The sequence below is a fragment of the Arthrobacter celericrescens genome (genome assembly GCF_003614925.1).
Lineage (GTDB): Bacteria > Actinomycetota > Actinomycetes > Actinomycetales > Micrococcaceae > Arthrobacter > Arthrobacter celericrescens.
Genome location: NZ_QYLP01000019.1, coordinates 1 through 88,726, shown reverse-complemented (window position 1 = coordinate 88,726; position 88,726 = coordinate 1). Strand labels below are relative to the sequence as shown.

The 88,726-nt window shown below is 66.6% G+C and carries 86 protein-coding genes, 1 tRNA gene and 1 pseudogene; 54 read left to right on the top strand and 34 right to left on the bottom strand.

Features of this window, described 5'->3' with window-relative positions; genetic code table 11:
- Nucleotides 1–93 precede the first annotated feature (93 nt).
- From D3654_RS03970 to D3654_RS03955, 4 genes are read right to left on the bottom strand one after another with little or no spacing between them, the layout of a single operon-like run.
- Complete coding sequence (locus D3654_RS03970) at nucleotides 94–591, bottom strand: YbaK/EbsC family protein (protein WP_120520225.1); 498 nt, start codon at nucleotides 589–591, stop codon at nucleotides 94–96.
- Nucleotides 575–1,435, bottom strand: coding sequence for an SURF1 family cytochrome oxidase biogenesis protein (locus D3654_RS03965; protein WP_120520224.1), 861 nt, complete (start codon nucleotides 1,433–1,435; stop codon nucleotides 575–577). Before D3654_RS03965 ends, D3654_RS03970 begins: the two co-directional genes overlap by 17 nt.
- Entirely contained in the window at nucleotides 1,436–1,714 is a 279-nt protein-coding gene (locus D3654_RS03960; RefSeq protein ID WP_120520223.1) for a hypothetical protein, read from the bottom strand.
- Nucleotides 1,711–2,205: a DUF3099 domain-containing protein gene (locus D3654_RS03955; RefSeq protein ID WP_120520222.1), complete on the bottom strand. Its 495-nt coding sequence runs from the start codon at nucleotides 2,203–2,205 to the stop codon at nucleotides 1,711–1,713. The genes D3654_RS03960 and D3654_RS03955 overlap by 4 nt, the downstream gene beginning before the upstream one ends.
- Nucleotides 2,206–2,415: 210 nt before the next feature.
- On the opposite strand from D3654_RS03955, the gene D3654_RS03950 reads away from it, so the two are divergent.
- Together D3654_RS03950 and D3654_RS03945 are read left to right on the top strand one after the other, a co-directional pair.
- Complete coding sequence (locus tag D3654_RS03950; RefSeq protein ID WP_120520221.1) at nucleotides 2,416–3,138, top strand: beta-ketoacyl-ACP reductase; 723 nt, start codon at nucleotides 2,416–2,418, stop codon at nucleotides 3,136–3,138.
- A 149-nt stretch (nucleotides 3,139–3,287) separates the two neighbouring features.
- Nucleotides 3,288–4,037, top strand: coding sequence for an SDR family oxidoreductase (locus D3654_RS03945; RefSeq protein WP_120520220.1), 750 nt, complete (start codon nucleotides 3,288–3,290; stop codon nucleotides 4,035–4,037).
- A gap of 81 nt (nucleotides 4,038–4,118) precedes the next feature.
- On the opposite strand, the gene D3654_RS03940 is transcribed toward D3654_RS03945, so the two are convergent.
- The 3 genes and pseudogenes from D3654_RS03940 to D3654_RS03930 all read right to left on the bottom strand — a co-directional run.
- Nucleotides 4,119–4,739, bottom strand: coding sequence for a DUF305 domain-containing protein (locus D3654_RS03940; RefSeq protein ID WP_120520232.1), 621 nt, complete (start codon nucleotides 4,737–4,739; stop codon nucleotides 4,119–4,121).
- Nucleotides 4,740–4,887: 148 nt separating this feature from the next.
- The gene (locus D3654_RS03935) at nucleotides 4,888–5,394 is read right to left on the bottom strand and encodes a hypothetical protein (protein WP_120520219.1); all 507 of its coding nucleotides are present in this window, start codon (nucleotides 5,392–5,394) and stop codon (nucleotides 4,888–4,890) included.
- A gap of 90 nt (nucleotides 5,395–5,484) precedes the next feature.
- Nucleotides 5,485–5,723: pseudogene (locus tag D3654_RS03930) on the bottom strand (heavy metal translocating P-type ATPase); the annotation flags it as partial.
- On the opposite strand from D3654_RS03930, the gene D3654_RS20365 reads away from it, so the two are divergent.
- On the top strand, nucleotides 5,710–5,877 hold the full coding sequence (locus tag D3654_RS20365) for a hypothetical protein (RefSeq protein ID WP_162943608.1): 168 nt from the start codon (nucleotides 5,710–5,712) through the stop codon (nucleotides 5,875–5,877). The pseudogene D3654_RS03930 and the gene D3654_RS20365 overlap by 14 nt on opposite strands.
- A gap of 306 nt (nucleotides 5,878–6,183) precedes the next feature.
- On the opposite strand, the gene serB is transcribed toward D3654_RS20365, so the two are convergent.
- A complete protein-coding gene (serB, locus tag D3654_RS03925; RefSeq protein ID WP_120520218.1) occupies nucleotides 6,184–7,077 on the bottom strand; it encodes a phosphoserine phosphatase SerB in 894 nt (297 codons plus the stop codon).
- Between the two features lie 112 nt (nucleotides 7,078–7,189).
- Between serB and D3654_RS03920 the strand changes: the two genes are divergently transcribed.
- The 4 genes from D3654_RS03920 (at nucleotide 7,190) to D3654_RS21000 (ending at nucleotide 9,904) form a co-directional block, all read left to right on the top strand.
- Nucleotides 7,190–7,975: an ABC transporter ATP-binding protein gene (locus tag D3654_RS03920; protein WP_120520217.1), complete on the top strand. Its 786-nt coding sequence runs from the start codon at nucleotides 7,190–7,192 to the stop codon at nucleotides 7,973–7,975.
- 50 nt (nucleotides 7,976–8,025) lie between these two features.
- Nucleotides 8,026–8,811, top strand: a complete 786-nt coding sequence (locus tag D3654_RS03915) for a sulfite exporter TauE/SafE family protein (protein ID WP_120520216.1) — start codon at nucleotides 8,026–8,028, stop codon at nucleotides 8,809–8,811.
- Between the two features lie 25 nt (nucleotides 8,812–8,836).
- On the top strand, nucleotides 8,837–9,649 hold the full coding sequence (locus D3654_RS03910) for a TrmH family RNA methyltransferase (protein ID WP_120520215.1): 813 nt from the start codon (nucleotides 8,837–8,839) through the stop codon (nucleotides 9,647–9,649).
- A gap of 117 nt (nucleotides 9,650–9,766) precedes the next feature.
- Nucleotides 9,767–9,904 (top strand): ATP-binding protein, encoded by a 138-nt coding sequence (locus tag D3654_RS21000; protein ID WP_205571726.1) that lies wholly within the window; start codon nucleotides 9,767–9,769, stop codon nucleotides 9,902–9,904.
- A gap of 11 nt (nucleotides 9,905–9,915) precedes the next feature.
- Here the strand turns inward: D3654_RS21000 and D3654_RS03900 are convergent, their stop codons facing one another.
- Both D3654_RS03900 and D3654_RS03895 read right to left on the bottom strand, forming a co-directional pair.
- The gene (locus D3654_RS03900) at nucleotides 9,916–11,301 is read right to left on the bottom strand and encodes an NAD(P)-binding protein (protein ID WP_162943609.1); all 1,386 of its coding nucleotides are present in this window, start codon (nucleotides 11,299–11,301) and stop codon (nucleotides 9,916–9,918) included.
- A 209-nt stretch (nucleotides 11,302–11,510) separates the two neighbouring features.
- The gene (locus tag D3654_RS03895; protein WP_120520212.1) at nucleotides 11,511–12,116 is read right to left on the bottom strand and encodes a dihydrofolate reductase family protein; all 606 of its coding nucleotides are present in this window, start codon (nucleotides 12,114–12,116) and stop codon (nucleotides 11,511–11,513) included.
- A gap of 220 nt (nucleotides 12,117–12,336) precedes the next feature.
- On the opposite strand from D3654_RS03895, the gene D3654_RS03890 reads away from it, so the two are divergent.
- Together D3654_RS03890 and lplAB are read left to right on the top strand one after the other, a co-directional pair.
- On the top strand, nucleotides 12,337–12,594 hold the full coding sequence (locus tag D3654_RS03890) for a type B 50S ribosomal protein L31 (protein WP_074589571.1): 258 nt from the start codon (nucleotides 12,337–12,339) through the stop codon (nucleotides 12,592–12,594).
- 99 nt (nucleotides 12,595–12,693) lie between these two features.
- Nucleotides 12,694–13,785 (top strand): lipoate-protein ligase LplAB, encoded by a 1,092-nt coding sequence (lplAB, locus tag D3654_RS03885; RefSeq protein WP_120520211.1) that lies wholly within the window; start codon nucleotides 12,694–12,696, stop codon nucleotides 13,783–13,785.
- A 9-nt stretch (nucleotides 13,786–13,794) separates the two neighbouring features.
- Here the strand turns inward: lplAB and pepN are convergent, their stop codons facing one another.
- Entirely contained in the window at nucleotides 13,795–16,407 is a 2,613-nt protein-coding gene (gene pepN, locus D3654_RS03880; RefSeq protein ID WP_120520210.1) for an aminopeptidase N, read from the bottom strand.
- Nucleotides 16,408–16,610: 203 nt separating this feature from the next.
- Here pepN and D3654_RS03875 point away from each other — a divergent pair, with 203 nt between their 5' ends.
- From D3654_RS03875 to D3654_RS03865, 3 genes are read left to right on the top strand one after another with little or no spacing between them, the layout of a single operon-like run.
- The gene (locus D3654_RS03875) at nucleotides 16,611–18,170 is read left to right on the top strand and encodes a circularly permuted type 2 ATP-grasp protein (protein WP_120520209.1); all 1,560 of its coding nucleotides are present in this window, start codon (nucleotides 16,611–16,613) and stop codon (nucleotides 18,168–18,170) included.
- A 58-nt stretch (nucleotides 18,171–18,228) separates the two neighbouring features.
- Nucleotides 18,229–19,155, top strand: a complete 927-nt coding sequence (locus D3654_RS03870) for an alpha-E domain-containing protein (RefSeq protein ID WP_120520208.1) — start codon at nucleotides 18,229–18,231, stop codon at nucleotides 19,153–19,155.
- On the top strand, nucleotides 19,152–20,003 hold the full coding sequence (locus D3654_RS03865) for a transglutaminase family protein (RefSeq protein WP_120520207.1): 852 nt from the start codon (nucleotides 19,152–19,154) through the stop codon (nucleotides 20,001–20,003). The genes D3654_RS03870 and D3654_RS03865 overlap by 4 nt, the downstream gene beginning before the upstream one ends.
- A 97-nt stretch (nucleotides 20,004–20,100) precedes the next feature.
- Here D3654_RS03865 and D3654_RS03860 read toward each other — a convergent pair whose 3' ends face one another.
- Together D3654_RS03860 and glgC are read right to left on the bottom strand one after the other, a co-directional pair.
- Nucleotides 20,101–21,549, bottom strand: a complete 1,449-nt coding sequence (locus D3654_RS03860) for an SDR family NAD(P)-dependent oxidoreductase (protein WP_120520206.1) — start codon at nucleotides 21,547–21,549, stop codon at nucleotides 20,101–20,103.
- Nucleotides 21,550–21,637: 88 nt separating this feature from the next.
- The gene (glgC, locus tag D3654_RS03855; protein WP_120520205.1) at nucleotides 21,638–23,020 is read right to left on the bottom strand and encodes a glucose-1-phosphate adenylyltransferase; all 1,383 of its coding nucleotides are present in this window, start codon (nucleotides 23,018–23,020) and stop codon (nucleotides 21,638–21,640) included.
- Between the two features lie 102 nt (nucleotides 23,021–23,122).
- Between glgC and glgA the strand changes: the two genes are divergently transcribed.
- Entirely contained in the window at nucleotides 23,123–24,325 is a 1,203-nt protein-coding gene (gene glgA / locus D3654_RS03850; RefSeq protein ID WP_120520204.1) for a glycogen synthase, read from the top strand.
- A gap of 140 nt (nucleotides 24,326–24,465) precedes the next feature.
- Here the strand turns inward: glgA and D3654_RS03845 are convergent, their stop codons facing one another.
- Together D3654_RS03845 and D3654_RS03840 are read right to left on the bottom strand one after the other, a co-directional pair.
- Nucleotides 24,466–26,544: an acyl-CoA dehydrogenase family protein gene (locus D3654_RS03845; RefSeq protein WP_120520203.1), complete on the bottom strand. Its 2,079-nt coding sequence runs from the start codon at nucleotides 26,542–26,544 to the stop codon at nucleotides 24,466–24,468.
- 46 nt (nucleotides 26,545–26,590) lie between these two features.
- A complete protein-coding gene (locus D3654_RS03840) occupies nucleotides 26,591–27,265 on the bottom strand; it encodes a TetR/AcrR family transcriptional regulator (protein ID WP_120520202.1) in 675 nt (224 codons plus the stop codon).
- Between the two features lie 133 nt (nucleotides 27,266–27,398).
- On the opposite strand from D3654_RS03840, the gene D3654_RS03835 reads away from it, so the two are divergent.
- From D3654_RS03835 to D3654_RS03810, 6 genes are all read left to right on the top strand, one after another.
- The gene (locus D3654_RS03835; protein ID WP_120520201.1) at nucleotides 27,399–28,784 is read left to right on the top strand and encodes an acetyl-CoA C-acetyltransferase; all 1,386 of its coding nucleotides are present in this window, start codon (nucleotides 27,399–27,401) and stop codon (nucleotides 28,782–28,784) included.
- Nucleotides 28,781–30,136, top strand: a complete 1,356-nt coding sequence (locus D3654_RS03830) for a 3-oxoacyl-ACP reductase (protein WP_120520200.1) — start codon at nucleotides 28,781–28,783, stop codon at nucleotides 30,134–30,136. The genes D3654_RS03835 and D3654_RS03830 overlap by 4 nt, the downstream gene beginning before the upstream one ends.
- A complete protein-coding gene (locus tag D3654_RS03825; protein WP_120520199.1) occupies nucleotides 30,133–31,080 on the top strand; it encodes a MaoC/PaaZ C-terminal domain-containing protein in 948 nt (315 codons plus the stop codon). Before D3654_RS03830 ends, D3654_RS03825 begins: the two co-directional genes overlap by 4 nt.
- Nucleotides 31,081–31,285: 205 nt before the next feature.
- Nucleotides 31,286–31,368 (top strand) — tRNA-Leu (locus D3654_RS03820).
- A 315-nt stretch (nucleotides 31,369–31,683) separates the two neighbouring features.
- Nucleotides 31,684–32,988, top strand: coding sequence for a M20/M25/M40 family metallo-hydrolase (locus D3654_RS03815; protein ID WP_120520198.1), 1,305 nt, complete (start codon nucleotides 31,684–31,686; stop codon nucleotides 32,986–32,988).
- Nucleotides 32,989–32,997: 9 nt separating this feature from the next.
- Entirely contained in the window at nucleotides 32,998–34,158 is a 1,161-nt protein-coding gene (locus D3654_RS03810; protein ID WP_120520197.1) for an acyl-CoA dehydrogenase family protein, read from the top strand.
- Nucleotides 34,159–34,190: 32 nt separating this feature from the next.
- Here the strand turns inward: D3654_RS03810 and D3654_RS03805 are convergent, their stop codons facing one another.
- Nucleotides 34,191–34,424, bottom strand: a complete 234-nt coding sequence (locus D3654_RS03805) for a DUF5703 family protein (RefSeq protein WP_120520196.1) — start codon at nucleotides 34,422–34,424, stop codon at nucleotides 34,191–34,193.
- Between the two features lie 39 nt (nucleotides 34,425–34,463).
- On the opposite strand from D3654_RS03805, the gene D3654_RS03800 reads away from it, so the two are divergent.
- A complete protein-coding gene (locus tag D3654_RS03800) occupies nucleotides 34,464–34,733 on the top strand; it encodes a hypothetical protein (protein WP_120520195.1) in 270 nt (89 codons plus the stop codon).
- A gap of 77 nt (nucleotides 34,734–34,810) precedes the next feature.
- Here the strand turns inward: D3654_RS03800 and D3654_RS03795 are convergent, their stop codons facing one another.
- Complete coding sequence (locus D3654_RS03795; protein WP_120520194.1) at nucleotides 34,811–35,740, bottom strand: aldo/keto reductase; 930 nt, start codon at nucleotides 35,738–35,740, stop codon at nucleotides 34,811–34,813.
- Nucleotides 35,741–35,791: 51 nt separating this feature from the next.
- On the opposite strand from D3654_RS03795, the gene D3654_RS03790 reads away from it, so the two are divergent.
- Nucleotides 35,792–36,625, top strand: coding sequence for an undecaprenyl-diphosphate phosphatase (locus D3654_RS03790; RefSeq protein ID WP_120520193.1), 834 nt, complete (start codon nucleotides 35,792–35,794; stop codon nucleotides 36,623–36,625).
- Nucleotides 36,626–36,641: 16 nt separating this feature from the next.
- Nucleotides 36,642–37,922, top strand: coding sequence for a cysteine--1-D-myo-inosityl 2-amino-2-deoxy-alpha-D-glucopyranoside ligase (gene mshC, locus D3654_RS03785; RefSeq protein ID WP_120520192.1), 1,281 nt, complete (start codon nucleotides 36,642–36,644; stop codon nucleotides 37,920–37,922).
- Nucleotides 37,923–37,973: 51 nt separating this feature from the next.
- On the opposite strand, the gene D3654_RS03780 is transcribed toward mshC, so the two are convergent.
- Nucleotides 37,974–38,879 (bottom strand): PAC2 family protein, encoded by a 906-nt coding sequence (locus D3654_RS03780; protein ID WP_120520191.1) that lies wholly within the window; start codon nucleotides 38,877–38,879, stop codon nucleotides 37,974–37,976.
- A 149-nt stretch (nucleotides 38,880–39,028) separates the two neighbouring features.
- On the opposite strand from D3654_RS03780, the gene D3654_RS03775 reads away from it, so the two are divergent.
- The 18 genes from D3654_RS03775 to D3654_RS03690 all read left to right on the top strand — a co-directional run bounded on the left by D3654_RS03775 (nucleotide 39,029) and on the right by D3654_RS03690 (nucleotide 59,865).
- Nucleotides 39,029–39,751 carry an HAD family hydrolase gene (locus D3654_RS03775; RefSeq protein WP_120520190.1) on the top strand — a complete coding sequence of 241 codons (723 nt, stop codon included), beginning with the start codon at nucleotides 39,029–39,031 and terminating at the stop codon, nucleotides 39,749–39,751.
- The gene (locus D3654_RS03770; RefSeq protein WP_245413074.1) at nucleotides 39,752–40,918 is read left to right on the top strand and encodes a site-2 protease family protein; all 1,167 of its coding nucleotides are present in this window, start codon (nucleotides 39,752–39,754) and stop codon (nucleotides 40,916–40,918) included. It begins immediately after the preceding gene.
- 103 nt (nucleotides 40,919–41,021) lie between these two features.
- Nucleotides 41,022–42,080, top strand: a complete 1,059-nt coding sequence (locus tag D3654_RS03765) for a tRNA (adenine-N1)-methyltransferase (protein ID WP_120520189.1) — start codon at nucleotides 41,022–41,024, stop codon at nucleotides 42,078–42,080.
- A gap of 99 nt (nucleotides 42,081–42,179) precedes the next feature.
- Nucleotides 42,180–43,985, top strand: a complete 1,806-nt coding sequence (arc, locus tag D3654_RS03760) for a proteasome ATPase (protein ID WP_205571725.1) — start codon at nucleotides 42,180–42,182, stop codon at nucleotides 43,983–43,985.
- 50 nt (nucleotides 43,986–44,035) lie between these two features.
- Nucleotides 44,036–45,652, top strand: coding sequence for a depupylase/deamidase Dop (gene dop / locus D3654_RS03755; protein WP_120520188.1), 1,617 nt, complete (start codon nucleotides 44,036–44,038; stop codon nucleotides 45,650–45,652).
- A 146-nt stretch (nucleotides 45,653–45,798) separates the two neighbouring features.
- Nucleotides 45,799–46,002, top strand: a complete 204-nt coding sequence (locus tag D3654_RS03750; RefSeq protein WP_120520187.1) for a ubiquitin-like protein Pup — start codon at nucleotides 45,799–45,801, stop codon at nucleotides 46,000–46,002.
- Nucleotides 46,003–46,069: 67 nt separating this feature from the next.
- Nucleotides 46,070–46,879 (top strand): proteasome subunit beta, encoded by an 810-nt coding sequence (prcB, locus tag D3654_RS03745; protein ID WP_120520186.1) that lies wholly within the window; start codon nucleotides 46,070–46,072, stop codon nucleotides 46,877–46,879.
- Between the two features lies 1 nt (nucleotide 46,880).
- Nucleotides 46,881–47,588 (top strand): proteasome subunit alpha, encoded by a 708-nt coding sequence (gene prcA / locus D3654_RS03740; RefSeq protein WP_120520185.1) that lies wholly within the window; start codon nucleotides 46,881–46,883, stop codon nucleotides 47,586–47,588.
- 1 nt (nucleotide 47,589) lies between these two features.
- A complete protein-coding gene (gene pafA / locus D3654_RS03735) occupies nucleotides 47,590–48,954 on the top strand; it encodes a Pup--protein ligase (RefSeq protein WP_120520184.1) in 1,365 nt (454 codons plus the stop codon).
- A gap of 110 nt (nucleotides 48,955–49,064) precedes the next feature.
- Nucleotides 49,065–50,015, top strand: coding sequence for an FKBP-type peptidyl-prolyl cis-trans isomerase (locus tag D3654_RS03730; RefSeq protein ID WP_120520183.1), 951 nt, complete (start codon nucleotides 49,065–49,067; stop codon nucleotides 50,013–50,015).
- Nucleotides 50,016–50,062: 47 nt separating this feature from the next.
- Nucleotides 50,063–50,458 (top strand): FKBP-type peptidyl-prolyl cis-trans isomerase, encoded by a 396-nt coding sequence (locus D3654_RS03725; protein WP_115789121.1) that lies wholly within the window; start codon nucleotides 50,063–50,065, stop codon nucleotides 50,456–50,458.
- 107 nt (nucleotides 50,459–50,565) lie between these two features.
- Nucleotides 50,566–52,557 carry a helix-turn-helix transcriptional regulator gene (locus tag D3654_RS03720; protein WP_120520182.1) on the top strand — a complete coding sequence of 664 codons (1,992 nt, stop codon included), beginning with the start codon at nucleotides 50,566–50,568 and terminating at the stop codon, nucleotides 52,555–52,557.
- Between the two features lie 20 nt (nucleotides 52,558–52,577).
- A complete protein-coding gene (locus tag D3654_RS03715; RefSeq protein WP_120520181.1) occupies nucleotides 52,578–52,928 on the top strand; it encodes a hypothetical protein in 351 nt (116 codons plus the stop codon).
- A gap of 35 nt (nucleotides 52,929–52,963) precedes the next feature.
- Entirely contained in the window at nucleotides 52,964–53,224 is a 261-nt protein-coding gene (tatA, locus tag D3654_RS03710) for a Sec-independent protein translocase subunit TatA (RefSeq protein WP_120520180.1), read from the top strand.
- A 45-nt stretch (nucleotides 53,225–53,269) separates the two neighbouring features.
- On the top strand, nucleotides 53,270–54,064 hold the full coding sequence (gene tatC / locus D3654_RS03705; protein ID WP_205571724.1) for a twin-arginine translocase subunit TatC: 795 nt from the start codon (nucleotides 53,270–53,272) through the stop codon (nucleotides 54,062–54,064).
- A 24-nt stretch (nucleotides 54,065–54,088) separates the two neighbouring features.
- Nucleotides 54,089–57,022 (top strand): DEAD/DEAH box helicase, encoded by a 2,934-nt coding sequence (locus D3654_RS03700; RefSeq protein ID WP_120520178.1) that lies wholly within the window; start codon nucleotides 54,089–54,091, stop codon nucleotides 57,020–57,022.
- Nucleotides 57,023–57,053: 31 nt separating this feature from the next.
- Nucleotides 57,054–58,715 (top strand): amidohydrolase, encoded by a 1,662-nt coding sequence (locus D3654_RS03695; RefSeq protein ID WP_120520177.1) that lies wholly within the window; start codon nucleotides 57,054–57,056, stop codon nucleotides 58,713–58,715.
- Nucleotides 58,716–59,115: 400 nt separating this feature from the next.
- Nucleotides 59,116–59,865 carry a polyprenol monophosphomannose synthase gene (locus tag D3654_RS03690; protein ID WP_120520176.1) on the top strand — a complete coding sequence of 250 codons (750 nt, stop codon included), beginning with the start codon at nucleotides 59,116–59,118 and terminating at the stop codon, nucleotides 59,863–59,865.
- A gap of 184 nt (nucleotides 59,866–60,049) precedes the next feature.
- Here the strand turns inward: D3654_RS03690 and D3654_RS03685 are convergent, their stop codons facing one another.
- The 4 genes from D3654_RS03685 to D3654_RS03670 all read right to left on the bottom strand — a co-directional run bounded on the left by D3654_RS03685 (nucleotide 60,050) and on the right by D3654_RS03670 (nucleotide 63,074).
- The gene (locus D3654_RS03685) at nucleotides 60,050–60,397 is read right to left on the bottom strand and encodes an RNA polymerase-binding protein RbpA (RefSeq protein WP_070349449.1); all 348 of its coding nucleotides are present in this window, start codon (nucleotides 60,395–60,397) and stop codon (nucleotides 60,050–60,052) included.
- A 222-nt stretch (nucleotides 60,398–60,619) separates the two neighbouring features.
- A complete protein-coding gene (locus D3654_RS03680; RefSeq protein ID WP_120520175.1) occupies nucleotides 60,620–61,597 on the bottom strand; it encodes an SPFH domain-containing protein in 978 nt (325 codons plus the stop codon).
- A gap of 63 nt (nucleotides 61,598–61,660) precedes the next feature.
- Nucleotides 61,661–62,113 carry an NfeD family protein gene (locus D3654_RS03675; RefSeq protein WP_120520174.1) on the bottom strand — a complete coding sequence of 151 codons (453 nt, stop codon included), beginning with the start codon at nucleotides 62,111–62,113 and terminating at the stop codon, nucleotides 61,661–61,663.
- A gap of 106 nt (nucleotides 62,114–62,219) precedes the next feature.
- Entirely contained in the window at nucleotides 62,220–63,074 is an 855-nt protein-coding gene (locus D3654_RS03670) for a putative RNA methyltransferase (RefSeq protein WP_120520173.1), read from the bottom strand.
- Between the two features lie 69 nt (nucleotides 63,075–63,143).
- Between D3654_RS03670 and D3654_RS03665 the strand changes: the two genes are divergently transcribed.
- A complete protein-coding gene (locus D3654_RS03665; protein ID WP_120520172.1) occupies nucleotides 63,144–65,150 on the top strand; it encodes a S9 family peptidase in 2,007 nt (668 codons plus the stop codon).
- Here the strand turns inward: D3654_RS03665 and D3654_RS03660 are convergent.
- The gene (locus D3654_RS03660) at nucleotides 65,147–65,824 is read right to left on the bottom strand and encodes a peptide deformylase (RefSeq protein WP_120520171.1); all 678 of its coding nucleotides are present in this window, start codon (nucleotides 65,822–65,824) and stop codon (nucleotides 65,147–65,149) included. The two genes, D3654_RS03665 and D3654_RS03660, sit on opposite strands and share 4 nt — an antisense overlap.
- A 76-nt stretch (nucleotides 65,825–65,900) precedes the next feature.
- On the opposite strand from D3654_RS03660, the gene D3654_RS03655 reads away from it, so the two are divergent.
- Complete coding sequence (locus D3654_RS03655; protein ID WP_120520170.1) at nucleotides 65,901–66,323, top strand: nuclear transport factor 2 family protein; 423 nt, start codon at nucleotides 65,901–65,903, stop codon at nucleotides 66,321–66,323.
- A gap of 37 nt (nucleotides 66,324–66,360) precedes the next feature.
- Here the strand turns inward: D3654_RS03655 and D3654_RS03650 are convergent, their stop codons facing one another.
- The 3 genes from D3654_RS03650 to D3654_RS03640 are packed head-to-tail and all read right to left on the bottom strand — an operon-like array spanning nucleotide 66,361 to nucleotide 69,366.
- On the bottom strand, nucleotides 66,361–67,536 hold the full coding sequence (locus tag D3654_RS03650) for an FAD-dependent oxidoreductase (protein ID WP_342635084.1): 1,176 nt from the start codon (nucleotides 67,534–67,536) through the stop codon (nucleotides 66,361–66,363).
- Entirely contained in the window at nucleotides 67,520–68,230 is a 711-nt protein-coding gene (locus D3654_RS03645; protein WP_120520169.1) for a class I SAM-dependent methyltransferase, read from the bottom strand. Before D3654_RS03645 ends, D3654_RS03650 begins: the two co-directional genes overlap by 17 nt.
- Nucleotides 68,227–69,366, bottom strand: coding sequence for a type III polyketide synthase (locus D3654_RS03640; protein WP_120520168.1), 1,140 nt, complete (start codon nucleotides 69,364–69,366; stop codon nucleotides 68,227–68,229). Before D3654_RS03640 ends, D3654_RS03645 begins: the two co-directional genes overlap by 4 nt.
- Nucleotides 69,367–69,611: 245 nt before the next feature.
- On the opposite strand from D3654_RS03640, the gene D3654_RS03635 reads away from it, so the two are divergent.
- Entirely contained in the window at nucleotides 69,612–71,996 is a 2,385-nt protein-coding gene (locus tag D3654_RS03635) for an ATP-binding cassette domain-containing protein (protein ID WP_120520228.1), read from the top strand.
- Nucleotides 71,997–72,153: 157 nt separating this feature from the next.
- Nucleotides 72,154–72,528 (top strand): cupin domain-containing protein, encoded by a 375-nt coding sequence (locus D3654_RS03630; RefSeq protein WP_120520167.1) that lies wholly within the window; start codon nucleotides 72,154–72,156, stop codon nucleotides 72,526–72,528.
- A gap of 262 nt (nucleotides 72,529–72,790) precedes the next feature.
- Here D3654_RS03630 and D3654_RS03625 read toward each other — a convergent pair whose 3' ends face one another.
- Entirely contained in the window at nucleotides 72,791–74,974 is a 2,184-nt protein-coding gene (locus D3654_RS03625; protein ID WP_120520166.1) for an ATP-dependent DNA ligase, read from the bottom strand.
- A gap of 341 nt (nucleotides 74,975–75,315) precedes the next feature.
- Here D3654_RS03625 and D3654_RS03620 point away from each other — a divergent pair, with 341 nt between their 5' ends.
- Nucleotides 75,316–75,630 carry a hypothetical protein gene (locus tag D3654_RS03620; RefSeq protein ID WP_120520165.1) on the top strand — a complete coding sequence of 105 codons (315 nt, stop codon included), beginning with the start codon at nucleotides 75,316–75,318 and terminating at the stop codon, nucleotides 75,628–75,630.
- A 790-nt stretch (nucleotides 75,631–76,420) separates the two neighbouring features.
- On the opposite strand, the gene D3654_RS03615 is transcribed toward D3654_RS03620, so the two are convergent.
- From D3654_RS03615 to D3654_RS03600, 4 genes are all read right to left on the bottom strand, one after another.
- Nucleotides 76,421–76,987, bottom strand: a complete 567-nt coding sequence (locus tag D3654_RS03615) for a dihydrofolate reductase family protein (protein ID WP_120520164.1) — start codon at nucleotides 76,985–76,987, stop codon at nucleotides 76,421–76,423.
- 15 nt (nucleotides 76,988–77,002) lie between these two features.
- Nucleotides 77,003–77,833: an alpha/beta fold hydrolase gene (locus tag D3654_RS03610; protein WP_120520163.1), complete on the bottom strand. Its 831-nt coding sequence runs from the start codon at nucleotides 77,831–77,833 to the stop codon at nucleotides 77,003–77,005.
- Nucleotides 77,834–78,015: 182 nt separating this feature from the next.
- Complete coding sequence (locus D3654_RS03605) at nucleotides 78,016–78,447, bottom strand: VOC family protein (protein WP_120520162.1); 432 nt, start codon at nucleotides 78,445–78,447, stop codon at nucleotides 78,016–78,018.
- Between the two features lie 52 nt (nucleotides 78,448–78,499).
- The gene (locus D3654_RS03600; RefSeq protein WP_120520161.1) at nucleotides 78,500–78,955 is read right to left on the bottom strand and encodes a VOC family protein; all 456 of its coding nucleotides are present in this window, start codon (nucleotides 78,953–78,955) and stop codon (nucleotides 78,500–78,502) included.
- A 190-nt stretch (nucleotides 78,956–79,145) separates the two neighbouring features.
- Between D3654_RS03600 and D3654_RS20725 the strand changes: the two genes are divergently transcribed.
- Both D3654_RS20725 and D3654_RS03595 read left to right on the top strand, forming a co-directional pair.
- Entirely contained in the window at nucleotides 79,146–79,643 is a 498-nt protein-coding gene (locus tag D3654_RS20725; protein WP_245413073.1) for a hypothetical protein, read from the top strand.
- Nucleotides 79,597–80,412, top strand: coding sequence for an integrase catalytic domain-containing protein (locus D3654_RS03595; RefSeq protein ID WP_245413072.1), 816 nt, complete (start codon nucleotides 79,597–79,599; stop codon nucleotides 80,410–80,412). Before D3654_RS20725 ends, D3654_RS03595 begins: the two co-directional genes overlap by 47 nt.
- Before the next feature lie 11 nt (nucleotides 80,413–80,423).
- Here the strand turns inward: D3654_RS03595 and D3654_RS03590 are convergent, their stop codons facing one another.
- On the bottom strand, nucleotides 80,424–80,801 hold the full coding sequence (locus D3654_RS03590; RefSeq protein ID WP_120520160.1) for a VOC family protein: 378 nt from the start codon (nucleotides 80,799–80,801) through the stop codon (nucleotides 80,424–80,426).
- 106 nt (nucleotides 80,802–80,907) lie between these two features.
- Here D3654_RS03590 and D3654_RS03585 point away from each other — a divergent pair, with 106 nt between their 5' ends.
- Both D3654_RS03585 and D3654_RS03580 read left to right on the top strand, forming a co-directional pair.
- A complete protein-coding gene (locus D3654_RS03585) occupies nucleotides 80,908–81,300 on the top strand; it encodes a DUF3054 domain-containing protein (protein ID WP_120520159.1) in 393 nt (130 codons plus the stop codon).
- A gap of 116 nt (nucleotides 81,301–81,416) precedes the next feature.
- A complete protein-coding gene (locus tag D3654_RS03580) occupies nucleotides 81,417–81,698 on the top strand; it encodes an Lrp/AsnC family transcriptional regulator (RefSeq protein WP_115789157.1) in 282 nt (93 codons plus the stop codon).
- 24 nt (nucleotides 81,699–81,722) lie between these two features.
- On the opposite strand, the gene trpD is transcribed toward D3654_RS03580, so the two are convergent.
- Complete coding sequence (gene trpD, locus D3654_RS03575) at nucleotides 81,723–82,781, bottom strand: anthranilate phosphoribosyltransferase (protein ID WP_120520227.1); 1,059 nt, start codon at nucleotides 82,779–82,781, stop codon at nucleotides 81,723–81,725.
- Nucleotides 82,782–82,930: 149 nt separating this feature from the next.
- Between trpD and ctaE the strand changes: the two genes are divergently transcribed.
- The 4 genes from ctaE to qcrB all read left to right on the top strand — a co-directional run bounded on the left by ctaE (nucleotide 82,931) and on the right by qcrB (nucleotide 87,264).
- A complete protein-coding gene (gene ctaE, locus D3654_RS03570; protein WP_120520226.1) occupies nucleotides 82,931–83,569 on the top strand; it encodes an aa3-type cytochrome oxidase subunit III in 639 nt (212 codons plus the stop codon).
- 87 nt (nucleotides 83,570–83,656) lie between these two features.
- Entirely contained in the window at nucleotides 83,657–84,445 is a 789-nt protein-coding gene (gene qcrC / locus D3654_RS03565; protein ID WP_120520158.1) for a cytochrome bc1 complex diheme cytochrome c subunit, read from the top strand.
- Between the two features lie 100 nt (nucleotides 84,446–84,545).
- Nucleotides 84,546–85,616, top strand: a complete 1,071-nt coding sequence (qcrA, locus tag D3654_RS03560) for a cytochrome bc1 complex Rieske iron-sulfur subunit (RefSeq protein ID WP_120520157.1) — start codon at nucleotides 84,546–84,548, stop codon at nucleotides 85,614–85,616.
- Entirely contained in the window at nucleotides 85,594–87,264 is a 1,671-nt protein-coding gene (qcrB, locus tag D3654_RS03555; protein WP_120520156.1) for a cytochrome bc1 complex cytochrome b subunit, read from the top strand. Before qcrA ends, qcrB begins: the two co-directional genes overlap by 23 nt.
- 129 nt (nucleotides 87,265–87,393) lie before the next feature.
- On the opposite strand, the gene D3654_RS03550 is transcribed toward qcrB, so the two are convergent.
- On the bottom strand, nucleotides 87,394–88,176 hold the full coding sequence (locus tag D3654_RS03550; RefSeq protein WP_120520155.1) for a GntR family transcriptional regulator: 783 nt from the start codon (nucleotides 88,174–88,176) through the stop codon (nucleotides 87,394–87,396).
- Nucleotides 88,177–88,336: 160 nt separating this feature from the next.
- Here D3654_RS03550 and D3654_RS03545 point away from each other — a divergent pair, with 160 nt between their 5' ends.
- Nucleotides 88,337–88,630 (top strand): HPr family phosphocarrier protein, encoded by a 294-nt coding sequence (locus D3654_RS03545; RefSeq protein ID WP_120520154.1) that lies wholly within the window; start codon nucleotides 88,337–88,339, stop codon nucleotides 88,628–88,630.
- Nucleotides 88,631–88,726 lie beyond the last annotated feature (96 nt).

The window sequence follows — 88,726 nt, the reverse complement described above, 5'->3', positions numbered from 1 at the left end:
CCGACGGATCTATCGAACCCTCAACGCGACAAACCACACCCGCAGCCAGGCTTGACGAACTATAGAAGGGTCAACAACTGCGAGCTACTTGGGTCAGCGCACCCGCAGGGGTTCGGCGCCGGTGATCCGGGCGAGATCCTCGTAGGTGATCGAGAACATCGAGGAGTGGTCGCCGCCGCCTGCCCACAGCAGCGGATGCTGCTCCAGGGATTCATCCAGGATGGTCCGGATGCGCCGCGGGTGCCCCACCGGGGCCACGCCGCCCACTTCCTGGCCGGTGTGCTCCAGGACGAAGTCCGGGCTGGCGCGGCGGACCTTTCCGCCGCCCAACTGCGCGGCCACAAGCGAGGTGTCCACCCGCGCGGCGCCGCTGGCTAGGATCAGGAGTGGTCCGCCGTCGAGCTCGAAGACCAGGCTGTTCGCGATCGCGGCGACGTCGCAGCCCAGCTGTTCTGCGGCTGCGGCCGCCGTCGGGACGCCGGTGCTGAAAAGCTGCATGGTGTCCGGCAGTCCGGCGGCCAGGAGCGCGCCCCTGACGTTGTCCACGGCGTCAGGGAATCCGGCCGGGTGTGCGTCAGTAGCCTTGGGCATCGAGAATCTCGTCTTCCTCTTCTTCGGATGTGCGGCGCTTGGACTTGCGGGCAAGCTTCGACGAGGCCTTGACCCGGGCGGCCGCGCCGAAATCGTCATCCTCGTCCTCGGCGTCGATCCGGGCATTTCTGGCCTGCTGCCGGGCGGCGTAGCCGAAACCCACGAACATGAGCACGCCGAACGCGAACCATTGCAGGGAATAGGAAAGGTGCGTCCCTTCATCCGTTTCGGGCTTGGGGAAGGCGACAGGCATCGACGCCGGTGCCGGGCTTTCGCTCGCCAGCTGGCCGTACGCGCCGGTCAGCAGCGGGTAGGGGAGTTCGGCGGCGTAACCGGGCAGCTCGATGGCCGCGAGCTGGCCTTCGACGGCGCCGCGGTCCAGTTTCGCTTCGCCCGGCTTCAGGCGCACGACGACGGTCACCTCGCCTGAGGGCGGGGTAGGGATGCTGTCCGGGTGGCCGGGGGTCTTGTTGCCGATGGGCAGCCAGCCGCGGTCGACGACGACGGCGTCCCCGCTGTCGAGACGGAACGGAACCACCACTTCGTACCCCGGTTGGCCGTTGAGCGGGCGGTTCCGCACCACACGCTGGCCCGCCACGTCGTAACGGCCGCGGAGTTCAACCTGGGTCCACTCCTTCTCCGGGTCCAGGGACTCGAACTGGCCTTTGGCTGCGCTGAAGGGGATCGGGGTGGCCGAGTAGTTGCTGACCACGCGGTTGATCTCGGCGAGGGTTTCAGCGCGCCGGTCCATCTGCCAGCGGCCCAGGAGGACACAGCCGGTGGCGAAGATCAAAGCCAGCACGAAGTAGCCCAGCCACTTGCTGGAGAAAAGAAAGCGGTACATTCAGCGGGCCCCGTCCTGTGCCGGGCCTGGCGTTTCCGCGGCAGTCTCCGGGGTGAAGGGGATGGTTTCCTTCCAGAGCCCGCGGGTCTGCAGGTAGTCCTCCAGCCAGCCGCGGTGCTCGCTGCAGGACAGCCACACCTTCCGCCGTTCAGGGGTGTGGATGCGCGGGTTGTTCCACAGCAGCTGCCAGCGTGCCTCGGCACGGCAGGCCTTGCGGGAACAGATTGCGGGTGCACCCTCGGGGCCGGCCGCGGGGGATCCGGGGAAGAGGAGGCTCACTCCGCCGCCTGCCCGCGGCTGTCGTCGGGCCTGCCTGCGGCGTCGGTGGCGTCGTTGTCGTCGACGATTTCGCCTTCCAGGATGGTCATCGGCTGGTCTGTCTCCGTTTCCTCTGGGGTGCCTGTTTCCTGCGACCGGTCCGGTCCTTCGAGTTCCGCCGCGGGAACGTAGTCCAGCAGGGCATCGCTGTGCACTTCGGCCTTGTCGCTGCCGTTGGCGATGACCACCGCGATCCATGGCAGCAGGACCGCACCGGCAACCGCCACGAGCTTTAACCAGCCGTCCACCACGAAGATCAGGATGATGCACACCATGCGGATGCCCATGGCCAGCGCATACTTGATCATCCGCTCGCGCATGTCTTCGGAATGGGCGGCCGCGGCGTCGGTGATGCTGTGCACTTCCGGGTACGCAGCATCCGGCACCGGGTCCCCGGCTCCCTTGTCCAAGGGGCGGTCATGTCTTGTCACAGCTTGTTCACCACGCTCCAAAATGCTCCCTTCAATTCTCTCACCACGGCACTTGGCGCCCAAACCGCACGCAACCGCCCCGGATGCAGCAGGGCCGTGCAGGCCGTCACCTCCGCCGTCGGCCGGTACGCCTTTCCGCAGGCGCGCCGGGCCGCGGCTAAGATCGATCCGGGAAAACAACCTTCTTCACAGTGCGGCAGCTTCCTGCCGCGGGATCACGGAGCACAGAGCATGTCTGAAACAGCAAACGGCCGGAGCGTACTCATCACCGGTGGCAACCGCGGGATCGGCCTGGCCATCGCCGAGGCGTTCCTTGCCAACGGAGACAAGGTCGCCGTGACCTACCGCAGCGAATCCCCGCTTCCCGAAGGCATCCTCGGCGTCCGTGCCGACGTCACGGACGAAGCCTCCCTTGACGCCGCGTTCAAGGAAGTCGAAGCCGCCCACGGCCCCGTGGAGGTGCTGGTCGCCAACGCCGGCATCACCAAGGACACCCTCCTGCTGCGGATGAGCGAAGACGACTTCACCTCCGTGCTGGACACGAACCTCACCGGTGCGTTCCGCGTGATCAAGCGTGCCTCAAAGGGCATGATCCGCCTGCGCAAGGGCCGCGTGGTGCTCATCTCCTCCGTGTCCGGCCTGTACGGTGCACCTGGCCAGATCAACTACTCCGCCTCGAAGGCCGGCCTGGTGGGCATTGCCCGCTCCCTGACCCGCGAACTCGGCAGCCGCGGCATCACCGCAAACGTGGTGGCGCCGGGCTTTATCAACACCGACATGACGGCCGAGCTCCCCGAGGACACCCAGAAGAGCTACCTGGCGAGCATCCCTGCCGGCCGCTTCGCGGAGGCCACCGAGGTTGCCAACGTCGTCCGCTGGATCGCCAGCGACGAGGCCGCCTACATCTCCGGCGCCGTCATCCCGGTCGACGGCGGCCTGGGCATGGGTCACTAAGCGGAGCCTCCGCTTCCCCCGCCGGTCCCCGCTGCCGCGGTTCCGTGCCGAGCTTTTGTGGAATGCCCACAACAGGAAAACGGCACTGCGCTGGCATGATGGATACCGGACCCGAACTGTTTTGGACGTCATGAACAAAAGGAGCCCGAATGGGACTACTCGATAACAAGACCGCAATCGTCACCGGATCGTCCCGGGGCATCGGCGCCGAGGTTGCCAAGATCCTCGCAGGCGAGGGTGCCGCCGTCGTCGTCAACTACCGCCAGAAGGCCCCCCGGGCCAACAAGGTCGTCAGCGGAATCCAGGAGGCCGGCGGCCGCGCCGTCGCCGTGGGCGCCGACCTGACCACGGTGGAAGGCGTGCAGGCACTGGCCAGCGCTGCCATGGAGGAATTCGGTTCCCTCGACGTCCTGGTCCTCAACGCCTCGGGCGGCATGGAATCGGGCATGGAAGAGGGCTACGCGCTCAAGCTCAACCGCGATGCCCAGCTGAACATGCTGAACGCTGCCGTCCCGCTGATGCCCGAAGGTTCCCGCGTGGTTTTCGTGACCAGCCACCAGGCCCACTTCATCGACACCGTCCCCACCATGCCGGAATACGAACCGGTGGCACGCAGCAAGCGCGCCGGTGAGGTGGCGCTGCGCGAACTGCTGCCGAACCTCGAGGAGAAGGGAATCTCCCTCGTGGTGGTCTCCGGCGACATGATCGAAGGCACTGTTACCGCGACGCTCCTCGACCGTTCCAACCCGGGCGCCATCGAGGCCCGCCGCGCCGAAGCCGGCAAGCTGTACTCCGTGGAGGAGTTCGCGGCCGAGGTCGCCAAGATGGTCACCGCCGACGTCGAAAGCGGCCACACCGAGTACGTCGGTGGCGCCGACTACTTCGGTAAGAGCGCCTAGTCTCTTCTGCCCGGCAAGGGCACCAACGGAAGTCCCGGACAGCACCTGCTGTCCGGGACTTCTTTTGTTGCGGTGTACGGATCAGATGGTGGTCAGCAGTTGCCGCATTTCCTTGATCTCGGCTTCCTGGGCACTGATGATGTCCTTGCTGAGCTGGATCGCGTCGGAGTTCTTGCCGCCGGCGCTTTCGGTCTTGGCCATGGTGATGGCGCCCTCGTGGTGGGTAATCATCTGGGTAAGAAAGAGCTTCGCGGCTTCTTTCCCTTGTGCGGCTTCGAGCTTGGCGATGTCGTCGGCGCCCATCATGCCGTCCATCCCGTGCCCTGAGGGCATCTGCATGGACTGGTTCCAGTCCTTCAGCCAACCTTTCATCTTCTCGATTTCCGGTCCCTGGGCAGCCTTGATGCGGTTGGCCAGGGCCGCGACTTCGGCGGAGATGCCCTGCTTCTTCAGGATCATCTCGCTCATCTCGATGGCCTGCTCATGGTGCGGAATCATCATCTGGGCAAAAATCACGTCCGCCGCGTTGTGGTCCGTTGCAGGTGCTGTTGCCGGGCTGGACGAGCCCATCATGCCGTGATCCATGCCCGGCATGGAGGTGCCGGAGGTACCGGACGAGCCAGGGGTACCGGAGCATCCGGCCAGGGCAATGGCCGCCGCGATGGCTGTTGCAGCGACGGGCAGGAGCTTCTTGGTGTTCATCAAAATCGGGTCCTTCAAGTCAGGGTGGGGCGCAAGGGCGCCCGCAAAACGGATGTTGTGCACGGTGGGCACGGCATGCCCGGCGGAAAACGCGGAGCCTGCCGGCCGGAGCAAGAGGTGCCGGCACTGAGGCCGGGCTGAGGCGGGCCTATGTTCTGCTGATGGACAGCTCGCCCGGTGAAGGACTTCCGGGACGGTAGGTCCAGGCAACGCGGGGCGCGTCTGCACCGCTCTGGAGTGGTGCCGGAACGTGGGCCCCGTTCTCCGGTGCAGGGGCGCTCAGGGTTCCCGTGCCCAGGGACGGGGTGCAGGCGGTGGCGGCGTGCTGGTCGGAGCAACTGCCCGAGCAGGAGCACTGCGTCGTCCCGGAATCGACCGCTCCGGCCGCGCCCTGCGCGGCGCCTGGTGCCGCCCCGGGGGCCGCTTCTGTGAAACGAGGTTCTGGCAGCCCGGACCCGTGGTGCGCGTGCCCCGGGTCGCCCTCCGCAGTGGCGGCGTCAACGGTTCCGGCATCCTTGATCACGGCTGCCGTATGCGCGGCGTGGGCGCCGGACATGATGTGCATGCCGAGAATCCCGGCGATCAGCGCGAGGACAACGCCCAGCAGGCCGGCCGCCGGCAGGAAGGCGCCGAAGGGCGTGCGCAGTGGCTTCACGCGGCGTCCTCCTTCCTGGGTGCTTGTTTCAGCCTACCGGCCGCCATGTCGCGTTGCTGCCGTATGGTGACGGAGACGGTCACGGACGAGTCAATGAACCTGGGACGGGTTCAGTCTCACCCGCCGCAGCAGTTGGGCGTTGAGGGCAACCACGATCGTGGAAGCCGACATCAGCACCGCACCGGCTGCCGGGAGAGGACAATCCCGGCGAACGCCAGCACGCCGGCGGCCAGGGGCACGGCGACGATGTTGTAGCCGGTCGCCCAAACGAGGTTCTGACACATCTTGGTGTAACTGGCGCGGGACAGATCGGCCATGAACAACACCGCGCCGGTCCTTGAACATCGCCGTGCTGTGCCCGGCGTGCTGGCCGTGGGTGTGCACGGTGTGCTCATCGTCGGTACCCCGGGCCGCTCCGTGGCCGGAGTGGCCGGAGTGGGCGGCGGGAGTGGTGTGGTGCAGGTCAGCTTCGCGCACAGGTGAGGCGTGATCGTGGTGAGGGTTGTGTTCTTCCATGACGGTGCTCCTCCAGTAACGGTCCAGCATCGCTTGTGGTGGTGCGGGCCGTGGCAGGTTCGGATGAGAGCTGGGGTTGAACGGCTGTGAAAGAGGAACCGCTCAGCCGGCCCTCCGGGACATACCACTTCACTGACAACACGACGAGAATACCCCCGGGGGGTATTTTATGCAAGAGGCGGGAAGTCTCCCGGATACGCAGAAGGCCGTGGCCCCTCCGCGCGGGAGGTGCCACGGCCTTCGCCGAACTAGAGGCCTGGCCCCCGGCCCGGCTCAGACACCTGCGATGTGCCGGACCGCGTCCAGATAGGGCATGTTGATGGCGGCGTCGGCCACGGCCCGCACCGCCGGCTTGGCGTTGAAGGCGACGCCGATTCCCGCCGCGCCGAGCATGTCGAGGTCGTTGGCGCCGTCGCCCACCGCGATGGTGTGCCCCAGCTCGATGCCCTCGGCGGCCGACCACTGGCGCAGGTATTTCTCCTTGGCCGCGCGGTCGATCACGTCTCCGATCACGCGGCCGGTCAGGGCGCCGTCGACGATTTCAAGCTCGTTGGCGATCCAGTAGTCCAGGCCCAGCTCTTCGGCGATCGGGCGCAGGATCTGGTTGAAGCCGCCGGACACCACGGCCACGGCGTGGCCCGCCGCCTTGAAAGCGGCCACAAGCTCCGCCGCACCCTCGCTCAGGCGAACCTCCGCGCGGACGGAATCGACGACGTCGACCGGCAGTCCGGCGAGCACGGCCACCCGGGCGTGCAGGCTCTGGGCGAAGTCCAGTTCGCCGCGCATGGCGGCTTCCGTGACGGCCGCGACTTCCTCGCGCTTGCCGGCGTGGGCGGCAAGGAGCTCGATGACTTCCTGCTGGATGAGGGTGGAGTCGACGTCCATGATGAGCAACTTGCGGGCCGCCTGGCGCAGGCTGTCCGGGACCACCGCGGTGTCCACGCCGGCGCCGGCGGCATCGGCCAGTACCCGGCGCAGCGCGGTGAGGTCCGCGGAGAGTCCGTTGTCCACGGTGAGGCCCAGCGTGTAGACGCTGAAGCGGTCGTCCCCGGAACGTGCCTCGGAGGTCAGGGATGCGCCTGCCGAGGCAAGCACATTCCGCAGGTTTTCCAGCTCCACGGGGGACAGATTCACGCCATAGCTGACGGCGGTCACGTTCGAACTCATGGCTGCAATCTTAGCCAGCGCGGCGGGGCTCCCTGAATTCCATGTGACGGCCCAAGGTATGACTGCCGGCCGGTTATCAATCGGCCCGGATTTTGTCCTAGTGTCTATTCCTATGAGTGATGTTCTTGAACTGACTTCTGTCAGTGTCGTCCGGGGTTCCAAGACTTTGCTGGACAAGGTGGACTGGCAGGTCAACGACGGCGAACGCTGGGTGATCCTCGGTCCCAACGGCGCAGGCAAGACCACACTCCTCCAGATCGCCGCCGCCCGCCTGCACCCCAGCAGCGGAACGGCCGGGATCCTCGACGAAACCCTCGGCCGCGTGGACGTCTTCGAACTGCGCCCCCGCATCGGCCTCTCCTCCGCGGCCCTGGCCAACCACATCCCCGAGCACGAGAAGGTCCTCAACGTCGTGGTCACCGCCGCGTACGGCGTCACCGGCCGCTGGCGGGAAGGCTACGAGCGCGACGACGAGCGCCGCGCTTTCGGCCTGCTCAACGAGTGGGGCATGGGCCCCCTCCTGAACCGCACCTTCGCCTCCCTGTCCGAAGGGGAGCGCAAGCGCGTCCAGATCGCCCGTGCCCTCATGACCGACCCCGAGCTGCTGCTCCTGGACGAACCGGGCGCCGGCCTGGACCTCGGCGGACGCGAAGAGCTGGTCCACCGACTCGCCGAACTTGCCAACGACGAAGAAGCTCCCGTGATGGTCCTGGTGACCCACCACCTCGAGGAAGTCCCCCCGGGCTTCACGCACGCGATGCTGCTGCGCGACGGCGGCGTCGTGGCCGCCGGGCCCATCGACGAGGTCCTCACTGCAGAACACCTGAGCACCACCTTCGGCGTGGACCTGGACGTCACCGAGAACGCGGGCCGCTACACGGCCACCGCGCGCCGCTGACCCGGCAGCCTCCTGCACAGCGGACATAGAATTAAGCGGATATCAAAATAGTGGAACTTCTCAGCGGCCTCATTACCTTTATCGCCGGCCTGTGGGCCGGCACCATCAACGCAGTGGTCGGTTCCGGCACGCTCGTGACCTTCCCGGTGCTCATCGCCCTCGGCATCACCCCCGTGGTGGCCTCCATGAGCAACGCCATGGGCCTCGTGGCCGGTGCCGCCGCCGGCGCATGGGGCTACCGGCGCGAACTCGCCGGCCGCGGACGGCAGCTGCTTCAACTGCTCCCGGCCTCGCTGCTCGGCGGCATTACCGGCGCCTGGCTGCTGCTGCACCTGCCGGAGAAGGTCTTCCATTACGTCGCACCTGTGCTGCTGGTGCTGGCGCTGCTCATGGTGATGTTCCAACCCCGGCTGCAGGCCTGGGTGCGGCGCCGCGAGGAAAACCCCGAGCACGCCATCAAGGACAAGAACCATGGCGTGCTGCTGGTGGTGCTCGTGTACCTGGCAGGCGTCTACGGCGGGTACTTCGTGGCGGCCCAGGGCATCCTGCTGGTGGGCATCCTCGGCGTATTCATGACCGGCACCATCCAGAACGCGAACGCCATGAAGAACTTCCTGGTGCTGGGCGTGAACATGGTGGCCGCCGTGTCTTACATGCTGTTCGCCTTTGACCGGATCAACTGGATTGTCGTGGCCCTGATTGCCGTCAGCTCGACCATCGGCGGCCTGGTGGGCTCCAAGGTGGGCCGCCGGCTCCCGCCGGCGGTGCTGCGCGGCGTGATCTTCGTCCTGGGCCTCGTGGCGCTCGGCTTCATGGTCGCCAACCTGTTGAAATAGCCGTATTTCCGAAAAGACCTCGCCGGTGACATTCCATTACCTTGAATCCGCGGACGACCCGCGGGTGTCCGACTACACCCAGCTCACCGACGTGCACCTGCGCAAACTCCGCGAACCGGAGGAAGGCATGTACATCGCCGAGTCCTCCCGAGTGCTGCGGCGCGCCCTCGCCGCCGGCCACCGCCCGCGGTCGTTCTTCCTCGCCGAGAAATGGCTGGAGGACCTCGACGACGTCTTCCGGCAGTTCCCGGATGTCCCGGTCTACATCGGGCAGGCGAAGCTGCTGGAAGAGATCACCGGATTCCACCTGCACCGCGGCGCCATGGCCGCGATGCACCGGCCCGCGCCGGTTCCGCTGGAAACGCTGCTGGCCGAGTCCAGGCGCGTGGCCGTGCTGGAGGACATCGTGGACCACACAAATGTCGGCGCCATCTTCCGTTCCGCAGCGGCACTCGGCCTCGACGCCGTGCTGGTGACGCCGCGCTGCGGCGATCCGCTGTACAGGCGCAGTGTCCGGGTGAGCATGGGCACCGTCTTCCAGGTGCCGTGGGCGCGGCTGGAAAGCTGGCCGGGCGACCTGGAGCGCTTGAAGGCCCAGGGCTTCACGGTCGCCGCCATGGAACTCACGCCCGACGCCGTGGACCTGGATGAGCTCGCGGCCCGCGGTCCGGAGAAACTCGCCTTGGTGCTGGGCACCGAAGGTGCCGGGATGAGCCCTGAGACGCTGGCCGCTGTCGACCTCGCCGTCAAGATCCCGATGCGCGCGGGAGTGGACTCACTGAACGTCGCGGCCGCGTCCGCCGTCGCGTTCTGGGAACTGCGCCCGCGAAGAGTCTGAGCGTGACTGCAACCATCTGACCCTGGTGTCAGAGGCAAATGCTAGGCCAGAATGTTCTAGCTTCTGAGCCGAACCGCAGGTCAGAGCACCATTTGCTACCCACCGTTAGGCGCGCGAGTGCATCACCTGCTCTTCGTCGGCCCTCCGGGAGCCGGGAAGACCATGCTCGCCCAGCCCATCACGCACGAAGCCGCAGCCGCCGGCCTCGTCTCTAGCCCGCAGTACCAGTCTCACCGGCCGCATCACGAGTCTTGACGGTGGCGGGGTCACGCCGAGGCGATGAGGCGGGGGAGGTTGGAGAGCGCTCCGGCGGCATGGGCTCGGCTGCGCTCGCGAGCCTCGGCGATGCGTGGGTCGTCGGCGTAACGCTCCAGCTCGGCGAAAGGATACAGCCGGCTCGTGCGCGACCAGGCGGACACGGCCGGATGCTGGCCGCGTGCCCGGGCGTTCGCCATCAGCGCGGCGTAGGCGATGAGGAAGTCGACATTCCGATCCCAGAGGTGCAGCGGGCGGCACAGCTCGTTCTTCTGGTCGTCGTCGTGGAGTTCGGCTTCGACGACGCCTAGCATCGCGTACTGGAACGAGACGGTGCCCCAGAACATTGGCTGAAGCGTTATGCGGCCAGGTTCGAAAATCGGACGAAGTGGCGGCCGGACGAGCCCCGACGCCGCGCAATGGACGTGCAGCGTGTCGCGTGTCGTGGGGATGACACCGTCGTCGAGGATGATGCGGTCGCGCTCGACTGTACGCACGTGGCCGAGGCGGACCACATCCTCGATTTGCCGGAGGAGAGCGATCTCGGCTTCTCCGACGATCGCGCCGTGGAACATCGTGGGTGGCACGGAGGGATCGACCCGCAGCAGGATTCCATGTTCGTCGAGCCGTGCGAAGAGATCGTCAACCGTTGTCGCTTGGGCCATGGCCTCGATCTGTGCGGCGTTCGCGACGTACTGCTCGACGACTTGGTCGTGCGGCTGCAGGTAGCGTCTATTCGGCCACCAGCCTTCGCGCGGTTTGATCCACGTGAGGTCGGCGGGGTCCACACCCCGCTCGAGAAGCCACACACACGTGTCGAGGGCGGTCTTTCCCGCGCCGATCACGGTGAAGCGTCCGGCCGGGTGGGCGAGTCGGGCGAGCCCACCGGTGGGGATGCAGCGGACTCCCTCGGCCACGGCGAAGGGCGGGGCGGAGGTGGCGGGGATGCGGCCCTCAAGATACCTGGCATCCACCACGCGGCGTCGCACGGTGACGGGCACGGTGCGGCCGTCCAGGCGGGAGACGATCCGACCCTCGTCAACGAACTCGCACTCGGGCAGGTAGGCTACACGACCGGTCGGCAGGAAGACCCGCGTCATCGCCTCTTCGAAATGCGCGCAGATCTCGCTCGGGCCGGCCAGCTCGTACATGCCTGCGTTCGTGCCGCTGACGTCGCGCCTGTCGGCTCCGAATGGCACGGATTCGACGCCGTAGAGGTTCGCGGGCTGGTGCAGGCGGACGAACGGATATGCGTCCTGCCAGTGTCCCCCGGGCGCGTGCCGACGATCGACGATCGCCACCGTGGCATCCGAATGCGCGAGGATCCGGTCGGTGAAGACCATCCCCGCTGTCCCAGCGCCGACCACCAGATAGTCGGCTTCGATGCGCCCGCGCACGCACTCACAGTAAACCCGGCCGTCTGCCCAGGGGAATCCTCCGGTGCGCAGGTACGGTCGGGCGGCCGCCCGAAGGTAATCGCCCGGTCTGCGCCTGACCTACGGGCGGAAGGGCTGCTCGAACGTGCCCGGCTTCGTCGGCGGGAAAGCCGTGCGGCTGGCGGAGTCGATCACTCCGGCAAAAGAACTGATACAAGCAGGTGCGAGAGTCAGGTGACGCGGCGATAGCGGATATGGGTGGCCAGCGGTGAGTGAAGCACTTCGGCCGGTTCGAAGCCGAAGGATTCAACTCCGTCGAAGATACGCTCGCCTGAACCAAGGAGGACTGGTGCAATGTCGAGGGTGAGCTCGTCGATCACGCCGACGTTCAGTGCCTGTCGGACCGTAGAGGCCCCACCGGCAATGTCCACTCCCTTGTCCCCGGCTGCCTGGCACGCTGCGGAGTAGGCCGCGTCGAAGCCCTCGGTGACGAAATGGAAGGTCGTCCCGCCGCCCAGCTGAATCGGGTCATGTCCGTGATGAGTCAACACGAACACCGGCGCGTGGTACGGCGGTTCGGATCCCCACCACCCGATCCATTCCTCATCCCAGTCCCCGCGGATCGGGCCGAACATGTTCCGGCCCATCACATACGCGCCCCGCGGGCGCATGAGCCACTCGCTCGCGATCTTGTCGGCATGGTTGGCCCGCGGGTCGCCGATGTGCCAGCCGTGCAGCTCCAGCCCTCGCTTGCCCAGTGGGTCCTCGCGGCTCTGGTCCGGCCCGGCGACGAAGCCATCCAGCGAGATCGACATGTGGCAGGTGGTGTCCGACATCGCGAACCTCCTGTGATTGAGACTTGCATGCGGCCGTGTGAGGATTCTGGGACTCTAACACGCGAGGGCATCCTCGCCGGTTCGCCACTTCCCGCCGCATCGGCTAGGATAGTTTGTTGGCTCGGGAGCCGCGGAACGTTCATCGTCCGCAGGCGCGCGGACCACCTCCATTCATACCTGGCAGCTGGCAAAATCCAGCTGCGCGAACAAAGGTCCAATTATGAAGTCTGATATCCACCCGAAGTACGAAGCTGTTGTTTTCAACGACCTGGCTTCCGGCGTCAAGTTCCTGACCAAGTCCACCGTGTCTTCCTCGAAGACCATCGAGTGGGAAGACGGCAACACCTACCCGGTCATCGACGTCGAAATCTCCTCCGAGTCCCACCCGTTCTACACGGGCAAGCAGCGCATCATGGACTCCGCAGGCCGCGTCGAGCGCTTCAACGCTCGCTTCAAGGGCTTCGGCGCCAAGAAGTAATCGACTTCATCCAAGTCGCGTAAGCAGAGCCCGCGTCCCGTCAAGGGACGCGGGCTTTGTTGTTATTGGGCACAGGTGTTTTCGGGCAGGATGGTGCCCATGACGTTCCGCACCGCTTCTCCCGATTCCGACGCCGGCCGCCTCCACGGCGAATTCAAGGTCCCCGGCGGAAAACTCGTCGTCGTGGACTGCCACGTCGTGGACGGCAGGCTGGCGGACATGTCCGTCAGTGGCGATTTCTTCTTGGAACCGGACGAGGCGCTGCAGGACATCAACCGTGCGCTCACCGGGCTGCCCGCGGAGTCGACGCCGGGCGAGCTCGCCGACGCAGTGAATGAGGCCCTGCCGGCGAACGCCGTCCTGTTCGGCTTCTCAGCGGAAGCAGTTGCGGTGGCCGTGCGGCGCGCGCTGTCCAAAGCCACCGGCTGGCTGGACCATCAGTGGGAGGTGATTCCGCCGTCGGTCCTCCCGACGCACGTGAACGTGGCCCTCGACGAAGTCCTCACCGAAGAAGTCGGAGCAGGACGCCGCAACCCCACCCTGCGCTTCTGGGACTGGGAGGAACCCTCGGTGGTGATCGGTAGCTTCCAGTCCGTGCGCAACGAGGTGGACCCCGGCGGCGTGGAGAAGCACGGCATCACGGTGGTGCGCCGCATCAGCGGCGGGGGAGCGATGTTCATGGAAGCGGGCAACTGCATCACCTACTCCCTCTACCTGCCGCAGACCCTGGTGGACGGCATCAGTTTCGCCGACTCGTACGCCTTCCTGGACGCCTGGGTGATGGCGGCCCTGGAGAAGCTCGGGATCACGGCCTATTACGTCCCGTTGAACGACATCGCCACGGAGCAGGGAAAGATCGGCGGCGCGGCGCAGAAGCGCCTCGCCAACGGCGGCATGCTGCACCACGTCACCATGAGCTACGACATCGACGCCGACAAGATGGTGGAGGTGCTGCGCATCGCCAAGGAGAAGCTCTCCGACAAGGGCACGCGCAGCGCGAAGAAACGGGTGGACCCGTTGCGGAGGCAAAGCGGCCTGCCCCGGGAAGCCATCATCACGGCCATGCAGGAGGTTTTCGCCGAACGCTACGGGGCCATCGAATCCCGCATCACCGACGCCGAACTGGCCGCCGCGCAGGACCGCGTGCGCACCAAGTTCGGCACCGGGGAATGGCTGTACAGGATTCCCTAGGGCGAGTCCCTAGCTTGCGGCCCGCGGCACAGCCTGCGCGCGAAGGGCCCGCAGCAGGTGGTCGCGCTGTTCCAGGATGATCCGGCGCAATGCCCGCGGCGCCTCCGCGTGCGCGGCCAGCCAGGCGTCCGTCCTACGCAGTACGGGATGTTCCTCGGGTGCGGTGCCGTCCTGCAGGTCCTGCCCGGACGGGAACAGCCCGCGCACAATCCGGCCGGCGATCTCGATGCTCCGCTCCTGCCACACGCGCTCCAGGCACTCGAAATACGGTTCGATGTAGTCGTCCAGCATTCCATCGGGCGCCGTCATGAAGCCGGCGATCGTGGCCCCCAGGATTTCGTTCGACAGTTCCGCGGATTCGACGGCTGCTTTCCAGGCCGCGGCCTTCACTCCGGCATCCGGCCGTGCCGCGGCCGCGAGGGCGTGCCCCTCCCGCCCGGAGGCCGTGGTGTCCCGTTCCAGTTCCGCGTCGAGCTCGGCGGCTGTCGCCGCACCGTTCGCGGCCAAGGCCTGCCACAGGCTCCAGCGCAGCTCGGCATCCACCGCCAGCCCATCGATCTGTTCGGCGCCGGACAGCAGTCCGCGCAGCAACGGGAGCTGGCCGCCGTCGTGCCGGGACAGTCCGGCGAGCGTCCGCGCCCAGGCCAGCTGCTGGTCTGATCCCGGAACCGCATCCCGGAGCCGGGCCGCCGCCGTGCCAAGCAGGGCGCTGCGCGCGGCGCCCCGCCGCGCGGCAGGCACGTAGCGTTCCACCGCCGTCGCGGCGTTGCCGAGGACGTTCAGCAACACTCCGATGCCGCCTTCGGCCGGGGCGAAGCGTTCGACGGCGGCCAAGTACAGCTCCGCCGGTGTCACGGCGTCGCGTGCCGAGTCCCAGAGGGCGGTCCAGCAGAGAGCCCGGGCCATCGGGTCGCCGATCCGGTCAAGCGCCTCGCGGACCGTGGCCTCCGAGCCGGCGTCGAGGCGGACCTTGGCGTAGCTGAGGTCCTCGTCGTTGACCAGCAGCAGGGCCGGGCGCCGCTTCCCGGTGAGGCCCGCCACTGCGGTCACCGGGCCGTCGACGTCGAGCTCCAGGCCGTCCGTCCGCCGCAGTGCACCGTCGCCGTCGAAGTCGTAGAGCCCCAGCTTGAGCCGGTGCGGCCGGTGCTCCTGCCGGCCCGTGGCCGGATCCACCGAGTCCTGGTGCAGGATCACGGAATCCATGGTGCCGCCGTCGCCTTCGGCGATGTCCGCGCGGACTGTCGAGATGCCGGAAGTCTGCAGCCACTGCCGGGTCCAGCCGCCGAGGTCACGCCCGGACGCGGCCTCGAGGGCCGCGAGCAGGTCCGCCAGGGAGGTGTTGCCGAACGCGTGCTCGCGGAAGTACCGGCGGGAACCCTCGATGAAGGCCTCGAAGCCGACGTACGCCACGAGTTGCTTCAGCACCGAGGCGCCCTTGGCGTAGGTGATGCCGTCGAAGTTCTGCTTCGCCGCTTCGAGGTCCGGGATGTCCGCGACAATCGGGTGCGTGGTGGGCAGCTGGTCCTGCAGGTAGGCCCAGGCCTTGCGCTTGTTGGCGAAGTTCACCCACGCCGTTTCCCAGGAGGTGGCCCGGTCAACGCCGAGCGTGCCCATGAAATCGGCGAAGGACTCCTTGAGCCAGAGATCGTCCCACCAGCGCATGGTCACCAGGTCGCCGAACCACATGTGCGCCATCTCGTGCATCAGGGTGTTCGCCCGGGCCTCGTACTGGGCGTCGGTGGCGCGGGAGGTGAAGACGTACTTTTCGGTGAAGGTCACCAGGCCGGGGTTCTCCATGGCGCCGAGGTTGTATTCGGGAACGAACGCCTGTTCGTACTTGCCCCACGGGTAGGGGTAGTCGAAGAGCCGGTTGAAGAAGTCCAGGCCGGCCTTCGTCAGGGCGAACAGTTCCGGGGCGTCGAACGAGTCCGCCAGCGACGCGCGGCAGTAAAGGGCCAGCGGCACCTCAAGCCGGGTACCGTCGTCGAGCTCCGCGCTCCAGCTGTCCTCGGCGCGGAAGTACGGCCCCGCCAGGACCGAGGTGATGTAGGTGGACATGCGCTTGGTGGCGGCGAAGTCCCAGGTGCTGGCGTCCGGGTCGGTGGCCAGCGGGGCACGGCCGGATTCCGCACCGTTGGACGCCACGTGCCAGTCCGACGGCGCCGTCACGTGGAAGGTGAACTCCGCCTTCAGATCGGGCTGTTCGAAGTTCGCGAAGACGCGCCGGGCATCGGCCGGCTCATACTGGGTGTAGAGGTAGCACTTGCCGTCGGCGGGATCGAAGAAGCGGTGCATGCCTTCGCCGGAGCGGCTGTACAGCGCGGTTCCGGTGACGATCACCTCGTTGTCGGCGGCCAGGTTCCGCAGCTGGATCCGGTTGCCGTCGACGGCGGAAGCCAGGTCCAGTTCCTTGCCGTTGAGGAAGACGCTGTGCACCCCGCCGTGGATGAAATCCAGGAAGGTGTCCGAGCCCGGTTCCGCCGAGAAGGCGATGAAGGTGCGGCTGGTGTAACCCCCGACGGCGGGATCCGCCGCGTGCCGCACATCCAGCGAGACGTCGTACCGGTGAGTTGCCACCACGGCGGAACGGACAGCAGCTTCATCGCGTGTGAGGTTTGACACTAACTTATCTAACCACGCATCGGCGCTGCCGGAGCGGGCGCCCGCGGACCCGGGGCGGGCAGGTATATATTGGCAGCTACGGAGCCGGAAGATACCGGATCAAGCACTTTCTTCCGGTGCCGGCCCCGGAGGTGAGGGCGTGAAGTACGTCACATAATCGGCGTGAAATGCGCCCGTAATGAATAGGTGATTACCTGAGTCCCATGTCAGAGCTATTCCAGGATTATTCCGAGGCCGTGGCACGTTCCGGTGCCTATGACGAGATGTTCGCGCCGGGCCAGATCGCCAGGAGATCGTACGGCCAGGTCGAGGGAGCCCTGAAGGAGTTGTCGCTGGCAGACGTCAGTGCGCGTGCCGAATCGATGGCACGGACCTTCCTGGACCGCGGCGTCACCTTCGACTACGCGGGGGAGGAGCGCCCCTTCCCGCTGGACATCGTGCCCCGCGTGATCCCCGCCGACGAATGGGAAACCCTGGAACGCGGCGTCGCCCAGCGCGTGCGCGCGCTCGAAGCCTTCCTCGACGACGTCTACGGCCGCATGTCCGTGGTGTCCGACGGCGTCATTCCCCGCCAGCTCGTCACCACCAGCGCCCACTTCCACCGCGCCGTGCATGGTTTCGAGCCCGCGGGCGGGGTGCGCGTCCATGTCTCCGGCATCGACGTCGTCCGCGACGCCGCAGGCACCTTCCGCGTCCTCGAAGACAACGTGCGTGTCCCGTCCGGCGTCAGCTATGTGCTCGAGAACCGCCGGGCCATGGCCAAGGGCCTGCCCGAAGCGTTCGGCCAGCAGCACATCCGCCCCGTCGAGGAGTACCCGCGCCGGCTGCTGTCGGCCCTGCGCAAGACCGCACCGTCCGGCGTCGACGATCCCACCGTCGTCGTCCTGACCCCTGGCGTCTTCAACAGCGCCTACTTCGAACACACCCTCCTGGCCGGCCTCATGGGCGTGGAACTCGTGGAAGGCCGCGACCTCATCTGCCGCGGCAACCGCGTCTACATGCGCACCACCGCCGGTGAACAGCGCGTGGACGTCATCTACAAGCGCATCGACGACGACTTCCTCGATCCGCTGCAGTTCCGCTCCGACTCCATGCTCGGCTGCCCGGGGCTAGTCAACGCGGCCCGCGCCGGCGGCGTCACCATCGCCAACGCGGTGGGCAACGGCGTCGCCGACGACAAGCTGGTCTACAGCTACGTCCCGGACCTCATCCGGTACTACCTGCACGAAGAGCCGGTCATCGCCAACGTGGACACCTTCCGGCTGGAAGAGAAGGAAGCCCGCGAGCACGTGCTGGACCGCTTGGACGAGCTGGTCGTCAAACCGGTGGACGGCTCGGGCGGCAAGGGCCTCGTGATCGGCCCGGCCGCTTCCAAGGACGAGCTCGATGCGCTGCGCCAGCGGATCCTGACGGACCCGCGCGGCTGGATCGCGCAGCCCGTGCTGCAGCTCTCCACCGTGCCCACCCTCTCGGGGGACAAGTTCGGTCCGCGCCACGTGGACCTGCGCCCCTTTGCCGTGAACGACGGCGACGACGTCTGGGTGCTGCCCGGCGGCCTGACGCGCGTGGCACTCAAGGAGGGGTCGCTGATCGTGAACTCCAGCCAGGGCGGCGGATCGAAGGACACCTGGGTGCTCTCCGATTCCCCGCAGCTGCCCGGACCGGACCTTCCGCGGCCGAGCATCAGCGTCCGCGAGCAGGTATCCGTCTGGCCCGTGGAAAGCAACTGGCGCGACCGCCAGTCGGAGCAGGAACAGCAATGAGCACGTTCCAGCCCGCCCGTCCTTTTGACAAGACCCCGAACCCCAAGGAGGCAGGCCCGTGCTGAGCCGTATTGCCGAGTCACTCTTCTGGATCGGCCGCTATGTGGAACGTGCCGACGGCACCGCCAGGATCCTGGACGTCCACCTCGAGCGCTTGAACCACCTTCCGCTCGACGAGCAGCGCAGCGTTGCCCGTGAGCTCCTGGCCGTGATGGGCGCACGCCCGCAGAGCGAGGAATTCGGCCTGCCCGAACTGCTCCACGCACTGGCCTACGACAAATCCAACGCGTCCTCGATCGCCGGTTCCCTCGGGGCCGCGCGCGAGAACGCCCGCCGTGCCCGCGAAACCGTGTCGTCCTCCCTGTGGGAATGCCTCAACACCACCTACTACGGGCTGAACCAGCACCGCAAGGACGTGGTGGGCACCTACCGTTTCTGCAACTGGGTCCTGGAGCGAACCGCCATGGTCCGCGGCCTCGCCGACACCACGGTCAGCCACGACGAAAGCTGGCTCTTCCTGGTGCTCGGCCGCTCGCTGGAACGCGCCGACATGACGGCCCGCATGCTCTCCACCCGGGACGTGCTCTCCGCGGGCATGTCCTGGGTGAACATGCTGCGCTGCGCCGGCGCCTACGAGTCGTTCCTGCGCACCCGGCGGGCCGCCTTCGGCGACCAGCACGCCGCGGAGTTCCTGCTCCTGGACCGATTGTTCCCGCGATCCATCGTGTACGCCCTGCGCGACGCCGATGAGTGCCTGGCCAAGCTCGATCCCTCGGCCCAGCGCGTCGGCTTCATCAACGACGCCCGCCGGATCGTGGGCCAGGCCAGGACCTTCCTCGAGTTCCACCGCACGGACGACCTGATGGCGGAACTGCCCGAGCACATGGACCGTGTGCAGAAAGCGGTTACGCAAGCTTCCGACGCGATTTCCCGTAAGTACTTCAATCAGGCGGATGAGCTGGCCTGGGTGGGAGAAGTTTCATGACCCGGCTAAGCATCGTCCACAAGACCGCGTACAAGTACAACAAGCGGGTCACCCTGTCCTACAACGAGGCCCGGATGACCCCGCTGACGGACCCGCAGCAGGTGGTGCTGGAATCGTCGCTGAAGGTCACGCCGTCGCAGGCCGCCGTCAGCAGCTACCGCGACTACTGGGGCACCCGCGTCACCGCCTTCGACATGCAGATGCCGCACGAACGGCTCGAAGTCCTGGCCACGAGCACCGTCGAGGTGCACCGGGCAGAGAAGGTCGCGCTGCCGGAGCAGATTGTCGATTGGGAGACGCTCGGATCCGACGCCGTGCGGGACCAGTTCAGCGACTGGCTGCCGCAGTCCCGGCTGAGCGGCCCCGGCGACGAGGTCCTGTCGATCATCCCCGGGGTGGTGGCGGGCCGGAACCCGCACGACGCCGCCATCTCCGTGTTCGAATGGATGCGCGGCGAGATGACCTACATGAAGGGCAGCACCGGCGTCACCACCAACGCCGAGCAGGCCTGGACCCAGCGCCAGGGCGTCTGCCAGGACCTCGCGCACCTTGCGATCGGCTCGCTGCGCAGCTGCGGCATCCCGGCGCGCTACGTTTCCGGGTACATCCACCCGCGGTCGACGGCGGACATCGGCGAGACCGTAGCCGGCCAGTCCCACGCGTGGCTGGAGTGGTGGGACGGGGAGTGGCGCAGTTGGGACCCCACCAACCACAAACCGGCCGGCGACCACCACGTGACCGTGGCGCGCGGCCGCGACTACCGCGACGTGCCGCCGCTGAAGGGCATTCTGTCCGGCGGCGGAGGATCGGCGCTGACCGTGACCGTGGAAATCACCCGCCTGGCCTAGGGCTGCTTTAAAGCACAAAGTGCGGGGCGCCGGATCATCCGGCGCCCCGCACTTGTATGTCTGTGTTCTCGCCCCTGGCTTACCAGTCTTGTCTGGATTACCAGGGGCTGGGCTTGTAGTCCTTGAGGAAGACGCCGAACTGGTCCACGCCCTGTTCGCCCATGACGATCGGATCGTAGACGCGGGCGGCCCCGTCCACCAGGTCCAGGGGAGCGTGGAAGCCTTCCTCCATGAGCCGGACCTTGGTGTAGTGCGGGCGTTCGTCGGTGATCCAGCCGGTGTCCACCGCAGTCATGAGGATGCCGTCGGTGTCCAGCATTTCCTGGGCGCTGGTGCGGGTCATCATGTTCAGGGCCGCCTTGGCCATGTTGGTGTGCGGGTGGCCCGGGCCCTTGTAGACGCGGGAGAACTGCCCTTCCATGGCGGAGACGTTCACGATGTACTTCCGGCGGGCGGCGGAACGCTTCATGGCCCCGCGCAGGCGGCTCACCAGCAGGAACGGCGCGGTGACGTTGCAGAGCTGGACCTCCAGCAGTTCCAGCGGATCCACCTCGTCCACCACCTGGGTCCAGCTGTTCACCGTTGCCAGGTCCGGGACCAGGCCGCCGGCGTCGATGGCCGTGCCGCTGGCGATGCGTTCCAGCGAGGCCGACCCCGTGGACAACGCCAGCGAAGTGATGGCATCGCCGGCCAGGACCGGGTGTTCACTGACGCTGTGCGCGATGGCCAGCGGGTGCTTATCGTGCGCGTGGCCGAAGGTGACCAGTTCCGGGCCGCCGTTGCCGGCCTGCAAAGCCGCGGGCAGGGGCTCGTCCTCGGCATCCACCAAGGGCTTGTAGGCGTTGCCGGAGCGCCGCACGGTCTGGGCTGCGTTGTTGATGATGATGTCCAGCGGGCCCGCTGCGTTCAGGGAGTCCGTCAGGGCCATGACCTGGGACGGGTCGCGCAGGTCGATCCCGACGATCTTCAGGCGGTGCAGCCACTCGGCGCTGTCCTCCATCGCCGCGAACCGGCGGGCGGCGTCCTTGGGGAAGCGGGTGGTGATGGTGGTGTGGGCGCCGTCGCGTAACAGCCGCAGGGCAATGTACATGCCGATCTTCGCCCGCCCGCCGGTGAGGAGCGCGCGGCGGCCGGTCAGGTCCGTGCGGGCGTCCCGTTTGCTGTGGCTGAAGGCGGCGCATTCCGGGCACAGCTGGTGGTAGAAGGCGTCAACCTGGGTGTAATGCTGCTTGCAGATGTAGCAGGGCCGGGAACGGATCAAGTGCCCGGCGATCTCGCCGGTGGCCGAACTGGCGAGCTTGTTGCCGCGGGTTTCGTCGTCGATGCGGTCCGGGGCCGCCGTCGCGGTCAGGGCCATGACGGCGCGGTCGGCTTCGGCGATGGCGTCCCGCTTGGTGACGCGGCGGTGGCGCTTGACGGCCTTGAACATCTTCCCGGTGGCGCGCCGGACGGCGACGTAGTCCGGGTGCTCCTCGTCATAGGCGTGGATCGTGTTCAGGACCTTAAGGCAGGCCTGGATCTCATCAGGCGTCAACTCAGAGCTCATTGCTCCGATTTTACAGGGCCGCGGAAGGGCCTCAAAAGGAACAGCCTCCCCATGCGGTGCACGGGGAGGCTGCCTGTTTGCCGGCGGTTCAGACCTCGACGGAGGTTGCCTGGGCTTCGGCGGTCTTTTCCAGGGTTTCGCGGGCTTCGGGCAGGCCCTCGGTGACGGCCTTGACTGCCTTCGGGAGGGCGCGCCGGTATTCCGCGGAGAGAGCGAGTTCGGCCTCTTCGGGTTCCGGGACGAGCTGGCCCTTGGCCAGGACGGTGATGCCTGACTGCGTCACCTTGTAGCCGCGGGCGCGGTCCAGGTCCGGGTCGAGGCCGATGGCGGCGCCGGCCGGGATCCGGACGTTCTTGTCGATGATGGCGCGGTTGATCACGGCGCCCTCACCGACCCGGACCTTGTCCATGAGCACAGAGTCCTGGACACGGCTGGCCGTGCCGACGTAGACGTCGTTGGAGAGCACGGAGCCCTCCACGATGCCGCCGGACACCACCACGCCGCTGGCCACGATCGAGTCCAGGGCCGAGCCCACGGTCTGGTTCTCGCCGCGCACGAACTTGGCGGGCGGCGAGATGCTCTGCCGGGTGTAGATCGGCCATTCGGAGTTGTAGAGGTTGAACACCGGGACCGGAGAGATGAGGTCCATGTGGGCGTCGTAGAAGGAATCGATGGTGCCTACGTCGCGCCAGTAGGTGCGGTCGCGTTCGGTCGATCCCGGGATGTCGTTGAGGGTGAAGTCGTACACGCCGGCTTCACCCTTGCCCACGAAGTAGGGAATGATGTCCCCGCCCATGTCGTGCTTGGTGTCCAGGCGCTCGGCGTCGAGGCGGAGCGCATCCACCAAGGCGTCGGCGTCGAACACATAGTTGCCCATGGAGGCCAGGAACTGGGTGGGATCCGCGGCCAGGCCGGCGGTTTCGGCCGGCTTCTCAACGAAGGCGGAGATCTTCTGGGGATCGTTCTGGTCCACCTCGATGACGCCGAACTGGTTGGCCATGGACAGCGGCTGGCGCACGGCGGCGACGGTGGCCTTGGCCCCGCTGGCAATGTGCTGCTCCACCATCTGCGAGAAGTCCATCCGGTACACGTGGTCCGCACCGACCACCACCACGATGTCCGGGTTGGCGTCGTGGATCAGGTTCAGCGACTGGTAGATCGCGTTCGCGCTGCCCAGGAACCAGCTCTTGCCCACGCGCTGCTGCGCCGGCACCGAGGCGACATACCGCCCGAGCTGGGTGGACATGCGCCACGTTTCCGAAATATGGCGGTCAAGGCTGTGCGACTTGTATTGAGTGAGCACCACGATCTGCAGATACCCCGAATTCACCAGGTTCGACAGCGCGAAATCAATCAGTCGATACCCGCCGGCGAACGGCACCGCCGGTTTAGCCCGGTCCGCAGTCAGTGGCATGAGGCGGTTTCCCTCGCCGCCAGCCAGTACGATCGCCAATACTTTTTTCAACGCCATTGGTGTATTTCTCCCTGTACGTCTTGAAGCCCCCCGAATAGCCCGGGCTGCCGGACTCCTTCACACTAGAACAGATACCCGGGAACGACTACGTTAGGCACCATGCGCGTAGACATTGTGACTAAAGAATTTCCTCCCGAGATCTACGGCGGCGCCGGAGTGCATGTTGCCGAGCTCAGCCGGGTCCTCGCAAAGCATGTTGAGCTGCAGGTCCGCGCCTTCGGCGCGCCCCGCGACGCAGACTTCCACGGGGCGACTGTGACGTCATATTCGACGCCGGAAGACCTCGCGTCGGCCAACGCCGCCGTCCAGACCCTGGGCGTCGACCTGCGGATCGTCCCCGACGTCGCCGGGGCGGACCTGGTGCATTCACACACCTGGTACGCGAACATGGCCGGCCACCTCGCGTCGCTGCTGCACGGGATCCCGCACGTCCTCAGCGCGCACAGCCTGGAGCCGCTGCGTCCGTGGAAGGCAGAGCAGCTCGGCGGCGGCTACGCGTTGTCCTCCTGGGTGGAGAAGACCGCCTATGAGGCGGCTGCCGCGATCATCGCCGTCTCCGAGGGCATGCGGCAGGACATCCTGCGCAGCTACCCGGACGTCGATCCGGCCAAGGTGCGCGTGGTCCACAACGGCATCGACGTAGAGCTGTGGCAGCCGGACGCCGGCGAGGAGCATATCCGCGCCCTCGGAATCGATCCCGCCAAGCCCAGCGTGGTGTTCGTTGGCCGGAACACCCGCCAGAAGGGTGTGCCCTACCTGCTCCGCGCGGCCGCCAAGCTGCCGGACGACGTCCAGCTGGTCCTCTGCCTCGGCGCCGCTGACACCCCGGAACTCGCGGCGGAAACGGCGGCCCTGATCGAGGATCTGCAGAGCAAGCGCGAAGGCGTCATCCTTATCGAGCGCATGCTCCCGCGCAAGGAGCTCATCCAGGTGCTCAGCCACGCCACGGCGTTCGCCTGCCCGTCCATCTACGAGCCGCTCGGCATCGTCAACCTCGAAGCAATGGCCTGCGGTGCGGCAGTCGTCGCCAGCGCCACCGGCGGCATCCCCGAGGTCGTGAACCACGGCGAAACCGGTCTGCTGGTGGAATTGGACCAGGTCACCGACGGGACCGGCACCCCGCTGGATCCGGAGAAATTCGTGGCCGACTTCGCCGCTGCCCTCACCGAAGTGGTGTCCGACCCGGAGCGGGCGAAGGCCATGGGCGCCGCAGGCCGGGCACGGGCCGAAGCCCACTTCTCCTGGGAATCGATCACCCAGACCACCCTTGAGGTGTACCGCTCCGTGCTCGACAAGCCCTGACCCGCCTGGGCGGGCCACCCGCACCGGTTGACGCACGACGGCGGCGCCGCACCTTCGGCAAAACAACTTGCGAGGGTGCGGCGCCGCCGTCGTTGTGCCCGCTTGCGGCGGGGTCAGTGGCTTTCGGCCGCGGTAGCAGCTCAGCTCTTCAACGCCGGGAGGTGCTTTTCCTCCATAGGTGTTGAGCCGCTGGCCCGCTGTGCCTGGACGTAGTCGCGGGCCTCGTCCTGCCGCTGCTGCTCGGCGCCGGAGGCGATGGCCGCACGCAGGTGCTCGGGGCCGTAGCCGAAGGCATCCACCAGGTCCAGGGCGTGCGGACGGATCTTGACCAGCAGGCGGTTGATGTAGGCGCCGACCGTGCGGCCGCGCTGCATCGAGAGCCGGCCGTTCATGAGGTACCAGGACAGGTGCTTTTCGATCAGCGACAAGCCGAACAGGTCCCGCAGCCAGGTGAGTACCTTCAGGGTGCCCGGATCTTCGACGCCGGCAAGCGCCTCGGTGAAGGCCTCCCACTGAAGGAGCTCGGCGTGGGCGCGGGCGGCGTCGATGAGGTCGTCCTGGTGCTGGTTGAACAGGGCGGCGGCCTGGTGCTGGGGCAGCTTGTTGGCGCCTTTCAGGGCCGAACCGACCTCGGCGACCATTGACTGTACCCGGTCCGTGAGCAGGGTCCGCTGGCCCTCTTCGTCCCGCAGCGCCAGGGCGGCCTTTTGCACGGAGCCGGTATCGGCCACGAACTGGGCCACCTGGCGCAAGCCCGTCCGGTGCAGGGCGACGTCGGCTGCCTGCGATGCGACAAAACGGGCCAGCACGCCGAAGTCCACGGACCGGAATTCCTTGGCGTAATCCGCCAGTAGCCGCTTGGCCACCAGTTGCAGGAGGATCGTGTTGTCGCCCTCGAACGTGGCATAGACGTCGAGGTCGGCACGCAGCGACGCGAAACGGTTTTCGATCAGGAAGCCGGCACCGCCGCAGGCCTCGCGGCACTCCTGGAGCGTGTCCAGCGCGTGCCAGGTGCTCAAGGGCTTGAGTGCGGCGGCGAGGGTCTCGAGGTCCTGCCGGTCGGCGTCGGTGTCCCGCTTCCCGGAAAAGACGTCCTCGAATTTCGCAAGCAACTGCTCATGGGCAAATCCGGCAGCGTACGTAGTGGCGAGCCGGGTGAACAGGCGCCGCTGGTGGCGCTGGTAGTCAAGCAGCACCTCTTCTTCCACGGGCGAGGAGGAGTTGAACTGGCGCCGTTCGCTGGCGTACTGGATGGCGGCTTTGAGGGCCACCTTGCTCGCGGCTACGGCTGCACCGTCCAGTGAAACGCGGCCCTGGACGAGTGTGCCAAGCATGGTGAAGAAGCGGCGGCCGGGGCTGGCAATGGGCGAGCTGTACTCGCCGTCGGGGGAGACGCTGCCGTAGCGGTTGAGCAGATTTGTCCGCGGGATCCGGACGTTGCTGAAATGCAGGCGGCCGTTGTCGATGCCGTTCAGCCCGCCCTTGACGCCGTCATCCTCGCCGCCGATTCCGGGGAGGAATTCCTTGCTCTCCGGATCGCGCAGGGGAACGTAGAAGGCGTGGACGCCGTGGTTGACGTTGCGGGTCACCAGTTGGGCGAAGACGACGGCGGCGAGACCGTCGTTGGCCGCGTTGCCGATGTAGTCCTTCCAGGCTGCCCGGAACGGGGTGTGGATGACGAATTCCTGCGTGGCCTCGTCGTAAGTGGCGGTGGTGGCAATGCTCGCAACGTCCGAGCCGTGGCCGGTCTCTGTCATGGCGAAGCAGCCCGGGATCTCCAGGCTCATGATGCCCGGCAGCCACTTGTCATGGTGCTCGGCGGTGCCAAGGTGAAGCACGGCCGATCCGAACAGGCCCCATTGGACCCCGGCCTTGATCTGCAGCGAGGGATCGGCCGTGACGAGTTCCTCGAAGCCGGCGATGTTTCCGCCGTGATCGTCCGAGCCTCCCAGACGGACCGGAAAAGCCCGGTGCACCGCGTTGTTCTCCACGAGGTAACCCAGTTGCGCAAACACGCGCTTCCGGTGCTCCGTGTGGGTCAAACCCTCGATCTTGTGCACCTCGGGGCGACCGGCCAGCTCCCGGGCGGTCCGCCGGACGTCCGCCCAGCGGCCAAGCAACAATGCACCCAAGGCGGCGACGTCGACGGCCGGGGTGCCGGCGCTTCCGGATCCGGCGGGGTTGGTGCCGGACACGGTGCGGTCCACTACTTCAGTCATGTGATTCCTTCGCGGTTTCCATACGGTGGTCATTGCGGGCTGTAAATCATTGCGGCTTCTGTGCGGCCCTGCTCCCGGGCGCGATCCCGACACACAGCCAGTCGGTGATGTACCCGGCCATCGCCTGTTGGTCGGGCTTGGCAGGGGAGTCCGGCGAACTGAGCCACAGCTCGCCGGCGTTGCGCACCATGCCGATCGCCGCCGTCGGCCAGTAGCCGATCAGGGTCTCGGCGTCGGGGCCGAGGTGTTCGCGCATCGGCGCGGCCATCATGGCGCTGATCGACTCGAAGAAGTGACCCAGGGCGCCGGAGGCCGCGATGGCATCCTGCTGGCCGGCGTCGCCGTGCGGCAAGCGGGTGACGAAGGCGTAGACGCTCGGGCTCGACTCCGCCATCTGCAGGTAGGCCGACACCATGGCGAACAGGCCTTCGCGCGCAGTTGTGGCAGTGGCCACGGCTTCCTTCATCTTCCGCTGCATCTGGGCGAGGACTACCTCTCCCATGGCCTGCTGGAGCCCCGCCTTGTCGCCGAAGTAGCGGTAGAACACCGGCTTCGAGGTGCCGGCCGCGGCAGCGATGTCCTCCATCGAGGCGTCGCGGCCCAAGGTATGTACGGCCTTGCGGGCGGCCTTGATCAGTTCCCGGCGGCGCTCTTCCCGGTGGCGCTGCCAGCGCGCAGCACGGCCGTCGACGGCGGGCTGTACGTAGTCCACCGGCCCCATCGGATGGGAGGCGGCGGACCCTGTGGCTGCTTGCCTTGATGCCGGTTGCTTGGATGCTGTGACGCTGTTCACGATACCCAGCGTATCAGGTACGCTGGGTATCAGTAATCGAAACCAGCGAAGGAGCAATTTGATGCCCGAAGCAGCACTGTCACCGGAAGAAGGCCACGAGCAGCAAGGGCAGCATGCACCCCACGCCGGCGTCCGCAAGGCGGTGGTGATCGGTGGCAACAGGATCCCCTTCGCCCGGAGCGGCGGCGCCTACACGAGGTCTTCCAACCAGGACATGCTCACCGCCGCACTCGACGGATTGATCGCCCGCTTCGGCCTGCAGGAGGAGAGGCTCGGCGAAGTTGCCGCGGGTGCCGTCCTGAAGCACTCGAGGCACTTCAACCTGACCCGCGAGGCCGTCCTCGGATCAGCCCTGTCGGCCGAAACCCCCGCCTACGACCTGCAGCAGGCCTGCGCCACCGGCTTGGAGACGGTGCTCGGCCTGGCCAACAAGATCAAGCTGGGCCAAATCGATTCCGCGGTGGCCGGTGGCGTGGACTCTGCCTCCGATGCGCCGATCGCCGTCAGCGAGGGGCTGCGCGAAGTTCTGCTCGACCTCAACCGGGCCAAGACCCTTCCTGCGCGGCTCAAGGTGCTCTCGCGGCTGCGCCCCAAGGATATCGCCCCGGACGCCCCGGACACCGGCGAACCCCGCACTGGACTATCCATGGGCGAGCACCAGGCACTCACCACGGCGCAATGGAAGATCACCCGCGAAGCCCAGGACGAACTCGCCTACAACAGCCACCGCAATCTCGCGGCGGCATACGACCGCGGCTTCTTCGACGACCTCCTCACCCCATACCGCGGATTGACCCGGGATTCGAACCTGCGCCCCGACACGTCGCTGGAGAAGCTCGCCACCTTGAAACCCGTGTTCGGCAAGACCCTTGGCACCGAGGCGACCATGACGGCCGGCAACTCCACGCCGCTCACGGACGGCGCCGCCACCGTGCTTCTGGGAAGCGAAGAATGGGCGGACGAACGGGGGCTGCCGAAGCTGGCCACCATCGTGGACGGGGAGGCCGCCGCCGTCGACTTCGTCCATGGCAAGGACGGCCTGCTGATGGCCCCGGCATTCGCGGTGCCGCGGCTCCTGGCCCGCAACGGACTGACGCTCGCGGACTTCGACTTCTTCGAAATCCACGAAGCCTTCGCAGGCACCGTCCTCAGCACGCTGGCCGCGTGGGAAGACGAAGACTTCGGACGCAGCCGCCTCGGCCTTCCGGGCGCCTTCGGCTCCATCGACCGCAGCAGGCTCAACGTCAACGGCTCCTCGCTGGCAGCAGGCCACCCTTTCGCCGCGACCGGCGGGCGCATCGTTGCCTCCTTGGCGAAAATGCTCCACGACCGTCGAAGGGTGGACGGGCGCCCGGCCCGCGGCCTGATCTCCATTTGCGCGGCAGGCGGACAAGGCGTCGTGGCCGTCCTTGAGGCATACCCGGCCGCGGAAGGGGTGCAGGCATGAGCGACAAGTACACCCAATTCGTCAGCCGCGGAATCGGCCGCGACCTCGCCGGGAAGCTCGGCCTGCCCAGGCCCGTCGAGTTGCGCAGGTACACGCCGGGCAGCCCGCTCGCGCCCGGACCGGTCCTCGTCATCGGCAGGCAGGATGACAGCCAAGGAAAGGAAGCGGAAGCCCTCGCCGCCGAACTCCTCTCTTGGGGCCTGGACGTGCGGCGCAACGCTCTGCCCAAGGAAAGGCTCGGGGCCATCATCCTGCTCCTGGACGACGTCCGGCGGCCGGAGGACCTTGAGATCCCGATGCTGACCGCCGCCCGCTCGCTGCGTGATCTCGCCCCGGGCGGCCGGGTGGTCAGCGTGTCACGCACGTGGGAGTCCGCGGCGGACCCGGCAGAAGCGGCCGCCCGCCAGGGCATCGACGGAATCGTACGCTCGGTGGCCAAGGAACTCCGCGACGGGGCCACGGCGAACGGCATACTGCTGGGCCGCGACGCCGGGCCACGGAGCCCGGGGACCCTCGGAGCCCTGCGCTTCTTCCTCTCCGGCCGTTCCGCGTTCGTCGACGGCCAGTTCCTCACCGTCTCCACTGCCTCCGGCAGCCAGCCGGGCGATCCGGACAAGCCGCTCGCCGGAAAGGTCGCAGTCGTCACCGGAGCCGCCAGGGGGATCGGAGCCGCTATTGCACGGACACTCCATCGCGACGGCGCCACGATTGTGGCCGTCGATGTTCCCGCGGCCGGGGACCACCTGGCGGAGGTCGCCAACGAGGTCAAGGGAACCGCCCTGCAGTTGGATATCACCGTCCCCGAGGCCGGGGAGCGGATCATCCACCATGCCCTGGAACGGCACGGAAGCCTGGACATCCTGGTCCACAATGCAGGGATCACCCGCGACAAGTTGCTGGCGAACATGGACGACGGCCGCTGGCGCTCGGTGATCGCCGTCAATATCGCCTCCCAGTTGCGCATCAACGATGCCGTCCTTGGCTCGCCCGCCCTTCCCGTGGCACCTCACATCGTGTCGGTCGCCTCCACCAGCGGCATCGCCGGCAACCGCGGCCAAAGCAACTACGCCGCGTCCAAGGGGGGCGTGATCGGGATGGTCCGTGCCAGTGCGCCGCTGCTGGCTGCCCGGGGCGGTACGATCAACGCCGTCGCTCCGGGTTTCATCGAAACCGAGATGACCGCCCGGATTCCCTTGCTGACCAGGGAAGTGGCACGGCGCTTGAATTCCCTGCAGCAGGGCGGAATCCCGGGCGACGTAGCCGAGGCCATTGCATTCCTCGCGTCTGATGCCGCCGGGGGAATCTCCGGAGAGGTGCTGCGGGTCTGTGGACAGAACCTGGTGGGCGCATGAGCACCGACACGGACGGGAGCCGGCAGACCGTGTTCCTGCCGGAAGCGCCCTCACTCTCCATGCTGTATCTCAATGCCGCGGCGACGGCGGCACGCCGGCGGATCTCCGGCGCCCGGCCCGCCACCGGCCTTCCCGACGCCCGGCACGGGCTCCGGGGTGTCAAGGCCGACGTCGAAAAGCTGACCGCCTTCCAGCACCTGCTCGGCGAGACCGCCGGCGACTTCCTTCCGTCCGGATTCATCCATGCACTGGCTTTCCCTGTGGCAATGAGCGTGCTTAACCGCGACGATTTCCCGCTCCCACTCCTGGGCATGATCCACCTGCGGAACCGGGCGGACCAGTACCGCGCCGTGCATTTCTCCGAGTCGCTGGAGATCGTGGCATGGGTCGAAAACCTCCGCGGGCACCGGGCCGGGTCCCTTGTTGACCTCGTTGCCGAAGTCCGGGATAACGATGGCGTGCTCCGCTGGAAAGGAGTGTCCTCCTATCTTGCGAAGGGCTTCTTCCTTCCGGGGGTGGACAAGCCGGGCGTGGACACGGACGGTGTGCAGGGCGGCGGGCCGGAAACGCCGTTCAGCCCGCCCGTCCCGACCGCCCTGTGGGCACTTGGGGTGGACACCGGGCGGAACTATGCCGGCGTTTCGGGAGACTTCAATCCGATCCACCTGAGCGTGCTGTCAGCCAAGGCCCTGGGCCTGAAACGTTCGATCGCCCACGGCATGTACCTCGCGTCGAGGGCGCTGGCCGAGGTGGGGCCCGCCCGGAGCGAGGCCTTCACGTGGGAGGTCATGTTCGAAGCTCCGGTTTTCCTCCCTGCCCGCGTTTCCTTGGAAATCAGCACGTCCCGCAGTGCCGGCGGACACTGGGATCGTTCTGACTTCACCGGCTGGAACCCGCGCAGCGGCCGCCGCCACTTCCGCGGGTCCGTGGCAACCCTGGACTAGCGGCGGGCCCACAGCTTAGCCCGGCTGCGGCCGCTCCGACGTCGGACACGGCTGCCACCCGGGTACTCACGCCCACCGGATTTTCCGGATCCCGCGCACCCGTCTCCCGATTTTTAAATCCCCGCGAACCGTGTTAGAGTTTTTCTCGCTGCTTCGGAGGAAAGCAAAGCGCCGGAAGGCGTGGAAGATGCTCCGAACACCACCTGCGCGGGTGGCGGAATGGCAGACGCGCTAGCTTGAGGTGCTAGTCCTCGAAAGGGGGTGGGGGTTCAAGTCCCCCTCCGCGCACAAATGCGAGGCCCGAATTCAATTCCGTGAATTCGGGCCTCGTTCGTTTAATGACGAATTCTTTCACTCCTGGCGAATGTAATGCGCGTCCCAATAATTCGCCTGCATTTAGGCCATTCGCACGGAGACAGCACCCGGGATGCTCCTCCGCGTGGCCCTCCGGGCGCAACCCGTAGCGGAAGACCACAGCCTCATGCGCTCCGCAACGGGCCCCGGATGGGTAGGCTGGGGGAGTGCCGCGCCCGCGATGCTGCGCGGTGAGACGAATGTGCATCGAGCCCAGCACTGTGTACCGAAGCCAGCAAGGAGAGTTCCATGTCTGAGATCCGCCCCGAAGACGAAGTTGTCCGGATCTGCCAGGAACTCATCCGGATAGACTCCTCGAACTTCGGCGACAGCACCGGTCCGGGCGAGCGGGCGGCCGCGGAGTACACCGCCGGGCTGATCAGCGAGGTGGGCCTCGACGCCGAAATCTTCGAATCGGCCCCCGGCCGGGCGAGCGTCGTGACCCGGATGGCCGGCGAGGATCCTTCGGCGGACGCCCTGGTGGTCCACGGCCACCTCGACGTCGTTCCGGCGCTCAAGGACCAGTGGTCTGTGGATCCCTTCAGCGGCGAACTCAAGGACGGCCTGATCTGGGGCCGTGGCGCCGTGGACATGAAGGACATGGACGCCATGATCCTCTCTGTGATGCGCGACTTCGCGCGCAGCGGCCGTAAGCCCAAACGGGACATCGTCTTCGCCTTTTTTGCCGACGAGGAAGCCGGCGGCACCTACGGTGCGCGCTACGCCGTCGAGCACCGCCGCGAACTGTTCGACGGCGCCACCGAAGCGATTTCCGAGGTCGGCGGCTTCTCCGCGACCATCGGCGGCCAGCGCACCTACCTGCTGCAGACCGCGGAAAAGGGCATCTCCTGGCTCCGTCTCGTGGCGCACGGCCGGGCGGGCCACGGCTCGCAGATCAACACCGACAACGCCATCACCCGGCTTGCCGGAGCCGTCACCCGGATCGGCGAATACCAGTGGCCGATCGAACTCACGCCCACTACGCGCCAGTTCCTGGACGGCGTCACCGAGCTGACCGGCGTCGAGTTCGACGCCGACAACCCCGAGCTCCTCCTGAAGGAACTCGGCACGGTTGCACGCTTCGTGGGTGCCACCCTGCAGAACACGTCCAACCCCACACTGCTGCGCTCGGGTTACAAGCACAACGTGATCCCGGAGTCCGCCGAAGCATTGGTGGACTGCCGCACGCTGCCCGGCCAGCAGGAACTCGTCTTCGAGACCATCAAGAAGCTGGCCGGCGAGGGCGTCGACGTCAGCTACGTCAACAAGGACGTCTCCCTCGAAGTGCCGTTCGCCGGCAACCTGGTGGACTCCATGATCGATGCCCTGCACGCCGAGGACCCGGGCGCCAAGGTCCTTCCGTACACGCTTTCCGGCGGCACGGACAACAAGTCACTGAGCAAGATCGGCATCACGGGCTACGGCTTCGCCCCGCTGATGCTTCCGGACGAGCTCGACTTCACCGGTATGTTCCACGGCGTGGACGAACGGGTGCCGGCCGAATCCCTGAAGTTCGGCACCCGCGTGCTCAACCGGCTGCTCAGCACCTACTAGGCGCCTGCCGTGACCCCCGAAGAGATCCTGCCGGACGCGCTGCTGGAACGGATCCGGGCCAGGGCCGCAGGTTATGACCGGGACAATTCCTTCTTCGACGAGGACCTGCGGGACCTGGAGGACGCCGGGTACCTGAAGCTCTTCGTCCCCGAGTCCGACGGCGGCCGCGGCCTTGGGCTTGCGGAGGTCGCCGCCGTGCAGCGGCGGCTTGCCGGGGCGGCGCCGGCCACGGCGCTCGGGGTGAACATGCACCTGGTGTGGACCGGCGTCGCGCGTGTGCTGGACAACCTGGGCGACGGCTCGCTCTCCTTCGTCCTGGAGGAGGCCGCCGCTGGCGAACTGTTCGCCTTCGCGATCTCGGAGGCGGGCAACGATTCCATGCTCTTCGATTCCGGAACCGTCGCGGCTCCGCTGCAGGACGGCGGGTACAGCTTCACCGGGCGCAAGATCTTCACGAGCCTGTCCCCGGCCTGGACCCGCCTGGGAACCTTCGGCAAGGACAGCACGGCGCGCGACGGCGACGGCGAACTGGTCTACGGCTTCATCAACCGGGAGACACCGGGACATTCCACGGTGGGGGACTGGGACACCCTGGGCATGCGAGCCAGCCAGTCCAACACGACGCTGCTGGAGGGCGCCGTGGTTCCCCCGGAGCGGATTTTCCGGAAGCTTCCGACCGCGCCCAACCAGGATCCCCTGATCTTCGCGATTTTCGCGTGCTTCGAGACGCTCCTCGCCGCCGTCTACACAGGCATCGCGGAACGGGCCTTTGAGCTGGCGGTCGAGGCCGTCAAACGCCGCACCTCAGCCAAGTACGGCGGGCGCAGCTTCGCCCAGGATCCGGACATCCGCTGGAAGGTCGCCGACGCCGCGATGGCGCTGGACGCCGTGCAGGCCCAGTTGGGCGGGATTGCCCGTGACGTGGACGCCGGCACAGACCATGGAAACCTGTGGTTCGCCAAACTGGTCGGTGTGAAGCTGCGGGCTACGGAAACGGCCCGCGCTGTGGTGGACACGGCCATCCGGGTCTCGGGCGGTGCCAGCTACTTCAGGGGAGCCGAACTCGAGCGCCTGTACCGGGACGTGCTCGCGGGCATCTTCCACCCGTCCAACGACGAGTCGGCGCACAATACGGTGGCCAATGCCTGGCTGGGGCCGTTGGAACGCTGATCCGGGGCCGACCCCGGGACGGGGCGGGAGCCTCAGACCGTGCGCTGTACGGTGAGCACTTTGCGGCGCATCCAGAAACGCCGGCCGCCGCCCATGTAGAGCACGCTGCGCTCCAATTCCCACTTGCCGTACTCGGAATGTTCAACGAGCCGGCGCCGGGCATCCGGCAGGGAATCGTCAGGCGCCACCGTCAGTACCAGGTACTCGTACTGCCTTGCGTTGTCCCTTTGGCGTTCGACGGAACTGCCTAGAATTTGTTCCCTCATCCCTCTCCATTTTCGTCGTTTTCGGGCTAACGTGAAGTCATGAGCATCGATCCGCGTGTCGCGCTTCAGTCACTGACAGCAGCTTTGGAGGAACACCTCGTCGCCGCGTCCGCCCGCCGGGGTGAAGGTGATCCTACCGTCGAAGCGGCGTTTTTTGCCGTGGCCGACGCTTTTGAAGTGTACGAGGATGCTCTGTACGAGGCATACACCGAAGTCACGCCGTTGCAGGTCTTCGACGAAGATGAAGAGAACGACGACGAGGACAGTGAACTGCTCGACGAGGACGAACTCGAGATCCTCGACCAGTAGCCGTAACGCAGTAACCGTAACGCAGTTCAGCAAGACGGCCCAGTAGGCAGCTCACTGACGCCACACGGGAAACCCCGTCAGGCGGACACGTCCTCCAGTGCCCGCGCGATTTCCGCGGGAAGCGGCGCGGGCTTCGTCTCGAGAAGTTCCTTCAGCTGCACCGCATTCCTCGGTCCGACGACGGCGGTGGCCACCGCCGGGCGGTTCAGCACCCAGGCCAGCGCAACGTCCAGGGCCGAGCGGCCCAGCCCCTTGGCCGCCATGTGCACGGCCTCGACCACGCGGGAATCCCGTGCTTCGAGGTACTTGCCCACGTAGCCTGCCAGCCGGTCGCCGGCCGCGCGGGAACCGGCCGGGATCTGCCCGCGGTACTTCCCGCTCAACACGCCGCGACCCAGCGGTGCCCACGCCATGAGCCCCAACCCGGCGTCCTCGACGGCGGGCAGCAGCTCGGCTTCCGGGCCGCGGTTGAGCAGGGAATATTCCGACTGGTTTGCAACGATCGGGAACCCTGCGACGGCTGCGGCTTTCGCGCTCTGCCAGCCGTTGAAGTTCGAGATGCCCACATAGCGCGCGCGTCCGCTGCGCAGGGCCAGTTCGAGGGCAGACAGCGTTTCGTCCAACGGAACGTTGGCGTCCCAGCACTGGACGAACCAGAGGTCGAGGTAGTCGGTGCCGAGCCGCGCGAGGCTGGCGTCCAGCGCAGACAGCATGGCACCGCGGGAGGCGTCCACACGCTGGCGGCCTTCCCGGCTCGAGGCTCCCGCTTTGCTGGAAATGACCAGCTCGGAGCGGGAAACCACGTCGCCCAGCATTGAACCGAGCATCGCTTCGGCCTCGCCTCCCGAGTACGACGCCGCGGTGTCCACCACGGTGCCGCCGGCCGCGACAAAAGTGTGCAGCAGTTCCATCGCATCCTGCTCATCGGTCTCCTGGGCCCAGGACATGGTGCCCAGGGAAAGGACCGAGGTCCTGAGGCCGCTGTTGCCGACATAACGCTGCTGCATGGTGCTAGCTTACGGGCAGTTGAAGGACATGATGACGTAGGGTCTATTCACGTGAACTGGTTAGAAGCGGCCCTCCTCGGCCTGGTGCAGGGACTCACCGAATTCCTTCCGATTTCCTCGAGCGCGCATCTGCGGATTGTGGGTGCTTTCCTGCCCAATGCGGCCGATCCCGGCGCCGCTTTTACGGCGATCACGCAGCTGGGCACGGAGACCGCCGTCATCGTGTTCTTCTGGCGCGACATCGTCCGGATCGTGCGGGCCTGGTTCGGTTCCCTGCGCGGCAAGGTGGCCCGGAATGATCCCGACGCCCGCATGGGCTGGCTGGTGATCCTCGGCAGCCTGCCGATCATCGTGCTAGGCCTGCTATTCCAGGACCAGATCGAATCGGTACTCCGCAGCATGTGGATCGTGGCCACCATGCTGATCGTCTTCGGCATGATCCTGGCCGTGGCCGACGCCACCGGCAAACAGGAACGCGACCTCGCCCAACTCAGCTACAAGCACGGCATCCTCTACGGTTTCGCCCAGGCCCTGGCCCTGATTCCCGGGGTGTCCCGCTCCGGCGGCACCATCACGGCCGGCCTGCTCATGGGCTACACCCGTGAAGCCGCGGCACGCTATTCCTTCCTGCTGGCGATTCCGGCTGTTTTCGGCAGCGGCCTTTACCAGCTCTACAAAGTACTCAGCAAAGACGGCATCACCGGGCCCTACGGCCTGCCGGAGACCGCCCTCGCCACGGTGATTGCCTTCGCGGTGGGCTACGTAATCATCGGCTGGTTCCTGAAGTTCGTTTCCACCCGCAGCTACCGCTTGTTCGTCTGGTACCGGATCCTCCTCGGCCTGGCCCTCTACCTCCTCCTCGGTTTCAATGTCATCAGCGCCTAGCACTATCGTTGAGGCTGTGAAATCGTGGACCTCCCGCCCAGTACCCGAGCTTCCCGGGGCCATGCCCCAGCTGCGGCTCTTCGACACCGCCAAGGACGCCGTCGTCGACATCCCGGTCCGCGCGGAGCAATCCCTTTATGTCTGCGGCATTACTCCCTATGACGCCACCCACATGGGCCACGCCTCAAGCTACGTGGCGTTCGACCTGCTGAACCGTGCCTGGCGCGACGGCGGGCAGCGCGTGGCCTACGTGCAGAACGTCACCGACATCGACGATCCGCTGCTGGAACGCGCCAACGCGACCGGCGTTGACTGGCGCGACCTCGCAGCCAGCCAGATCGAGCTGTTCCACGGCGACATGACCGCCCTGAACGTCCTCGCCCCGGACAACTACATCGGCGCGGTCGAAGCAATCCCGCTGATCGTCCCCGCCATTGAGAAGCTGATCGCGGACGGCCTCGCGTACCGGGTGGACGGCACCGGCGGCGAGCCCGACGGCGATGTCTACTACGACGTCGACGAGGCCGGGAAGCGTTCGGACAGCGAAGAGGCGTGGCGGCTCGGCGACGTCTCCGGACTGAGCGAGGCGGACATGCTGCCGCTGTTCGCCGAACGTGGCGGCGATCCGGGACGTGCCGGCAAACGGAACGTCCTCGACCCGCTGCTTTGGCGGGTGGCCCGTGACGGCGAACCAAGCTGGCCAGGCGCCAGCCTGGGCGAGGGCCGGCCCGGATGGCACATCGAATGTACAGTGATCGCCCGCGAATACCTGCCCGCTCCCTTCACCGTGCAGGGCGGCGGGTCCGACCTCGTGTTCCCGCACCACGAAATGGGAGCCGGCCACGCCTGGTCGATCGGCGGCGTTCCGCTCGCCCGGCATTACGCCCACGCCGGCATGGTAGGGCTCGACGGCGAGAAGATGAGCAAGTCGCTCGGCAACCTCGTGCTCGTGTCCAAGCTGCGCGCGGCCGGGGAAGAAGCCCCGGCAATCCGCCTGGCGATCCTCGCAAACCACTACCGTTCCGACTGGTCCTGGACCGCGGAAGGCTTCGACGCGGCGAAGGAACGGCTTGCGCTGTGGCGCGCGGCCCGCGATGCTGCGCCTGCCGGAACCGTTGCCGCCCTGCTCGGCAGGATGCGCAGCGAACTTGCCGACGACCTCAACGCGCCCGGCGCGCTGGCCGCCGTCGACGAGTGGGCAAAGTCAGCCCTCGACGCCGGCGCGCCGGTTGCCTCGGACGTTGACGCCGCCTTGTTCTCGGACGCGGTCGACGCCCTGCTCGGCGTCGAACTCTAAGGTCCGGCAAAGAAAACCCCGCCCGGAGGACCGGGCGGGGTTTTTCGCTGCCTAGGGCTTCCCCTTGTCGCGGCGCTTGAGGTAGCGCTCGAACTCCCGGGCGATGGATTCACCCGTTGCCTCAGGCAGGTCAGCGGTGTCCTTGGCCTCTTCCAACTGCCGGACGTAGGCGGCGATTTCCGGGTCGTCCGTGGCGAGTTCGTTGACACCACGCTCCCAGGCCTCGGCGTCTTCAGCCAGGGACTGGGTGTCGAGCGGCAGCTGGAGCAGGTCCTCCACCTTGTGCAGGATCGCCAGCTGGGCCTTCGGGGAGGGCGCCTGGGACACGTAATGCGGGACGGCCGCCCACAGGGAGATGGTGGGAAGCCCTGCCAGCATGGCAAATTCGGCCAGGACGCCCACGATGCCCACGGGCCCCTCGTACTGGCTGGCCTCGAGGTTCAGCCGCTGCCTCAGGGCATTGTCTTCCGTGCTGGTGCTCACCGGGATCGGCCTGCTGTGCGGAACATCGGCCAGGAGTGCGCCCAGGAGGACCACATAGTCGACTTTGAGGGCCTCGGCGTGCACCAGGAGCTCGGTAGTGTAGGCGCGCCACCGGTAGGAAGGCTCCGTGCCGAGCACCACCACCACGTCCACGTTGCTATCCGGAACGCTTGCCCGGTACAGGCGGGTGGAGGGCCATTTCACCCTGCGTTCCCCGGACGAGGTGCGGCGGACGGTCGGGCGGGTGAACTGGAAATCGTAGTAGTCGTCGGCGTCCACGGTGGCCACCTTCTTGCCCTGCCACAGCTTGTTCAGGTAGCGCAGCGCGTCACTGGCCGCTTCGCCGGCGTCATTCCAGCCCTCGAAGGCGGCAAGCATCACGGTGGTCCTCTTGCCCTCCTGCGCCGCTTGCAGGAGGTGCTCGGTTTCGCGGGGGGTTTCCTGTCCGTCGCGGGCTCCGTCCAAACTGTTCATTCCCTCACCCTACGTCGAAGGACCCCGGCTGTGCATGGCATCACACGCCGCTGCCGCCGGCACTTGAGTTCCCCCTCCGTTCCACGGCGGGGCCTGACGGGCCTGGAGGCGTCCGGAGCCAGCCCCTCCGGGCACGTAGACTGGACCATATGCATGCCACCCCCTCCCAGCCCCGCCTGAAAGCCGCCCTCTGGGACATGGATGGCACCCTGGTGGACACCGAGCCCTACTGGATCGCAGCCGAACACGCCCTCGTGGAAGCCCACGGCGGGCAGTGGTCGCACGAGCAAGCCATGCAGCTCGTAGGCCAGTCCCTGATGCACTCGGCCGGCATCCTGCAGGGCGCCGGGGTGCGGATGGAAAAGCGCGAGATCATCGACACCCTCAGCACCCAGGTCATCGAACGCATCAAGCATGAGGTCCCGTGGCGCCCGGGCGCCCGGGAACTGCTCGAGGAACTCCACGGCGCCGGCGTCCGTTGTGCGCTCGTGACGATGTCCGAAGGACCCTTGGCCCGCGAGGTCGTGGCCAGCCTCCCCAAGCCCTATTTCGAGTTCCTGGTCACCGGTGACTCCGTCAGCCAGGGCAAACCCCACCCGGAGGCGTACCTCACCGCCGTCGAACGCCTGCGCGTCTCGGACCCCGAACTGACCGTGGACCACTGCGTAGCGCTCGAAGACTCCGTTCCCGGCGTGACGGCTGCCCTCGCCTCGGGAGTGGTGACGGTGGGGATCCCGCACCAGATGCCGCTGCCCGACGACGGCAACCGCACTACGTGGAGCACCCTTTCCGGGCGCACCGTCGCCGAACTTGAGCAGCTCGTCACGGACCGCGCCCAGCTGGCCGGGGCCCTCCTTGAAGGAGCAAACTAGGTGGCCCGCAGCGACGCGGACCATGGCGCCCATAGCGGCCACAAGGACGGTATCCGGCTCGGCAGGATCGCCGGCATCCCGGTGTACCTTGCCTATTCCTGGTTCGTGATCGCGCTCTTCATCGTGATCTCCAACGGGCCGCCCCTGCTGGCCGTCGCTCCGGGCCTTGGACCGGCTGCCTACCTCGTCGCCTTCGCTTACGCTGTGCTCCTGGCATTGTCCGTGCTGGTTCACGAACTGGCGCACGCCTTCAGCGCCCGCATGTTCGGCTGGCCCACGGACAGGATCGTGCTGAACCTTTGGGGCGGCCACACCCAGTTCGAAAGCTTCACGGCATCGCCCGGCCGTTCGGTCATCGTTGCGCTGGCCGGGCCCGCGGCCAACTTCCTGCTTGCCGGCGCGGCCTGGCTGCTGGTGGACGCCCATGTCTTCTCCGGTGTGGCAGACAGGTTGCTCAACATCACCATGTGGGTGAACTTCCTGATCGGCGTCTTCAACGTGCTCCCCGGGCTGCCCCTGGATGGCGGACGCCTTGTGGAGTCCGCCGTATGGAAGGCCACAGGAAGCCAGGAGAAGGGCACCATCGCCGCTGGCTGGACCGGCCGCGGCATCGTCGTTGCCCTGCTTGCATGGTTCATTGTGCTGCCCTGGCTGCGCGGCGAGAGTCTGGACTTCGCCCAGACAATCATCGCCATCCTGGTCTGCGGCTTCCTCTGGTTGGGCGCCTCGTCGGCCATCAGCCAGGCCGCAATGCGCAGCCGCCTTCGCTTCGTCAACGCAGGCGCCCTGGCCGAACCCGCCGTCGGCGTCCCGGACACGGCCAGCGTGGCAGACGCGCTGCGGCTTTCCCCGGAAGGCCGGCCCGCCGTCGTCGTGCAGTATCCGGACGGCCGCCCCAGGGCGTGGGTGGTTCCCTCTTCGGCGCTGGCGGTACCGCCCGCACGACAGTCGACGACGCCGGTCACGGCCGTCGCCGCGGCCCTGGCGCCGGGCGCGTATGTTCCGCGGACTGCCGGCGGGCAGGAACTCATCCAGTACCTGGCCCATCTGGAAGGCGGCGAGTATGCGGTGGTGGACGACTCCGGCGCTGTCACCGGGCTGCTGCGGCAGCAGGCCGTAGTGAGCGCCATTACAGGTAAAGATGCCCGCCGGAGCGGGCGCCCCTAGCAGCTTCCCGGTAGAGTTACCTGCCTGCCACGAATTAATCCGGACACCGCCGCCTCCGCGGCGCGAATCCACGGCCAGCCTGACAAAAGCGAGGAACACATCCATGAGCAGGGAAACCGCCGCCAGCAATGACACCCTGGCGACCGGCGCGGACACTTCGGCAAGCCAGGCGACGGGAGCGGCACGCCGGCGCGGACCGTTCCGGATCGGCGAGCGTGTCCAGCTCACGGATGAACGCGGCCGCATGAACACCATCACGCTTGAAGTGGGCGGTGCCTTCCACACGCACCGCGGCTTCCTGAACCATGACGAGATCATCGGCAAGGTGGATGGATCGGTGGTCGCCAACAACATCGGCCAGCAGTACCAGACCCTGCGCCCCCTGCTTTCGGACTTCGTGCTCTCCATGCCCCGTGGCGCGGCGGTGGTCTACCCGAAGGATGCCGGCCAGATCGTCACCATGGCGGACATCTTCCCCGGCGCCCGCGTGGTGGAAGCCGGCGTGGGCTCCGGCGCCCTCTCGATCTCCCTGCTGCGTGCCGTGGGCGACGCCGGCTACCTTCACTCCTTTGAACGCCGCGAGGAATTCGCGGACATTGCGCGCGGTAACGTGGAAACCATCTTCGGCGGCCCGCACCCGGCCTGGAAGATCTCCCTGGGTGACTTCCAGGAGGAAGTGGTCCGCAGCGAGGAACCCGGCTCCGTGGACCGCGTGGTGCTGGACATGCTCGCCCCCTGGGAATGCATCGACGCCGTCGCCACCGTCCTTGCACCCGGCGGCGTGTGGATCAACTACGTCGCCACCGTCACCCAGCTCTCCCGCACGGCAGAGGCGATCCGGGCCGATGGACGCTTCACCGAGCCCGACGCCTGGGAATCCATGGTCCGCGGCTGGCACCTCGAAGGCCTGGCCGTGCGCCCGGACCACCGCATGGTGGCACACACCGGCTTCCTGCTGGTCACCCGCCGCCTGGCCGACGGCGTCACCGGAATTTCCACCAAGCGGCGCCCCTCCAAGACCGAATTCAGCGAAGAAGACCTGAACGCCTGGACTCCCGGTGCGGTCGGGGAGCGCGCGGTTTCGGACAAGAAGCTCCGCCGCGCTGCCCGCGACGCCATCGCCGGCACGAACGTCGTGGACGCCCCCGGCGAGGACGGCTAGCGAAGATCACAAACTGGTCCGCATTCCGGATGTCAGAGCCTTCCCGGGCCTTTTGAGGGCTAAGGTCTATCTATAGACGCAGGAAGGGGCTGATGCTTCGTGGATACCACGAACAACGATTTCGGACTGACACCGGAAGAGTCCTCCGCAAACGCGGAAGGCACAGTGGAACGCGGTCTGGCCGCGCTTGGACCGAAGCCGGGAGAAGGCGAGCTGACAGTCGCCGAGCGGCAGATCAACATCCTTCGAGACAAACTCCGGCACATCGACCGGCAACTTGCGGCGGCAACCCAGAACAACAGCAAGCTCGTCACCATGCTGGAAACGGCGAAGGCCGAAATCGTCCGGCTCAAGAGCGCCCTGGAGCAGGACGGCCAGCCGCCGTACAGCTTCGGTACCATCCTGCAGATCAATCCGCGCCGCCAATCAACGGCCGGCAACGCCGGACAGGCCGCCACGGAGGAATCCGTGGACATCTTCAATGCGGGCCGCAAAATGCGCGTCGGCATCAGCCCGCTGGTCAACGTCAACCAGCTGGCCGTGGGCCAGGAAGTGCTGCTGAACGAAGCACTGCTGGTGGTCATGGCCCTCGGCTACGAACGGGCCGGCGAACTGGTCACGTTGAAGGAAATGCTGGGCCACGACCGGGCCCTGGTGGTCGGCCGCGCTGACGAGGAACGGGTGGTCCGGCTCTCCGGTGCCCTGCAACGGCAGTCCCTGCGGGTCGGCGATGCCCTCTCCCTGGATTCGCGCACCGGGTACGTCCTGGAGAAGGTGCCCCGCGCCGAAGTCGAAAACCTGGTCCTGGAAGAAGTCCCGGACATCACCTACGAAGACATTGGCGGCCTCGGCCCGCAGATCGAGCAGATCCGCGACGCCGTCGAGCTTCCCTTCCTGCACCCGGACCTGTACCGCGAGCACGGGCTCAAGGCGCCCAAGGGCATCCTCCTCTACGGCCCTCCCGGCTGCGGCAAGACCCTGATCGCCAAAGCCGTGGCCAACTCCCTGGCCGCCCGGGCCGGCGAGCGTGCGGGCAACACCGAGCTGCAGAGCTACTTCCTCAACATCAAGGGCCCCGAGCTCCTGGACAAGTATGTGGGCGAGACCGAACGGCACATCCGCCTGATTTTCGCCCGGGCACGGGAGAAGGCGTCCGACGGCAGCCCTGTGGTGGTCTTCTTCGACGAAATGGACTCGCTGTTCCGCACCCGCGGCACCGGGGTGTCCTCCGACGTCGAAACCACCATCGTGCCGCAGCTCCTGAGCGAGATCGACGGCGTGGAGCGGCTGGACAACGTGATCGTGATCGGCGCGTCAAACCGTGAAGACATGATCGACCCCGCCATCCTGCGGCCCGGCCGCCTCGACGTGAAGGTCAAGATCCAGCGCCCGGATGCCGAAGCAGCCGCGGACATCTTCGCCAAATACATCACCACGGACCTGCCGTTCCACCCGAACGACCTCGCCGAACACGGCGGCGACGTTCAGTCCACGGTCGACGCGATGGTCCAGCGGACCGTGGAGGCGATGTACTCCACCGAGAAGTCCAACGAATACCTCGAAGTGACCTACGCCAACGGCGACACCGAGATGCTGTACTTCAAGGACTTCAACTCGGGCGCCGTGATCCAGAACGTGGTGGACCGTGCCAAGAAGTACGCCATCAAGGACCTGCTGACCACCAAGCAGAAAGGCCTGCGGATCGACCACCTGCTGCGCGCGGTCGTGGACGAATTCCGTGAGCATGAGGACATGCCCAACACCACCAACCCGGACGATTGGGCACGCATCTCCGGCAAGAAGGGCGAACGCATCACCTACATCCGCACCATCGTCCAGGGCAAGGCAGGCCAGGAGCCCGGGAAGTCGATCGAGACGACTCCGAACACCGGCCAGTACCTGTGACCCCGGGAAGCGAGGCGCTGCCGGGGAACGACCTCCCGGCAGGCGGAGCCATGCGCGTCATGGGCTCCGAAACGGAGTACGGCATCCACGCCCCGTCCGCCCCCGGCGCCAACGCCACCATGATGTCTGCCCGGGTCATCCAGGCCTACGCCCAGATCACCCGGCAGAAGACTGCCGGGGGAGCGGAGACCCGCTGGGACTACACGGACGAGGAGCCGCTGCATGACGCCCGCGGCTGGACCCTGGAGCGCAGCGCCGCCGACCCCAGCCAGCTGACGGACCAGCCGCCGGTGCTCGACGCCGAAGCGGTGGCCCTCGCGTACGGCCGGCAGGAACTGGAGGCCGACGGTTCGGACGAGACCGGTTCGCTCCTGATGAACATGGTTCTCGGCAACGGTGCACGGCTCTATGTGGACCACGCCCACCCGGAATACTCGAGCCCCGAGGTGACCAACCCGCTGGCGGCGGTCACCTGGGACGCCGCCGGCGACCTGGTGGCGCTGGCCGCGGTCCGGAAGCTCGCCGCCGACCCGGAGCTGCCGCCAATCAACCTCTACAAGAACAACACCGACAACAAGTCAGTCTCCTACGGCTCCCATGAGAACTACCTCATGCCGCGTTCGGTGCCGTTCGGGGAGATCGTGCGCGGACTCACGCCCTTCTTCGTCACGCGGCAGGTCATCTGTGGCGCGGGACGGGTGGGGCTGAGCCAGGACGGTTCCCGGCCCGGCTACCAGATCAGCCAGCGCGCGGACTTCTTCGAGGCCGAAGTCGGGCTCGAAACCACCATCCGCCGGCCGATCATCAACACCCGCGACGAACCGCATGCCACTGCGGACAAGTACCGGCGGCTGCACGTCATCATCGGCGACGCCAACCTGAGCCAGGTTTCGAACTACCTCAAGTTCGGCACCACGGCCATGGTGCTGAGCCTGATCGAGGCCGGCCAGGCTCCAAGAATCGAGCTCCACGAACCGGTGGCGGCGCTGCAGGAAGTCAGTCACGACACCTCGCTCAGCACCACCGTCCGCCTGCTGGACGGCCGCCGCGTAACGGCGCTGGACATCCAGTGGATCTACTACGAGGCCGCGGCCAAGCTTGCCCAGGAAACAGGCGTCTCGGACGCGGTCAGCGGCGACGGACACACGCAAGGCGTGCTGGAACGCTGGGAGTCCGTCCTCACCCTGCTCGGCTCCAACCCGCCGGCTGCTGCCTCCTCGGTGGAATGGCTCGCGAAGCTGGCCCTCCTTGAGGGGTACCGCAGGCGCGACGGGCTCGAATGGGGCGACGCCCGGTTGGGCCTCGTGGACCTGCAATGGTCCGACATCCGCCCCGAGAAGGGGCTGTACTACCGGATGCTCGCCAGGGAGCGGATGCAGCGCTTGGTCGACGACGGCGCGATCGCCCGTGCCGCCGTCGAACCTCCCGCCGATACGCGGGCCTTCTTCCGCGGAAAGTGCGTTTCAACGTTCGGCAAGCAGGTGGTCGGGGCCAGCTGGGACTCGGTCATCTTCGATGTCCCCGGCATCGGAAAACTGCAGCGCGTGCCCACCAGGGAACCGCTCCGCGGCACCGAATCGCTCACCGGCGAGCTGTTCCGGAAGCACGCCACGGCCGAGGGATTCCTCGGCGAACTGCTCGGCCCGCCGCCGGCTCCGCGGGGCTGAACGGCAGGCCCGCGGTACGGCGCGAATCGCCTGCGGGAAAACAGCAGCACGGCCGCCCGCACCGTGGCAATATGGCATTACAGGGAGTCCCCACAGCAGTTCCACTCCGGAACCGCCGCCCAGGGGCAAAGAGAATGGAGAGGGTCATGGCAGCCCAGGAACAACAACAGCCGCAGTCCCGGGATACCGAGATCGAAGACGAGGTACCCGAGGCACCTCCGGCTACACCGGACGCCCAGGCATCCGCAGCCACCCAGGGCGTGGACGACCTGTTGGACGAAATCGACGGCGTGCTTGAATCCAACGCCGAAGAGTTTGTCCGCGCATTCGTGCAAAAGGGCGGCCAATAGCGGCAGGGCCCCACCCACTGCCCGGCCGGCGCCGGGCCCCGGATGTCATCGTCGAAGGAGCGCAGCAGTGCACGAGCTAACGGCCGGCTTCCCGGCCACCCAGGCAACGTCGTCATTCACCGAGTATCTGCAGCGCTCAAGACCTGAACTCCTTCCCGGCAGCCAGTTGCTCCCCGCCGGGCAGCTACCGCAGGCACCCCACGCCACCACCATCGTTGCCCTGGCCTACCCGGGCGGCGTGCTGATGGCGGGGGACCGGCGGGCCACCATGGGCAACGTCATCGCCAGCAGGCATATCGAAAAAGTCTTCCCGGCCGACAGCTACTCAGTGCTGGGCATCGCCGGGACGGCCGGCCTGGCTATCGACATCACCAAGCTCTTCCAGGTGGAACTGGAGCACTACGAAAAGATCGAAGGCACCCTGCTCAGCCTGGACGGCAAAGCCAACCGGCTCGGTGCCATGATCCGCAGCAACCTGCCCATGGCAATGCAGGGAATGGCCGTGGTGCCGCTGTTCGCCGGTTTCGACCAGGTGGCCCAGCTCGGCCGCCTGTTCTCCTATGACGTCACGGGCGGCCGCTACGAGGAACAGGAACACCACTCCGTGGGCTCGGGTTCCGTCTTCGCCCGTGGCGCCCTCAAGAAACTGTGGCGCCCCAACCTTTCCGAGACCGAGGCTGTGGCTGTCGCCGTCGAGGCCCTTTATGATGCCGCCGACGACGACTCCGCCACAGGCGGTCCGGATCCCGTCCGGCAGCTATGGCCCGTGGTGTACACCGTGAACCGGGCAGGCGCCCGCCGGGTGCCGGAGCGGGAACTGGCCGACATCGCCGGCCGGATCGCAAGCTCACGCACGATCGAAGGAAGGGAGGCCTGACATGACCCAGCAGTTCTACGTTTCGCCCGAACAACTGATGAAGGACCGCGCGGATTTCGCGCGGAAGGGGATTGCCCGGGGCCGCTCGGTGGTCGTGATCAGTTGCGCCGACGGGATCGCCCTCGTGGCCGAGAACCCCTCCCCGTCCCTGCACAAGCTCGGCGAAATCTACGACAAGATCGCCTTCGCAGCGGTCGGCAAGTACAACGAATTCGAGAGCCTGCGCCAAGCCGGAGTGCGCTACGCAGACGTCCGTGGCTATTCCTACGACCGCGAAGACGTCACCGCCCGCGGCCTTGCGAGCGTCTACGCGCAGAGCCTCGGTGCGGTTTTCACCGCCGAGCAGAAACCCTTTGAGGTGGAACTGGCCGTGGCCGAGGTAGGCCGGGACCAGGCCTCCGACCACCTGTACCGGCTGACCTTCGACGGCTCGATCGCCGACGTCAACGGCTTCGTGGCCATGGGCGGCCTGGCCGAACAGGTCTCCGCTGTCCTCGAGGACGGGTGGAGCGCCGAGCTCAGCCTGGCCGGTGCCCTGCGGCTCGCCGTCCGGGCCCTGGCCGCGGACAAGGAAGCCGAGGCCCTGCCCGGAACGGCGGTGGAGGCGGCGGTGCTCGACCGCAGTTCAGAGAGCAGCCGCGGCACCCGCCGTTCATTCAGGCGGCTGTCCGCCGATGAAATCGTTCGCTCGCTGGAAGGGGAGGCCTGACATGGACAAGAGGATCTTCGGCATCGAAACCGAATTCGGGATCTCCTACTCGAGCCCCGATTCGCGTCCCCTCGCCCCCGAGGAGGTTGCCCGCTACCTGTTCCGCAAGGTGGTCAGCTGGGGCCGCTCCTCCAACGTCTTCCTCACCAACGGCTCGCGGCTCTACCTCGACGTCGGCTCCCACCCCGAATATGCCACCGCCGAATGCGACGACCTCGCCCAGCTGATCGCCCACGACCGGGCGGGTGAACTGATCCTGGACGACCTCGTCGACGAGGCACAGAGCAGGCTCGCCGCGGAAGGGTTCAACGGCACGGTGTACCTGTTCAAGAACAACACCGACTCCGCGGGGAACTCCTACGGCAGCCACGAGAACTACCTCATCCCGCGGCGCGGCGAATTCTCCCGGCTCGCCGAAATCCTCATCCCGTTCCTGGTTACCCGTCAGCTGATCGCCGGTGCCGGCAAGGTCCTGAAGACCCCGCACGGTGCCACGTTCGCGTTCTCCCAGCGGGCCGACCACATCTGGGAGGGCGTCTCCTCGGCGACCACCCGTTCCCGGCCCATCATCAACACCCGGGACGAGCCGCACGCCGACGCCGAATTCTTCCGCCGCCTCCACGTCATCGTCGGCGACTCCAACATGTCCGAAACCACCGCCCTCCTCAAGGTCGGCACCGTGGACCTGCTGCTCCGGATGATCGAAGCCGGCGTCATCATGCGGGACATGCGGATGGAGAATCCGATCCGCAGCATCCGGGAAATCTCCCACGACCTCAGCGGAAAAGCCCTGGTCCGCCTGGCCAACGGCCGCCAGCTGACGGCCCTCGAGATCCAACGCGAATACCTCGAGAAGGTCACCGAATTCGTAGAGGCCAACGGCGCCCACAACCCGCACGTCCCACTGATCCTCGATCTGTGGGAGCGCACGCTCGACGCCATCGAAAGCGGCAACACCAGCGCCATCGACACCGAAGTGGACTGGGCCATCAAGAAGAAGCTCATGGACGGATACATGGCCAGGCACGGCCTGGGCCTGGAGTCCCCGCGGATCGCCCAGCTGGACCTGACCTACCACGACATCTCCCGGCAGCGCGGGCTGTTCTACCTGCTCCAGTCCCGCGGCGCGGCACGGCGGCTGCTGGCCGACACGGACATCAAGGACGCCGTCGACATGCCGCCGCAGAGCACCCGCGCAAAACTGCGCGGAGACTTCGTCCGGCGGGCACAGGAACTGGGCCGCGACTACACCGTGGACTGGGTGCACCTGAAGCTGAACGACCGCGCCCACCAGACGATCCTGTGCAAGGACCCCTTCCGCAGTGTCGACGAGCGGGTGGACGCCCTGCTGGATTCAATGAGCTGACTCCCAGCTTTTGCCGCTACTCTGGAACTTGGCCATTTTCCAGGTCAACTCATTCGTGCCCGGGCCCCGGCCCCGGCGCGTGTCCTTGAGCCCCGACGAAAGTTCAACTTGTGCGCCGACTCCTAGCAATACTGATCCCTGGCCTTTTGCTGCTCACCGCCTGTGGAGGCGGCAACCCCGCAGCGCCGGAACCTAGCAGCCAATCTGCCGGCGACGTGGCCAAGTTCGATTCCTTGAAGATTTCCGACAACGGCGACAAGAAGGCCCCCGGTCTGGAGTTCCCCAAGCCGCTGGATGTCGCGGAACCCACCGTGAAGGAAGTCACCGAGGGCAGCGGTGACCGCATCAAGGCCGGCCAGATCGTTGAAATGTCCTACCTGGCCGTGGACGGCAAGACCGGCAAGACCCTGGAGGACACCTACCCAAGCGGCGCGCAGCCGATCGAACTCAACGACAAGCTCAAGCAGGGCAGCTCACTGATCTACAACGTCGTCGTCGGCGCCAAGGTCGGCTCGCAGATCGCCTTCGCCGTACCGGGCAAGGCCGCCAGCGGAGGCACCGCGGCCGGCTCGAGCCAGCTTCTCGTCTTCAAGCTGATCTCCGTAAAGGACGCACCGAAGGTCCTCGACAAGCCCGAAGGCGACACCGTCACCCCGCCCGCCGGCCTGCCGACCGTCAAGGTCAACAACGACGGCGTTCCGGAAATCTCGGTCGCCGGAGTCAAGGCCCCGGCGTCCCTCATCGCCCAGGACCTCATCAAGGGCAAGGGCGCCGTCGTCAAGGCCACCGACACCCTGACCGTCAACTACGTCGGCGTCACCCTGGGCGGCGGAAAGAAGTTCGACTCCAGCTTCGAGGACAGCTTCGGGCACAAGGGCGTCGCCACGTTCCCGCTCAACGGCGTCATCAAGGGCTGGACCCAGGGCCTGGCCGGCAAGACCGTTGGATCCCGCGTACTGCTTGTCATCCCGAAAGCACTCGCCTACCCGGATGCCACGCCTGAAAGCGGAAAGCCCATTGGCGACCTCGTCTTCGTCGTCGACATCCTCGGCACCGAGTAGCCACCAACAGCCAGCAAACCCACCCACGCACACACTGAGGAGCAACCATGTCATTCGGACAGCGCGACTACGACCGCACCAAGCCTGAAATCGACTTCCCGGAAGGCGACGTCCCGGCCGAGCTCGTCATCACCGACCTTATTGTCGGCGACGGCGCCGAGGCCAAGCCCGGCGACACCGTCTCCACCCACTACGTCGGCGTGGCCTGGTCCACCGGCGAAGAATTCGACGCCTCCTGGAACCGCGGCACCCCGCTCGACTTCCGTGTCGGCGTCGGCCAGGTCATCCAGGGCTGGGACCAGGGCCTGCTCGGCATGCGCGTCGGCGGCCGCCGCCGGCTCGAGATCCCCTCCGAACTGGCCTACGGATCCCGTGGCGCCGGCGGGGCAATCAAGCCCAACGAAGCGCTGATCTTCGTCGTGGACCTGGTCGCCGTCCGCTAAACGGGACGCACACCAGGAACGCACCTGTAGGCGCGTCACCCGCCGGGAACGTCCGGCTGGTGACGCGCCGTCTTCGTTAACCCCGGGACTTTAGTAACGTTGCATCCGTGTCCGCATCACGTACCGAACGCCTCCTGAACCTGCTTCTTGCGCTCCTGAACACGAAGTACGGCCTCTCGCGCACCGCCCTGCGGGGGAAGGTCTATCACGACGACGACGGCAACGATGCGGCGTTCGGGCGTATGTTCGAGCGGGACAAGACGGAGCTGCGCAGCTTCGGTTTCGAGATCGAGACGATCGCAGAAGCGGGCCTCACCGCCGACGATCCCGCCACCACCCGGTACCGGATCGGCAAGGAATCCAACCGCCTCCCGGACGTCCACCTGACGCCGGCCGAAGGAACCGTCCTGGTCCTGGCGGCGATGCTATGGGAACGCGGCGCCCTCGGCGGAGCCGCGGCCAGTGCGCTGCGGAAGCTCCAGGCGTCCGGGGACCTCGGCGAGGTGGAGCTTCCCGCCGGCGTCCAGCCGCGGATCAAACCGGCCGGACCGTCCTTCGAAGCGATCGTGAACGCCCTGAACGCCCGCCAACCAGTCAGCTTCGGGTACCGCGCGGCGAGCACGGGACTGGAAGAACGACGCCGGGTGGAGCCATGGGGGCTCGGCAGCCGCTTCGGCCAGTGGTACCTCGTCGGATTCGACAGGACACGCGGGGCGAAACGCTTCTTCCGGCTGTCCCGGATGACCACTGCGGTGCAGCTCGAGACGAAGGACAGCTACGAGCTGCCCGAGGGCTTCGATGCCCGCAAGGAGCTGGACGGCCTGAGCGAATTGCCCCTGCAGGACGCGGTCCTCGAGGTCCAGGAAGGCCGACTCCTGGGCCTGCGCAAACGGTCCACACCCGTTCCGGAACGCGGGCCCGCGGATAACGACCGTAACGTGCTCTCCGTGCCGTTCCGCGACAGTGAGCTTTTTGCCGAAGAGCTGGCCTCCTACGGCCCCCGCGTGAAGGTGGTGGAGCCCGCGGAGCTGCGCACCGCCGTCGTACGCCGCCTGGAAGCCGCGGAAGCGGCTATCACCCGGCCCGCCGTCCCGATGGATTTCCCCGCCGCCCCGGGGCGTCCGCGCAAGCGGACATCCGAGGACCAGCTGAGCCGCATGCTGCAGCTGGTTCCATTCCTGGTCCACAACCAAGGCCTTCCCATCCAGGAGGTGGCGGACCGCTTCGGGATCACCCGCAAGGAGCTCATCGCCGACCTCCAGATCCTCATCTGCTCCGGCCTGCCGGAAGGGTACCCGGATGACCTGTTCGACATCGACTGGGAAGACGAGCACGTCTACATCCACGAACACCTGGAACTGAACCGGCCGGTGCGCTTCAGTGAGGAGGAAGCGTCCGCGCTGCTGACCGGCCTGGCCACGCTCGGCAGCCTTCCGGCGCAGGCCGGCCTGTCGGGTGCCGAGCAGACCAGCGTCCTGGAGTCGGTGACGGTCAAACTCGCCGGCGCAGCGGGGGAGGCCGGGAGGGTGGCGGCCTCGTTCGCGGCCCCTCCGGTGGAACCGGCCGAGGCGGGGTTTTTCGAAACCGTCACGGCAGCCATCAGGGACGGCCGGCAACTCGCGCTGCGCTACTTCTCGCCGCAGCGGGACACGGTGTCCGAGCGTGACGTGGATCCGCTGCGCCTGTATTCGCAGGACAACACCTGGTATTTCGAGGCGTATTGCCACAACAAGGCTGCGGTGCGGAACTTCCGGCTGGACCGCGTCGAGGAGCTCGCGCCGAACGGCCAGCCGGTGTCCACTCCGGCCAGCGCCGAGGCGTCCGTGCCCGTGAAGCTCTACACCCCAAGCGACGACGACACCGTGGTGGTCCTGCAGCTGAGCGGACAGGGCGCGCACCTCGCGGACGACTACTACGCCGAGCGCACGGCAGAGCTGCCCGACGGTGGCCTGCTCGCCGAGGTCCGATTCGGAAGCGCCGACTGGCTGCCGATGTTCATCGCCCAGCACGGCGGTGCGGCCCGCATCCTCGAGCCGGCAGGGCTGGCCGACGCCTCGGCGAAATGGATCCGGCCGGCCCTTGCGCAGTACGGCGCCTGAGGGCTGGCTAGACTCTTAAGATGCCTTGGTGGTCATGGATCCTGCTCTGGGTGGCGCTGATTGCGGTCTCGCTGCTCTGTTACCTGCTGCTTGGCATCCGCCTGTTCCGCAAGGTCATGGCAACTTTGCGTGAACTTTCGGCCGCGGGTGCGAAGCTGGGGCACCTTCCGGTGGCCCCGGAACCGCCGCAGGACGACGCCGGCACGCGCCGTCCGGCGCCTGGTTCCGCTGTTTTTGCCTCGCCGGAACAGATGCGTCATGATTACTTCGCGGCCAAGGCCTCCCGCCAGGAGTTGCGTCGGCAGAGGCGTGTTAAGCGCAAAGCGGAACGGGGTCAACCCCAGTCCCTGCACGACATCGAATTCAGTTAGACGTAGGATGTATTCCAACGAAAGGACTTCCCCACATGAGGCTTGAAGGCTGGCATATTGTCATCATCGTCGTCTTGGCCCTGGTGCTCTTTGCAGCGCCCAAGCTGCCGTCCATGGCGCGCAGCATCGGCCAGTCGATGCGTATTTTCAAATCCGAGGTCCGCGAAATGAAGAAGGACGGAACGTCCGAGACGGCCAGCGGAGAACCCCCGGTGGAAGGCAAAGTGGTCGGCCACCCGGAGCAGAACGGCAAGAACGGCGGGGACACCGACCTCCCGCCGAGCAACCGCGTTTGACGAGTGGTGCAAGTGAAAGGCCGGAAGGCCAATCCTGAAGGCCGCATGGCCCTGCTTGATCACCTCAAGGAACTCAAGAACCGGCTATTCAAGGCCGCCCTTGCAGTGATCGCCGGAACCGTGGTGGGTTTCATCGTGTACCAGCCGCTGCTGGCTGCGCTCATCAAACCGATCAAGGACCTGAACAACACCGGAGGGCGGCTCGCGGCGCTGAATTTCGACGGCGTCGCGAGCTCCTTTGACCTGATGATCCAGGTCTCGATCTTCCTGGGCGTCATCATCGCCAGCCCCGTCTGGATCTACCAGCTCTGGGCGTTCATCGTCCCGGGGCTCCACAAGAAGGAACGCCGGCTGGCGCTGTCGTTCGTGGCCGCCGCCGTCCCCTTGTTCGTGGCCGGGGTGCTGCTGGCCTGGTTCGTGCTTCCCAACGCCGTGCGCGTGCTGACGGAATTCACCCCCGAGGGCGGCTCGAACCTGATCAGTGCCGACATCTATCTCGCCTTCGTGATTAGGCTGTTGCTGGCATTCGGCATCGCGTTCCTGATCCCGGTGGTCCTGGTGGGCCTGAACCTTGCCGGGATCATCAAGGGGCAGCAACTCATCAAGAGCTGGCGGATCACCATCTTCCTGGTGTGCCTGTTCGCGGCCATGGCCGCGCCGGGCGCCGACGCCATGAGCATGTTCTACCTGGCTGCCCCGATGCTCCTGCTCTTCTTCGCCGCGATCGGCCTGTGCGTGCTGAACGACAAGCGGCGAGCCCGCCGGCAGGTGAAGCTTGCGGAGGAGACCGAGGCCACAGCAGACATCGCAACGTCCTCCTCCGATCTGGACAAGCTGTAGCCTCCAAGCCACTACGCTGGAACTATGTTCAACCACCCTGAGGCCGCGTCTCCCTCAGAGCGATACAGGGCGGCTGCGCAGCGGTCGTCAGATGCCAAGAGCTACCTGGGTGCGTTCAGCCGCACACTGGACTTCGAGCTCGACGATTTCCAGCGCAAGGCCTGCCGTTCCCTCCAGGAAGGCAGGGGAGTGCTTGTTGCGGCGCCCACTGGTGCCGGCAAGACCATCGTGGGCGAGTTCGCCATCTACCTGGCCCTGGAACGAGGGCTGAAGGCCTTCTACACCACGCCGATCAAGGCCCTCAGCAACCAGAAGTTCTCGGAGCTCGCAGCCAAGTACGGGGCGGCCAACGTCGGCCTGCTCACCGGCGACACCACCATCAACGGCGAAGCGCCGGTGGTGGTGATGACCACAGAAGTACTCCGGAACATGCTTTACGCGGACTCGGACACCCTGGACGACCTCGGCTACGTGGTCATGGACGAGGTCCACTACCTGGCGGACCGCTTCCGCGGCGCAGTCTGGGAGGAGGTCATCATCCACCTGCCCAGCGAGGTCCAGGTGGCCTCCCTGAGCGCCACCGTCTCCAACGCCGAGGAATTCGGTGCCTGGCTGGACACCGTCCGCGGCGACACCGACGTGATCGTCTCCGAGCACCGGCCCGTGCCCCTGTGGCAGCACGTCATGGTGGGCCGGGAAATCGTGGACCTCTTCGCCGGCGACACCAGTTTCGACGAGATCGCCTCCTCCCCGGATAGCACTGCCTCCGATGGGGCCGGGTTGGCTACGGAAGAACCTGGCGAAGAGCCGGGGGAACGGCGACGCAAGGTCCAGGACGCCGAGCCCAGGGCCGGCTTCGAAGTGAACCCCGAACTGCTCTCCATGGCCCGCGCCGAAAGCCAGATGAACTTCCGCGGCCGCTTCGGACACGGCGGGCGCAGCAGGCGCCGCCAGGACCGGCAGCGCGAGGAACGCGGCGCAGACGCGCAGCGGAGCCCCGTACGCAAGGCCAGCCGCCCCCAGGTCATCGCCAGCCTCGACCGGATGGACCTGCTGCCGGCCATCACCTTCATTTTCTCCCGCGCCGGCTGCGACGCCGCCGTCGCCCAATGCGCCGCAGCCGGACTGTGGCTCACTACCGAACGGGAACAGCAGATCGTCGCATCCCGCGTGGACGAGGCCAGCCGCGACATCCCCGCCGAAGACCTTGATGTGCTGGGCTTCTGGGGCTGGCGCGACGGCCTGCTGCGCGGGCTCGCCGCCCACCATGCCGGGCTCCTTCCCACGTTCAAGGAAGTCGTGGAAACCCTCTTCGCGGAGGGGCTGGTCAAGGCCGTGTTCGCCACGGAGACCCTGGCCCTCGGCGTCAACATGCCCGCCCGCTGCGTGGTGCTGGAAAAGCTCGACAAGTTCAACGGGGAAGCGCACGTCAACATCACCGCCGGTGAGTACACCCAGCTGACGGGCCGTGCCGGACGGCGGGGGATCGACGTCGAGGGCCATGCCGTGGTGCTCTGGCAGCCGGGAACTGATCCGGCCGCCGTCGCCGGTCTCGCCTCCCGCCGGACCTACCCGCTGAACTCAAGCTTCCGGCCCACCTACAACATGAGCATCAACCTCATCGCGCAGTTCGGCCGTGCCCGGGCACGGGAAATCCTCGAGTCCTCGTTCGCGCAGTTCCAGGCGGACCGCTCCGTAGTGGGCCTGGCCCGGCAGGTCCGGGCACGGGAGGAATCCCTGGCCGGCTACGCCAAGGCCATGACCTGCCACCTGGGTGACTTCACCGAGTACGCTACCCTGCGGCGGGAACTCGGCGACGCCGAGAAGGCTGCCTCCCGGAGCAACGCCCGGGCGCGGAAGTCACTCACCCAGGACTCCCTCACCCGGCTCATGCCCGGCGACGTGCTGAAGGTGAGCGGCGGACGGATCCCGGGCTACGCCGTCGTCCTCAGCGCCGACAGCCAGGCACGCGAGCCGCGGCCTGCCATCCTCACCGAGGACGGCCAGCTCCGCCGGATCAGCAGTTACGACGTCGACGGCCCGGTCAGCGCCGAGTCCTGGATCCGGATTCCCAAATCCTTCAACGCCAAGGTCCCCAAGTCCCGCCGGGACCTCGCATCAGCCCTTCGGGACGCGATCCGGGAGGGCAGGCCGCCGGCGCGCGCCGCGCGGAACGAGGACTTCGGCCGGGGCCGCAACGTCGCCGACCAGGAACGCAAGATCGCGGGCCTGCGCAAGGCGCTGCGCGCACACCCCTGCCACGGCTGCAGCGAACGCGAGGACCACGCGCGCTGGTCCGAACGCTGGTGGAAGCTCCGCCAGGAAACCGACGGCCTGGCACGGCAGATCCAAGGGCGGACCAACACGATCGCCAAGACTTTCGACCGCGTCTGCGACGTCCTCTCGGCCTACGGCTACCTGGAAAACCGGGGCGGCGGACACCTGGCCATCAGCGGCGACGGGCAGCGCCTGCGCCGGATCTACGGCGAGAAGGACCTGCTCATCTCGCAGTCCATCCGGCAGGGGGCGATCTCCGACCTGGACGCGGCCGAGCTGGCGGCGTTTTCCAGTGCCCTCGTGTATCAGGCCAAGCGTGAGGACCGCGGCCTGAGGCCCCGGATGCCTTCCGTGTCGCTGGAGGAGTCCGTGGACATCGTGGTCCGGGAGTGGTCCCGCTTGGAGGACCTCGAGGAGCAGAACAAGCTCCCGCTCACGGCCGAGCCTGAGCTGGGCCTGGTCTGGCCGATGTACAAATGGGCCAAGGGCCGCCACCTCCAGGAGGTCCTGAACGGCACGGACCTGGCGGCAGGCGACTTTGTCCGCTGGGCGAAGCAGGTAGTGGACCTGTTGGACCAGCTTGCCAAGATCCCGGGCCTGGAGCCCCGGCTCACCCGGATCTGCCGGGAAGCCATAGACCTTGTCCGCCGCGGCGTCGTGGCGTACTCGAACGTCGCGTAAGCGCAGCATCCGCGTCAGCTAGGAGACCCCGATGAACACTTCCGGCATGCCCGCCGGCCAGCCCGAGCGCAAAGTGACGCTGTACCGCAACGGTTCGGTCTATTCCGCGGCCGATCCCTTCGCGACCGCCATGGTGGTGGACGGCGGGACGGTTGCCTGGATCGGATCAGAGCAGGCGGCGACCTCCATCGCGGACTCCTCGATGGAGATCATCGACCTCCGCGGTGCCCTGCTGGCGCCGGGGTTCGTCGACTCCCACGTCCACCTCACCGAAACCGGGATCGCCGCCGCCGGACTAAGGCTCGACGGCGTCCGGTCCGCTGCCGGGCTCCTTGACGCGGTTGCGGCTGCTGCAGCGGGCCTGGAGGCCGGTGCGCCGCTGCTCGGACACGGCTGGGACGAGGCCCACTGGGCGGACCCGGCACTCCCGACCTCTGCCGAGCTCGGCCGGGCCGCCGGCGGTCGCAACGTCTACCTGTCGCGGGTCGACGTGCACTCGGCCCTGGTTTCGGACGGGCTCGCCGCAGCGGCAGGCCTGGCTGGAATCGACGGCTGGGACGGCACCGCGCATGTGCTGCGGGACGCGCACACCGCCGCGCGGCTTGCTGCCCGGCAGCTTCCGGAATCCGCCCGGCTGCAGTACCAGGAGGCCGCCCTCCGGGAGGCGGCGGCGAACGGCTACGTCGCCCTGGCGGAGATGGCGGCCCCGCACATCTGCGGCATGGATGACCTGCGCGGCTCCGTCGCCTGGAACTCCTCCGGGACGGCCCTGCCCGAAGTCCTGCCCTACTGGGGCCAGCTTGCTGCGTCCGAGGACGAGGCGCGGTCGATCCTCGACGAACTCGGCGTTCCGGTGCTCGGGCTGGCCGGGGACCTGAACATCGACGGCTCCGTCGGCTCCAGGACCGCCGCCCTCAGGACGCCCTACGCGGATTCTCCGGACCACCACGGTAACCTTTACCTCTCCGTCGACGAGGCTGCCCGCCACCTCGCAGCGTGCTCGCTGTTGGGCGTGCAGGCCGGTTTCCATGTGATCGGCGACGCCGGCCTCGACGCCGCGTTGGAGGCCCTCGACCGTGCAGCGGCCGAGGTGGGGGAGCAGCGTATCCGGGCGGCCGGGCACCGCTTCGAGCACGTGGAAATGGCCGACGCCACCGCCATCGCCCGGCTCGCCAAGGACTCGGTCACCGTCAGTGCCCAGCCGGCGTTCGACGCCGAATGGGGAGCGCGGGGTGGCATGTACGAGCAGCGGCTCGGCGATCGGAGCAAAGCCATGAACCCCTTCGCTTCCTACTACTCGGCCGGGGTGCCCCTCGCGTTCGGCAGCGACAGCCCCGTGACGCCGCTGCGGCCGTGGGCCAGCGTCAGGGCGTGCCTTGAACACAGCAACCCCTCCGAGCGGATCTCCGCCCGGGCGGCATTCCTGGGCCACACCCGCGCAGGCTGGCGCGCCACGAAGCAGCGCAACCCATTGATGGGCCAGCTGGTCCCCGGCGCCCCCGCCAGCTTCGCGGTCTGGGAGGTCGAGGAGCTCATGGTGCAGGTGGCCGACAGCCGGGTCCAGTCCTGGAGCACGGATCCCCGCGCGCGCACGCCCCTCCTGCCGGCCCTGGACACCGGCAGCGACCCCGTGTGCCTGCAGACTGTACGGGAAGGCCGGGAGATTTTCGCGGCCGAATCGCTGCGGGCCTGAACCCCTTCCGAAATGTCCGCCCGGGAAGTGGCGCTTGAACTGGGGAAATGCACATATCCCCAGTTCAGGTGGTGCTTGACAGATTTTGTGTAGTCCGTAGCATTTATCGTCAACAGGGGGTCACGGTGACGGTGCGGGCTCCTTGGCTGCATCCAGATCCGGCGGCTGCCTTTTTCGGCACGCGGAGCGAGGCTGCAGCACTCATTAACGGGCAGGTCCACCGACGCGGAAAACAGTTCAGCCGGCGCTTCATCGGCCCGGACGGCACTGGTACTGCAGGTGTGGACCTGCCCGCTGTCATTTCCGCGCCTGCGCCCGTCCTATAATGGAGAGTTGCGCCAGAACCCAGCCGTGCGGCTGCTCCGGCACATCGACCGCTCCATCAAGGAAAGGCCTCTTCTTGCGTGTCCTGACGATCATCCCTACGTACAACGAGCTGGAATCGCTTCCCAAGACCCTTGGCCGGCTCCGCGCAGCTGTCCCCGAGTCCGACGTCCTCGTCGTCGACGACAACAGCCCGGACGGTACGGGACAGCTCGCCGACAGCATCGCAGCCGAGGACAAGCAGGTCCACGTCCTGCACCGCAAGGGCAAGGAAGGCCTGGGCGCCGCCTACATCGCAGGCTTCAAGTGGGGCATGGCCGCCGGCTACGACGTCTTGGTCGAAATGGACGCTGACGGCTCGCACAAGCCCGAACAGCTGCCCCTGCTGCTGACGGCCGTGAAGGACGGCGCAGACCTCGCCATGGGCTCGCGCTGGGTTCCGGGCGGCAGCGTCGTCAACTGGCCGCTCTACCGCCAGGCCATTTCCCGCGTGGGCAGCACCTACGCCCGCATCATGCTCGGCGTGAAGATCAAGGATGTCACCGGCGGCTACCGGGCCTTCCGGCGCAGCACTCTCGAGGCCCTCAAGCTCGACGAAGTCGAGTCGGTCGGCTACGGATTCCAGGTGGACCTGGCCTGGCGCGTGGCCAAGCTCGGCCTGAAGATCGTCGAATGCCCCATCACCTTCGTGGAACGCGAACTCGGCGCGTCCAAGATGAGCGGCAACATCGTGGTCGAGGCCATGATCAACGTGACCAAGTGGGGCCTGTCCGCCCGCTGGGCGAAGCTCACCGGCAAGCAGAACGCCGCGGCCAAGCGCGCCTAGCGCTCCGGCCTGCAAANCCTGTCCGCCCGCTGGGCGAAGCTCACCGGCAAGCAGAACGCCGCGGCCAAGCGCGCCTAGCGCTCCGGCCTGCAAAAGAACCGGGCCCGGCTCCGGCTGGCACAAAGCATAAGGCAGGGCCCGCACCATACGGTGCGGGCCCTGCCTTATGCTGTCTGCTTTCGCGTTACGCGGAGCGGCGCTCTCCGCGGCGTTCGCGCAGGATGTTCAGGCGGTCTTCGAGGATCTGCTCCAGCTCAGGGATGGTGCGGCGTTCCAGGAGCATGTCCCAGTGCGTACGCACAGCCTTTTCGTTGTTGTCGACGGGGCGTTCGCCGTCCACGAGCAGGGCTTCCTTGCCGGTCTTGGAGACCCAGACGGGAGGGATTTCGGCCTCGGACGAAAACGTCACGAAGACCTGCTCACCATCTGCGCAGCGGTATTCAACCCGCTGGCGCGGAGCCGGCTCCACACCGGATTCGGTTTCCATGCTCTGCGCGCCAAGGCGCATGCCGCGGAGGCTGCGATCGCTCATGTTTACTCCCTCTATCTGTTCGCGGAACTCCATCCGCGCTAGTCGGCCGGCCATTCGGCGCGGTCCGGACTACTGTCTGCACACCGTGCACCACTAAATGCAACGCTTGACCAAGCTCAAATGTTCCGTACGGATTGAACCGCTCGGACAAATACACCATTATACGCCGAACACGAGGAGGGCCGGACACCTCGGTGCCCGGCCCTCCTCCCGAAACGTCAGCTACGGGGTCGGTTCCTGCGGCCTGGCCCCGGATTCCGGGGCCGCACTGCCTGCTGTTGCCTTGTTTCCGAACAGGCCCGCGACGCCGTTGCTGTCGGCCCCGCCCAGCGCACCGCCGATGCCCTTGAGCGCTTCGCCGACCTCGCTGGGAATGATCCACAGCTTGTTGGACGTGCCCTCCGCAAGTTTGGGCAGCGTCTGCAGGTACTGGTAGGCCAGCAGCTTCTGGTCCGGGTTGCCCTTGTGGATCGCGTCGAAGACCTTCTGGATGGCCTGGGCTTCACCGTCTGCACGGAGGATCGCGGCTTTCGCATCACCTTCGGCCTTCAGGATGGCGGACTGGCGTTCACCTTCTGCGGTGAGGATCTGGGACTGCTTGGTGCCTTCGGCCGTGAGGATCGCGGCGCGGCGGTCACGTTCGGCACGCATCTGCTTTTCCATCGAGTCCTGGATGCTGTGCGGAGGATCGATCGCCTTGAGCTCCACGCGCGAAACGCGGATGCCCCAGCGTCCCGTGGCTTCGTCGAGCACGCCGCGGAGCTGGCCGTTGATCTGGTCGCGCGAGGTCAGCGCTTCTTCCAGGTTCAGGCCGCCGACGACGTTACGCAGGGTAGTGGTGGTGAGCTGTTCCACGGCCTGGATGTAGTTGGCGATCTCGTAGGTGGCCGCGCGCGGGTCAGTGACCTGGAAGTAGACCACGGTGTCGATGGACACCACCAGGTTGTCCTCGGTGATGACAGGTTGCGGCGGGAACGAGACCACCTGCTCGCGCAGGTCCAGCAACGGCAGCAGCCGGTCCACGAACGGGATCAGGATGGTCAGGCCCGGGTTGAGGGTGCGCTGGTACTTGCCCAGCCGCTCGACCACGCCGGCCCGCGCCTGCGGGATGATCCTGATCGAGCGGACCAGCACAATGATCACAAAGACTATGAGGACTATCAGCACGATCGCGGCTGCAGTCCCTCCCAAGCTATCCATACATCTCCTTCATTCCCCAAAATATGTTCTGATGCAGCTAGGTTGCGGTGCGGGACCGGCCGGTCACTCCTGGGCGCCGGGTGAGACGACCGCCGTCGCACCGTCGATCCGGGTGACCCGGACGCTTTCTCCGGCAGCGATGGTGCCGCCTGTGCTGCGGGCGCTCCACACGTCACCGCCGATCTTGACCAGGCCTCCGGCGGCGCTGACCGATTCCATGACGACGGCGGACTGCCCGATCAGGCGGTCGACGTTGCTGAGCTGGTCCGCGGGACCCTTGCGCAGGTGCTTCATGGCCACGGGGCGGACAAAAACGATCATCAACAGCGAAACGATGCAGAACACCACGATCTGGAGCCAGAACTCGGCGCCCACGAAATGCGCCACGAGCGCGGCCAAGGCCCCGCCACCCAGCATGATGAAGAAGAGATCGAGGGTAAGCATCTCGATCACTGCAAACGCGAGGAACACCGTGAGCCAGAGCGCCCACCAGTTCTCGCCGAGCCATTCAAACATCGTTCCCCCTGTTCCGGATCCACCGTGCGCCGCAGCCGTAGGAACGGATGGTGCACCGGCGTGTCGCCCGCTGTTTTTCCATCCTAGCCCGACGCCCGGCCCGGCGTCAGGAAGGATACGGAGGCGTGGTGAAAACCGTCAGGGAGAACTTCGCAGTGGTCTCCACAGGGCCCGTGTCCCTGAGTGAATCCAGGAGTTCCTGCCGGTCCAGGTGGTGCCCGGCGGGCCCCATGAAGGCAAGATCGGCGGCCTCGGCTTCGTCCAGCTGAAGCCGGATGTCCAGGGACTCCTGCCCGGCCAGGACGAACTGGCCACCCATCGATTCGGCGAGGCGCTCGTCCTTGCCTTCCTCGATGCGGAGCATCCCGGTGAGGCCGGAGATCTCCGCGAGGTGCCCCGGCCGCGGAGTGACGACGATGGCGCGGCCGCCCGGCCGCAGCACACGGGCGAACTCGCCTGGGTTCCGCGGCGCGAAAACGACGGTAACGACGTCGACGGTTCCCGTCCTGAGCGGCAGCGGACGCCAGACGTCCCACACGAGATTGAGGGTGTCCGGGTTCAGCCGTGCTGCCCGCCGCAGGGCGAACTTGGAAATGTCGAGGCCGATGGAGGCGGCGGGGGCACGGTCAAGGATCGCCCGCAGGTAGTTGCCTGTTCCGGTCCCGGAATCGAACAGGACCGCGCCGCTGCGGAGCAGCCCCGGCAACGCCAGGTCTCCGAGGGCGTCCGCGAGGGCGGTGTAGTGCCCGGCGGAGAGGAAGCCGTGGCGGGCTGCAGCCATCGCTGCGGAATCGGCTTCGAAGGCCGTGCCCTTCCCGGTGAGCAGGTTGAAATACCCTTGCTTGGCGGCGTCGAAGCTGTGGCCGACCGGGCAGCGCAGCGCGCGGCGGGGGCCGGTTTCCAGGGCCAGCCCGTCCTGGCAGATCGGGCAGCACAGGGCGGACACGGCGTCGGAAAGCATAGGGACAATCCTACGGCGGACGGAGTGGCAGGGCGGGCGGGTGCGCGGGGAGGCGTTAGGCTCACCAGCGTGAAAGCCGAACAGTTGCCGCTGCTGAATTCCGTCTCCGCCCCCACGGTGCATCCCGATGCGAGCCGTGCCGTCGTGTCGGTGACGCGTCCCGATCTCGACGCCGACGCCTACGTGGGCCAGCTGTGGAGCATCCCGTTCGACTCGTCGCAGCTGCCCCGGCGGATCACGCGCGGCTTCCGTGACACGGCTCCGGCGTTTTCGCCGGATGGCCGGGTGCTCGCGTTCCTCCGGGCGACGGCGGAGGGCAAGCCGCAGCTGCACATCGTCGAAGCGGCAGGCGGCGAGCCGCAGGCCATCACCGAACAGAAGCTCGGCGTCACGGAGTTCTCCTGGGCGCCGGACTCGGCACGGATCGTCTTCGCATCAAGACTCCCGGAGGAAGGCCGTTACGGCACCGTGGACGGCGTCGGGCCCGGAAGCGAGGACGCGCGCCTCGTCAGCAGCAACCAGTACCGGATGAACGGCGTCGGGTACACGCAGGACAAGGCCGTCCAGCTGTTCGTCGTGGAGGTTCCGGAGCTGGGCGGCGAACCCGCCGTCACCCCGGCCGGCCGGGCGGCGAAAGATTTGAAGGACGAGGAGGTGCCGGGCGCGAAGGGGATTCCCGCCGTCGTGCAGATCACCTCCGGCGACGTCGACCACACCGGCGCGGTCTTCAGCAGCGACGGACGCAGCGTGTACTTCGTTGCCGCCGGCCACGAAGGGCACGACGCGGACATCGCCTCGTACATCTACAAGGTGCCGGCCGCGGGCGGGGACGCCGTGCTCGTGCCAAGCGGTGCGGAGCCACAGTCCGTCCACGCCGTCCGCGAATCCCGGGACGGCCGCCACCTCTTCTTCACGGCCCAGGAACTCGGGCCGCGTGGCCTGGACTTCGTCGCCCGCAACACCGCCCTGTACGTCATGCCCGCCGCCGGCGGCGAGGCCCGCGTGCTGAGCGACGTCGAGCAGCAGGACCTGTCCGGCACGCTGGAACCGGACGGGCCCGACGCCGTGCTGGTCCTGAATTCGCACCGCGGCAGCGTGGAACTGCTGAAGTGGGCGGCCGACGGCGGCAGCGAGGTGCTGCTGCACGGCGAGCGGGTGGTGCTTGGCGCCGCCGCGGCCGCGGATGTGGTGGCTGTTTCCTTCGCCGACGCCTCAAGCCACGGTGATCTCGGCGTGCTGGAACGCGGCGAACTACGCCTGCTCAGCGACTTCTCGGCACGGCTCCGGAACGAAAGCACCGTGCGTGAACCGCACGGGTTCATTGCCGACGGCGCGGACGGCTATCCAGTTCACGGATGGCTGGTCCTGCCGGACGGTCCCGGCCCGCACCCGGTCCTGCTGAACATCCACGGTGGTCCGTTCGCCCAGTACAGCGGCACGTTCTTCGACGAAGCGCAGGTCTACGCGGAGGCCGGTTACGCAGTGCTGATGTGCAACCCGCGCGGCTCGGCAGGGTACGGCCAGGAGCACGGCTCCGCCATCAGGGAGGCGATGGGGACCGTGGACATGGCGGACGTCCTGGCCTTCCTCGACGGCGCCCTGGCCGCGTTCCCGGCGCTGGATTCCGAAGCCGTCGGGATCATGGGCGGCTCTTACGGCGGGTACCTCACCGCATGGACCATTGCGCACGAGCACCGCTTCAAGGCAGCGATCGTGGAGCGCGGTTTCCTCGATCCGGTCAGTTTCACCGGTTCCTCGGACATCGGCTGGTTCTTCGGCGGCGAGTACACCGGCGGAACCCTGGAGCAGATGCTGGCCCAGAGCCCGATGGCCGTGGTGTCGAAGGTCCGCACGCCCACCTTGGTGATCCACAGCGAGAACGACCTCCGCTGCCCGGTGGAACAGGGTCAGCGGTACTTCGCCGCGCTCAAGGCCCAGGGCGTGGAGTCCGCCCTGCTGCTCTTTCCAGGCGAGGACCACGAGCTCTCCCGCTCCGGCACGCCGCACCACAGGAAGCAGCGCTTCGAACAGATCCTGGCGTGGTGGGCGGAAAAGCTCCCGACGGCGGCGGCTTAGCCGGTCGGGAAGCCCAGCTCCGCCTGTGCCTGGCTGATTCCCGGCTGCGCCCAGCGGGCGGCATACTCCTCGTTGCCTGCCAGCGAACGGGTTTCCGCGCGGTCCAGGTAGAGGGCTCCGTGCAAGTGGTCTGTTTCATGCTGGACGATCCGGGCCTGCCAGCCGCTGAATTCTGCCCGGGCGGCGCTGCCGTCCGGGCGCAGGTAGTACAGTGCCACCTGCCGGTGCCGGGTCACCACTGCCTGGTAGCCCCGGACGGAAAGGCAGCCTTCGTAGAACGACGCCGTGTCGGAACCAATCGGCGCGTACACCGGGTTGAGCATGGCGAAGAAGTCCAGCGGCACCCGTTCCCGGGCGGCTGCGGCCGCGGGATCGACGTCGAACTGGTCCTCGAGGACGGCCAGCTGCAGGGGGATGCCGATCTGGGGCGCCGCGAGACCGACGCCCGGCGCATCGTGCATGGTCCGGCGCATCACATCGATCAGTTCGTTGAGCGTGGCATCGTCCAGCTGCCCGTCGTAGGGCGCGGCGTGCTGGCGCAGTACCGGGTGGCCCGCCTGGACGACCGGCGGGAGTGCATCGAGGCCCAGGACTTGTTCCACGAGCTCCCGGATGTCCTGCGCGGTGTGGGGTGTCGGCGGAGCGGGGGCGAGGGATCGAAGGCGGAAGTCCATGGCTTGAGCCTAACGGGCCGACGCGCCCCGGGCTGCCCGCCGAGGTCCGGTCCCTGGCGTGCATTAGGCTCGAAAAGTGACTGAACTGACCCCCTTGGACTGTGTGTTGGGCTTCATCCGTGCCGTGGAAGGCGGGGGAGGTGCCGACGAAGTGCGGCCCTTCCTCGCGGACGATTTCAGGCTCACGGAATGGCCGCATGTGCTGTCGGTGCGGGGTGCCATCCGGGACCTGCGGGCCACGCTTTCCGGAGCGGACCAGAGCAAGGACGTGGTCAAGAACCAGCGCTTCGAGATCGTGCGCACCACCTGCGAGGGGAATCGGGTGGTCCTGGAAATCAACTGGTCGGCGGTCCTGCTGCTGGACCTGCCGCACTGGGACGCCGGGGACACCATCCGCGCCCGCACCGCCGCCATTTTCGAGGTGGAGAACGGTCGGATCCGCAGCCAGGACAGCTACGACTGCTATTTCACCGACCCCACCCAGCTGACGGGTCACTGACTAGGGTTCCAACCGCGCTGAAGCTGGTCAAACTCACCTAATGCATGGTGAAACGCCGTGCCACGAATCCGGCGACGGCGGGCCGCCGGACCACGCGGCCGACGATGGCATTGCGCAACCTGAGGACAGGGGGAGGCATCGGCCGGCCAAGCGCCATGTTGATGCCGGCCTGGCGGCTGGCTTTCCGGGCCGCGCGCAGCCGTGCACGCTCCAGTTCGGCGAGTTCGGTGTGCAGGGTCGGATCCGTCCGGCCCCGTTCCGCGCGGACCATGCGTTCCAGGAGGGGCGCCAAGGCTGCGGCGTCCAGCCAGCCCAGGTTCATCCCCTGTCCGCCGATCGGGCTCAGTTCGTGGGCCGCGTCGCCGATCAGGACGGTGCGCCCGTGGACCATGGCAGGCGCCAGGCGGGACGTGACCCCGAAGGCGCTGAGCATCGAATTGCTGGCAGGATCCACCAGTGCCCCTGTGCGTTCCTCGATGAGGGCCGCCAGCCCGGACGCGGACGGTTCACCGTCGGGCGATCCGATGCGCACCACCCAGCGGCGGATTCCTCCGGGCAGCGGGAAGCACTCCACGATGCCGGGCGGTTCGAGGAAGAGCACGGCCTCGGATCCGTACGGGGTTCCGTCGTGGAAGTCGCCCATGAGGTAATGATCCGGATAGCTGCGCACGGCGGGAGTCACTCCCAGCGCCGCCCTGAGCCCGGAACGCGCGCCATCCGCAGCAACCAGGAAGCGGCACCGCGCTTCAAACGGCTCCGCCGGCCCGGCACCATCGGCGCGCCTGCCCCGCACCAGGAGGCCGCCGTCGGTGGGCGCTGAGTCCAGCACCTCGACGCCGCGGTGCAGCACCCCGGAACCGAGCTGCGCGACGCGATCCTCCAGGACCGCGAGGGTCACCGCCTGGGGCACCGAAAGGATGAACGGGTATTCGGCGCCCGGGAGCCCGAAATCCAGCGAACCGACCTTCCGCCCGGCGCTGTACGCCGTGCCGCCCCTGATCTGCACTCCGCTCCCGATCAGCGGCACAGCCGCGCCGATGCTCTCGAGCACCGCCAGGGCGGGAGGGTGGATGCCGATGGCCCGGCTCTGGGACCCCGCGCCCGCACGCTTTTCGAACACGGCGACGTCGAGGCCGCGCCGGAGCAGAAGTGCGGCCATGCAGAGGCCCACCGGACCGGCGCCGACGATGCCGACGTCAAGCACTGCCTGCACCAGGCGGGCGGTACACGAGCAGGAGGTGCCAGGGTCCGTTGCGCTCCACCTGCCAGCCCGGCGGCACGATTTTCCGCAGTTCGGACGGCGTATAACTGCGCCGGATGGAGGCCAGCCCGTCGGTATGGATGTACGAGCCGGGGCCCAACGGCCAGAAGCCAGCCAGGAACAGGAGGTAGGCGAGCCGGCTGCGCCGCAGGTCGTTGTGCAACACGAGATGCCGGGCAAGGCGTTCGGAATCGGCGAGGACGGCAGCCAGTTCGGCGGCGCTGAGATGGTGCAGGACGTGGTTGGAAATCACGACGTCGAAGCGCCCACCTTCCGCCACGAGGTCGGAGCTGAGCGCCCTCCGGTAGCTGACGCCGTCGGGCGCTTTCCGGGAGGTGGCGAACGCGTGGGCGCGGGCGTCGGGATCGGCGCCGGTAACTTCCAAACGAAGGCCCTCCCGGGCGGCACGGCCGGCGAGCCGCCGCACCACGTCCCCTCCGCCGCACCCGATGTCCAACAGGGTCGCCGCCGTGGAGGCGGACAGCAGTGGTCTGATCCGTCGCTCGAAGTTCCTGCCCCAGCGGGCAAGCAGGAAATTGATGACGGGGAACCTCGCGTAGCTTCGGCGCAGCCGGGCGGGGTCGCAGTCGGGGCGGTCCATCTGCTCGGTCAGGCTGTCCGCCCGTTCCCGCAGGAAGGCGGTCATGGCCGCAGGGGAGCGACCTTGGTGAACAATCCGGTTTCCACTGTGAGGCCGGGGCCGAACGCCATGGAGCAGATCCGCTCCTCGTCCTGGCGGGGCGGCTGGCTGAGGATGTGCTTGATGACGAAGAGCACGGTGGCGCTGCTCATGTTCCCGAAGTCGCGCAGGATGTCGCGCGCAGGGCGCAGCTGCTCCTCGAGGAGTTCGAGTTTGGCTTCGACCTTGTCGAGGATGCTCCGGCCGCCGGGGTGGATGGCCCAATGCGGGATCTCCCGGTACGGCCGCCCCGTCAGACCGTCTTCCCGGGCGAGCAACGGTTCCAGCGCACCGGTGATGTGTTCTTCGATGATGTGCGGGACGTAACTGCCCAGGACCATTTCAAACCCTTGGTCGCCGATGTTCCAGGCCATCGCTTCTTCGCCCACCGGTGTGAGGACCGTTTCGAAATGGTCCAGCCGCAGCGCCGCGTCCGGTCCCGCCGGGGTCCTCGAACTGACGACGGCGGCCGCCGCACCGTCGCCGAAGATCGCCGAGCCCATGATGGTGTCCGGGTCGTTGGAGGTCCTGACGTGCAGGGAGCAGAGTTCGACGCAGACCACCAGAACCACAGCGGCCGGGTCCGCGAGGCAGAACTGGCGGGCGGCCCGCAGGGCCGGAAAGGCCGCGTAGCACCCCATGAACCCGAGGTGGTAGCGCTGCACTGCCGGGTTGAGCCCTAGTGCGCGGACCACTTTGTAATCGGGCCCGGGGTTGAAGAAGCCGGTGCAGGAAACGGTGATCACGTGCGTGATGTCGGCCGGCTCCACGTCCGGGCAACGTCCGACGGCGGCCTTCCCGGCTTCGATGAAAAGCTTGGTGGCCTCGGTGAAGAAGAGGTCGTTGCGCACCTTGGTGCTCGGGCTCAGGACCTCGCCGCTGTCAGGATCGTAGAAGTCCCGGCGGTCCGGGAGTCCGCCGTCGGTGAGTTCGGCGACGGCGGTATGCCGGGTATCGATCGCCGCGGAGTCGAAGCATGTCCTGACGAGCCTGGAGCCGAGCCGGGTGAGGCCGGGCTGGGCGGCGAATACATCGCGCGCCTGGGGTTGCACGAGGATGGTTGGCGGTACGGCTGTCTCGAGGGAATTCACGTAGACCGGCATGCTTCATTGTTGGCGTCGAGGCGGCTTAAGACAATGGGCCGGGCCGGAGCAGGATCGGAGAAGCCTCGCGGCCATGGGCGGGATTAGTGTGGTGGCCAGGACTCCCGCGCCCGGCCAACGCTAACACCTAGCGTGCTCCCCAGCCTCGCAGGCCCGGCCGGGCCCCCCGCACGTTAGGCTGGGCGGAGCGATGCAGGACGATGGGGGACCGCCGCGCCGGTCCACTGATCACGGACGGAGAAACGATGAGCACGGATACGGGAACCGAAGCACAATCCTCCTCGGTGCCGCTCGCCGACAGCCACGAGCTGATCAAGGTGGAGGGTGCCCGCGAGAACAACCTCAAGGACATCAGCCTGCAGATTCCGAAGCGGCGCCTGACGGCATTCACCGGAGTCTCCGGCTCCGGCAAGAGTTCCCTGGTGTTCGGTACCATCGCGGCCGAGTCGCAGCGGATGATCAACGAAACCTACAGCACCTTCGTCCAGGGGTTCATGCCTTCGCTGGCCCGCCCGGACGTGGACGTCCTGGAGGGCCTGACGACCGCGATCATCGTGGACCAGGAGCGCATGGGCGCCAACGCGCGTTCCACCGTGGGAACGGTCACCGACGCGAACGCCATGCTGCGCGTGCTCTTCAGCAGGCTCGGCACTCCGTACATCGGACCTGCCGTGGCCTTCTCGTTCAACATTCCCACCCGCAAGGCCAGCGGCGTGTTGACCGATGCCAGGGGCGAGAAGACGATCGTGCGCGAGGCCGTCTACCACGGCGGCATGTGCGCTGAATGCGAGGGCAGAGGTACGGTTTCCGACCTCGACCTCACCGCGATCTTTGACGAAAACAAGTCCCTGCTCGACGGCGCCATCCTCGTTCCCGGGTACACCGCGGACGGCTGGATGGTCGCCACCTTCACTGAATCGGGTTTCGTCGACCCGAACAAGCCGCTCAAGGACTTCACCAAGCGGGAACTGGACGACCTGCTCTACAAGGAGCCGGTGAAGATAAGGGCGAAGGGCATCAACGTCACCTATGAGGGCCTTATCCCGAAGATCCGCAAGTCCATGTTCAGCAAGGACCCGGATTCGCTGCAGCCGCACATCCGCGCCTTCGTGGAACGCGCCGCCGTCTTCGCCTCCTGCCCCGCCTGCGACGGCACACGGCTCAACGACGCGGCCCGCTCCTCACGCATCAACGGCCTGAACATCGCCGAGGTCTGCGCCATGCAGATCACGGACCTTGCGCGCTGGATCCGCGACCTGGACGCGCCCTCCGTTGCACCGCTGAAGGGCAACCTGCTGCACCTGTTCGATTCCTTCGTGGAGATCGGCCTCGGCTACCTGTCCCTGGACCGGCCGTCCGGAACGCTGTCCGGCGGCGAGGCGCAGCGCGTCAAGATGATCCGCCACCTCGGGTCCTCGCTCACCGACGTCACCTATGTCTTCGACGAACCCACCATCGGCCTGCACCCGCACGACATCCAGCGGATGAACAAGCTCCTGCTGCGCCTGCGCGACAAAGGCAACACCGTCCTGGTGGTTGAGCACAAACCGGAAGCGATCGCCGTCGCCGATCACGTCGTCGACCTCGGCCCGGGCGCCGGAACCGCCGGCGGCAACATCTGCTACGAAGGCACCGTTGAGGGGCTGCGGGCCAGCGGCACCCTGACCGGCCAGCACCTCGACGACCGTGCGAAACTCAAGGACAAGATCCGCAAGGGCAAAGGCAAACTGGAGATCCGCGGCGCGTCGGAACACAACCTGAAGGACGTCGACGTCGACATCCCGCTGGGTGCGCTGGTGGTGGTGACCGGGGTGGCCGGCTCCGGGAAGAGTTCCCTGATCCACGGTTCGCTCACCGGCGGCGAGGGCGTGGTGGCGATCGACCAGTCCGGCATCAGGGGCTCGCGGCGCAGCAACCCGGCCACCTACACGGGCCTCCTCGAACCGATCCGGAAAGCCTTCGCCAAGGCCAACGGCGTGAAGCCGGCATTGTTCAGCGCAAACTCCGAAGGCGCCTGCCCCGAATGCAAGGGCGCCGGGGTGATCTACACGGAACTCGGGTTCATGGACACCGTGTCCACGCCCTGCGAGGACTGCGAGGGCAAGGGCTTCCAGGCAGCCGTCCTGGTGTACAAGCTGGGCGGGCGCAACATCAGCGAAGTGCTCGGCATGTCGGTGAGCGCCGCCGAAGAGTTCTTCTCCACCGGGGAGGCCAAGATCCCTGCGGCGCACGCGATCCTGCGGCGGCTGGCCGACGTCGGGCTCGGCTACCTCGCGCTCGGGCAGCCCCTCACCACGCTCTCGGGCGGTGAGCGCCAGCGGCTCAAGCTGGCCTCGCAGATGGGGGAGAAGGGCAACGTCTACATCCTCGACGAGCCCACCACCGGCCTGCACCTGGCCGACGTCGAACAGCTCCTCGCACTGCTGGACCGGCTGGTGGAATCCGGCAAGTCCGTGATCGTGATCGAACACCACCAGGCGGTGATGGCGCACGCGGACTGGATCATCGACCTCGGCCCCGGCGCCGGGCACGACGGCGGCAACATCGTTTTCGAGGGAACTCCGGCCGAGCTGGTGGCCGCTCGGGCGGGGTTGACCGGCCAGCACCTGGCGGACTACGTGGGGGCCTGAGGCGGGAGTGGCCGCGGGGCACCTTATTGACATGCTCTGCTCCCGGGCGCACGCTGATACCGCTGGTTCCCGGTACTGGCACGCCAGCCAGCCGCATCCCCGGAGCAGGCTCCGCGCTCTGGACGAATAATCCACGCCACTCCTGCGAGGAAGACCGATGTCATCAGTAACTGTCAATGCCCTTGAAACGAAGTCGTTTGACGAGCCCGATGAAAAGCGCCGTCCGCCCCTGACCGAAGTCGATGTTGTCACGATCAGCGATACGACCTTGGGGAGGTTCACCTTCGAGCCGGGCTGGCGCTGGTCCGAGACGGTCAAGACCGTCGTCCACACGGACAGTTGCCAGGTCAATCACTTAGGAGTCTGCACGTCGGGGACGCTGATAGTGCAGATGGAGGATGGATCGCGGATCACGGTGAGTCCCGGCGGCGCCTACGCTATCCCGGCCGGACACGACGCCTGGGTGGAGGGCGACGAACCCTTCGTGGCCTACGAAATCATGAGCGCGGCGACCTTCGCGAAGCCGGCGTGACGGCTGGATAAGGGAGTTCAGGTGGAGCAGTTCGCCGCGGTGGCAGCCTCCGCGGATTTGGCCGCGCTGGCTGTTTTCCAGGGTGTTCTCATCGGCGCCACCCCGCTTCCCTGAGCAATCGGGGTGGAATCCACTGTGACGTGAGAGTCTCACCCCGGCGGGCGCCGTCCCGCCGAGTAGCCGGCGCGACGGCGCCCACTGCCCACCCGGTACTTGCCGAACGGGGATGCCCCGGCCAAGGGAGCCCCCTTGCGCGGGCGGGCTACGCGGGCCGGTCCCGGGTCAGGACCGAGGAAAGGTCGTAGCTTACGGGTTCCTCAAGCTGGTCATAGGTGCACGACTCTGGCAGGCGGTCCTCGCGCCATCGGACCCATTGCGCAGTGTGGCGGAACCGCTCGCCCTCCATGTGGTCGTACTTGACCTCGACGACGCGCTCCGGCCGCAGCGGGATGAACGAGAGATCCTTTTGTGCATTCCAGCGGGAGTGCGCCGCCGCTGTAGGGGTGCGCGGTGCGGACTGATCGCGGTTGTCCGGCAACACCTCGGCGGGCTGCGCCCACGCCCAGGGGTGCCCGTCGAACGTCGTCACGAGCGGCTGCAGCTCCTCGAACAGCTCCTTGCGGCGGGCCATCGGAAACGCCCCGATGACGCCCACTGAATTGAGCAGGCTCTGGGCGTCGTACAGGCCCAGGAGCAGGGATCCGATGGCGTCGGGTTCGTCTTTGTAGAGCCTGAACCCGGCGAGGACGCAGTCGGCCGTCCGCTCGTGCTTGAGTTTGGACATGACCCGCTTATCCTCGGCGTAGAGCTCCCCGAGGGGCTTGGCGATGACTCCGTCCAAGCCGGCACCTTCGAAGGTGCTGAACCACTCCAGCGCGACGGCGGGGTCCTTGGTCGCCTGGGTGAGGTAGACCGGGGGCTTGGAGTTCTTGAGTGCCTCCTCAAGGGCTGTGCGCCGCTCGTGGAACGGACGCTCCACGTAGTTGGTCTGGCCCAGGGCGAGCAGGTCGAAAGCCACGAAGCTCGCCGGCGATGCGGCACTCAGCTTGGCGATGCGGGAAGCCGCAGGGTGAATGCGCTGCTGGAGGGCATCGAAGTTGAGCCGGTCTCCGGTGCCTGGGTCCACGAGGACGATTTCGCCGTCGATGACCGAATGGTCGGGGAAGTTTGCGATGATGGCCTCGACGAGTTCCGGGAAGTAGCGCGTCATGGGCAGGGAATTGCGCGATCCAATCTCCACCCGATCGCCGGAGCGCCACACGATTGAGCGGAAGCCATCCCACTTCGGCTCGTACAGGTACTCGCCGATCGGGAGCTTCTTGACCGGCTTGGCAAGCATCGGCCCGTACGGGGGAGCGATCGCGGTTCCCCACTCGGCGTCGCGCTCGGCCTTGGGCGCCGAATAGTCCTCGTCGGCTCGGTCCGCCTTGCGCTTGCTCGGCGGTACCCGCGGCGGCTCGCCGGGCATCTTGGGGTAGTCCGGCGGGAAGTTGAGCTCACCGAGGCCGCGCTCGAGGTCAGCGTCCCATAAGGCGAGGGCGCCCGAAATGTCGCCCGGCGCGCCGTCGAGGTCCGCCCACGGGCAGTCACGGGCGGCCAAGAGCGCGGGAACTGTCCGGACGGTGAAGTCTCGCGGGTCGGCGTCGGGGAGCTCGTCCCACGTCAGCGGGGTCGAGACGGGCGCGTGAGGCAAGGGCCGGGGCGAATAGGCGGCGGCGATCGTCCGGTCGCGGTTGGCCTGGTTGAAGTCGACGAACACCCGCTCGCCGCGCTCTTCCTTCCACCACGAGGTGGTCACGAGGTCCGGCATGCGGCGCTCCAGCTCGCGTGCAATCCCGATGACGGCGTGCCGCACATGAAGGAACTCGTGCGTGGGCCGGATGCGCGCGTAGACGTGGACGCCCCGGTTGCCCGAGGTTTTCGCGTAGGCCGTGAGCCCAGCCTCGGCCATGACCTCGCGCAGCGCGAGCGCGGCGGTGACGGCGTCGCGGAAGTCGCGCCCAGGCTGCGGATCGAGGTCGATCCGCAGCTCGTCCGGGTTGTCAAGATTGGCCGTGCGCACCGGCCAAGGGTGGAAGGTGATCGTTCCCATCTGCGCCGCCCACGCGAGCGCTGCGGCCTCGTCGAACACGAGCTGATCGTGGCGCCTGTGGGATGGGTAGGTGCACATCACCGTCCTGAGGTAGGAAGGCGCGCCCCGCGGCGGCCGCTTCGAGAAGAACTCCTCGCCGTCGATCCCTTCGGGGAAGCGCTGCAAGGTCATGGGCCGGTCTCCATTGAGCCGGAGGAAGGGTGATGCCACCGAGATCAGGTAGCTGGCCAGGTCGCGTTTGGTGAGGGGAGGATGCCCCTCGACGCCGGGCCACAGCACCTTGTCTGGGCTGCTCAGCTTGACCTCCCGATCGCCATCGGGGCCGTCCACGTGCAGGATCTCAGAATCCGCCATGGGCCCAACAGTAGCTGCCGCAACGCGTTTGGGGCAGGCCGTCGCGTCAAACGAGACTCATCTGGTCCAACTTGAGGCCGCGGCGCAAACGCCGGATTCGCATTGAAAAGGGAGTAGTTGCATCAGACCCACCTTCTGTCAGGAAACTCTGGCATGCACGCGGATCTATGGGCCAGGAGTTGCCCATAGATCCGGCCGGTAACCCGTCTACTTTCGATGGCTTTGATCGAAAAAAAATTGGGGTGACTAGAGCGGGTCCGTGAGATCGTTTCCCTATGTCTCTTGATGTCTAATTCCAAGGCTTCTCCAACGGCGAAGCCGCCCGGGGCGGTGGAGTTAAAATGCGTGAAGTGCTTGAACCGTTCATCGTGCGAGAGGAGCCCGAACGCAACCTTGCATTGATTGTGTATGGCGACGGATCCGCTGACGTATACGTCGGCGATGACGGCATCATGGCCAACCACATTTCCGGGGAACAACCATGGGAGCTATTGGTGCAGGGGGCTTCCGCAGCTGACTGGGTGATCATGCCTGTTGGCTGCCCGATCTGCCTCACGAACGAAACACAGCAAGATGACTTGCCCGCGGAAATCCGGGAAGAAGTTGCGGTGGTGGCGACCGGCGCAGAACTCCTGAAGGTCATACGGTCTCAATGACCGCTAGCCCTGACGGCGGCAATACGTTTCGCATTTGCCGCGGCTGAGTCGGTGGCGTGGCGTTCAATGGCCTGGGTCGTGAACCGGCGGGCCAGCACCAGCATCGGCCGCACGAAAACCCTATTTGACCTGCGAAAACGTCCAATACGCAGAGGGATCTCGCAGCTACTTCCACTCCCGTTGTAAAACTGGCATGGGGACGTGTTGATGTGAGACGAGTAGAAGACGGATCCTGCGCCGCGCACTTCAGGTACGGTCCATGTTCACCACCCCATCCAATGAAATAGGGCAGACTCCATGGGGACGGGCCGGTCGCCGGCGATGGCCCAGCTGGCGATTATTGCTATCACCATGATCACCAGCAGTAGCGCGATTGCCAGAATTGCGCGAGGTTTCATTCCGGAAGCCTAGCTGGAGCGCTGATCTGCCAGGAGCGAGATGCCAAGGAATAAGTGATAGTCAACTGGCAGCGAGACGTGTTAAAGGGCGACGAGTAGTAGCTGGATCCGTGTCGTCGCTATGACGTGAATCCGCCACGACTCGCTGCGCTAAGGCTCAGTTCGGCCTCAAGAAGCGCGCCGGCAGGACGGCAAATTCGGGGAGCATCAACATGATGCACTTCGAAGCAAAAGTCGCCTCTGACCTGCGGAAACGCTGAATACGTCCAGAGGCGGGAGTTCCCGCACCTACTTCTACTCCCGGGTATTTAACCGCCGATAATCCACATTATGTAAAGTAAATGTCTGCGCGACTAACCGGATGCTCCCCCGCCCATGCAGAGGAATCCCGCTCAGCGCCTCGTCTCGTACCTGGCCATGAGTACGCCGTCGGCAATCTCCCGCCCCTCCATGAGATTCAGGTTCACCCAACTGTCCAGCGCGGCGAAGAACGGCGTGCCGCCGCCCACCAGGACTGGATGGGTGACCAGTACGTACTCATCGATCAGTCCGGCCCGCATGGCCGCCCCGGCGAGCGTTGCGCCGCCGACGGTCATCGGGCCGCCGTCGTCGGCCTTAAGCCGGGTGATCTCCCCAATCGCATCGCCGGTAACCAGGCGGGTGTTCCAGTCGACCTTTTCGATCGTCGAGGAGAACACCACCTTCGGTGTGTCCCGCCAGTTCCGCGCGAATTCGATCTGTGCCGGGGTGGCGTCGGGCTGCTGGTCGCCGGTCGGCCAGTAGGAACTCATGGTCTCCCACAGCTTGCGCCCGTACAGTGTCAGGCTGCTCGCCAGTTCCTGGTCGAGCCACCACTGGAATAGTTCATCGCTCGGCGGCCCGCTCCAGGAGATGTCGTCGCCGGGAGCGGAGATGTAGCCGTCCAGCGTCAGGTTCATGGCGTAGATCAGTTTCCGCATGGCGCCAACCTTCCGTCAGTTGGTATGCAGCTCGCCGAGGAAGCCAGTCACGGCCTCGTGCACCAGCGCGGTCCGTGCGAGTCCGGAGAAATGCGTTGTGCCGGGGAACACCGCGAGCTGCGAAGCGGGCACGCCCTCGAAGTCTCCGTTCACATCTCCCCCGCGCAGCTGAAGGAACTTCACCGCGTGCTCGAGCTTGACCATGTCGCAGTCTCCGACGGTGATGAGTGTCGGGGCCGCGATGCCGCGGATATCGTCGTCGCTCCAGCCGGACTCGCCTTCGCCGTAGCGCACGAGTTTGTCCAGGAGCCCTTGCAGATGTTCGCGGTCAGGGTGCGGTGATACGGCAAGATAGCGTTGCTCCATCGGGCTTCCGGCGATCATGTCCACGGACATTTCCGCCATCGCCTCGGCGTTGTCTCCGCGGTCCCCCTCCGGCCGGAACGACACCGACGAAACGATGAGCTTGCGCACAAGCTCTGGACGCGTGATAGCAAGATGCAGCGCGACGGCGCCTCCGATGCTGAACCCGAACAGGTCGACGTTGCCGATACCGAGGTGCCCGAGCAACCCTTCGACGTCGGAGGCCAAGGCGGCGGTACCGAGGGCCCGGTCGATGTCGTTGGTTCGTCCGTGCCCTTGGAAATCCGCGGCGATCACACGACGCCCGGACGAGAGCCCCGGAATCAGGGCGCCGAATTGTTGCTCGATGTCGAAAAGGCCGCCGTGCAGGAGCAGCAGCGGGGTGCCGCTGTCCTCACCCTGGCCGTGGACCTCGTAGTACATGCGCAGCCCGTTGACCGGCGCATATCCGGTTTCGCTCGCAGTTGCTGTTAGGTCCTGCATGGTCGGTCCTCCGCGTCTTCGTCGGCAGTTGTTCCACCCTGACACTCTCCGCTGCGCCGTGTCGAGGGTTCGCCCCGCAAGGGTGCGCATGCATGGTCGCAGCCGCTCCGGCTCCCGGCAATTGAACGCAGGAAGGTCCCTGCCCGGAAATCCGGGCAGGGACCTTCCTGCCGAAGTAGCCCCTACTCCCCTGCCGGCTGGGCGCCTGCGATGTTCACGAGCCAGGCGATGCCGAACTTATCGGTACACATCCCGAAGGTATCGCCCCAGGGAGCCGGCTCGAGCGGCATCATCACGGCGCCGCCGTCGGACAGTTTGTCCCAGTAACCGCGCAATTCCGCTTCGTCGCTGCTCTCGCCGCTCAGCGACACCGAGATGTTGTTTCCAGGGGTGTATGGCATGCCGTTCGGCGTGTCGGAGGCCATGAGCACCAGTCCGTTGCCCGAAACAAGCATGGCGTGCATGACCTTGTCCGCTTCGGCCGGGTCCTGGCTGGCTTGGAATTCGCCGAAAGTGCTGATGGTCAGCTCCCCGCCGAACACCGACTCGTAGAAGGTGATGGCATCCCGGGCGTTGTCACTGAAGGAAAGGTACGGGTTAAGACGTGTTGCCATTTCTTTGCTTCTCCTCTTTCGCTGGTACTGCTGGGTTGTGTTGCCGTTGCCGTCAGTTGCCGTCGTAGGCCCGCTGCAGGACGTTCAGGTCCAGTTTCTGCATCTTGAGCATTGCCTCCATGGCCCGCTGGGAACCTTCCGGGTCCGAGCCATACAGCAGGCCCGGGAGCGCCGTCGGGACGACCTGCCACGAGACGCCGAACTTGTCTTTGAGCCAGCCGCACTGGCTCTCTTCGCCGCCGGCTGTCAGGGCGTCCCAGTAGCGGTCGACCTCATCCTGCGAGTCGCAGTTGATGACGAAGGACACGGCCTCGGTGAAGTTGAACAGCGGTCCGCCGTTGAGGCCAAGGAATTCGCGGCCTTCGAGACTGAACTCAACCGTCATGGCTTTGCCGTCCGGGCCAGGGGTCGTGGTGCCGATCGATGAGTCGGGGAATATCCCGGCGTAGAAGGCAGCGGCTTCCTCGGCCGAGCCGTCGAACCAAAGACAGGTGGAAATCTTCTGCATGACTGTGCATCCCTCCCATATGCTGAGGCTCTTTGAGCCCCCCGATTGAGGCTAGTCCGCAGACACCCCCAGCACAACGGTCCGAGTTGACTCGTAAAAAACCTCCGCGAAGGGGCATACGTTGCCTCATAAGTATTTCTCCGGCTGGTTCGGGGTTGCCGGGCGGGCGGTGGCGGGTTACGCAGGGTGGATGGGACTGACGATGGCCGAGCGCAAGGCCGTGACGAAGCAGCTGGCGAGGACCTGCCGGGCCGGTGATCGGGTCCGGAAGGGCAGGATCCTGGACGAGGTGGTCGAGCTGACGGGCTGGCACCGGGACTATGCGCGGGCGGTGCTGCGGCATGCCCTTGATCCGCCCAGACCGCGTCCGGTGCGGGCGGGCCGGGCTCCGGTGTACGGGGCGGATCTGCAGCCTGGCCTGGTGCAGTGTTGGGCGGTGCTGCGGGCGCCGGCCGGACGGCTGCTGGCGGCGGAGATGCCTGAACTTGTGCCGATGCTGCGGGACGAGGGAGCTCTGCAGGTCACGGATCGGCAGGCGGCCCTGCTGGCGCGGATGAGCGCGGCAACGATCGATAGGCGGCTGGCCGGGGAACGGGCCAAGCTGCTGCCCCGGGGGGCGCTCCCACACCAAGCCCGGGTCCTTGCTGAAATCCCAGATCCCGATCCGGACCTGGGCGCAGTGGGATGATGCCGTGCCCGGGTTCGTGGAGATCGACCTGGTCGGCCATGAAGGGTCCAACAATTCCGGGCAGTTCTGCTTCACGCTGACCGTCACCGACATCGCCACGGGTTGGACGGTGAACAGGTCCGTGCCCAACCGGGCGCAGAAGCACGTCTTCGCTGCCCTGCAGCACGTCCTGTCGGTGTTTCCCTTTCCCGTGATCGGCATCGATTCGGACAACGGCAGCGAGTTCATCAACAACCATCTGTTCGATTTCTGCCTGGAACACCACATCACCTTCACCCGTTCCCGGTCCGGCAACAAGAACGACGGGGCCCACGTGGAGCAGAAGAACTGGGCCAGGGTCCGTGAACTCGTCGGTTACCTGCGCTACGACACCGCCGCGGAACTGGAGCTGCTGAATCAGATCTGGGAATTGGACCGGATCTTCACCAACTACCTGCTGCCCCAGCAGAAGCTCATCGCCAAGGTCCGCGTTGGAGCCAAGGTCACCAAGAAGCACGACGCTCCCGCGACCCCGCACAGACGCACGAAAGCCGACCCCGGCGTCTCACCCATGGCCGTGCTCCGCATGAACACCGAATACAAGAAGATCAGACCCGCTGCCCTGTCCCGGCAGATATTGTCCCTCACGGGCCGGCTCGAAACCCTCGCCACGGCCAAGCAGCCGACACCCGTTAAACCACCCGTCAACGAGGACTGGAACCGCCGACCCAACCGGAGATATTCAACTGAGGCGACGAATGCCCTTCCCGGAGGTATTGACATGAGGTAACAGGCGGTCCGTCAGTCCCCCGCGGCCGGCGTCCGGGACACCAGCCCCACCGTGTTGCCCTCGCTGTCCTCGATGAACGCCATCCACTCCTCGGTTCCTGCCGGTCCGAGGGTGGCGTCGGGATGGGTGAAGATCAACTGCGGCCGCGCGACGATCCTCACCCCGGCCGCTTCGAGCCTGGCGAGTGCCGCATGGAGGTCAGGCCGTTCGAGGTATACGAGGGCGGACGGCGCACCGCGCTCCAGAAGCAGCCGGACGCCTCCCAAGTCGAAGAACACCAGGCCTGCCTGCTCGAAGCGGGCAAGGGGCTGCGCGCCGAGCAGTTCGGAATAGAAGGCGGTGGCCCGCTCAAGGTCCACAGCGCGCTGCGCAACTTGGATGACTTTCATGGAACCTCCCACAGTGACCGTCCAGCCCCATCCTGCTCCCGGCGGAAGCCCTGCTGCAAGGGCGCAGGGATTCGGAGCCGGGAGGAGCGCGGGATAAGGTCGGAGCATGCCTTCAAGCCCCCGTGGATCCCTGCTGCCCGTCGCCGCTGCCGTCATTGATGCCGCCCTCATTCTCCTGTTCGCGGCAATCGGCCGGGACACCCACCAGCGCGGCGAGACGGTGCTTGGGGTGCTGGACACAGCATGGCCCTTCCTCGCGGGAGCCACCGCGGGCTGGCTGATTGCGCGCGCCTGGCGCGCCCCGCTGGGAGTCTGGCCCGCCGGCGTCGTGATCTGGATCAGCGCGGTGGCCGGCGGCATGCTGCTCCGCCTCGCGAGCGGACACACGGCCGCCGTAGCGTTCATCGTGGTCGCCTTGATCACCCTCGCCGTCTTCCTGCTCGGGTACCGCCTGCTGTGGGCGCTGGTGCTCCGACTGCGGACGGCCCGCCGATCCTGAACCCAGATGAGGGGCCCCGAGGTGGGGACGCAGCGAGACTTGGGAGCCGGCGGGGACTAGGCTTGCATTCGTCCGATGACCCGCCGGCTCATGCCGCACGTAGGAAAGGCCCCACAGTGATCACTGCTTTTGTCCTGATCAAGACCGACGCTTCCCGCATTCCGGAAACGGCCGAGGAGATTTCCGCGATCCAGGGCATCAGCGAGGTCTATTCCGTCACCGGCGAGTGGGACCTGATCGCCGTGGCCCGCGTGGCGAAGCACGAAGAACTGGCCGATGTCATCGCCGACCGGCTGTCCAAGGTACCCGCCGTCGTGCACACCACCACGCACATCGCGTTCCGTGCATACTCCCAGCACGATCTCGACGCCGCGTTCGCGCTCGGCTTCGAGCAGTAGCCCGGCGGGACGGCCCCGAAGGGCTCAGCCTTGGCTGAGCCCGATCCAGGTCTCCAGGACCTTCGCCGCCGCACCGGAATCAATTGACTCGCCGGCCCGCTTGTAGGCGTCGTCCATCCGCTCGAGCAGGGTTCCCTCGGCCGATTCGGCAAAGGCCACCAGCCCGGCCGCGGCGTTAAGGAGCACCGCGTCGCGCACCGCTCCCGGCGTCCCGTCCAGCACATCGCGCACGACGGCGGCATTCGCCTTCGCGTCGCCGCCCTTCAGTTCGTCGATGGTCGAGACGGGGATGCCCAGCTCGAGCGGCGAGAAGCGCTGTTCCCTCACTTCTCCGTCGCGGATCTCCCAGACAGTGGAGGGACCCGTCGTCGTCAGTTCATCCAGGCCGTCCTCGCCGCGGAACACCAGCCCCCTGCTTCCCCGCCGTGCGAGCACGCCGGCGACCAAGGGCGCCATGGATGCATTCGCGACGCCGACAGCCGAGGCCTGTACATGGGCAGGGTTGGTCATGGGGCCGAGGAAGTTGAACGCCGTGGGGATGCCGAGTTCCTTGCGCGCCACCGCCGTGTGGCGGAACGACGGGTGGAACACCTGGGCGAAGCAGAAGGTGATGCCGGCTTCTTCGGCGTTGCGTGCCACGCGGTCGATCGGCAGGTCTAGCCGGACACCGAGTGCCTCGAGCACATCCGCCGAGCCGGAGGACGACGACGCCGCCCGGTTGCCGTGCTTGACGACCCGCGCGCCGGCGCCTGCAGCGACCAGGGCGGCCATGGTGGAGATATTGACGGTGTTGAGCTGGTCACCACCGGTGCCGACGATGTCGAGCTTCTCGCCCGGGATGGACACCGGGTTCGCGTTGGCGAGCATGGCCTCGACCAGGCCGGTCACTTCCTCGACCGTTTCGCCCTTGGAACGGAGTGCGACCAGGAAACCTGCGATCTGTGCCGGGGTCGCTTCCCCGGACATGATCGTGTTCATCGCCCACGCCGTGTTCTCTAGGGAAAGATCCTGTTTCCTGATCAAGGCGGAGATAAGGCCTGGCCAGGTGTTGCTTGCCTGCTGCTCGGATGCCGGTGAAGTCACCACTTGATGCTAGCGAGCGAGCCCGGCCGATGACCAATGTGAAAGACAGCGGGAACTTTTCCGCGCGATTTCGCGTGTTTGTAGAAAAAGTCCCCCCAAAAGGCGGTTCGCGTTGGGAACTCAGGACTTTTACAGACATAATGTTCCTTGTGACATCTGCGACCCATGCCCCCAGTACCCCGGCGCACCCGACGCTGAACCGCCCCAATCTCGTTTCCGTTGGAACGGTTGTTTGGCTGTCCAGTGAGTTGATGTTCTTCGCCGGCCTCTTTGCCATGTACTTCACCCTGCGCTCCACGTCCGGAGAGATGTGGGCTGAAGAGACCGCCAAGCTCAACTTCCCGTTTGCGCTCGTCAACACCATCGTCCTGGTAGCAAGCTCCTTCACTTGCCAGATGGGTGTTTTCGCCGCGGAACGCCTTGAGCCGCGCCGTCGGGGCGGTGCGTTCCAGTTCACCCGTTGGGGCATGAATGAGTGGTTCATCCTCACCTTCATCATGGGTGCTTTCTTCGTTGCCGGCCAGACCACCGAATACGCGATGCTCGTCTCCGAGCACGTTTCGCTGTCGTCCAACGCTTACGGCTCCGCCTTCTACATCACCACCGGCTTCCACGGTCTGCACGTCATCGGCGGCCTCATTGCCTTCCTCTTCATCATCGGCCGCGCGTTCGCAGCCAAGAAGTTCGGGCACTTCGAAGCCACGTCGGCGATTGTCACCTCTTACTACTGGCACTTCGTGGATGTTGTGTGGATCGGCCTCTTCCTGGTCATCTACGTCCTCAAGTAGCACGGCTTGGCTCTTGCAGCGCAAGGGCCTGAACAACAAAGAAGCGGCTCCCTGAGCCGACGCAGGATCGAATTAAGGAACCACCACGTGAAGGCACTCTCGCAGAAGCGACGTCACCCACTGGCAGCCATTGCGCTGCTGCTGATGGGCCTCCTCCTCACTGGTGGGCTGTACGCCGTCGCCACGACGGTCAACCAGGCCAAGGCAGAAACCACTACCTACAGTGCAAGTGACACTGAAGAGGGTAAGAAGCTGTTCGAGGCCAACTGCGCCACCTGCCACGGCATGGGCGCCAGCGGCTCCAAGGACGGCCCCTCGCTGGTCGGTGTTGGTGCAGCTGCGGTTGACTTCCAGGTAGGCACCGGCCGCATGCCCATGCAGATGAACGGCCCCCAGGCCCAGAAGAAGCCGTTGCAGTTCAACGAAGACCAGACGCACCAGCTTTCGGCTTACGTCGCCTCCCTCGGCGCCGGCCCCGCCATCCCCGAAGAGCACCTGCTCGACGAAAAGGGTGACGCCGCCGAAGGTGGCGAGCTGTTCCGCGTCAACTGCGCCATGTGCCACAACGCTGCTGCTGCCGGCGGCGCCCTGACCCGCGGCAAGTTCGCACCGGCCCTGGCCGACGTGAGCGGCAAGCACATCTACGAAGCCATGGCTACGGGCCCGCAGAACATGCCCGTGTTCAACGACGCCAACATCTCCCCTGAGGGCAAGCGCGACATCGTCACCTTCCTGAAGAAGATCGAAGCCAACGGCTCCCCGGGTGGCGCCGACCTTGGATCGCTCGGCCCGGTGGCTGAAGGCCTGTTCGTGTGGGTTGCCGGCCTTGGTGTGATCATCGCTTTCACCATCTGGCTGACGTCCCGCTCGTCCTAGGCCGCGCGCCAACGAACCTTCTGCCGCGTCCGCGCGGCAGCTTTGAATTGAAAATCCCCCCGGCGCCTGCCGGGACAACGAGAGAAGGATGAGGCGAATTATGGGCAACCATAGTGACGGCAGTCCGAACCACTCGGGCACCGTAGCTACGGCTGGTCAGAATGAAGTGGAGAAGTTCCAGGACCCTGGACTTCCTCCGCATCGTTTGCGCCTGGCTGACACGGACCCGAAGGCCGCGAAGCGAGCCGAGCGTCAGGTAGCCATTCTGTTTGGCGTCTCCATTGTCGGTACCTTGATCTTCCTTGGCGCGTACTTCGCCATTGATCTCGGCGTCGACTCGACGATCGCCACGATCCGCAACCAGAACCTGCTGCTGGGCCTGGGCACCGCGTTCGCGATGCTCGGCATCGGCACCGGTATTGTCCACTGGGCCAAGGCCCTCATGCCGGACCACGAGGTCTCCGAGGAGCGCCATGCGGTCCGCACCGAGGAAGACCGCCAGGCTGCCGTACGAATCGTCGACGACATCGTCGAAGAGACCGGCATCAAGCGCCGCCCGCTGATCCGCAACACCCTTCTGGGTGCTGTCGCTCTGGCTCCCCTGCCGGCGATCGCCGTCTTCGGCGACCTGGGTCCCCGCCCGGACGACAAGCTCGCACACACCATGTGGGCTCCGGAGGAGGGCAAGCTCAAGCGCCTCACCCGCGACCCCGACGGCACCCCGATCAAGGCATCGGATGTGACCATCGGCTCGGCGTTCCACGTCATCCCGGAAGGCCTCAACGAACTCCACGAAGGCAAGCTGAACGAAAAGGCCAAGGCTGTCGTCCTGCTCATGCGCCTCAACCCGGACTCGCTGAAGATCTCCCCCGGCCGCGAGGACTGGAGCTACAACGGCATCGTTGCCTACTCCAAGATCTGCACCCACGTCGGTTGCCCGGTTGCTCTCTACGAGCAGCAGACGCACCACCTGCTGTGCCCCTGCCACCAGTCGACCTTCGACCTGACGCAGGAATGCAAGGTCATCTTCGGCCCGGCCAGCCGCCCGCTCCCCCAGCTGCCCATCGCAGTTGACGCTGAGGGCTACCTCGTCGCCACGAGCGACTTCAAAGAACCTGTAGGACCGAGTTACTGGGAGCGTGACGAGCATGAGCGCCTCATCAACAGCTGACGTCCCCTTCGAAGCAAAGACCAAGGTCGGCCGCTTCACGGACTTCGTTGACGAACGCGTCGGCGGATCCGGAATCCTTCGCGAATTCGGCCGGAAGGTCTTCCCCGACCACTGGTCGTTCATGTTCGGCGAAGTGGCACTGTACTCTTTCGTCATCCTCCTGTTGTCGGGTACCTTCCTGACGTTCTTCTTCGACCCGTCCATGGCGGAAACCCACTACCAGGGTTCGTACACTCCGCTGTACAACGTCGAGATGTCGGTGGCCTACAGCTCCTCGCTGGACATCTCCTTCGATGTCCGCGGCGGCCTCTTCATGCGCCAGGTGCACCACTGGGCCGCGCTGCTCTTCGTGGCCTCGCTCGGTGTGCACATGCTGCGTGTGTTCTTCACCGGCGCCTTCCGCAAGCCCCGTGAAATGAACTGGGTTGTCGGCGGCGTGCTGCTCATCCTGGCCATGGCAGCCGGCTTCACGGGCTACTCGCTCCCCGACGATCTGCTCTCCGGCAACGGCCTGCGCATCATCGACGGTGTCATCAAGTCCATCCCGGTCATCGGTACGTACATCTCGTTCTTCCTCTTCGGCGGCGAGTTCCCGGGCACGGCCATCATCGGCCGCCTCTACGTGCTCCACATCCTGCTGGTTCCCGCGCTCATCCTCCTGATGATCGTGATCCACCTGTTCATGGTTGTGGTCCACAAGCACACCCAGTACCCCGGCCCGGGCCGCAACGACGGAAACGTCGTCGGCTACCCGCTGGGCCCGGTATACGCGGCCAAGGCCGGCGGCTTCTTCTTCATCGTCTTCGGCGTGATCGCCCTGATGGCGGCAGCGTTCACCATCAACCCGATCTGGAACTACGGCCCGTACGACCCCTCCCCGGTGTCCGCCGGTACCCAGCCCGACTGGTACATCGGCTTCGTCGACGGCGCCCTTCGCCTGATGCCCGGTGTGGTCAACGATTTCCACTTCGAGTACGTGATCTTCGGGTACACCCTGACCCTGAACGTCCTGCTTCCGGCCCTCGTGCCCGCAGGCATCATCTTCACGGTCCTGTTCACCTACCCCTGGATCGAACGCTGGATCACCAAGGACAACCGCGAGCACCACGTCCTGGACCGTCCGCGCAACGCTCCGACCCGTACGGCCATCGGTGTCGCCGGCTTCACCTGGTACTGCGTCATGTGGGCAGCCGCAGGTTCCGACCTCATTGCCACGCACTTCCACGTGTCGCTGAACGACGTCACCTACTGGCTGCGCGCACTGTTCTTTGTCGGTCCGATCATCGCGTTCATCGTGACGAAGCGCGTAGCCCTTGCCTTGCAGCGCAAGGACCGGGAAATCGCACTGCACGGCCGCGAGACCGGACGCATCGTCCGTCTGCCCCACGGCGAGTTCATCGAGGTCCACGCTCCGCTTGATGACTACAAGCAGTACAAACTTGTCGGCTTCGAATCCCCGGCTCCGCTTCCGGCACAGCCGAACGAGCACGGCGTTGTGACCCGCAAGGAGAAGCGCCGCGCGGCACTCTCCAAGTGGTTCTTCGAGGACCGCGTTGCTCCGGCGACGCCGGCCGAGGTGGAAGCCGCGCACGCGCACGGTCACCACGAAGCCATCGAAGGCGCTGATCAAAAGAGCCTGAGCCACTAACAACGGCATACAGAAGGAAGGCCCCGTCCAATCGGACGGGGCCTTCCTTGTTTCGCGGTGCAGAGCATCCGGTGCAGGACTATTTGCAGCCGATCGAGCCGACAAACCCCCGCGGCCGGCTGCGACGCCCTAGTAGCCCGCGCGCGGCCCCCTGGTGGGCCGCACGCCGGGGCGCTGCAGGGGCACCCAGAGCTTGTAGCGGTCGGCGCGGTAGTAGGACACCGAATAGTCGACCATGGCCCGGGCCACGAAGGCGTGCCGCTGGATCTTGAGCAGCGGCGAGCCCACATCGACATTGAGCAGGCGGGCGGTGGACGGTGAGGCGGCAGTGGCCTCGATCATGTCTTCGCCCCACTCCATGACCAAGCCGTATCGTTCGCTCAGGACGTTGTAGAGCGAGGTGGGCGGGGCTTCGTCCAGGAAGCCCGGCACGCGGTGAGCCGGGATGAAGTTCTCGTCCACGCTCATGGGCTCGTTGTCGGCCAACAGCAGGCGCCTGAAACGGACCACTGGCGTTCCCTCGTCCAACTGCAGTTCACGGGCCAGGAAGGCGCTGGCTGCAATCTGTTCGAAGCTCAGCACCTTGGCCGCGGGGACCATGCCGCGGCGCTGCATTTCCTCGCTGTAGGAGGTCAGCTTCACCTGGAGGTCGAGCTTTGGTTTCCGCACAAACGTGCCGAGGCCCACCACCCGCTCGATAATCTCCTCGCCCACCAGGGCGTCGATGGCCTGGCGCACGGTCATGCGCGCCAGCCCGAAGCGTTCCGAGAGATCCCGTTCCGACGGCAGGGCGGCGCCTGGCCGGCAGGAGTCCGTGATGAACGTGCGGAGGATTTCGCGCAGCTGGACATATATGGGGACGCCGCTTTTGCGGTCGATTTCACCGATGATTTTCGAGGCGTCAACAGACACGGCAGGCCCCGGATCCGGAAGCGGGCAATTCCATAGGACAAGCGTAGGCGAATCCCCCGCAGCTGTGCTCCGCCGGAGCTGGGGAGCAGTACTGCTGCGTTAGGCTTTTAAGGATCATTTTCACCGGGCGGCCCTGTTCCGCCAGAGCAAAGGAGCCGGTTTGCCCGAGCACAAAGCCACCGTCGCCGCAGAGATCGGCCTTCATGCACGCGCGGCGGCCGTGTTTGTCCGGGCGGTGACGGCCACCGGCCTGCCGGTCACCATCCGCAAACCGGGACATCCCGCCGTCGACGCCCGCTCGCTGCTGGAGGTCATGACCGAGGACTTCGCGCACGGCTGCGAAGTCCTACTGAACGTCACCGCGGAGGCTGTGCCTGCCGGGAAATCACCGGGCGAGGTGGATGACGCCCTGGCGGCACTTGCGGCCCTTCTGGAGGCCCCTGACGCCCGCTGAGCGGGCAGCATCCCCGGCTCCTGCCGGGGACTTTCCGGCTAAGCGCAGCTTTCCTGTTAACAAACGACGGCGGGCCCCACCTTCAAGGTGGGGCCC

Excerpts from the sequence above, each read along its gene's own strand:
- D3654_RS03970 (WP_120520225.1), bottom strand. The coding sequence starts at position 591 with ATGCCCAAGGCTACTGACGCACACCCGGCCGGATTCCCTGACGCCGTG.
- D3654_RS03965 (WP_120520224.1), bottom strand. The coding sequence starts at position 1,435 with ATGTACCGCTTTCTTTTCTCCAGCAAGTGGCTGGGCTACTTCGTGCTG.
- D3654_RS03950 (WP_120520221.1), top strand. The coding sequence starts at position 2,416 with ATGTCTGAAACAGCAAACGGCCGGAGCGTACTCATCACCGGTGGCAAC.
- D3654_RS03945 (WP_120520220.1), top strand. The coding sequence starts at position 3,288 with ATGGGACTACTCGATAACAAGACCGCAATCGTCACCGGATCGTCCCGG.
- D3654_RS03940 (WP_120520232.1), bottom strand. The coding sequence starts at position 4,739 with ATGAACACCAAGAAGCTCCTGCCCGTCGCTGCAACAGCCATCGCGGCG.
- D3654_RS20365 (WP_162943608.1), top strand. The coding sequence starts at position 5,710 with ATGAACAACACCGCGCCGGTCCTTGAACATCGCCGTGCTGTGCCCGGC.
- serB (WP_120520218.1), bottom strand. The coding sequence starts at position 7,077 with ATGAGTTCGAACGTGACCGCCGTCAGCTATGGCGTGAATCTGTCCCCC.
- D3654_RS03920 (WP_120520217.1), top strand. The coding sequence starts at position 7,190 with ATGAGTGATGTTCTTGAACTGACTTCTGTCAGTGTCGTCCGGGGTTCC.
- D3654_RS03895 (WP_120520212.1), bottom strand. The coding sequence starts at position 12,116 with ATGTCGGACACCACCTGCCACATGTCGATCTCGCTGGATGGCTTCGTC.
- D3654_RS03890 (WP_074589571.1), top strand. The coding sequence starts at position 12,337 with ATGAAGTCTGATATCCACCCGAAGTACGAAGCTGTTGTTTTCAACGAC.
- lplAB (WP_120520211.1), top strand. The coding sequence starts at position 12,694 with ATGACGTTCCGCACCGCTTCTCCCGATTCCGACGCCGGCCGCCTCCAC.
- D3654_RS03875 (WP_120520209.1), top strand. The coding sequence starts at position 16,611 with ATGTCAGAGCTATTCCAGGATTATTCCGAGGCCGTGGCACGTTCCGGT.
- D3654_RS03865 (WP_120520207.1), top strand. The coding sequence starts at position 19,152 with ATGACCCGGCTAAGCATCGTCCACAAGACCGCGTACAAGTACAACAAG.
- D3654_RS03860 (WP_120520206.1), bottom strand. The coding sequence starts at position 21,549 with ATGAGCTCTGAGTTGACGCCTGATGAGATCCAGGCCTGCCTTAAGGTC.
- glgC (WP_120520205.1), bottom strand. The coding sequence starts at position 23,020 with ATGGCGTTGAAAAAAGTATTGGCGATCGTACTGGCTGGCGGCGAGGGA.
- glgA (WP_120520204.1), top strand. The coding sequence starts at position 23,123 with ATGCGCGTAGACATTGTGACTAAAGAATTTCCTCCCGAGATCTACGGC.
- D3654_RS03845 (WP_120520203.1), bottom strand. The coding sequence starts at position 26,544 with ATGACTGAAGTAGTGGACCGCACCGTGTCCGGCACCAACCCCGCCGGA.
- D3654_RS03840 (WP_120520202.1), bottom strand. The coding sequence starts at position 27,265 with ATGGGGCCGGTGGACTACGTACAGCCCGCCGTCGACGGCCGTGCTGCG.
- D3654_RS03835 (WP_120520201.1), top strand. The coding sequence starts at position 27,399 with ATGCCCGAAGCAGCACTGTCACCGGAAGAAGGCCACGAGCAGCAAGGG.
- D3654_RS03830 (WP_120520200.1), top strand. The coding sequence starts at position 28,781 with ATGAGCGACAAGTACACCCAATTCGTCAGCCGCGGAATCGGCCGCGAC.
- D3654_RS03825 (WP_120520199.1), top strand. The coding sequence starts at position 30,133 with ATGAGCACCGACACGGACGGGAGCCGGCAGACCGTGTTCCTGCCGGAA.
- D3654_RS03815 (WP_120520198.1), top strand. The coding sequence starts at position 31,684 with ATGTCTGAGATCCGCCCCGAAGACGAAGTTGTCCGGATCTGCCAGGAA.
- D3654_RS03805 (WP_120520196.1), bottom strand. The coding sequence starts at position 34,424 with ATGAGGGAACAAATTCTAGGCAGTTCCGTCGAACGCCAAAGGGACAAC.
- D3654_RS03800 (WP_120520195.1), top strand. The coding sequence starts at position 34,464 with ATGAGCATCGATCCGCGTGTCGCGCTTCAGTCACTGACAGCAGCTTTG.
- D3654_RS03795 (WP_120520194.1), bottom strand. The coding sequence starts at position 35,740 with ATGCAGCAGCGTTATGTCGGCAACAGCGGCCTCAGGACCTCGGTCCTT.
- D3654_RS03780 (WP_120520191.1), bottom strand. The coding sequence starts at position 38,879 with ATGAACAGTTTGGACGGAGCCCGCGACGGACAGGAAACCCCCCGCGAA.
- D3654_RS03775 (WP_120520190.1), top strand. The coding sequence starts at position 39,029 with ATGCATGCCACCCCCTCCCAGCCCCGCCTGAAAGCCGCCCTCTGGGAC.
- D3654_RS03765 (WP_120520189.1), top strand. The coding sequence starts at position 41,022 with ATGAGCAGGGAAACCGCCGCCAGCAATGACACCCTGGCGACCGGCGCG.
- dop (WP_120520188.1), top strand. The coding sequence starts at position 44,036 with ATGCGCGTCATGGGCTCCGAAACGGAGTACGGCATCCACGCCCCGTCC.
- D3654_RS03750 (WP_120520187.1), top strand. The coding sequence starts at position 45,799 with ATGGCAGCCCAGGAACAACAACAGCCGCAGTCCCGGGATACCGAGATC.
- prcA (WP_120520185.1), top strand. The coding sequence starts at position 46,881 with ATGACCCAGCAGTTCTACGTTTCGCCCGAACAACTGATGAAGGACCGC.
- pafA (WP_120520184.1), top strand. The coding sequence starts at position 47,590 with ATGGACAAGAGGATCTTCGGCATCGAAACCGAATTCGGGATCTCCTAC.
- D3654_RS03725 (WP_115789121.1), top strand. The coding sequence starts at position 50,063 with ATGTCATTCGGACAGCGCGACTACGACCGCACCAAGCCTGAAATCGAC.
- D3654_RS03715 (WP_120520181.1), top strand. The coding sequence starts at position 52,578 with ATGCCTTGGTGGTCATGGATCCTGCTCTGGGTGGCGCTGATTGCGGTC.
- tatA (WP_120520180.1), top strand. The coding sequence starts at position 52,964 with ATGAGGCTTGAAGGCTGGCATATTGTCATCATCGTCGTCTTGGCCCTG.
- tatC (WP_205571724.1), top strand. The coding sequence starts at position 53,270 with ATGGCCCTGCTTGATCACCTCAAGGAACTCAAGAACCGGCTATTCAAG.
- D3654_RS03700 (WP_120520178.1), top strand. The coding sequence starts at position 54,089 with ATGTTCAACCACCCTGAGGCCGCGTCTCCCTCAGAGCGATACAGGGCG.
- D3654_RS03695 (WP_120520177.1), top strand. The coding sequence starts at position 57,054 with ATGAACACTTCCGGCATGCCCGCCGGCCAGCCCGAGCGCAAAGTGACG.
- D3654_RS03685 (WP_070349449.1), bottom strand. The coding sequence starts at position 60,397 with ATGAGCGATCGCAGCCTCCGCGGCATGCGCCTTGGCGCGCAGAGCATG.
- D3654_RS03680 (WP_120520175.1), bottom strand. The coding sequence starts at position 61,597 with ATGGATAGCTTGGGAGGGACTGCAGCCGCGATCGTGCTGATAGTCCTC.
- D3654_RS03675 (WP_120520174.1), bottom strand. The coding sequence starts at position 62,113 with ATGTTTGAATGGCTCGGCGAGAACTGGTGGGCGCTCTGGCTCACGGTG.
- D3654_RS03670 (WP_120520173.1), bottom strand. The coding sequence starts at position 63,074 with ATGCTTTCCGACGCCGTGTCCGCCCTGTGCTGCCCGATCTGCCAGGAC.
- D3654_RS03660 (WP_120520171.1), bottom strand. The coding sequence starts at position 65,824 with ATGGACTTCCGCCTTCGATCCCTCGCCCCCGCTCCGCCGACACCCCAC.
- D3654_RS03645 (WP_120520169.1), bottom strand. The coding sequence starts at position 68,230 with ATGACCGCCTTCCTGCGGGAACGGGCGGACAGCCTGACCGAGCAGATG.
- D3654_RS03640 (WP_120520168.1), bottom strand. The coding sequence starts at position 69,366 with ATGCCGGTCTACGTGAATTCCCTCGAGACAGCCGTACCGCCAACCATC.
- D3654_RS03635 (WP_120520228.1), top strand. The coding sequence starts at position 69,612 with ATGAGCACGGATACGGGAACCGAAGCACAATCCTCCTCGGTGCCGCTC.
- D3654_RS03630 (WP_120520167.1), top strand. The coding sequence starts at position 72,154 with ATGTCATCAGTAACTGTCAATGCCCTTGAAACGAAGTCGTTTGACGAG.
- D3654_RS03625 (WP_120520166.1), bottom strand. The coding sequence starts at position 74,974 with ATGGCGGATTCTGAGATCCTGCACGTGGACGGCCCCGATGGCGATCGG.
- D3654_RS03620 (WP_120520165.1), top strand. The coding sequence starts at position 75,316 with ATGCGTGAAGTGCTTGAACCGTTCATCGTGCGAGAGGAGCCCGAACGC.
- D3654_RS03615 (WP_120520164.1), bottom strand. The coding sequence starts at position 76,987 with ATGCGGAAACTGATCTACGCCATGAACCTGACGCTGGACGGCTACATC.
- D3654_RS03610 (WP_120520163.1), bottom strand. The coding sequence starts at position 77,833 with ATGCAGGACCTAACAGCAACTGCGAGCGAAACCGGATATGCGCCGGTC.
- D3654_RS03605 (WP_120520162.1), bottom strand. The coding sequence starts at position 78,447 with ATGGCAACACGTCTTAACCCGTACCTTTCCTTCAGTGACAACGCCCGG.
- D3654_RS03600 (WP_120520161.1), bottom strand. The coding sequence starts at position 78,955 with ATGCAGAAGATTTCCACCTGTCTTTGGTTCGACGGCTCGGCCGAGGAA.
- D3654_RS20725 (WP_245413073.1), top strand. The coding sequence starts at position 79,146 with ATGGGACTGACGATGGCCGAGCGCAAGGCCGTGACGAAGCAGCTGGCG.
- D3654_RS03590 (WP_120520160.1), bottom strand. The coding sequence starts at position 80,801 with ATGAAAGTCATCCAAGTTGCGCAGCGCGCTGTGGACCTTGAGCGGGCC.
- D3654_RS03585 (WP_120520159.1), top strand. The coding sequence starts at position 80,908 with ATGCCTTCAAGCCCCCGTGGATCCCTGCTGCCCGTCGCCGCTGCCGTC.
- qcrA (WP_120520157.1), top strand. The coding sequence starts at position 84,546 with ATGGGCAACCATAGTGACGGCAGTCCGAACCACTCGGGCACCGTAGCT.
- qcrB (WP_120520156.1), top strand. The coding sequence starts at position 85,594 with ATGAGCGCCTCATCAACAGCTGACGTCCCCTTCGAAGCAAAGACCAAG.